The following is a 112687-nucleotide window of genomic DNA, read 5'->3' as shown; positions in this document are numbered from 1 at the left end:
CTATATCGGCAACTCCACCGCCCTGCTCGCGGATGCCGGGCATAACCTTTCCGACGTGCTCGGCCTGGTCGTGGCCTGGGGTGCGTCGATTGCAGCGCGACGCGCGCCGAGCGGCCGCTTCACCTACGGCCTGCGCGCCTCCACCATCCTGGCCGCGCTAGCGAATGCGGCGTTCCTGCTGGTCGCAACCGATGCGATCGGCTGGGAGGCGATTTTGCGTTTGCGCGAGCCGGAGCCGGTCGCCGGCGTGACCGTAATGGTGGTGGCAGGTATCGGCATCCTCATCAACGGTTTTACCGCCATGCTGTTCGCACGCGGACGCAAAGACGATATCAACATCGAAGGCGCCTATCTGCACATGGCGGCGGATGCCGCCGTCTCGCTCGGCGTCGTCGTCTCGGCGGCGCTGATCATGTGGACCGGCTGGCTCTGGCTCGATCCTTTAACCAGCCTCGTCATCTGCGCCATCATCCTCTGGAGCACGACCAGCCTGTTGCGCGGCTCCATCGACATGTCCATGGCGGCAGCGCCCAAGAGCACCGACCTCGCCGCGATCAGGGCGTTCCTGCTGGCGCGGCCGGGCGTCTCCGCGATCCACGATCTCCACGTCTGGCCGATCTCGACCACCGAGACGGCGCTGACCTGCCACCTCGTCATGCCCGCCGGCAGCACAGGCGATGCATTCCTGATGGAGACCGCGCAATTGCTCAAGACCTCATTCCGCATCGGCCACACCACGCTTCAGGTCGAGACGCATCTTGACAACGGCTGCGCCCTGGCGCCGGACGATGTGGTGTAGGATCTCACGCCTCATCCACCCGTCGTTGCGAGGAGCACGCGACAAAATCGCGTAGCAATTTTGCGCTGATGCGACGAAGCAATCCAGACTGTCTCTGCTGAGGCCGCCTGAATTGCTTCGCTGCGTGCAATGACGATCGGGAAGTAGCGCGCTTACGCCGCCTTCGCCGTCACGATCCAGATCGCGCCCTGCAACGTCACCGACTGCCCTTCCTGAAACGGCGCGAGCATGTCGCGGATCGAAGCCTTGGCGGCCTCGTACGTCTCCGGCGGATGGCCTTGGAGCGCGCGGCTGGCGGGGCCGATCTGGAGCGCGCCGTCGACAGCGGCATCGAGGCCACCGCCGATCGCGATATCCATCGCCAGATTGTGCGGCTGCAATGCAACGTCCACGAAGCCGGCACCTTTCAGGATGCGCATCACGCGCTCTTCGGAGGCGAAGGCGAACGGGCCCGGCTCTTCCGGTCCGACCGGCGGCATTTTCGGCACGTGCTTGTAGACCGCCATCAGCGGCGCCATCATCCAGGGGTTTTCCTTCGGCTCGCGCCAGCAAACGAAAGCGAGCCGCCCTGTCGGCTTCAGCGCTGCCCGCAAATTGGTGAAGGACACAATGGGATCGGCGAAGAACATCACGCCGAAACGCGAGGCGAGCAGATCGAAGCTCGCCCGTTCGAACGAATGCACCGTGGCATCCGCCAGCACGAAATCGAGCGGCAGGCCCTTCGGCGCCAACGCGCGCGCCTGCGACAGCATCGGCTCGGAGACGTCGAGACCGAGCGCAAAGCCATCAGGCGCCACCGCCTTGGCGAGCGCGACCGTCGTTGCACCGGAGCCGCAGCCGACGTCGATCACGCGCTCGCCCGGCTTTGGCTCGGCACGGTCGATCAGCACGTCCGCGATCGGCCCGAGCAGTTTTTCCTGCAACGCATGACGATCGGCCCAACGCTGCCCGCTCGGGCCGTTCCAATAGGCGATCTGGTCGGCGTTGAGCTCGTGTCCGCTTGACTGTTCCATCAACCCTCTCCGCGACGGTGCCGAACGTCCGCGCTCGGCCCGAGACGCTTATCCACATGCCGATCCCAGCCGCAAGGCCGATTTCCGCGCGGGACAAGCCTCGATGCCGCTTTGCCAAGCAAAGTCGACGCGGCCAAGCGGCCCTGTGTGAACTCAGCGAACAGGAGAAAACCCCTGCAGTCGGAACGATCAGTCGACATCGATTGCCTGCGGGCAATCTCGATCATATGGGTGCCTGACCCACCCGCTCGCCTGGCTTCGCCAATGGCAGCCGGAGGCGGTCAAATCCTCCGTCGCTGCCCGCCGCGGCGATGTCACGCCCCAGGACTTGCCAATCCGATCGCGCCGGCGTTCGCGCAGGCGGGCGCGGCAGCACATCGATAGATGACATACAGTCCGGCAGACGGTCTGATCCCGGACGGATGACGGCGCAAGGCGATCAGCACCGGCTACATCAGGAGGATTTACGACGAGTCGAGGAGGAGCTCAGTCATGAGGCGCATCTCCGCCGCGGGTGCCCCTCGTTTCTAGCCACAGCAAATCGTGGGCCGGCGCCTTCATCGACGCAGCGCCTCAGTCGCCGTTCCTCCAAGCTAGCGCCAGAACAGCGCCAGCAGCAGGATGACCGGGAGCGGAATTCCTAGCAGCCACAACAGGGCGCCTCGACCAAGTGTCATGGTGTTCGGCCTTTTCCAGCTTTGACGTAGACCAAGCCGCGAAGCCCTCGGGAGTTCCTGCTTCAGGAACGGAAGATTTGAGGGCGCGTTGGAACAGAAAGTGGAAGTTCATGGAGGATCTCACCATGGTGACACGTGCAATCCCTAATCCCTTTTTTGGCTGGACATGGTCGGCCGTGCTGGCTGGCATGTTCGCATCGTTGGTCGTCCAGATCTTGCTGACGATGCTCGGTCTGGGCATTGGTCTGCTCGCGATCGACATTCCCACAGCCTCAACGGCGCCCGCTGGCGCTGGCTGGGCGGCGTTCGTGTGGTGGGCGGTGTCGGGAATCATCGCCGCTTTTGTTGGCGGTGCCGTTGCGGCAGCCAACTCGCCGGATCAGTCCGGGCTCGGCCGCGTCGGTCACGCACTTGCCGCCTGGGCGGTCACAACCGTCGTCGTGGTGGCTGCGGCAGCGATGATGCCGGCGTCCGCGACCAGCATCGCCAGCAACCTGGTCGGCCCCTCATATACAGCGAGCGCCCGGGTCGCCTATTGGTCGAACAATACCGGACGGGACACGGTCGGTGCGACGACTCGGCCGGCCACGCCGGCCCAGCTCGATGAGGCCCGCAAACACTTCTCGTACGTGATGTTTGCAAGCTTCTGTTCGCTTCTCCTCGGCGCAGGAGCGGCCTATGCCGCCGGTATGGCGACGACGGCCCAGGCGGTCAAGGAAACGGCAAGGCCGATGACGTAACGGCACAACGCAGGGCTCGAGAACGGAACGCTGGCGCGGGATCTGTGCGCATTGCGGCCGCATTGGTTTCAACGAACGGCCACACTGGAATCAGATGTCAACCAGATTTCCTCGATAGGTTGGCCGTTCCTCAAACTGAAAAGGCACGACCATGCGCAGCTTCACGGCATCCGTCATCGTTGCAGCTCTCTCCCTCGGAACACCTGCTCTGGTGCAGGCACAGAGCACATCGTCGCAACCCGGCAAGGAACAGCCGTCGACTCAATCCAGCACGGTGATCCGGAGCATACAGGTTGTGGACATCAAGGAATTGCAGCCGGCGGTGCGCGCGAAAGTCGATGAACTCGTGGCGCACACCAGCGATCAGGACATCCAGTCGCTTCGGAAGTCCATCGACGACACACCGGAGGCAGCCTCCGTGCTCAAGGCCAAAGGCTTGAGTTCGTCCCAAGTCGTCGCGATCAACATCGCCGACGGTGTTCTGACCATGTTCACCAAGACAGCCTGACATCAGACGGGAGTTGAGGCGCTGCACGGCGGCCACGAGCATGATGCCGCCTCCTCGGCCGGACGACGAGATCCGCGCGACGAAAGAGGGCAGCCCTGCAGCGGGCCTGCTGCAGGGCTGCTCGTGTCCAGCATCGAACCCTGCCGCAGGCGGCAAATTGGAGCCAGTTGGCGGCGCGCCCTTGCTTCGGCACCCGCGGGGGCGCTAAAGAGGCGCACTTGGGCGGTTAGCTCAGCTGGTTAGAGCATCTCGTTTACACCGAGAGGGTCCGCGGTTCGAATCCGTGACCGCCCACCAGCCTTCGCTCGCTTCGCGACCTACGGCTGGGCAAGCCACCTTCGGAACATCATTGACGCGAAGCGGGCGAGGGCTGTCACGCCGGAGCCCGACAGGCGAAGGCGGACTTCCCGATACACGCCAAGCTCAATCCTTCGGTCTCCCCGGCAGCCCTGGCACCGCATCGATCCAGACCGCGGCCGACTGGCACCAGATCTGCCGGACCGGCCTAAGAGTGTTGCGCTGGCGGATGCTGCCCCAGCGGATGCCCCAGTCGTCGGCCTGGTCGCCCTCACCGCTCGTGAACAGCGGGGAACCGCAATCGGCGCAGAAATGCTGGAAGCGCATTCGGCCGTTGTCGCCCCGCTTGCCATAGATTTTGGGCGTGCCGCCGGTCAGGCGGACGTCCGCTCCGGAACAGACGGCCGTCACCCGGAACGGCGAGCCGGTCAGGGCCTGGCAGTCAGTGCAGTGGCAAACCGAGACCGCCTCGGGATCGATGTCGGCCTCGAAGCTGATCTTGCCGCAATGGCATTGCCCATCGATCTGCATCGCCTCTCCCTCTGGCCCCAAAACAAAAACGGCGCCCGAAGGCGCCGTTTTATCATCTTTCGCTGAACCTTAGTGGGCGGTCAGGCCGCCGGCGGCCTCATCCCCGTCCGGCTTCACCGTCACCTTGGTGTCCTCTTCCCAGACAATCGGCACCGGCTTCTTGACCAGCGCCTTGGCGACAACGTCGTCGAGGCGAGAAACCGGGATGATCTCCATGCCGCCCTTGATCGCATCGGAAATCTCCGTGAGATCCTTGGCATTGTCCTCGGGGATCAGCACCGTCTTGATGCCGCCGCGGGCAGCAGCCAGCAGCTTCTCCTTCAGGCCGCCGATCGGCAGCACGCGACCGCGCAGCGTGATCTCGCCTGTCATCGCGACATCGTGGCGGACCGGAATGCCGGTCATGACCGAGATGATCGCGGTCGCCATGGCGACACCCGCGGACGGACCATCCTTCGGCGTCGCGCCCTCCGGCACGTGCACGTGGATGTCGCGCTTGTCGAACAGCGGCGGCTCGACGCCGTAGTTGATCGCACGCGAGCGGACGTAGGATGCCGCCGCCGATATCGACTCCTTCATGACATCACGGAGATTGCCCGTGACCGTCATCTTGCCCTTGCCGGGCATCATGACGCCTTCGATCGTCAGCAGCTCGCCGCCGACGTCGGTCCAGGCAAGGCCGGTGACGATGCCGACCTGCGGCTCGCTCTCGATTTCGCCGAAGCGGTATTTCGGCACACCGAGCAGCTCTTCCAGAGTCTTCTCGGTGACCTTGACCGACTTCTTCTTGGAGATCATCAGCTCCTTCACCGCCTTGCGGGCGAGTGTCGAGAGCTCACGCTCCAGATTGCGCACGCCCGCTTCGCGGGTATAGCGGCGGATCAAGAGCAGCAGCGCGTCGTCGTCGATCGAGAACTCCTTGGAGTCCAGGCCGTGCTTGGACACCGCGTTCGGGATCAAGTGCTTGCGCGCGATCTCGACCTTCTCGTTCTCGGTGTAGCCCGCGATCCGGATGATCTCCATGCGATCCATCAGCGGGCCCGGAATATTGAGCGTATTCGCGGTCGTGATGAACATCACGTTGGACAGATCGTAGTCGACCTCGAGATAGTGGTCGTTGAAGGTCGCGTTCTGCTCGGGGTCGAGCACCTCGAGCAGCGCCGAGGACGGATCGCCGCGGAAATCGGCGCCCATCTTGTCGATCTCGTCCAGCAGGAACAGCGGATTGGACGACTTCGCCTTGCGCATCGACTGGATGATCTTGCCGGGCATCGAGCCGATATAGGTGCGGCGGTGGCCACGGATCTCGGCCTCGTCGCGCACGCCGCCAAGCGAGACGCGCACGAATTCGCGCCCCGTCGCCTTCGCGATCGACTTGCCGAGCGAGGTCTTGCCGACGCCGGGAGGCCCGACGAGGCACAGGATCGGACCCGTCAGCTTGTTGGCGCGCGACTGCACTGCGAGATACTCGACGATGCGTTCCTTGACCTTCTCGAGCCCGTAATGATCGGAGTCCAGGATGGCTTGCGCCGCTTCCAGATCCTTCTTCACCTTGGACTTCTTGTTCCACGGGATCGACAGCAGCCAATCCAAATAGTTGCGCACGACGGTCGCTTCCGCGGACATCGGCGACATCTGGCGCAGCTTCTTCAATTCGTGCTGCGCCTTCTCGCGCGCTTCCTTGGAGAGCTTGGTCTTGGAGATCTTCTCTTCGAGATCGGCGAGCTCGTCGCGACCGTCGTCGTCGCCGAGTTCCTTCTGGATCGCCTTCATCTGCTCGTTGAGATAATACTCGCGCTGGGTCTTCTCCATCTGGCGCTTGACGCGCGAGCGGATGCGCTTCTCGACCTGGAGCACGGAGATCTCGCTCTCCATCAGGCCCAGCACCTTCTCGAGGCGCGTGGTGACGGACAGCGTCTCCAGGATGCCCTGGCGGTCCGCGATCTTGACCGCAAGATGCGAGGCGACGGTGTCGGCGAGCTTGGCGAAATCGGTGATCGCCTGCACGACGCCGACGACCTCGGCCGAGATCTTCTTGTTGAGCTTCACGTAGCTCTCGAAGTCGGACACGACCGAGCGCGCCAGCGCCTCCGCCTCGACCGACTTCGCGTCGGTGTCGGCGAGCGCGACGGCGGTCGCTTCGTAATAGTCGGCGCGATCGGTGTATTTCTGCACGCGCGCACGCTCGAGCCCTTCAACCAGCACCTTCACGGTGCCGTCGGGAAGCTTCAAGAGCTGGAGCACGCTGGCAAGCGTACCGGTCTCGTAGATGGCATCGGGCGCCGGATCATCATCGGACGCGTTCTTCTGCGTCGCCAGCATGATCAGCGCATCGTTCTTCATCACCTCTTCGAGCGCGCGGATCGACTTCTCGCGGCCGACGAAGAGCGGCACGATCATGTGCGGGAAGACGACGATATCGCGCAGCGGCAGCACGGGATAAGCGTGCGTTTCGCCATGAACGATGGTTGGCCGAGGTTTGGGATTAGTCATGGCCTTTTCCTTTTGCTTTGCCCCCTTGCACGCAGCCCGCTGATCATGCGCAACCGCCACAAGGTGCCGACGTGATCCGCAGAGCCGGTCGGTCCTTTTGCGAGTCGGACCGGCTTGCCGGATCGGAACTGAGGCGAATCCAGAAGAGAATTTTCGCTCGCCGCCGACATTAGGTGGCTATCGACCCGGGGGGTGTCAAGTCATTGAAAAACGCGCGCCTTCAGGCGCTTACGCACGCAGGTAAGCGACGCAACACCGGCTGCGGAGATACAGCTCCGCAGCCCTCCTTGATGAGACGATTGGAGCGTTCCAGCGCCGGGAAATCAGGCGCTGGCATTCTCGACGGCGCGATCGGACCGATCTGCGTAGATGTAGAGCGGACGCGCCGTGCCTTCCACGACTTCTCGCGAAATCACGACCTCTTCCACACCTTCCAGACCCGGCAGGTCGAACATGGTCTCGAGCAGGATCGCCTCGAGGATCGAACGCAAACCGCGCGCGCCGGTCTTGCGCTCGATCGCCTTGCGCGCGACCGCGCCAAGCGCCTCGTCGGCGAAGGTCAGCTCGATGTTCTCCATCTCGAACAGGCGTTGGTACTGTTTCACCAGCGCGTTCTTCGGCTCGGTGAGGATCTTCTTCAGCGAGGTCTCGTCCAGGTCCTCGAGCGTCGCCACGACCGGCAGACGACCGACGAACTCGGGGATGAGGCCATACTTCAGGAGATCCTCAGGCTCGACGTGACGGAAGATCTCGCCGGTCCGGCGATCCTCTGGCGCGAGCACCTGGGCACCGAAGCCGATCGAGGTCGACCGTCCGCGCGCCGAGATGATCTTTTCGAGACCGGCGAAGGCGCCGCCGCAGATGAACAGGATGTTGGTGGTATCCACCTGCAGGAATTCCTGCTGCGGATGCTTGCGGCCGCCCTGCGGCGGGACCGAAGCCACCGTGCCTTCCATGATCTTGAGCAGCGCCTGCTGCACGCCCTCACCCGACACGTCGCGCGTGATCGAGGGATTGTCGGACTTGCGGCTGATCTTGTCGATTTCGTCGATGTAGACGATGCCGCGCTGGGCGCGCTCGACATTGTAGTCGGCAGCCTGGAGCAGTTTCAGGATGATGTTCTCGACGTCCTCGCCGACATAGCCGGCTTCGGTCAGCGTCGTCGCGTCCGCCATCGTGAACGGCACGTCGAGGATGCGGGCGAGCGTCTGCGCGAGCAGCGTCTTGCCCGAGCCGGTCGGACCGATCAGCAGGATGTTCGACTTCGCGAGCTCGACGTCGTTGTGCTTGGTCTGGTGGTTGAGGCGCTTGTAGTGGTTGTGCACCGCGACCGACAGGACCTTCTTCGCATGGCTCTGGCCGATCACGTAATCGTCCAGGACCTTGCAGATTTCCTTCGGCGTCGGAATGCCGTCGCGCGACTTGACCAGCGAGGATTTGTTCTCCTCGCGGATGATGTCCATGCAGAGCTCAACGCACTCGTCGCAGATGAAGACCGTGGGACCCGCGATCAGTTTGCGGACTTCGTGCTGGCTCTTGCCGCAGAACGAGCAATATAGCGTGTTCTTGGAGTCGCTCGTGCCGACCTTACTCATTCATGTCTCCGTCCGCGGTTCGATCCCGTTCCGCTCGATCGCTCCATTCCGACACGATGGCCGGCATGAAGCTTAAGTAGAGCAAATTCCGTACCAAAAAAGACCCTACGCGTTACATCCCGTGCGAATCACGGTCGCTCGATTCTCCGCGATCTTAGCCGATCAATCGTAGCCAACCATGCTGTCACCCGACTATCAAGAATTCGCTAATCGGGGCTCGCCGGCTACCCGTGACAATACCGTGATTTCCGGCCTTGGCACGGGCGAAGTGATCGAAATCATTCCGGCGTTGCTGGATTACCACGAAAAACAAGCACGAAAGCGGAACTTTCTGCCTGTCGCAGGACGCAAGACGGCGTTTTGCAACGCGCCCTTAACGTGAACACCGTCCTGACGGTCCCCGGCGATCCCGAGGGATCGCCGTAACCACCGGGTAGTGCTATTGGGTTTTCGCCGGCGCCGGTTCCTCGGCGCGCTTGTCGATCACCCTGTCGACCAGACCGAACTCCTTGGCGTCGTTCGCAGTCAGGAACTTGTCGCGTTCCAGCGCGTCCTCGATCGACTTGTAGGTCTGGCCGGTGTGCTTGACGTAGATCTCGTTGAGCCGCTTCTTCAGATTCAGGATTTCCTGGGCGTGCAGCATGATGTCGGTGGCTTGGCCCTGGAAGCCCCCGGAGGGCTGGTGAACCATGATACGCGCGTTCGGCAGCGAGAAGCGCATCTCCTTCTCGCCGGCGGCAAGCAGCAGCGAGCCCATCGAAGCCGCCTGGCCCGTGCACAGCGTCGAGACCGGCGGGCGGATGAACTGCATGGTGTCGTAGATGGCAAGCCCCGACGTCACCACGCCGCCCGGCGAGTTGATGTACATCGAGATTTCCTTCTTCGGATTTTCAGCCTCGAGGAACAACAACTGCGCGACGATCAACGTCGACATCCCGTCCTCGACCGGGCCGGTCACGAAGATGATGCGCTCCTTCAGCAGGCGCGAGAAAATGTCGTAGGCGCGCTCGCCACGGTTGGTCTGCTCGACCACCATAGGCACGAGGTTCATGTAGGTTTCAACCGGATCGCGCATGAGTCACCTAGGGTTTCGGAGACGGACATCGCCAGGCTTGGCTGCCAGTTTGGCTGGATTTGCCGGAAGGCGGATGGACGTCCTGTGATGCAGGAACTTGGCAGAGGTAGAACATTGGTACAGGGCGTACCGACAGATATAGCCCAATTCGCGCCTGACAAGTGCGGAGCGCATTAAGGCTTAATCCCTCGGGTAGTTGAAGCTGATTCGCACAAAGAGGCCCAGCCGGCCATCTGGCTAGCTTGGCCTCTTCGCTGATCATTCTTAATAGAAGACTGCCTCAATCCCTTCAGGCAGCGGTCTTTTCCGCCTCGTCGTCCTTGTAGAGGTCCTCGCGCGAGACCTTCTTCTCGGTCACGTTTGCGAGTTCGAGGATGAAATCGACGACCTTGTCCTCATAGATCGGTGCACGAAGCTGGGCCAGCGCCTGGGCGTTGTTGCGGTAATAGTCCCAGACCTCCTTCTCACGGCCGGGCATCTGGCGCGCCCGCTCGATCACCGCGCGGCCGACCTCGTCGTCGGTCACGGTGATCTTGTTCTTCTCGCCGATCTCGGAGAGCACGAGGCCGAGGCGCACGCGGCGGTCGGCGATCTTGCGGTACTCTTCCTTGGCGGCATCTTCCGTGGTGTTCTCGTCGGCGAAGGTCTTGCCGGCGGAGTCCATCTCGGCCTTGACCGAGTTCCACATCAGATTGAACTCCTCGTCGACCAGCGAGGGCGGCGCTTCGAAGCGATGCGCCTCGTCGAGGCGGTCGAGCAGCGCGCGCTTGACACGCTGACGCGTCGCGGTCGCGAACTCGGCGGCGAGACGCTCGCGCGCGGCTTCCTTCAGCTTGTCGAGCGATTCAAGGCCGAGCGTCTTGGCGAACTCGTCGTCGATCGCGATGTCCTGCGGCGCCTCGATCAACGTCGCGGTGGTCTCGAACTCGGCGGGCTGGCCGGCGAGCTTGTCGTTCATGTAGTTCTTCGGGAACGACACTTTTAGCGTGCGCGTCTCGCCCGCGCCGATGCCGGTCAGCTGCTCCTCGAAGCCGGGGATGAAGGTGTTGGAGCCGATGACGACCTGGATGCCCTCACCGGTGCCGCCCTCGAAGGCTTCGCCGTTGATGGTGCCCTTGAAGGCGACGGTGACGCGGTCGCCCGAGGCGGCCTTGGCGCCCTCGCCCTTGTCAGCATAGGTACGGTTGGAATCAGCGATGCGCTTGATCGCCTCGTCGACGTCGGAATCGGTGACCTCGGCGACGGGCTTCTCGACCTGGAAGGTCTTGAAGTCGGCGAGCGCGATCGAAGGCACCACCTCGATTGCGACCGTGTAGGTCAGATCAGTCTTACCCGACAGCAGCTCCTCGACCTCGGCCTGCTCGGTCGGCATGGTGATCTTCGGCTCGGTCGCAAGGCGGAAGCCGCGCTCGGAGAACAGCTGGGTGTTGGTGTCGCGGATGGTCTGGTCGATGGTCTCGGCCATCACCGAGCGGCCATAGACCTTCTTCAGGTGACCGACCGGCACCTTGCCGGGACGGAAGCCGTTGAGGCGGACCTTGTCCTTGAGATCGACGAGCTTGGCATCGGCCTTGGCGTCGAGATCAGACGCAGGGACGCTGATCTTGAACTCGTGCTTCAAACCTTCCGAGAGGGTCTCTGTGACCTGCATGGCGTCCAATCTTCTTCTCGTTCGGTCCCGGCGCGCATGCGTCGGGACGCTGTCATTAATCGATCCGGCGCGAGGCAGACGCCTCAACGCCGGTGGTTCAACAGGCCGGCTCCAAGCGGACAAACATCCGCGAGGAAGCTGGCCTCGTAATCCGTGCAAACGCTGAAAGCGCTTGGTGCGGGCGGAGGGACTCGAACCCCCACATCTTGCGACACTGGAACCTAAATCCAGCGCGTCTACCAGTTCCGCCACGCCCGCGTGAATTCGCATCAAGACCGGCCGCGATGCCGCGGGCGGCCGGGCTTATAGCATGTGCCCGACTGTTCGCAGCAAAAAAATGGCTGGTCGGAGGCAGGCATCAAATAGGCATGACGGCTGGACTTATCCAGCGCGGCGTGGTCCGGATCGGCCATGACAACGCGGATTTTTGACCTGAGCCGACGCGAGGTCTTGGCGGGCCTCGGCGCCACGGCGGCCGGGCTGATCGCCGGTGGCGCCACCCCGCCGGTCACTGCCCAGCTCGCCCTCCAGGCAAGGCCGGCGACGTTGGCGCTGAGGCAGGGTCAGCCGCCTACGCCGATCTGGGAGCTCGCCGCCGTAAGCCATCTGGGAAACGTTCGTCTCAAGCGCGGCAACCGCTGCGAGGTGGTGTTCCGGAACGAGCTGCCTGTGCCGCTTGCACCAGTCTGGTCCGGCCTGAACGGCCCGGCCGCTTCCGATCCGCTCCGGGGGCGCGCGCCAACCGCCCCGGACGCGACTGAAACATCAATCATCTCAATATCTAGTGCCGGAACCCTGCTGGCCGACTTCCGGCTCTTCGAGGACGGCCTGAAGCAACCCGCGCGGCCGCTTCCGATCATCGCCGAGGAGGCAAATCGGGTCCCCGTCGATCGCGACGAGGTGTTGCTGATTGAGGAATGGCGCCTGCGGCCGGACGGGACCGCGCTTGTCCCCGGTCGCGATCCCCAGGACAGGACGCCGCTCTATACGATCAACGGACAGACTTCATTCGAGCTCTCAGCCGCGGCCAATGAGCGGCTGCGGCTGCGCTTTATCAATGGCTCCCAACGCACTGTTCTGGCGATCAAATTGGAAAGCCACGAGGTCCGGGTCATGGCCCTGGACGGGCAGCCGGCCGAGCCCTTCCCGGCTCGCAATGGCGTCCTCGTGCTGGCTCCCGGTGCGCGGGCCGACGCGTTTGTGGACGCGGCCACATCGGCCGCTTTCGTGCTGCATGACGGCAAGGAGGCGCGAAGCGTAGGCAGCCTCAAGGTATCGGGCAGGCTGGAGCGCGCGCCGCTATTGCCGCCGCAACCTCTCCCTCCCAATGACCTGCCCGATCAACTCGATCTGAGAGGCGCCCTGCGGTTCGATGTCGCGCTGGGCGCAGCCGATTCCGGCTGGGCGCGGCCGGCAAACTTTTCCACCGCTTCCGCCCCCGCCTTCCGCGCCAAGACCGGCCGCACCGTCGTGCTGGTCCTGCAGAACGCCGCCCCGATCACCACCGTTTTCCACCTGCACGGCCACCCCTTCCGCCTGCTCGACAAACTTGACGACGGCTGGAAGCCCTACTGGCTCGACACGCTCGCGATCGAGCCCCGCCAGACCCAGCGCATCGCGTTCGCGGCGACCTCACCCGGACGATGGCTGCTCGAATCCGTTCTGACCGACTGGGCCGCCCCGCGCCTGGTGCGCTGGTACGCGGTGGAGTGAGCGCCCCGCCAATTAGGCGTGCGGCTTGGCCGTAAGCTCGATCCCAAGGGCCTTCATCACCGCGATAGTCGTCTTCAGCGTCGGATTGCCGTTGGCGCTGAACGAGCGATAGAGTTGCTCACGAGAAAGGCCCGTCTCCTTGGCGATCTGCGTCATGCCTTTGGCACGGGCGACGACGCCAAGCGCGTGGGCAATATAGGCTACGTCCTCCGTCTTGAACGCCTCTTCCATGAAGACGGCAATCGCCTCGTCGGACTGAAGGTCCTCCGCCGGATCATAAGTCGTCAGCTTCTCGCCCATCTCATTCGCTCCACATCTCGGCGAGGCGCTTGGCCGCCTTGATGTCCTTCGCCTGCGTGCTCTTGTCGCCGCCGCACAGCAGAACGATGATTGTGTTGCCCCGCTTTTGAAAATAGATGCGATAGCCGGGGCCGTAATGGATACGCAGTTCGCTCACGCCATCGCCCACCGGCTCGACATCGCCGGCATGCCCTTGAGCCAGCCGATCCAATCGCGACGCAATCACCGCTCTGGCACGCTCGTCCCTGAGACGCGATCGCCACTTCCGAAAGGTCTCAGTCTGCTTGAGGTCAACCGCTTGTAGTTTATAGACTACATTCTTTTGCACATCAAGTGGGTTCGCGTATCCAGCGGTAACGGACGTCCGGCTCATTCTCCACGTTTCGCATACCGTCGGTCTGCTCGACCAAGCTAAAACCCCTTCTCTCGTAGAAGCCTCGCGCCGAGGCGTTGCGCTGGAAGGTCCAGAGCTCCAGCCGTTCACAGGCGCGCTTGGCGACCTCGAGCAGTCCGGTGCCGACGCCGCGGCCTTGGGCAACGGGAAGCACATAGAGCTGCTCGATCCATCCGTCACGGAAAGCGATGAGCCCGCTCAGCACATCGCCGTCGAAACTTCCCCACACGCGGCATATCGGAAAAACGCGCTCGCGGTAGAACCAGCGGTCCTCGTCCAGCGTGTGCAGCCCAACCAGCCACGACATGGCGTGGTCGAACGCGATGCGATGGACCTGTGCGGCGGCATCCATGTCGGGCAGCGCGAGTGGCCTGAGCACTAGTACTCTACCCCGAGCGCGTCATAGATCCGCCGATGCACGGCTGGCAGCGTCTCGGTGAGATCCTCTGCGATCAGCCCGGGCCCGGCTTCCCGCCCCGCCTCGCCGTGCATCCACACGCCGATGCTGGCGGCCTCGAACGCCGGCACGCCTTGCGCCAGGAGGCCAGCGATGATGCCCGAGAGCACGTCGCCGGCGCCGGCGGTGGCGAGCCAGGGCGGCGCGTTGGCGGCGATGATGGCGCGGCCGTCGGGGGCGGCGATCGTCGTGTCCGGTCCCTTCAACAGCACGACGGCGCCGGAGCGCTCGGCGGCGGCGCGAACGCGCTCGAGTTTCGAGCGGCCCGGATGCTTGTTGCTGAGGTCGGAAAACAGCCGCGGAAACTCGCCCTCGTGCGGGGTCAGCACCACCGTATTGTCCTGCGACGACTTGATCGATTCGAACAGCCGCTCGGGCTTTGCGGCAAAGCTCGTCAGCGCGTCGGCGTCCAGCACCAGGCGCCGCTGGGCCGTCAGCGCGGTGTGAACGAGATCGCAGGTGCGCTCGCCGACGCCCGCGCCGGGGCCGATCATGCAGGTGTTATAGCGCTTGTCGCCGAGAAGCTCGCCGAACTCGATCGCGGTGTCGATCGGGCGAACCATCACCGCGGTCAGCGCGCTCGCGTTGATCGCGAGCGCATCGCGCGGGCTCGCCAGCGTCACGAGGCCGGCGCCGGCCCGCAGCGCCGCGCGTGCGGCAAGCCGCGCAGCGCCCGTTGCGGCTGCATCACCGGAGACGGCCAGCACATGGCCTCGCGCAAATTTGTGACCGTCGACGCGCGGCACCGGAAAGGCGGCGCCCCAGAAATCCGGATCGTTCTCGAAGAGCTGCGGGGCGATCTCGTCCAGCACGCTTGCGTCGATGCCGATGTCGGCGACGCGCACACGGCCGCAATGCATGCGACCGGGCAGCAACAGATGCGCCGGCTTCTTGCGGAAGAAAGTCACGGTCTCCGCGGCATTCACGGCCGCGCCCATCACCGCGGCGCTGGTGCCGTTGATGCCGCTCGGCAGGTCGACGGCCAGCACCGGCGCGCCGTTGCCGTTGATCGCCTCGATCATCGCGCGCGCCTCGCCATCGACCGGACGGCTGAGACCCGCGCCGAACAGCGCATCAATGATCAGTGCCGGCTTTCCGATCGCCTGCGGATTGAACGGGAGCACCGGGTGCTTCCAGCCGCGCGCGGCCGAGGCGGCGTCACCCTGAAGCTGGTCGCGCTCGCACATCAGGATCACCGAGACCTCGCGCCCTTGGGCGGCGAGCTCGGCGGCTGCGACAAAACCGTCGCCGCCATTGTTGCCGGGACCGGCGACGATCAGGATCGGCCCCTCCTCCACCAGCGCATTGGCCGCCTCGGCGACCGCCTGGCCGGCGCCGAGCATCAGCTTGAAGCCGGGCGTGCCTGCCGCAATGCTGAGCTGATCGGCGCGCTGCATTTCAGCGTTGGTCAGAACTTCCATGCCACTTCCCTGTCCAAACGCCCGTTCAACAGGCACGTTCCGTGCCGACCCATCCCACGAAACAAACGATCTGCACACATATTGAACCGTTTGCCTATTTCGTAGTCTTCGGTATTTTGTGCCGGTCGGCGCCACCTATCAGATTGTGCTCGTTAAAAGGCTGATAACGCTCCAATAATCAGGGCATTTGCAACTTGGCATAGACCCTGCTTTCGAGGAAGCCGCTTCGGTTTGTCGTGCTCACTGGCATCTATCAGGGCGTGGCCGGCCGTCGTTGCCGGGCTGGTCAGGCATCCCGGCATAGCGAAGAACGATTGTGCGTGACAAAAGCGCATCCTGACGAAGACGTTGCTATTTGATCGAAAGGCCGGGAGGCGCGCAGTGAAGAAAATCGAAGCCATCATCAAGCCATTCAAGCTCGACGAGGTGAAGGAAGCGCTTCAGGAAGTCGGCCTACAGGGCATCACCGTCACCGAAGCCAAGGGCTTTGGCCGGCAGAAGGGTCACGCCGAACTCTACCGCGGCGCAGAATACATCGTCGACTTCCTGCCCAAGGTGAAGATCGAGATCGTGATCGGCGACGATCTGGTCGAGCGCGCCATCGACGCGATCCGGCGCGCGGCGCAGACCGGGCGCATCGGCGACGGCAAGATCTTCGTCTCCAATATCGAAGAGGCGATCCGCATCCGAACCGGCGAATCCGGGCTGGACGCTATCTGAGCCGGGTGCTATCCCGCATTTTGCGACACTCTGACAGGAAATAAGGCTGCTTCGGCGGCCTGATTTCGTTTGTACGCGCGCAAAACTCGCCCAAAGCGAGAATAATCTTGCTCATCTGGAAACCGACCCGCAGAGCCAAAAGGGGTATGCATGAAGACCGCCAAAGACGTCCTGAAATCGATCAAGGACAACGACGTCAAATACGTCGACCTGCGCTTCACCGATCCGCGCGGCAAGTGGCAGCATGTGACGTTCGACGTCAGCATGATCGATGAGGATATTTTCGCCGAAGGGACGATGTTCGACGGTTCCTCGATCGCCGGTTGGAAGGCGATCAACGAGTCCGACATGTGCCTGATGCCCGATCCGGTGACCGCGACGATCGACCCGTTCTTCGCCGAGACCACGATGGTCATCACCTGCGACGTGCTCGAGCCGACCACCGGCGAGCCCTACAACCGCGACCCCCGCGGCATCGCCAAGAAGGCCGAGGCGATGGTGAAGTCGATGGGCGTGGGCGACACTGTCTTCGTCGGCCCCGAGGCCGAGTTCTTCGTGTTCGACGACGTGCGCTTCTCCTCGACCCCCTACAACACCGGTTTCCGTCTCGACTCCTCGGAACTGCCGACCAACTCCGATACCGAATATGAAGGCGGCAATCTCGGCCACCGCGTCCGCACCAAGGGCGGCTACTTCCCGGTTCCGCCGCAGGACTCCGTGCAGGACATGCGCTCGGAGATGCTCGGGGCCATGGCCAAGATGGGCGTCAAGGTCGAGAAGCATCACCACGAAGTCGCCTCCGCCCAGCACGAGCTCGGCATGAAGTTCGACACGCTGACGCTGATGGCCGACCACATCCAGATCTACAAATATTGCATCCACCAGGTCGCGCACATCTACGGCAAGACCGCCACCTTCATGCCGAAGCCGGTCTATGGCGACAACGGTTCGGGCATGCACGTTCACCAGTCGATCTGGAAGGACGGCAAGCCGGTGTTCGCCGGCAACAAGTACGCCGACCTGTCCGAGACCTGCCTCCATTACATCGGCGGCATCATCAAGCACGCCAAGGCGATCAACGCCTTCACCAATCCCTCGACCAATTCCTACAAGCGTTTGGTCCCGGGCTATGAAGCGCCCGTGCTGCTCGCCTACTCCGCGCGCAACCGCTCGGCCTCCTGCCGCATCCCTTACACCGCTTCGCCGAAGGCCAAGCGCGTCGAGGTGCGCTTCCCCGATCCGCTCGCCAATCCCTATCTCGGCTTCGCCGCGATGCTGATGGCCGGCCTCGACGGCATCAAGAACAAGATCGATCCGGGTCCGGCGATGGACAAGGATCTCTACGATTTGCCGAAGGAAGAGCTGAAGCAGATCCCGACGGTGTGCGGCAGCTTGCGTGAAGCCCTCGAGAATCTCGACCAGGACCGCGCCTTCCTCAAGGCCGGCGGCGTGTTCGACGACGACTTCATCGATGCCTATATCGAGCTGAAGATGACCGAAGTCGAGCGCTTCGAGATGACCCCGCATCCGATCGAATTCGACATGTACTATTCGGGCTGATCGGCTCGAATGCCATGCGACAAGCAAAAGGCGCTCCGAAAGGGGGCGCCTTTTCGTTTCGGAAGTTGTGGTAAGGCTATCGCATATGACTGCTGCAATCTTGTCGAACGTGCTCGGCCTGCCTGCATAGTTCGAGGCGCACGCTGAGGCGAGTTCCTCACCATGAGGACGTGATATTCGCCGGGGGGTCCGCCATAGGCGGGGTCCTTCGGATGTTTCTCCCGTTTAAGTAGGCATCAACATTCGAGATGCCCATTTTGGGCCGAGATGGGGTCATCCTCGCCGCTTACGGCTAAGGGTTGTTAGGCCGCGGCATGAAATGATCGAGCAAGCCCGTCGGCAGCGGAAACACGACGGTCGACGACCGTTCGCCGGCGATGTCGTGCAGAGCCGCGAAATAACGCAGCTGCATTGCCTGAGGCTCCTGCGCGAGGATCCGGCCGGCTTCGACGAGCTTTTCGGCGGCCTGCTGCTCGCCCATCGCATTGATCACCTTGGCTCGCCGCAAGCGCTCCGCCTCGGCCTGTTTGGCGATCGCGCGAACCATGGTTTCGTTGATATCGACGTCCTTGATCTCTATGCCGGTGACCTTGATGCCCCAGATGTCAGTCTGCTTGTCGAGGATCTCCTGGATATCGGCGTTCAACCTGTCGCGCTCGGCAAGCATCTCGTCGAGCTCGTGCTTGCCGAGCACCGAACGCAACGTGGTCTGGGCGAGCTGGCTGGTGGCCGCCATGTAATCGCCGACCTTGATGATGGCGCGCTCGGGATCGACGATGCGGAAGTACAGAACGGCATTGACCTTGACGGACACGTTGTCCCGCGAAATCACGTCCTGCGGCGGCACGACCTGCACCATCACGCGTAGATCGACCTTGACGAGTTGCTGCACGATCGGAACGAGGATGATGAGGCCCGGGCCCTTCACACCGGTAAAGCGGCCGAGCGTAAAGATGACGCCGCGCTCGTACTCGCGCAGAATTCGAATGGCTTGGGACAGAAACATGATGACCAGCAACGCGAGTGCCGCATAGGTCAGATATTCCAGCATCATGATGTACCTCCCTTACCACTCCGCAGCGGCGCGCGCCGTATCAGCAGCGTCAGGTCGACGACGCTGGTAACTTCGACCGTCTCTCCGGGCTTGAACGAGTCGGCGCCGCGCGCCTGCCAGCGCTCGCCATGGGCGAAGACATGACCTTCGCTCCCATTCCAATCGAGGACCTCAGCAGGCAAGCCTCGCATGGCCTGCGCGCCGACCCGTTCAGGAGCCTTGGCGGCACGCCGAAGCGAACCAAGCAAGACCAGAGCAAAGCCGACGAACACAGCTGCAGTGATGCCGATCACCGACCACGACAGGCGGTAGCCGGGCGCCTCGACCCTGAACAGCATCAGCGCACCCAGCACGAAGGCAATGATCCCTCCGAGACCGATCACCACCGTCGGATTGAAGGCTTCGACGGTGAGAAGCACGAGTCCGACCAGCATCAGGGCGAGGCCGGCATAGTTGATCGGCAGCAAATTGAGCGCATAGAGGCCGATCAGCAGACAGATCGCGCCGACCACTCCGGGAGCGACGGCTCCGGGAGACATGAACTCGAAGATCAGACCGTAAATGCCCACCATCAGGAGAATGAACGCCACGTTCGGATCGGTGATGACCGCCAGGAAGCGGGATATCCGTCCCGGCTCGATGGCTTCGACGACAGCATCCTTCGTCGCGAGGCGCTGCGACTTGCCGCCTGCAATCTCCACCACACGGCCATCGATCTGCCGCAGCAATTCGGCCTGATCGCGCGCGACGAGATCGATCGCATGTGCCTCTAACGCGCCATTGGCAGAGAGAGTGGCGGCCTCACGCACCGCCTTCTCTGCCCAATCCGCATTGCGGTTGCGCAGCTCGGCAAGGCTGCGGATAAAGGCAACGGCATCGTTCGTGGCCTTCGCCGTCATCGCGTCCTTCGGCTCACCCTTCTTGTCTTTGCCATCCTTCTCGGGTGTGCCGCTCGGCAAGCCCGGTAGCGGCCCGCCAATCTGGACCGGCGTCGCCGCACCGATATTGGTGCCTGGTGCCATCGCCGCGATGTGGGTCGCATAAAGAATGTAGGTCCCGGCACTCGCCGCGTGGGCGCCGGATGGGGCGACGTAGCCGACGATAGGGATGGACGAGGCGAGCACATCCGCGATGATCTCGCGCATGCTGGAATTGAGACCGCCGGGCGTGTTCATTCTCAGAAGCACGACCTCGGCGCGCCGTTCGCTCGCTTTGGCCAAAGCCTCCCGCACGTAGCTGGCTGACGCAGGGCCAATGGCCCCGTCGATCGAAGCAACCAGTGCAACACGGCCGCTCTCCTCCGCTGAGCTGGGAAGGAGGCAGCAGGTCAAAGCCACGACGGTAATCGCCGCAACGAGGGCCGCCTTCATGGTCTGCACGGCAAGGGCTCCCTTGCAGAGCATATGGTGGTCCTCTCGTGAACCTCAATGCTGCGCAGACCAACGATTGTGCAACGCAATGCGATGGTCCTGCAGGATGGCGATGTGATTGGTCCAAGAGAGGCGGTGGCCGACCATGCCTAGCTGATCCGCCCTGCGCCCGGCGCTGCTATCGTACCACCTCACCCCGTCCGTGCCGATCGGTCCGAACGTGCTCGCGATCATCTCGCTCGTTGGCTGCATGCCGCCGAGCGATCAGTGCGAGGGCTCCTGCTCCCCGATTCTGGCACAGACGTTGCGGCAGAAACCGGATTGCGAAAAAACCGAGGCATTCTCGCCGTGTGCTTAGCCTACGCCGCAGCCTTCTGCCGCGCCGCGAGCGCCTCGCCAAAGGCCTCGAACAGTTTGCGATTGATCGGATTGCGTTGGGGGTCGTATTCGGCGTGCCATTGCACGCCGAGCGCGAAGGTCGGGGCTTCGGCGATGCGGATCGCCTCGATGGTGCCGTCCTCGGCGACGCCCTCGATCAGCACGCGCTTGCCGGGCTCCAGGATACCCTGACCATGCAGCGAATTGACCCGGATCTTCTCGCAGCCGAGGATCTTCGCGAACGCGCCGCCCGGCGTCAGGTCGACGTCGTGGCGGTCGGCGAACACCACGGTGGGATCGGGATGGATCTCGCCATTTTCGAGCCTGGGCATACGGTGGTTTATGCGGCCCGGGATTTCGCGGATCTCGGGATGCAGCGAGCCGCCGAAGGCGACGTTCATCTCCTGCAGGCCCCGGCAGATGCCGAACAGCGGGATGCCGCGGGCGACGCAGGCCACCGAGAGCGCCAGCGCGACTTCGTCGCGGTGGATGTCGTAAGGCTCGTGCTTCTCGCAAGGATCGACGTTGAAACGCGTCGGGTGCACGTTGGCCCGGGCGCCGGTGAGGATGACGCCGTCGACAGTATCGAGCAGCGCCCCGATATCGGTGATGTCGGGCGAGCCTGCGAACATCAGCGGCAAGCCACCGGAGACCTCGGCTACGGCGCGCAGATTTCGCTCGCCGACCATCTGGACCTGAAATCGATTTTCGACGCGATGGGAATTCCCGATCACGCCGACGACCGGCTTTCTCATCTCCCGTTCCGACCTCCCGCAAGAAGATTCTCCAAACATGCCCTTGGGGGAGAACAAATTCAACAGAGGGGATCGCGGGACGGCAATGCCATTTTCGCGCAAATGCCCGGCCAGAGGGCGGCCGCGACACTGTTCGCGCTGGCACGACAAGGTGGACAACGTCAAACCGGCGGTTTTCGACCGGCTTGATCCGAGGCGGGATTTCGCGAAAGAGTGCCTCCCCGCAGCCGCCGAAAGGACCCGATGTGACCATTCCCGCAGATGAACGGCCCCGCGCCCGCGCCGATCTCGCCTGGGCGATCTCGGTCGGGGGCGTCAGTGTCGTGCTGTTCACGGCGATGCTGGTCTTCACTTGGTATTTTGCCGCCACCCTGCTGCTGATCTTCACCGGCATGCTGCTCGGCCTGGGCCTTAACGCGCTGACGGGGGCGCTCGGCCGCCGCGTGCACCTGCCCCATCCCGTCCGGCTCGCGATCGTCTGCATCGCCCTCGCTTTGATGCTCGCGGGCGTCGCCTATCTCGGCGGCGCCACCATCGCGGAGCAGGCCTCGCTGCTGAGCAAAACCATCAAGTCGCAGATCACCAACGTCAGGTCTTTCCTCGAAAACCACGGCATCGACACCAGCTTCTTCGACCTCGGCAATGCTGCATCTGACTTCTCGGCCGACGCACCGGCGAGCTCGACGCCCTCACCAGCAGCGCCCCCGCGCGGTCCTTTGCCCGGCGCCGGCGCGCTCGCTTCCAGCGGCGGAGCGATCGTGAGCCAGACCTTCAAGCTGCTGCTCGGCACCATCCATGGTGTCGGGAACATTTTTATCGTGCTGTTCCTAGGGCTGTCCTTCGCCGCCCAGCCCGGCGTCTATCACGACGGCCTGCTGTTCCTCGCGCCGGCCAAGCATCGTACGCGCGTCACCCTCATCATCGACCGTACCGCTGAGACGCTGGAGCGCTGGCTGATCGCGCAGATTACGGTCATGCTCGCGGTCGGCGCGGTGACCTGGATCGGCCTGGCCATCATCGGCATCCCCGGCGCGTTCATCCTGGGAATCCAGGCTGGCCTGCTTGCCTTTATCCCAACCGTCGGCGCCATTATCGCCGGCGTCATCGTGGTGCTGGCGAGCCTGGCTTCGGGCTGGCTCGCGGCACTGTCGGCGCTGCTGCTTTTCCTCGCCGTCCATGCGATGGAGAGCTACGTGCTGACGCCGCTCCTTCAGCGCCAGGCGCTGGACATTCCACCGGCCACGCTGTTCGCGTTCCAGATCCTGCTCGGCGTCGTGTTCGGAATCTGGGGCCTCGCGCTGGCGCTGCCACTGGTCGCCATTGCCAAGGTCATGATCGATCATTTCAAGACGTATGAGGCGCCGTCTCTGACCGAGGCGGCCTGAGCCTGCTCGTCAGGTCGTCAGCACGATCTCGGTGTGCTCGACTTCGGGGGGTGAAGCAAAATACTGCCCGACGAGGCCGCGCCATTCGGTGAAGTTTTCGGAACCGCGAAAATCGACGGTGTGGTTTTCCAGGCTCGCCCACTTCACCATCAGCCGATAGCGCTGCGGCTTCTCGATCGACTTGTGCAGTTCGAAGCCGTGAAAGCCCTTGGAGCGGCCGAAGGCGGCCTTTGCCTTCGCGACAGCCGCCTCAAAATCCTTTTCGCTGCCCGGCTTGACATCGATCTGCGCGATCTCGGTGATCATCGGTTTCCACTCATTTTTGTTCGATGGGCGTGTCTACCGCAGCCGTCGCAAAAGAAAAAGGCTCCGAAACGGCGCTTGGCCGGCTGGAAAACGCAAACCTCTCAGGCGAGCAGCAGCACGGTGCCCACCACGATGAACGCGCAACCGACGAACAGCACGAAGGGCCAGTAGCTGCGGCCTTGGCCGTATCGTCCTTGAGAACGACGCTCCGTGATCAGCGCGCGCTCGTATTCGTCCGCGGTCGAGAACAGACAGGCGAAGCCACCGCGCGCCGAGGCAGCTTGGGCTTCGAGTGACATCAGGGCGGCCTGCGGGGTCTGTCGACGGATCGATTCCATGACCATGATGGTAGGGATCGAATGGTAAACAGAGGATTACCGCAAGGTCGCCTGCCGTCTCAGGCGGTGGCCGGACGTACCTGCGCGGCGCCGGTCCGCGCCGCGCTCTGGCGGCGCCAATTCTCCAGCGACAGCGGCAGCTCCTCCGCCGCCTCGACGCGGTTTCGGCCGCCGCGCTTGGCCTGGTACAGCGCGGTGTCGGCCGAGGCCAGCAGCACCTCGAGCTCGGTGCCGGCCGGACCGCCGGCGACGCCGATGCTGACGGTGGTATCGACCGGACCTTCATCGACCACGACGCCGGAGGTCTCGAACGCTTCGCGCACGCGCTCGGCGACCAGCACCCCCTCTTCCAGCGAACACGGCAGCAGGGCTGCGAACTCCTCGCCGCCGATGCGGCCCGAGAGGTCGGAGATGCGCAGGTTGTTGACGACGACGGTCGAGAAAAGTTTCAGCATCTCGTCGCCGGCGGGATGGCCGAACCGGTCGTTGATCGACTTGAAGTGGTCGATATCAAAGATCATCACGGTCACCGGCCGCCCGGCCTTGGCCTCGCGCTCGATCACGCGCGAGCAGGCTTCGGAGAAGCCGCGCCGGTTGAGCATGCCGGTCAAGGGATCGGTGGACGCCGCGGTCCGGTGCGCGGTCACCGTGCGCTCGGACACCAGCATGAAGATCACGAACACGGTGCCGACGGCATAGAGCACGAGTTCGACCGCGAACACGGTGACCCAGATGCTCGACGAGAAGGTCGCATCGTGGGGGCGCAGGAAGCTGCCGATGAGGATCGGCAGCATCAAGACGCAGCCATGCATCATCGGCACCGCGAAGGCCGGCCGGCGCCGTTGCAGGCTCTTGCGCCGCTCGGTCCAGAGTTCGCTCGCGGTCAGGGCCGCATAGACCGAGACGATGCCGGCGCCGATGATCATGCGCAGCATGGACGGCTCGGCGCCGAGCAGCGTCACCGCGGCGATCCAGGCGAGCGCGCCAAGCACGAGGCCGGGCCAGTTGGGCTTGCGGCCATGAAAGACTCGCGCGGCGTTCCACACCATGCCGCAGGCCGCGAATCCGATCGCGTTCAGCGCGAGGTAAAGATGCGGGCCCAGCTTTTCGCCGGCCGCAGTCCACAGCGCGACGGAGGCGGCACCGAGCAGATAGGCGGTGCCCCACCATTTCAGCGCGGGGCTGTTCTCTTGCCTGCCGAAAAACACCATCATGGCGCCGAGCAGAGCGGCAACCATGGTGGCGACCAAATAGAGCGTGATGCTATCGAGCGACATCATGTCGGCCCCCTCTAGAATATAGCAGTTACGCGATCGGCACCGCCGATTTGCGCGCCCTTCCGAATGCGACGCTATGTCCCGCGGGTTCCATTCAGGTTTTCACGCGGACCCAAGTTTTCGGGAAACACGCCATCAATTTGCGTACAAACGAACAACAAAAAGGGCGCTGAAATCAGCGCCCTTTTGCATCTCATTGAAGCCGCTTTCGCGGCGAATGCGGCCGAAGTGATTAACGCTTCGAGAACTGGAAGGACCGGCGGGCCTTGGCCTTGCCGTACTTCTTGCGCTCGACCACGCGGGAGTCCCGGGTGAGGAAGCCGCCCTTCTTGAGCACGCCGCGCAGCTCCGGCTCGAAGTAGGTGAGCGCCTTGGAGATGCCGTGACGGACGGCGCCGGCCTGGCCGGACAGGCCGCCGCCGGCGACGGTGCAGATCACGTCATACTGGCCGGCGCGCGCTGCCGCGACGAACGGCTGCTGGATCATCATACGCAGCACGGGACGGGCGAAATAGACCTCGACCTCACGCGCGTTGACCATGACCTTGCCGGCGCCCGGCTTGATCCAGACGCGGGCGACTGCGTCCTTGCGCTTGCCGGTAGCATAGGCGCGGTTGAACTTGTCGACCTTCTTCTCGTGCTTGGGCGCCTCGGGCGCGGCCGCCGTCTTGAGCTGCGAGAGCTGGTCGAGCGACTGGATGGATTCGGCCATGTTATGCGGCCCTCGTGTTCTTGCGGTTCAACTTGGCGATGTCGATCTTCTCGGGCTGCTGCGCCTCGTGCGGATGATCGGCACCGCCGTAGACGCGGAGATTGCCCATCTGCACGCGGCCGAGCGGACCACGCGGGATCATGCGCTCGACGGCCTTCTCGAGCACACGCTCGGGATGCTTGCCCTCGAGGATCTGGCGCGCGGTGCGCTCCTTGACGTGGCCGACGTAGCCGGTGTGCTTGTAGTAGGTCTTCTGCTCGCGCTTGCGGCCGGTGAGGACCGCATGCTGCGCGTTGATGATGATGACGTTGTCGCCGCAATCGACGTGCGGGGTGTAGGTCGGGAGGTGCTTGCCGCGGAGCCGCATGGCGACAATGGTGGCGAGACGGCCGACGACCAGACCCTTGGCGTCGATCAGCACCCACTTCTTCGTCACCTCGGCCGGCTTTGCCGAAAAGGTTTTCATGTCAGAATTTCCGTGAGGGAGACATCGGCGCGAACACCGCACCAGACTGGGCGGTTTCTAGAGAAGAGCGGCGCAGCGGTCAATGCCCAAAGCGCGAAATTACACTAACAATATCAATGGCTTAAAATTATGGTAGTAAGATACCTGCAAAAACCTCAAACATTTGGAATGGAATAGGTGGAGGTGACATGCGCGATTGGGTCGGGCGAGGTTCCGGACAGCAGATTTACCTCGCCGACCGCAAGGCGCTTGCCGAGCTTGAGCAGCCGCGCCTCCGCCAGCACGTCCTGCCCCGGCTGGCCCTTGCGCAGGAAGTTGATGTTGAGATTGGTGGTGACCGCGAGCCCGATCGGCCCGATCGCCGATAGCAGCACCACGTACATGGCGAAATCAGCCAGCGCCATCAGCGTCGGGCCGGACACGGTTCCGCCCGGCCGCAGCATCCTTTCGCTGTAGCGCTGGCGCAAAAGGCAGGTTTGGCCATCGGCGCTTTCGATCGTAACGTCATCGCCGCTGAAGGCCTGGGGAAACTCGTCGCGCAGAAACTGCTCGAGCTCTGCCACGCTCATTTTCGCTAACGCCATGCTGTTCCCCACCCTCGCTTCATGTCCCCTGGTACATTAAGTTATCTGCGTCATCCAAATGCAATAATCTAACCGGAAACGCTTCGATGTCCGCCCAGGTCGCCCGCGCCCCTTCCCCGCAACCGCCGATCCTGCTGCGCGAAATCGTCGGCAGCATTGCCATCCTCACGCTGAACCGGCCCGAGGCCCGCAACAGCCTCTCTGAGGCGATGATCGGGCACCTGCACGCGAGCGTGAATGCGATCGCCGAGGACAAGCGTATCCGCGGAGCCGTCATCGCGGCCAACGGACCGGCATTCTGCGCGGGCCACGATTTGAAGGAACTGAGCGGTCGCCGCGCCGATCCTGATCGCGGCCGCGCCTATTTTGCGCAGATCATGACCGCCTGCAGCGCCATGATGCAGGCGATCGTGCGCCTGCCCAAACCGGTCGTCGCCGCGGTCCAGGGCGTTGCCACCGCGGCCGGCTGCCAGCTGGTTGCAAGCTGCGATCTCGCGATCGCCTCGGACGCTGCGAGTTTCGCCACGCCCGGCGTCGATATCGGCCTGTTCTGCTCGACCCCGATGGTGGCGCTGTCGCGCAACGTTCCACGCAAGCAGGCGATGGAGATGCTGCTGACGGGCGAGCCGATCTCGGCCACGCGCGCCCGCGAGATCGGCCTTATCAATCGCGTCGTCCCCCCCGGCACTGAGCGCGATGCCGCGATTGCGCTCGCAAATCAGGTCGCGCTGAAATCTGCCTACACCGTCAAGCTCGGCAAGGAGGCGTTCTATCGCCAAGCCGAGATGAGCCTTGCCGACGCCTATCGCTATGCGGCAGAGGTGATGACCGAGAACATGATGGCGCGCGACGCCGAGGAAGGCATTGGCGCCTTCATCGAGAAGCGTACGCCGACGTGGCGGGATGAATGATAACAAGAAAAGATAAGAGATGAACCACGACGCCTACCCCGACAATTACATCCGCGGCATCCTCAACAGCGTGAAGTCGATCGCGATGGTCGGCGCCTCGCCCGTCAACGTGCGGCCGAGTTATTTTGCGTTCAAATATCTGGCGCAGCGCGGCTATGACATGATCCCGGTCAATCCCGGCCATGTCGGCAAGGAGCTGCTCGGAAACCCCTTCGTGGCCTCGCTCGTAGACATCGGCCGTCCCGTCGACATGATCGACATTTTTCGCAACTCGAGCCACATCATGCCTGTCGTCGAAGAGGCGCTCACGCTCGATCCGCTGCCGAAGGTGATCTGGATGCAGCTTGGCGCGCGCGACGACGCGGCGGCGGCGAAGGCAGAGTCCGTCGGCATCAAGGTGGTGATGAACCGCTGTCCCAAGATCGAATACGGGCGCCTGTCGTCCGAGATCTCCTGGATGGGCGTCAATTCACGCACGCTCAGTTCCAAGCGCGCTCCGGCACCGACGCAAGGCATGCGGCTATCCCTCAATCGGATGAGTGTCGGCGGTGGCGACACCGCGGCATCCGATCGCGCCGCCAAAAACAAGACCGAGCAGAGCTGACGCGATCGCGAAGGATTCATTTCGCGATCGCGACAATGCGTAGCACGATCGTTCCGATGTGAAGCAGCAGCTTGACGGCGGACGCCGCGCCGATCAGCATGCCGCGCGATTTCAGATCAAGAGAACAGGACGCCTCAATGAGCGATCGCCTTCCGGGATTTTCCACGCTCGCCGTGCATGCCGGTGCACAGCCCGACCCCACCACCGGTGCGCGCGCAACTCCGATTTATCAAACGACGTCTTTCGTGTTCAACGACGCCGACCACGCCGCCTCGCTGTTCGGTCTGCAGGCGTTCGGCAACATCTATACCCGCATCGGCAATCCCACCAACGCGGTGCTGGAAGAACGTGTCGCGGCGCTCGAAGGCGGCACGGCCGCGCTTGCGGTGGCTTCGGGCCATGCCGCGCAAGTCGTGGTGCTGCAGCAATTGCTCCAGCCCGGCGACGAATTCATCGCGGCGCGAAAGCTCTATGGCGGCTCGATCAATCAGTTCACGCATGCGTTCAAGAGCTTTGGCTGGAACGTGGTGTGGGCCGACCCCGACGACATCGCAAGCTTCGAGCGCGCGGTGACGCCCCGCACGAAGGCGATCTTCATCGAGTCGATCGCTAATCCCGCCGGCGGCATCACCGATATCGAAGCGATCTCGACGGTGGCGCGCAAAGCCGGCGTGCCGCTGATCGTCGACAACACGCTGGCCTCGCCCTATCTGATCCGCCCTATCGACCATGGCGCCGACATCGTCGTGCACTCGCTGACGAAATTCCTGGGCGGCCATGGCAATTCGCTGGGCGGTATCATCGTCGATGCCGGCACCTTCGACTGGTCCACCGGCGGCAAATATCCGATGCTGTCGGAGCCACGGCCCGAATATCATGGCATCCGCCTCCAGGAGACCTTTGGCAATTTTGCCTTCGCGATCGCCTGCCGCGTGCTGGGCTTGCGCGACCTTGGGCCGGCGCTCTCGCCGTTCAACGCCTTCATGATCCTGACCGGCATCGAGACGCTGCCGCTGCGCATGCAGAAGCACTGCGACAATGCCAAGGCGGTCGCCGAATTCCTCGTCGGCCACCCGGCAGTGGCTTCAGTCAGTTATGCCGGCCTTCCGAGCGACAAGTACAATCAGCTCGCGCGCAAATATGCACCGAAGGGCGCGGGCGCCGTGTTCACCTTCAGCCTCAAGGGCGGCTATGACGCCGGCGTCAGCCTGGTGTCGAAATTGCAGCTGTTTTCGCATCTGGCCAATGTCGGCGACACCCGCTCGCTGGTGATCCACCCGGCTTCGACCACGCACAGCCAGCTCGACGATGCCGCCAAGATCAAGTCCGGCGCCGGCCCCGACGTGGTGCGGCTTTCGATCGGCATCGAGGATAAGGAAGATCTGATTGCGGATTTGGAACAGGCGCTGGGCGCGTAAGGCTTTGGCGTCATTCCGGGGGCACAGCGCTGAACCCGAGATTCCGGGTTCGGTGCTTCGCCCCGCCCCGGAATGGCTGATGTCAGTTAACACTCCTTAACCATAGCTGCCGCATACATCGTCACTGGATCGCCCCTTTGATTCGGAGCCGACGATGCTGCGCTGGATGGTGCCTGCCCTTGCGGCGATGCTGACGGTTTCAACCGCGCTGGCTGCCGATCTGCCGGCCACACCGAAGCGGCGCGCAGCTGTTCCGCCGCAGGAAGCACCAACAGTCTATGTCGAGACCGATCCCGACGCGCTGATCTCGCCGGCCTATGGCATCGGCAGTTACATCCGCAACCTGCCCGGCACGCCGCTGCTGCCCGGCCCGCACACGCTGCCGGGCTATTACGGTCGCCCCTGGGATTACGATTATCAGGGCCCGTATTACGGCGGAAAGCAGGTCGACTATTTCTGGCGACTGCCCTACGCGTGCGGCATCTATGGCTATTGCTGATCAGCTCGCCTGACCGAGCGGAACACCGCGCGGCCGCGCCTCGATCGACTGCCGCGAAGCCAGTCGCTCCGTCTGCACCACCGCGAGTATCAACACCACGATCGCGACCGCCTGGTGCGCAAGCGCCAGTCCAATCGGAACCTGGTTGAGCAGCGTCAGGATGCCGAGCACCGCCTGCACGCTTACCGCAGCCAACAACCACAGCGCGCCGCTTGCCGCCGCACCTGTGCGCGAACGCACGGCGTCAAGTGCGTGCAGCGTCGCTAGCATGAACAACGCGTACGCCGTCATGCGGTGCTCGAACTGCACCGTCAGAACGTTGTCGAACAGGTTGCGCCACCACGGCGTTTCGAACCACAGCCGTTCCGCCGAGGGAATGAACGCGCCGTCGATCTGCGGCCAGGTGTTGTAGGCGCGGCCGGCGCGCAGGCCCGCGACCAGCGCGCCGAAATAGATCTGCACCAAGGTCACGACGAGGAGCAGCGCGCTCGTGAACCGCAGGCGCGCAGGTGCTGCGATCTGCGGCCGCTCCTTGAGCCGCCGCACCGTCCAGACGATACCGGCGAAGATCAGAAGCGCGAGCACCAGATGCGTCGCCAGCCGATATTGCGACACCTCGATGCGTTCCGTCAGGCCCGAGGCCACCATCCACCAGCCGACCGCGCCCTGAAGCCCGCCAAGCGCAAACAGCAGCCATAACCGCCGCTTCAGCTCCCCCGACAGACCGCCGCGCCATAGGAAGAACAGGAACGGCAGCAGATAGGCGATGCCAATGAAACGGCCGAGCAACCGGTGGCTCCACTCCCACCAGAAGATCTCCTTGAACTCGGACAGGCTCATGCCTGCATTGAGCTCGCGATATTGCGGGATCTTCTTGTAGGCCTCGAACGCCTCGGTCCACTGCGCTTCGGTGAGCGGCGGCACGCTGCCGGTGACCGGCTTCCATTCGACGATCGAGAGGCCGGATTCCGTCAACCGCGTCGCGCCACCGACCAGCACCATCAGCGCGATCAGCGCGGCCACGGCGATCAGCCACACGCGCACGGCGCGATGCGGCTCGGACGGGGCGGAAATCGTCGTCATTGGGAGCAAAAACCAGGACTTGAACCAAGGAGGCTTGAACCGGACTGCGCGCCCCTTATAGTCCCCCGCTCCCGCAGCGCAAGTTACGCGAAAGCAGCAAGCTCCCGCCATGACGATCCGCACCCGCAAGTTCCTCGGCGCCATCCTGCTCCTGATGCTGGCCACGGTCTGGGCCTTGCTCGGCATGGCGCTGGCGCAGATGCCGTGGATCGCCGAGTCCGGCTGGCGCCAGGCGATCTACTACGTGGTCGTTGGCATGGGCTGGGTGCTGCCGGCGATGCCGATCGTGAGCTGGATGCAGCGTCCCGATCGCGCCAAGTCCAGTTCGTAGCGCTTCTAGTTCGCGGCACTGCCGGTCGGTTTCACCGGCGCAAAGGCAACGCCCGACACCAGCACGCGCATCATGCGTAGCGATCGCACCCGGCCGTCCCACGAGATCCGCGGCAGCGCGCGCAGATTGGTGCGTCCCTCTGCATCCACGATGCCCGGGATCGTCGACACGGCACTGGCAAAGCCGGCCTCCTCTGCCATCACAACGTGGCTGCGCCCAAACGACGAGCGATCGCCGAACGGAAAGGCGAAATGCCTGATCTCGCGGCGGAAGGCCGCTTCTGCGACCGCCTTGCCCATGGTCATCTCGCGGAGCGCGGCCGCATCCTTCATGTTGGCGAGAACGGGATAGTTGACGGTCGCGCTGCCGATCGTGACGAGCGGATCGGCGGCGAGCTTCGTCAGATCTTCCCAATCCATCGACGCCTCGCGCGAGATCGCGGCGAGGTCAATCCGGTAGCGCGCGCAGAGATCGGCGATCGCCGCCGACAGATCCGCCGGCGGCAGCGAACGCAACCAGCTCTCGAGATACGAAAACAGCGCCTGCTTCTCGGCATTGTCCGTGACGGTGAAGCGCTGCTCCGTCTCGCCCATCATCAGGCTGATGCGGCTCTCGCGCGCGATCATCCGTTCGAGCCCGAGCCACCAGGCTTCGCCGACGCCGTCGGGAAAGGCGGTAGGGACATAGATCGTGCAAGGCACAGCGTGCCGCGCCAGCACCGGATAGGCGAAGTTGATGAAATCCTTGTTGGCGCCATCGAAGGTCAGCGCCACGAAGCGCCGCTTCTCCGGCAGCGTCACCGCCCGGCGGCAGACCTCGTCCATGCCAAGGAAATCGTACTTCCACTGCTTCAGCGCGCGAATGGCGCGGTCGAGGAATTGCGGCGTGATCTCGTGCGCGCCCAGCGGCTGAAAGCCGCCGCGCCGCCGCGGCCGCACATGCGCAAAGCGCAGGATGGTGCCGGCACCACGACTGCGCAGCGCAGCCTGGCCGCTGAACCAGGCCAGCTCAAGCCGAAGACGCTCCAGCCATCTGTCGTCGGATGCCAAGGTCCCACCTTCGCGCGCGCCGGCGCCTGCTCCCTCTCCTATTGTCATTACCCTTTGTTGACGTTTCTTTGCAAAGGTCGGCCACCGGCCGAAATACGTATATTTTCGATTTCTCGACAGGTTTCGCGAATGACCATGGCTGCGGCGATGCAAGGCCGGACGGCAGAAGCGCCAGCGCGGTCGAAAGCGAGCCGCATCGGCCAGGTCGATATCGTCACTGATCTCGGCGGGGCCGAGGCGGCCTGGCGCGCCTTCGAGGAGAGCGGCCACCTCTTCACGCCGTATCAGCGGTTTGACCTGCTCGGTCCCTGGCAGCAGCTGGTCGGCGAACGCGAGGGCGCGCGCCCGTTCGTCGTGATCGCCCGCGACATCGAGCACCGGCCGCTCGTGCTGCTGCCGCTGTCGCTGCACCAAGCCCACGGCGTACGCACGGCCTGCTTCATGGGCGGGAAGCATACCACCTTCAACATGGGCTTGTGGAACGCTGAATTCGCGGCACAGGTCGTTCTCGCCGATCTCGATGCGCTGCTTGCGCCGCTGCGCGAGCATGTCGACGTCCTCTCGCTGACGCAGCAGCCTAAGCGCTGGCACGATCAGCAGAACCCGTTTGCGCTGCTGCCGCGGCAGAGCTCGGTCAACGGCTGCCCGTTGCTGGCGATGGAACCGGGCGGTCCGCCCGCATCGCGGATCAGCAATTCCTTCCGTCGTCGTCTCAAGAGCAAGGAGAAGAAGCTCCAGGCCCTCGCTGGCTACCGCTACCACCTTGCGACCACGGATGCGGACATCGTGCGCCTGCTCGACTGGTTCTTTCGCGTCAAGCCGGCGCGGATGGCGGAGCAGAAGCTGCCGAACGTCTTCGCCGAACCGGGCGTCGAACAGTTCATCCGCAGCGCCTGCCTCGCCCGGCAAGGAGAAGGACGCGTGATCGACGTCCACGCGCTCGAATGCGACGAGGAAGTGATCGCGATCTTTGCCGGCGTCGCCGACGGCCAGCGCCTCTCGATGATGTTCAACACCTACACGATGTCCGAGAATGCCCGCTACAGTCCCGGTCTGATCCTGATGCGCTACATCATCGATCGCTGCGCCGAGCGCGGCTACCGCTCGCTCGACCTCGGCATCGGCTCGGACGACTACAAGCGGATGTTCTGCAAGGACGACGAAGACATTTTCGACAGCTTTGTGCCGTTGACCTCACGCGGCATGCTCGCGGCGGTGGCGATGTCCTCGTTGAACCGCGGCAAGCGGCTGGTGAAGCAGAACCAGATGCTGCTCGACCTGGCGCGCAGTCTGCGTCAGGCGTTCGGGTAACGCCGGCGCCCTCGTCTCTCCATTTGCGGGGGGAGGTAAGAGCAGCACTGATCGATAGACTACGGGGAAGCGCCCTCGCCTACGCCGCCACCACGCGCGGCGCGTCCATCGCATCGGACGGCTGCACCGGTCTGCTCAGCATCGTCACGTCGCTGAAGCCGACGGCGCTCAGCTGCTCGCACATCAGCGTGCGCGCATCCTGTGCCATCGATGCATCCGGCACCACGACGGCGCGGGCATCGACCGTCAGCAACTCGGCCGGCAGGTCGGAGGCACTGCCGGCATCCAGCAGCACGTGGTCGTATGCTCGGAGCAGCGCATCGATCGCGAGCGCCACCCGCGGTGATTGCAGCAGGCTGCGATCGAAGCCAGGACGGCCGGCCATGACCAGATGCAGCCGCGACAGCTTGTCCCGGGTGATGACCTGCGCGAAAGACGCTTCGCCCTGCATCAGCTCGGCAAGGCCGGGCGTGGAGGCATCGACGGCCACCGCGGCAATGGTCGGCGAGGATGCGGCGAGATCGACCACGACAACGCGTGCGTCACGCGCGAGATGTCGGGCGAGGGTCAGGGCCGAAAGCGTAATCGAGTCGCCGGCCGCGGTGCCGAGCACCGTGATCTTCTTCGCCGCTGCGCCCGCGGCGCGCAGGCTCTTGGCCAGCTGCTCGATCTCGGCGAATTCGGTGATGTCGGCCTCAGGCGCCATCGCCGGCTGAAGCGGCCCGGGCTCGTCGACGACGGGATCGACCCTCGGCTCGACCACCGGCTCCGCTGCCGCTTCTTGGCGCAGCGTCACCCGCGACGGTAGGACCGCAGCCACAGCCCGCGGCGCAGTCTGGCGCAGCAGCTCACCGGTGACGACGACGCCGGACGACAGCAGCAGCGTCGCAATCGTCGCGATCAGCACGATCGGCAGCTTCTTCGGGTAGGCCGGGGTATTCGAGACGATGGCGCGCGAAATGATGCGGCCGTCCGTCGGGGCGGTATCGATGGTCTCGCGGGTGTTGGCCTCGCGATATTTGGCGAGATAGGTTTCCAGCAGGTCGCGCTGCGCCTTGGCCTCGCGCTCGAGCGCGCGGAGCTGCACGTCCTGGCCGTTGGTGGATGCCGCCTGCTTCTTGAGCTGCTCGAGGCTCGCCGTCAGACCGTCGACCCGGCCGCTGGCGATTCGAGCGTCGCTTTCGAGCGAACGCGAAATCTTGGCCGCTTCGTCGCGGATCTGATTGTCGAGGTCGCCAAGCTGCGCCTTCAACTCCTTGATCCGGGGATGATTGCCGAGCAGCGTGGACGACTGCTCGGCGAGCTGCGCACGCAGCGTCACCCGCTGCTCCGACAGCCGCCGCATCAGTTCGGAGTTCACCACCTCCGATGCCTCGATCGGCTTGCCGCTCTGGAGCATTTCGCGGATCAGCCGCGCCTTGGATTCTGCGTCGGCCTTGATTGAGCGCGCGTTGTTGAGCTGGGTATTGATCTCGCCCATCTGCTGGTTCGATAGCGTGGTGTTGTTGGTGCCGACGAACAGGCTCGACTTGGAGCGGAAGTCCTCGACCCGCCCCTCCGCCTCGGAGACCTTCTTGCGCAAATTCTCGATCTCGCCGGCCAGCCACTGGCTGGCGTTCTTGGCCTGCTCCTGGCGCACACCCTGCTGGAGCACGAGATAGACGTCGGCGATAGAATTGGCGACGCGCGCGGCGAGCTCGGGATCGGCGGACTGGAATTCGACCACGATCACGCGCGACTTGTCGACGGCGTAAGCCTGGAGGCGCTCGTAATAGGCATCCAGCACGCGCTCTTCCGGCGTCATCGAGAACGGATCGCGGCCAACGCCGACCAGCGCCGCCAGCGACTTCAGCGGCGAGATGCCTTGCAGCACCGGATCGAATTCGGGCCGCTCCGCGAGCTTGTTCTTCTTGATGATCTCGCGCGCGAGATCGCGCGAGAGCACGAGCTGCACCTGGCTGGTGACGGCCTCGGCGTCGAGCGCCTGCCGCTCTTCGGTGCGATCGCTGTTCGGGCGCAGGAACACGTTCTCGCGGCCATCGATCAGGATCCGCGATTCGGACTTGTAGCGCGGTGTGACGAGATTGACGGCAACAACCGATGCAACGAGCACCAGCACGGTCGGCACGATGATCCAGCCGCGCTTGCGCGCCAATGTCGCGCCGAGCGCGTGCAGGTCGATGTCGCCGGATTCGACTTGCGCCTGCTTCGCGGCGACCGGCGCAGGCTTCGCTTCGACCTTGGGCGCGGCTTCGGATTTGGACTTTGAGACAGCCCGCTCGATTACCGCCTTGTCCTTGCCGGCACGCCAGAACGCTAAACGCATCGAACACTCCCGCAGGGGCAACGCCACAAGCTGCCTCAACGGGGCGACTACACTCCATTAAGGTTGCCGCTGGGTTAATCGCTGCGTCCGGCGACCGACGCATGCGCGCCCGTCACCGTTTGTTAACCACGACGGCCCTTAATCCGTCTCGATTATTTCACGAGAATTGTTCGGCAGTTGCCGTCGAGCGCTGGTTTTGATCATGCCCCCTGCTTCCGACCGGCCGCTTCGCATCCTGCACGCCGTGCGCGCACCCGTTGGCGGCATCTTCCGCCACATCCTCGACGTCGCCAATGGCCAGGTCGACCGCGGCCATCATGTCGGCATCCTCGCCGACAGTCTCACCGGTGGCGAGCGCGCCGACAAGGCGCTTGCCGAGCTCGCGCCGCGGCTGAAGCTCGGCGTGCATCGGCTGGCGATCCGCCGCGAACCGTCACCTGACGACGTCCTGGTGTGGCTTCGCATGCGACGCCTGATCGCGACGCTCAAGCCCGACGTCATGCACGGCCATGGCGCCAAGGCCGGCGCCTTCATCCGCATGCGGCGGCGCTCCGACGACACCATCCGCATCTACACCCCGCATGGCGGCTCGCTGCATTACCCCCTCAACACATTCAAGGGCGAGTTCTACGCGCGGCTCGAGCGCACGCTGATGGACGCGACCGACCTGTTCCTGTTCGAGAGCGCATTTGCCCGCGACACCTATCAACGCATCGTCGGCACGCCTAAGGGCGTGGTGCATTGCGTCTTCAACGGCGTCACGCCGGAGGAGTTCGAGCCCGTCGCGACCGCCGAGGATGCCACCGACCTCGCCTATGTCGGCGAGTTCAGGCACATCAAGGGCGCGGATCTGCTGGTCGATGCCGTCGCGCGCCTGCACGAGAACGGTAAGAAGGTCACGCTGACGCTCGGCGGCGACGGCGAGGAAAGCGCGGCGCTGAAGGCTCAGGTCGAGAGGCTCGGCCTCTCCAGCGCGATCCGTTTCATCGGGCACGTCAAGGCGCGGTACGGCTTCTCCAAGGGCCGGCTGCTGGTCGTCCCCTCGCGTGGCGATTCCATGCCCTATGTCGTGATCGAGGCGGGTGCTGCCGGCATTCCCATGATCGCGGCCCGCATCGGCGGCATTCCCGAGATCTTCGGGCCGGAGAGCCCCGCCCTGTTCGCGCCGAGCAATTCCGAGGCCATGGCCGAAGCGATCGCGGCCGCACTCGACGATCCGCACGGGACGGCCCAGCGCGCAACCGCCTTGCGCGCGCGCATCTCAGCGCATTTTTCGCAGCAAGCGATGGTCGACGGCGTGCTCGCCGCTTATCGGGACGCATTTGCCAATCATTAACCATTCTTAAGCCCGCTTCAGAAAATCTTCCGATTTGTTCGATAATCGGAGTGCCGGGGGATGCTTGCCCGGGTGCGCAAAGCCGTGCCGCGGGGCTTTGGAATGGACGTGGACGCCCGTGGAACCGCTCAACGCACGCTCGATGCTCGATGCCGCGACCAGCGCCGTGGCAAAGCCGGCTGACCAACCCTTTGTGGAGCGCCGCCGCCGGCTCTCGCCCGCAGCGCTCGACGTCGTCAATCAGAAGGTCGCCCGCGCCTATTCGCCCATCGTGATCGCCGGCTTCGTCCGCCTGGCTGATTTCGCGCTGCTCAGCCTCGTCGGCATTGCGCTCTACGCCGGCTATGTCATGCCGCTCGCCGGTGGGTTCAACTGGGTCTATCCTGCGCAGATTATCGCGGTGGCGGTCGCCGCCGTGGTCTGTTTCCAGGCCGCCGACATCTACCAGGTGCAGTTGTTCCGCGGGCAGCTTCGGCAGATGACGCGGATGATCTCGTCCTGGTCGTTCGTCTTCCTGCTCTTCATCGGCATCTCGTTCTTCGCCAAGTTCGGCAGCGAAGTGTCGCGGCTGTGGCTTGCCGCCTTCTACTTCCTCGGGCTCGCCGCGCTGATCGCCGAGCGTCTCATCCTGCGCTCGCTGGTACGCGGCTGGGCGCGCGAGGGCCGGCTCGACCGCCGCACCATTATCGTCGGCTCCGACAGCAACGGTGAGCAACTGGTCCAGGCGCTGAAGGCGCAGGAGGATTCCGACATCCACGTTCTCGGCGTGTTCGACGATCGCAACGACAGCCGCGCGCTCGACACCTGCGCCGGCGCGCGCAAGCTCGGCAAGGTCGACGACATCGTCGAATTCGCCCGCCGCACTCGTGTCGACCTCGTGCTGTTCGCGCTGCCGATCTCGGCGGAGACCCGCATCCTGGAGATGCTGAAGAAGCTCTGGGTGCTGCCGGTCGACATTCGCCTCTCCGCGCACACCAACAAGCTGCGCTTCCGGCCCCGCTCCTATTCCTATCTCGGCGAAGTGCCGACGCTGGACGTGTTCGAGGCGCCGATCACCGACTGGGATCTGGTGATGAAATGGCTGTTCGACCGCATCGTCGGCAGTCTCGCGCTGCTCGCCGCGCTGCCGGTAATGGGACTGGTGGCGTTGGCGGTGAAGCTCGACAGCCCCGGCCCGGTGCTGTTCCGCCAGAAACGCTTCGGCTTCAACAACGAGCGGATCGACGTCTACAAATTCCGCTCGATGTACCACCATCAGGCCGATCCGACCGCCTCGAAGGTCGTGACCAAGAACGATCCACGCGTCACCCGCGTCGGCCGCTTCATCCGCAAGAGCAGCCTCGACGAGCTGCCGCAGCTCTTCAACGTGGTCTTCTCGGGCAACCTCTCGCTGGTCGGCCCGCGTCCGCATGCGGTGCAGGGCAAGCTCCAGAGCCGCCTGTTCGACGAAGCCGTCGACGGCTATTTCGCGCGCCACCGCGTCAAGCCCGGCATCACCGGCTGGGCGCAGATCAACGGCTGGCGCGGCGAAATCGACAATGAAGAGAAGATCCAGAAGCGCGTCGAGTTCGACCTCTACTACATCGAGAATTGGTCGGTGCTGTTCGACCTCTACATTCTCCTGAAGACGCCGATCTCGCTGCTGACCAAGAACGAGAACGCGTATTGAGTTTATCTGTCATGCCCCGCGAAGGCGGGGCATCCAGTACTCCGCAGCGCCAGCCGTTGTCCGCAATAGGCGCCGCGGAGTACTGGATCGCCCGGTCAAGCCGGGCGATGACAGCGGTATTGTGGCGTACCAGTAGCGTAAGCGTATGAGCGTGCGATGGCGTATGCGGCGACAGCCGGTGAAGTAAACGTAGCCGTACGGGCTGCACCCGGCGTGCTGGCCTTCCAGCGCGCGCTGGTATGGCTGGTCGGCGCGTCGGGCGCGATCGTGTTCATCGAGCCGAGCCCCTACGAGATCGCGACGCTGCTCGCGACCGTCACCTTCTTCGCCACCGGTCTGCGGCTGAAGCTCGCGCTGATGCCGCTGGTGCTGATGCTGGTCCTGCTCAATGTCGGCTACACCATCAGCGCGATCCCGCTGCTCGATCAGCCCGAGGTGGCGAGCTGGATCGCGACCTCCTGGTATATGGCGGTGACCGTGGTGTTCTTCGCGATGGTCACCTCGGAGGATACGGCGGCCCGGCTCGACATGCTCCGCCGCGGGCTCGTGGTCGGCGCCATGGTCGCCTCGCTATTGGCGGTCGCCGGTTACTTCCACCTGATCCCTGGCGGAGACGATCTCCTCACGCTCTACGGACGTGCGCGCGGCACGTTCAAGGATCCGAACGTGCTCGGCGCCTTCCTCATCCTGCCGGCGCTGTTCTCGCTCCAGAGCGTGGTTTCGGACAAGCTCGGCAAGGCGTTCCGCAATGTCATCGGCTTCGGCCTCATGTCGCTGGCGATCCTGCTCGCCTTCTCCCGCGCCGCCTGGGGCGGCTTGGTGTTGACCTCCGCCTTCATGCTGGCGCTGATGGTGTTGACCAGCCGCACCAACGCGCAGCGGTCCCGCATCATCGCCATGGCGATCGTCGCCGCGGTGCTGGGACTGGCCTTGATCGCGGTGCTGCTGTCATTCGACTCGATTGCCGAGATGTTCAAGCAGCGCGCGAGCTTCGACCAGAGCTATGACGAGGGCCGCTTCGGCCGGTTCGGCCGCCACATCCTCGGCGCTGACATGGCGCTCGACCTGCCGTTCGGCATCGGCCCCCTGCAGTTCCACCGCTTCTTCCCCGAGGACACCCACAATTCCTATCTCAACGCCTTCATGTCCGGCGGCTGGCTCTCTGGCGTGTGCTATCCCGCGCTGGTCTTCACCACCGTCATCATGGGCTTCCGCCACATCTTCGTCCGCGTGCCCTGGCAGCGCGCCTATCTCGCGGTGTTCTCTGCCTTCATCGGCACTGTCGGCGAAAGTTTTGTGATCGACACCGATCACTGGCGGCACTTCTGGATGATGCTGGGCGCGATGTGGGGCATGATCGCGGCCGCGCAGGTCTACAAGATCAAGGCTGACGACGAAGCTTCTTCAGCTTGAGAGCGGGACGCTTCTCCGGTGGGGTCTCGAGTAGGCCCTTGAGCGTCTCCGTGGCTGCGAGCACGGCCTTGTAACCTTCATTGGCGAAGCGCAGCAGCAGACGTAATTGCTCGTCGGAATAGCCGCCGAACACCTTCTCCATCGCCTGCTGCATCGGTACGTAGAACTGACCGATCTTCATCGCCGCGTCCGGCACGACCGCGATGAAAACTTTCCGGCGATCGGTCTCGTCGCGTTCACGGCGCACCAGCCCGGCCTTTTCGAGCCGGTCGACCACGCCGGTGATGGCGCCGGTCGTGAGCCCCGTGACCTCGGCCAGCCGGCCCGCAGTGACACGGCCTTCGAGATACAGGATGTCCATGCATTCAAGGTCGGAATTGGCAATTCCGGCAACGTTCGCAACGGTCTGGCCATAGAGCACGCCCTGCGCGGACGACCTGCGCATCGCCTCCTCGAGTTCCTGCAACAGCGCATCGCGCGCCTTCGTCCTTGACAAGATCCGCCTCATCACTTAGTCAGTATATATCTTAGCTACTAAGAGATTTAGCAGCCGTGATTTCTGCTAGCACCACGGACACGTCGGGAGCAAGCCATGTCCTACCGTCCCCGCAAAGCCCTGATCATCGGCGCCGGCATCGCCGGGCCCGTCGTCGCGATCCTGCTTCGCCGGGCCGGCATCGAGTCCGCGATCTATGAGGCCTGGCCCTATTCGAAGGGCATTGGCGGCGGCCTTCAGATCGCACCGAACGGCATGCATGTCATGGACGAGATCGGCCTTGCGAAAGAGTTGATCAGCCGCGGCTCGGTCGCGGAGGCCTTCGATTTCTATTCGCAGGACGGTGAGAGGCTCGGCTCGATCAACCGCGACATGGAGCGGCGCTTCGGCCAGCCGGCCGTCAACATCTCCCGCGCCACGCTGAACGAAATCCTGATCGACAAGGCCTGGTGTGCCTGCGTCTCACTCTACTTCGAGAAGCGCCTGATCAAAATCGAGGACCGCGGCGACCAACCGATCATCGCCTACTTCGCCGACGGCACCACCGCCGAGGGCGACTTCCTGATCGGCGCCGACGGCGTCCACTCGGTGGCGCGCCGCCAGGTGGTGCCGGACGGGCCGCAGCCGTTCAACACCGGACTGATCGGCTTCGGCGGCTTCGTGCCGCACGCGGTGCTCGACGGCAGGCCGATCGGCCGCCACGTCGAGACCACGTTCGGACAGAGTGGCTTCTTCGGCTACGGCTATTGCAGCCCCGATCCGGACGACGGCGTGATGTGGTGGAGCACGCAGCCGGCGCACGGCAGGGACGCGATGATGTTTCGCGCGCTCGACCACGCGACGCTGAAGCAGCATCTGCGCGGCTCCATCGCGGCTGGCACGATCCGATTCCCGACATCATCGAAGCGGCCGAGAACATCGTCGTCACCGACACGCTCGACGTCGCGACCTTGCCGACCTGGTCGCGCAAGCGCTCGCTGCTAATCGGCGATGCGGCGCATGCGACCAGCCCCCATGCCGGCCAAGGCGCTTCGCTGGCGCTGGAGGATGCGATGCGGCTCGCGCGGCTGATGCAGGAGGGGCAGGAGCTCAGCGCCACCTTCCAGACCTTCGAGGCCTCGCGCCGCCCGCGCACCGAAAAGATCGTCGCCATGGCGCGCCGCAATGGCAACAGCAAGCGCGAATTTAGCGCCACCGGTGCGTGGGTTCGCAATCAGATGCTGAAGTGGCTCCTGCCACTTGGCGCCAAGGGCATGGATTTCGTGTACGCCTATGACGCGCGTGCGGTGTAGCGGCAAGCTCGGTGTCATCGCCCGCGAAGCCGGGCGATCCAGTATTTCAGAGACGGTCGTGATAGAGCCGAGAGGCCGCTGCGTACTGGATGCCCCGCCTTCGCGGGGCATGACAGCGTCCTTGATGGCACCGCCTACGTCTCCACCTCGAACGTCAGCCCCGCATTGTCACGCAGCCGCTTGATCAGCTTGTGCTGCATCGCTGCACCCGGTGTCCAGAAGCCGGCCGGAACGTCAGCCGCCTCGCGCAGCAGGCAGATCGCGCATTCGGAGATCATCTTCGAGGTCGAGCCGTAGCCGGGATCGCGGTCACCGGTGACGCCGGCGCGCACCTGGCGGCCGTCCGGTGTGATCGCCACATACAGCAGATTGAAGAGACCCTTCTCGCGCTCCTCCTTCGAGGGCCCCTCGCCCGGCTTCGGTGCGTTCGGCCCGGTCTTCTCGGCATTGGCGGCCATCACGCGCTTCGCGTTGGCCTCACCCTTCTCGCCGGGACCGGTCAGAACCATCTCGTCGTAGACGAACTCCTTCCCGTAGGGAAAGCCCATCAGCATGTTAGAACGATGAACGTTACGCGTGTTGATCAGTGCCATCATGAACGGTGCAGCCCAGGATTGCAGATCCTCCTCATAGACCGCCCTGTTGCCCTTCGGCTGCTTCGGGCCGGTGAAGCCCGGCGTCAGTGCAAAATGGTCGTTGAGAATGGCGACAAGGCTGAGGTCCTTGGCAACCGCATCGAAGGTCGCTTTTGCACTCGCCGCGGTGCCGCCTGACAGCGTACCACGCATGTCGCGCACGCGGCCCTTGACGCGCGGCGCCGGCGCGCCGAACACGCGCTTGGCCTCTTCCTGCACGAAGAAAGTGCCAAGCTCGAACGGCACGGAATCATAGCCGCAGGAAAACACGATGCGCGCGCCGCTTGCCTTGGCTGCGGCCTCGTATTTGTCGATCATCTTCCGCATCCAGACCGGCTCGCCGCAGAGATCGAAATAATCCGCGCCCGCAGCGACGCAGGCCGCGAGCAGTTCCTCGCCATAGAACTGATACGGCCCGACCGTCGTGATCACTGATCTGGTCTGCGCCACCATCGCCTTCAGCGAAGCCGCATCCGATGCGTCGGCCACGATCAGTGGCGTCTCGGCGTGTGCGCCGATCGCTTCGCGCACCGATTTCAGCTTGTCGAGGCTGCGGCCGGCCAGCGCCCATGTCAGCGCCTTGTCGTCCTTGTAACGCGCCGACAGATATTCGGCGACGAGTTGGCCGGTGAAACCGGTCGCGCCGTAGACGACGATGTCGAATTTCGCAGAGCTCATAATCGGCCTTTACTTTTTCGCGTAGCTCACGCCCATGCCGGCACGGACGTCGCTTTGAATGCCATAGGGCGGAATCGGATAGCGCAGGCCATTCTTGGCCAGCGCCTTCATGCCCTCGATTGCCTTGGCGAGGTGCGCGGGCTTCAAAGCCATCAGCATCTCCTCGTCCGGCACGCCGCCATAGCGCCGTTCGGCATAGCATGGCAAGGACAGGCTGGGCTCGCCGGTCTTGAGCGCCCGCCCCCAGGAATCCGCGCAGGCGGTCTCCCCGACCACGCCCCATTCGAACTTCCTGTACTCGGTATATTGCAGCCCGTTGATCAGGATGATCATCTGCCCGGGCGTCGCGTAAACGAGGCAAATGTCGGGCGGATCGAGCCTGCCGCTCGCCAGCGGGCTGACGGCGAGCGCCTGATATTGCCCGAACGGCACCACGTCGAGCGCTTCCTGGCGCTTGCGTGCATCTTCCGCCGTGCCGTGCCACACCCCGACGTAATTTTCGCCCGCGAGCCATTTATCATCCTGCGGCGCAAGACCGATCACGGCGCAGCATTGCGCACCCACGAGATCGTCGGCCGTGATGCCGACGGTCCATCCCAGACGCGCGGCCATGCTGACGATCTGGTCGGTGGTGTGGATCGCGTTCGGCCGCCGGATTTTTGGGATCGCCTCCATGTCCGCGGCGCGCGCGAACAGTTTCATGCCGATCACCGTCGTCTTCAGCCGGAGCAGGCTATTGAGATCGGCGACGAGTGCAGCAAGGTCGATCCTATCCGCGCTCTGCTGTTGCATGGCGTCCTCCGGGCCGGCGATCGCGCCGTCTGTTGTTGTTTTGCGGCTCTCGTTCTAGTCCTTGGCGGGCCCCGGAAGCAACTCGCCGGTCCTGCCCATCACGCGGTAGGCCACGAGGCCGATCCACTCGCGCACGGCGACGTCGGTTCGGCCAAGTCCGTCCGCACCCCTATTGGTGAAGGAAAACAGATCGTCACGCCCACCCATTCGCCAGTCCACCGGATAGGCTTCGACGTCAAATCCGGCCTTGCGAAAGATCCCCATCGAGCGCGGCATGTGAAAGGCCGACGTCACCAGAAGCCAGCGCTGGCCCGGCTTCGGTGACACCAATTGCTTCGTGAAGATGGCATTCTCCCAGGTGTTGCGCGAGTCCCGCTCGATGATCAGGCGTTGCTTCGCTATGCCGACATTCTCCAGGACTGGCGCGGAGTAATCAGCTTCCCTCGCGACGGTCGAGACCAGGTTCGACGTGCCCCCGGTGAAGACGATGCGCGCATTGGGATAGCGGCGGGCGAGCTCGGCCGGCGCAAACAGACGATCGGCCGCGTGCGCGACCACCGGCGTGCGATGCGCCGCCGACAGCTCGGTGTCGACGGAGCCGCCGAGCACGATGATGCCATCTGGCGCACCGCGCGACGGATCCCAGGGCGCAAAGCGCGACTCCAGCGGATAGAGCAAGAGATTGCCGAGCGGCGAGAACGCCGCGAGCGCCAGCAGAACCAGCGTGACTGCGGCAAGCTTACGGCCGAACGCGGCAAAGCGCGTCGCCATCAGCACGACAGACAGCATCCCAAGCTCGACCAGGAGATTGATCGGCAGCAGCGCGACGCCGAGGGTCTTGGAGAGAGCGAAAAACAGGGGAGCCTCGCTGGAATGATCGTGCCCGTCATGCGCGGGCTTGACCGGCCCGGCCTTCTTCAGAATTCTTCTTGAAAGAGGATCGATCGCCGGGTCAAGCCCGCGGCCGATGAAACCAACCGGACCCGGCAAATGACCCATCATCACCTGCATTCCAGCCCCGAAACCTGCCATTGGGGCTTCTTCGAAGCCGCGCTCAGGCCCGTCCTCACCATCGCCAGCGGCGACGAGGTGACGATCGACACCATCAGCGGCGGTCCGGACATGCTGCCCGACCGCAATCAGTTTCACATTCCGCCGGAGATGTTGGAGGTTCACGCCAGGAACGAGCGCATGCTGCCCGGCCACATCCTCACCGGTCCGATCGCGGTCGAAGGCGCCGAGCCCGGCGATGTCCTCGCGATCGAGATCCTCGACGTCGAGCTCCGGCAGGATTGGGGCTGGAACATGATCAAGCCGCTGTCCGGCACCCTGCCCGACGATTTCCACGCGACGCGTATCCTGAACATCCCGCTCGACCGAACGCGGATGACCGGCCGCATGCCCAGGGGTCTGGACCTGCCGCTCAAGCCGTTCTTCGGCGTCATGGGCGTGTCACCGCCGCCGGCCTGGGGCCGCATCTCCTCGCTGGTCCCCCGCGCGATGGGCGGCAATCTCGACAACAAGGAGCTCGGCGCGGGCGCAACACTTTATTTGCCGGTGTTCGTGCCGGGCGCGCTGTTCTCCTGCGGCGACGGGCACGGCGTGCAAGGCGACGGCGAGGTCTGCGTCACCGCGATCGAGACTGCACTCCGGGGCCGCTTCCGCCTGACATTGCGCAAGGATCTCAAGTTCGACTATCCCCGCGCCGAGACGGCGACGCACTACATGACCATGGCGATGGACCCGGACCTCGACCAATGCGTGGTGCGCGCGCTGCGCGACATGATCGCGCTGCTCGGCGAGACGCGAAACCTGTCGCGTGAAGACGCCTACACGCTGTGCAGCCTGGCCGCCGATCTGCGGGTGACCCAGACCGTCAACGGTGCCAAGGGCATCCATTGCATGATCGAAAAGGCGATCGTGCACGGCTGAGCCGGCCCGCCTCTCCTGATGTGGGTGAAGCCACGCCGCCGCCCGGCTTTCGGGCGGCGCGCCGCGCCGTGCCCAACTTCTCCAGCGATTCCAATGGGCTGATACACCGGTCTGGCCCGGATTTGACTCGCACCCCCGAACCTAAATAGAGTCTTAATCGTTACTTTTATGTACCCGAGTAAGAGGCTAGCGTTCGGGCCATGGCCACCGAAAAAGCCGAGACTGACCGCATTCCCGTAACCTTGGCGCTCTCGACCATCACCTATCTGGAGAAATTGGTGAGACAGGGCACCCACGGCACGAGCGTTCCCGGCGTCGCGCGGACATTGATCGAGGAAGGCATCCGTCTCGCCATCAAGGACGGGCTTTTGTCGATCCGCGACAATGGCAGGACGTGAGCGCGCGCCGGACGTGAGGCGGACCGATCTCGAGAGGCGGATGGCCGACATCTGCAACCTGGGACCGTTACACATGCCTGCTCTTTCCCCGACTCCTTCTCAAACCGCTTCACCGACTTGGACCGACGAACGCATTGAACTCTTGAAGCGGCACTTCGACGCTGGCCTCTCCTGTCGAGAGATCGCCGCCGACATCGGCGTCAGCCGCAACGCGGTGATCGGCAAGCTGTCCCGATTGAATCTGACGCGGGGGCGGACGGTCGATGAGCGCAAGGTTCACGACAGGGGCTTTGCGTCGGCGCGCGCGCCGAAGGCCGTCCCGCGCCTGCAATACGAGATGCTCGCCACGATCTACGGCGAGACCGGCATGCCCGTGGTTGCAGAGCCGATCGACGACGGCAACCGCTGTTCGCTGCTGGAGCTGTCCGAGAATCGCTGCCGCTGGCCCATCTCGACGCCGGGCGAAGACGATTTCTGCTTCTGCGGCAATGCTGCGCCGGAGGGGCAATCCTACTGCGCCGGTCACAGCCGCCTCGCCTACCGGCCGAACTCGCGCACCCGCGCCATCCGCGGCTGAAACAGGCACCACGAAAAACCTCCGGTGGGGCATCACCGGAGGTTTCTGGAGGCTTAGCGTGAAGCCAAGAGCCGCAACTTTCGTAATCGGCTGAGAGCTATATAGCTTAGTAACTCAGGTAAGTAAATAAATCTGAGGCGATTGAATCGCATAGCACGTCTTCATCGACTGCGTGGGAGGCTGCCGATTTCCGAACCGCCTCATTGTAAAAAAGCCCCGGCGGTTTCCCGCCGGGGCTGCTTCATCTTCGAGGGCCGAGCTTACCAGTTGCGCTGTGCGCGCAGCAGCAGGCTGTAGGTGTCCTGGTCCTTCAGCTCGTAGGTGGCCGCCGGCTTGGCGACGGTCGTCAGTGCTCCGGTCGTGATCGCGCCCGAGTACTTCTGGTCGAGATGGCTGTAGGTGAAGTCAGCCGAGAACGTCAGGTTCTTCACCGGTGTCCAGCGGGTGATGACGCCGACCTGGCCAATGTTGAAGTCCGGGTTGCAGGTGCCGGTCAGGGTGGCGAACGCCGCGCTGCCGCAGATCAGGCCCTTGGCGGTGCCGTTGTAGTTGACCGCAGCCCACGCACCATAGAGTGCCGTGTTCCAGTACGGGCTCCAGTTGTGGGTGTAGGCACCCCGGAAGCCGTAGGTCTTGGTCAGCTCGAGGTTGCCGCCCGGGCCGAACACCGCGTCAGACACGCCGGCGAAGCCGATGCTCTGATAAGCGGCGTTCGAGCTGCCGAACATCGAGTAGCTGGTCGCGGCCAGCGACTGGAAGTTGTAGCGGCTCGCGCCCTCGGTGTAGACGCCCGACACGTTGATCACGTCGCCGGCGCCGGTCGGAATGTTCTTGATCGACAGAGCGAGCTGGACGGCCCAACCCCACTTGTCCTCCGGATGACCGGTGACTTCAGTGGCGCCGTAATAGCCGACGTGGTTGTCGTGTGCGGCGACCGACGCCTGGAACATACCCCAGGCCTGGTCGACGCGGACCGTGCCGACGAGGTCGGGCGACCGGGTGCCGCCGATGTCGTTCGACCCGTAGGCGCCGCCGAGGACGCCGGTGGTGCTCATGCCCGCCGTGTTCCAGAGGTTGGTCGTGAAGAACTGAGTCTGGTCCTGCGCCGAGATCGTCGCCGTCACGCCCTGGCCGAAATCGGCCGTGTAGGTGAACTGGGCGACGCCGTTGGTCGAGCCGCTGCCGCCGACCAGCTGATCGAAGTTGTTGCCGGGATAGTTGACCCAGGGCGCGTCGAACTGCGATACAGCCTTACCCATCGTGAAGCCGGCGAACTGGATGAAGGCATAGTAGACGCCGAGCGCGCCGCCCGAGATGCCGCCATCGGTCGGGTTGATGCTGCTGGCCGAACCGGTGAGGGCGGTGCCGGCTGCGTTGAGGCCGATCGTGCTGCTATACTGAGTCCCGCCCGTGGCCGAACCGGTTCCGCTATAATTGCCAGTCGTCCAGGTGAAGACCGCGTCGAAATAGGTGCGGACCACGCCGTACTCGGTCGCGGTGCGCGTGTCGATGTTGAGATCTTCACGAGCGCGCATCGAGTAGTAGTTCGTCAGCCGGTTGTTCGCCGCGAAGACGCCGTTGTACTGGGCGTTGTAGTTGCCGCCCGCGTTGAGGGCGACTTCAGCACGCAGATAGCCGCCCAGCTTGATGCAGGTGTCGGTGCCCGGGATGTAGTAGAAACCCGCACCATAGAGCGTGCAGATCTTGACGTATTCGACCGCCTTGGCCTTGACCGGAAGATCGGCCGCCTGGGCTCCACCGACGGCGATCAGACCCGCCGCAGTGCCGAGCAAAAGGCTCTTCACCAGTTTCATTTAAAACCTCCAAGTTGCTCATTTTACGGAGACCGGACCGTATGGCCCCCCAGATCTCCGTCTCTCAAATCCGCTCGGCCGCTTTGCGCTTTCGGACACACCCGCTTCGAGCGAGGGACGTGAGCGAACCACCTGCAACGGGACGATCGAGGACCCCCCACCGTCATCGATCAATATGCCTGCGTCTTTCGGTAATCAAAATAGTTTATTAGATCAGCTTTCTGGTTATGCTGGACCTGTGCCCGGCGCGCAACACCCGCCTAAGGAGCAATCAACTGAGCTAATCATCTTTGTAGTTTTAGTGACGAAATTACCCTGCTCTGCACTTGCGTCAGGACAGGCTTGCGTGGACTATGGCCTGCTACGAACACTGGCCTGAAGAATCAGTTCACGGGAGTGACGCTGTGTCCGCAACGAGGAAAGAGGGTTCACGCCTGCGCTCCGTCGGCAATCTGGATATCATCAGGCGCTTCACCTGGGAGATCTCTTCGATCAACATGTATCTGGAGGAGCTGCGTCAGTTCTGGGCGAGGACGCTCGGCATCAGCGGCCCGCAATGGCTGATCCTGATGGCCATCTCCGACCTCGACAAGGACGACGGCATTCCGGTCAACGTCGTCTCCAAGCTTCTCCACGTCGATCCGTCGTTCGTCACCACCCAGTCCAAGCTGCTCGAGAAGAAGGGCCTGTTGCGCCGTCGGCCCTCGCCGACCGACGCCAGGGTGGTCCGGCTGTCCCTGACCGAGAAGACGCAGAAGCACCTGGCGAGCCTCAACGAGCAGTACAAGACCATCAAGGAATTCGTCTTCCAGGAGTTCGACGAGCAAGAGCTCACCGAATTCACCGCCAAGCTCGCAATGCTGAAGTCGCGCCTCGAGAAGGCCTGCGTCCGCCTCACGCTCGATTTCTGACGCGCGCTTTACATCATATCTAGCCGGCTGCGCCGAGCCGCGATTCGAGCCAGTCGAAGATGTATTCGTTGGCAAGGCTCGGATTATCCGCATGGGCCTGCGCCGCGCCGGTCTCGGCCGCAGTGAACACCTTCAACATGACGTCCGAGCTGCCAATGCGGGAGCTCTGGACGATCTGACGCGCCCGGTCGGCCTTCAGCCAGCCATCCTCGCCGAGCGTGATCAACACCGGGCAGTCGATGCTGGAAGCCATCAGCGGCGCATGGGGCACCGGCACGATGCTGACGTCGCTCAGTGCGAATCGGCTGGCGAAGAAGGCCCGCTCGTGCAGGTCCCACAGGCCGCCGTCGCAGACGGCAGCGGCAAGCCGCGGCTCCTGCAACACCGCACGCGCCACGAAGGAAGAGCCCCAGCCATCCGCGACGATTGCAACGCGCGCGAAATCGACGTCACTGCGCGTCTCCAGATAGTCCATGACGCACGCTATCGCGCTCTCAAGATCCCGGCGCCGCAACAGCACATCGATATAATCGTCGCGCTGATCGCCGAACAGGTCCAGCGCCAACACCGAGAATCCACGCTCGCACGCATGTGGCACGAGCTTGAACAGGAATTCCTCCTTGCGGTGGCCGGGCTCGCCGATGCAGATCACGGTCGGAGCCCGCCCGCTTCCCGACGGCGCAGGTAGGAAGTAGCCCTGCAGCGCATGTCCGTCGAGCCAGGGGACGGTCACGACTTCACCGGCCGGGCTGCGCGCGGAAAGGTAGCGGCGTGCGCATTCCTGCATTGCGAGCACAACGACCCAGCGGCGCTCGTCGTCCTGCTGGAGCGGCATCGCCGCGGCGCCATAGTAGTTCATGGCGCGCAGCCAGTTGCGCCGTGCGCTCGCCATGTGACCTTCTGCGGAGGCCGCCTCGGCGCGCTGCCGATTGGCTTGCGCCAACTTCTTCCACTCGCGGTGCCAGGAGCGGCCGTCGCCCCGCTTCAGCTGCCGCGCGATCATCAGGCATTCGGCGATGGTGGCGCCGCCCTCCTGAGCCGCGGTGAGCAGCCGCGTGAATTCAGCGGAGATGTCCTCTCGCTCCGGGCAAAGGGTCCAGTCGTCGGAGAGGCATGCGGGCATCATCGGGAGCTACGCTCTATCGTCGCGCGTTACGCCTGCTTGACTAAACCATTTCAGGTCCCCAACCAAGCAGCCGCGACCAAAATGAAAGCCGTTCGAGATCACCATCGCTTGAACATTGTCGTGTCGCATGCGTGACATACCGATCGGTCATGATGCGGACGTCACATTGGCAAGAGGTGGCACGTAAAATTGCCTGAGCACCTCTTGCCATGACGATCATCATACCCACATGGGCGCCCCGCTCGCAGGCGGCCTCAACCCAGCCGCCAGCCGACCTCCTGCGTAAAACTTTCGTAGAAGGCGCGGTCGTAGGCCTGCTCCGGCGCGGCGCGCACGCGCTCGTCGAGGCGCTTGGCGTCCTCGCCGACGAGAATGCGCCATCGCTCCGCCTTGACCCCGTCGAGAATGATCTTCGCGGCCTCGGCCGCCGTCGTCGGCGCATCCTCCAGGAAGCTGCGGGCGCGCTCGGCAAACGCCGCCTGGATGTCCTCCTCCGTCATTTTGTCGGCATCTGGCACGCCGGCCGCGATCATGCGCTTGCGGGTCAGCGCGACCTCGTCGGCATTGAGCCGGTCCGAGCCATCACTGCTCTGCACCTTGCGCGAATTGGAGACGATCGAGGTGCCGATGTGACCGGGCATCACCACCGAGCATTTGACGTGCGGCGCGTGCAAGCGGAGGTCGTTGATCAGCGCTTCGGTAAATCCCTTCACCGCGAACTTCGCCGAGCTGTAGGCGGTGTGCGCCTGGTTCATGCCGATCGAGGCCCAGAAGCCGTTGACGCTCGCGGTGTTGACGATGTGCGCCTCGTCCGCGGCGACCAGCATCGGCAGGAAGGTGCGCACGCCGAGATAGACGCCGCCCCAGCAGATGTTGAAGGTGCGCTCCCACTGCTCGCGCGTGTTGGTGAACAGGCTGCCGCCACCGCCGATGCCGGCATTGTTGAACAACAAATGGATCCGGTCCGTTTTCTGCTGGTCGGCGAGCTCGTCGCGAAAACGCTTCAGATGGTCCTCGATCGCGACGTCGGCGACATGCGTCGTGACGCGCAGGCCTTGCGGCAGCTTCTCGGCCTCGCAGAGCCGCTTGGTCTCGGCCATCGCGGCTTCCGAGACGTCGCACATCGCGACGTTGCAGCCCTCAGCCACGAGCTGCCGTGCGAGCTCGCGCCCCATTCCCGTGCCGCCGCCGGTGATGACTGCGATCTTTCCTGCAAAATCCTTCATGGGACTTCGGTCCCTCCCCTTGTCGGTATGTTTCTTCAGAGCTGCCCGCGCTGCGGGGCGCCGCGTAAAATGTAGCAGCGTCGCATCGGCAGGTAAAAGCGCATCAGCGCGATCATTCGACGCCGGTGATTTCGGGCCGCGGACTATTCACATGAGGGCATCGGCAGCCTCGTCGAGGTCACCGTGGTCCGGCGACCTCTCACCGCGGCGCATCCTTCGAGACGCGCGCTTTCAGCAGGTCCTCAGGATGAGGACACAATGCGCGGCATCAGTTTGAGCGAGCCTCATCCTGAGGAGACCGCGTGAAGCAATCGTCTCAAGGACGAGGTGTGCGCGCAAGGCCGCTCAAAAAGCCGTATGCGATAGCCCACAATCCGCCCATTGCTGAGGCCGGCCCCGTATTTGTCCGGCTTCGTGTTAGCGGGAATTTTTTTATAATCCGAATCGTCAAATCGATTCCGTACGCTGGGGCAAGTCGGCCCAGGCCAGCGTATTTGTTGCGTGTCACAGGCTCTGGCACTCCGCTTGCATCCTCTTCGTGGTCAGAAATAACCGATGAGGTGACAGGAATGTTCGTGACCGTCGTTGCCGTGCTCTGCCGGCTAAGCGCAGCCAGCTCAGGCAGTTGCGTCGAGGAAATCGTGACCGACAGCAACATGACGCCCGAGATGTCGATGATGCAATGCGCGATCGGCGCACAGGCCCCGCTTGCGAAATGGATGGGCGAGCATCCGATCTATCGCGCCAACTGGCGCCTCGATCGCTACAAATGCGTGCCTGGTCACTACGAGATCAAGGGCCACGCTTAAGCCCGTAGAACTACGACGCCGAGGAAACGCCCGGGAAGGCGCGCCCCTCTCCCTCCGCATGGGCTCGATAGCGCCAGCATCATTGAGCCGCCGCGCTCCGTGACAATGATCACGCGCATCGACCCGAAACTGTACCGCGTCCCCGCCGAGCAGATTCCCTGTACCGGCCAGCTAAAGGACGTTGAAGCCTTCAACCCGATGCCCCGTTGTGGCAGCTAACACAAATTGCGAAGCTCGAGCAGTTTCGAGATCGAAGGACTGCACTCTCCGAGTAGAAGCCAAGCAGCGGCTGCTGGGTGCGGCAATTTCGTGCCTCGCCGCAGATCTACGGCGTGATGCGCCGCAGCGAGACAAGTGCTTGCTGCGCTGCGCCTTTAGTACTCTCGGAACTAGGCATCGAACCAGCGGTATGCATTCACCTTTGTCTGCACGAGAAATGCTGGTGCAGGAACACAGGCCGATGAGTTTGCATTGTCCGTCAGTTTCATGCGTGAGGCCGATCATGCAAGTTCTTTGTAGAATGATCGCGATTGCAACAATCCCAGCTTGGATGGCGATCTGCTCGACTCCTGCTGTCGCGCAAACCTTCGACGACAGGTGGTCCATCATTCCCAAAGCACACGCGGAGCCAGTTCCTGAAGGGCTCGACCAGACAAAGAAGGACGAAACGCAATCGCAACCTTCGACCCCACAGCAAGCGCAACCTCTGACTCCGGAAGAGCCCTCGAAAGATCGTTTAGGAGCCCAATCTTCTCATCGTGTCATTTCCGGCAAAGCCTCCTACTATTCTTATCCCAAAGGCAAGACAGCAAGCGGTTCATCGTTTGATCGTAATCGGCTAACAGCGGCGCACCGCCACCTGCCCTTCGGCACCAAGTTGCGCGTTACTCACGGCAGCCGAAGCGTCATCGTCACAGTCAATGACCGCGGTCCGTTCGTCCGCAGTCGTGTCCTCGACCTTTCGCTGGCCGCTGCGCGCAGCTTGGGGATTACCGATCGTGGCGTGGCTCAGATTCGTGCAGAGGTGTTGTGAACACACAACCGGCGTCGAAGCGAAATGGCCTGCAATTCAAAGAACTCCGACGCTACTGCGCCATTATTCTCGTCAGTATACCATTTACTCTGCGGGCTGACGGCAGCGCCGAATGGCGCAAATCCGATAACCCCCGGCCCTCTACTTAAGTGACCCTGGCAGTCTCTTCTCCACCGCTGTCAAATCGCTTCGGAAAACCGTCATTCTCCAATGACATCGCTACTGTGCATGGGGTTGTTTTCGGCGTTTTTGTTTCCCGACTACCGAAGCAGCCATCCACGACTGAAGCGCGCATCCGTCACGGGCGGGAGCAGACTCCACGCCGACGGTCAATCCACCCGACAGATGAGTTGAGAAAATGGTCGGAGCGAGAGGATTTGAACCTCCGACCCCTAGTCTCCCAGACTAGTGCGCTAACCGGGCTGCGCCACGCTCCGAATGCCGTTCCATTAGCTAGGATCGCCGCCTTGTGCAAGGCGCCCGCACCAAATTGGTGTCGGCTCAAATTCCGGAACTGCCCGCAAAGCCGGCGGAACGGCCCTACCCGTCCTTCAGCGCCTGATCCAGCATCTCACGGCAGGCAACGAGGTCGGCGAGCGCCCGCCCTAGCCGCTCCCGGTCCAGCGCGCTGGGGCCAGCCGGCGCGGCGGCAGTGCCGCCCTTGCGGAAGGTGGTGAGGATGTCCTCGTCGTCGATCTCGGCGAAGCGGAAGTCGATGCCTTCCTCTTCGTCGCCCTGGTAATCGTCATCGTCGCTGTCGGTGACGCCCCTGATCGGTGCCTCGTCGTCGGGCTCCATCAAGCTCGCGCCGATGGCGTCCTCGATGGCCCCGAACGAGACCGCGGCGGCGCTGTCGGCGAGGCCCTGCACCGATTTGACGCCGTGCTCTTTCAGGATCCGCTGCACCCCGCGGATGGTGTAGCCCTCCCCGTAGAGCAGGCGGCGGATGCCCTTGAGCAGGTCGACGTCGTCGGGGCGGTAGTAGCGGCGGCCGCCGCTGCGCTTCATTGGCTTGATCTGGGAGAACCGCGTCTCCCAGAACCGCAGCACGTGCTGCGGAATGTCGAGTTCCTGCGCTACTTCGCTGATGGTTCGGAACGCATCCGGCGCCTTGTCCAAATGCCAATCCTTTCCGAAAGGCGATTACGCCTCGGGTTGAGCCTTGCTGGCGTCGCCATTGGTGCGGTGCTGGGCGTTGATCCGCTGCTTCAGGATCGCCGACGGCTTGAACACCATCACCCGGCGCGGCGAGATCGGCACCTCGGTGCCGGTCTTCGGATTACGGCCGATACGCTGACCCTTCTTGCGCACCATGAAGGAGCCGAACGAGGACAATTTCACCGTCTCGCCCTTCTCAAGGCAGTCGGTGATCTCCTTGAGCACGAGTTCCACGAAGGCGGACGATTCCGTGCGCGACAGGCCCACCTTCTGGTAGACGGCTTCGCACAGATCGACACGCGTTACGGTTTTGCTTTGATCGGTCATCGCCCTGCCCCACATCACGGCGAACAATTGTTGTCTGAAATTAGGAGCTTACGATACAACGGTCAACAGCGCTCATCAATGCAGACGCATCGATAATCGCGCTGATTCCGGCAAAATTTTATCGACTGTTGCTACCAGCGCACGAGCGCGGAGCCCCAGGTGAAGCCGCCGCCCATGGCCTCCAGGAGAACCAGGTCGCCCTTCTTGATGCGGCCGTCCCTGCGTGCCACCGACAGCGCCAAGGGAATCGAAGCCGCCGAGGTGTTGCCGTGACGGTCCACGGTCAGCACCACCTTCTCCGGCGCGATATGCAACTTGTGCGCGGAGGCGTCGATGATTCGCTTGTTGGCCTGGTGCGGCACGAACCAGTCGATGCTGTCGGCATTGAGCCCGGTCGCCTGGAAGGCATCGACGATCACGTCCGTGATCATGCCCACCGCATGCTTGAAGACCTCGCGGCCCTCCATACGCAGATGGCCGACGGTCTGTGTCGAGGACGGCCCGCCGTCGACGAACAGCTTTGCCTTGTGGCGGCCATCGGAGCGCAGATGAGTGGTCACGATGCCGCGGTCGGTCGCGGCGGTGCCCGGCTGCTCCTGCGCCTCCAGCACGACAGCGCCGGCGCCGTCGCCGAACAGTACGCAGGTGCCGCGGTCGTTCCAGTCGAGGATGCGCGAGAAGGTCTCGGCGCCGATCACCAGCGCGCGCTTATAGGCGCCGGTGCGCAGGAAATTGTCGGCGGTGGCCAGCGCGAACACGAAACCGGAGCAGACCGCCTGGAGGTCGAACGCCGCGCCATGGTTGATGCCGAGCCCGTGCTGCACGGCGACCGCGGTTGCGGGAAACGTATTATCCGGCGTCGAGGTCGCCAGCACGATCAGCTCGATCGATTGCGCGTCCACCCCCGCATCGCTCAGCGCAGCCTGCGCCGCCCGCAGCGCCAAGTGCGAGGTGAACTCGCCCTCAGCCGCCATGTGCCGTTCACGGATGCCGGTGCGCTGTACGATCCACTCGTCGGAGGTGTCGATGCGGGCCGCCAATTGGGCGTTGGTCACCACCTGCTCCGGCAGATAAGAGCCGCAGCCGAGCACGACCGAACGAATTTTCGTCACGAAACAGCCTCCTGCGCGGCCTGCACGGAACTGAGTGCACCACCCTCGCGGTTGAGCATCTGATTGATCTTGTTCAGGAGATCGTAGTGAGCCATCTCATAGCCAACATCGATCGCATAGGCAAAGCCTTCGGCGCTGATTCCGCCATGGCTCTTGACCACTAGTCCCTTCAGTCCCAGGAACACGCCGCCATTCGACTTGTTTGGGTCCATCTTGTCGCGCAGGGCCTGAAAAGCGCTGCGCGCAAACAGATAGCCGAGCTTGGACAGCCAGCTCCGCTGCATCTCGTTACGGAGTAATTCCGCCATCTGCCGTGCGGTTCCCTCGGCGGCCTTGAGCGCGATGTTGCCGCTAAAACCTTCGGTCACGATGACGTCGGCCAGCCCCTTGCCGATGCCGTCGCCCTCGACGAAGCCGATATAGTCGAGCTCCGGCAGGTTCCTCGCACGCAGGATCTCGCTAGCCTCGCGGATCTCCTCGTGGCCCTTGATCTCCTCGGCGCCGATGTTGAGCAGCCCGACCGTGGGCCGCGTCTTGTCGAACAGCACGCTCGCCATGGCCGCGCCCATGAGCGCGAGCGACACCAAATGGTGGGCGTCGCCGCCGATGGTCGCACCGAGGTCGAGCACGACGGACTGGCCACGCTTAGTTGGCCATATCCCGGTGATCGCCGGGCGGTCGATGCCCGGCAGCGTGCGTAGGTGGAAACGCGCCATCGCCATCAGCGCGCCGGTGTTGCCGGCGGAGATCGCAACATCCGCCTCGCCCTTCTTCACGGCATCGATCGCGAGCCACATCGAGGAGGTTTTGCGGCCGCGCCGCAACGCCTGGCTCGGCTTGTCCTCCATGCTGACCGCGACGTCGGTATGGATGATCTTCGAGGCGGCCTTGAGCGCGGAGTGCTTTTCGAGCTCGGGCTCGATCTTGGCGCGGTCCCCGACCAGCAGGAATTCGCTGTCGCGGTGCCTGCCAAGCGAGATGGCAGCGCCGGGAATGACCACGGCGGGGCCGACATCGCCTCCCATGGCGTCCAGCGCGATGCGAATCTTGCTTGGCATGAAAGTCCTGGAACTGGTCTCGTGCGGTCTTAAGCTAGCGGGCCGCAAAATGGGTTCGCCACGGACATGGCGGTTGGCCGAGCGCCACGCCGCACCCGGACCGGGCCGCGACAATAGCGTTTTGTACCCCCGAAACAACCTCTTGCCCCCAGCCTTTTGCATTCAGGACGATCCGCGAGCGCACCGACAAATCAGGGCGGAAACGCATTGAAATCAAACGGATGAAACCGTTCTTCAAACCAGCGCGGCAAACGGTTCGTGTCCGGTCCGAAGCGGTCCCGCCGCAAATCCAAGCTATTTGCCCTTTTTCCTGTCCTGCAGGGCCTTCAGGGCTGCGAAGGGATGGTCCTCGGGATCGAGGGCGGTGACGTCCGCCTCGAACACGGCCCCCTCCTTGCGCGGATAGGGATCGATTGCCAGAAACAGCGCGTCAGTGGCGAGACGCCCAAGGTCGATGATGCCATTGACGATCGCCTCCGGCGGGTCGGCGACCGCAGGCAGCGCCTCGTCGTCCTGTCCCTCCTCGATCAGGTCGGCCAGCCGGCGCGCCTCGGCTTCGGGAGCGAACATCAGGTCCACCTCCTCCTCGATCTCGGTCTCGATCGGATCGAGCGTGACGACGCAGGTCTGGCCGATCCGGCCGCGGACCAGCCCCGTGACCTGGATCCGCCCGCCGCTTCTCGGCACCACATCGAAGCTGGCATGAGCGGACAGGATCTCCCGCAGGCCCGCGAGCTCGGCCATGGCCTGCCGTTCGGCCGCCGAGGCCTCGAGTACGCGATGCAGGCCGGTGTCAGGGACCTGCGCCACGATGACGGGCGCCCGCCAGGGATCGGGCTCGGATCCGGTCGTCGGTCGGCTCATGGCGTGACATCCTCTGGGAGGGCTGGGGGAAACTTGAAGGACGCGCGCAAGAGCGCGGCCTCGTCGGTCCGGCCGAGATCGGCTTCTGTGGCCCGGGCATAAGCCGCGAGCCTCTGCGCCTGATCGATGCCGGTCCCGTTCAAGATATTCTTGCAGATCGCCGATGCCAGCGCCTCGCCGCCGCCCTCCATGGCCTGGTCATAGGCCTGGACGCGGCCATAGAAGGCCTCGCCAAAAGCCCGCATCCGCTTCGGCACGGTCTGGTCGCCCACCCCCATCTCGCGGAGATTGTCGTCCATGTCCTCGCAGAAGCGGTCGAACAGCGCCTGCGACAGCTCGGGGGCGCCCTGGACCGTGCGCAGGCGGCGCAGCAGCAGCCAAAGATGCAGCAGCAACAGGTCGAAACGCCCGTTAACCGTGTCCGGCACGCCCAAGTCACGGTAAAATATGGGTTCTCGCGCCTGCGTCACGATCATGCCATAGATGGCCTCGATGGTGCCCCGCGGGGCTAGCCGGGGTTTCCTGAAGTGATTGAACGGCCAAAGCATTGTGGTGTCCGCAAGCAGGCGCGCGCGTGTTGCATTCAGAGCCTCCGCCCGGTACTTCAGCGCCTCGCGCGACGCAAGGGGACGGAATCAGTTCCGCAATGACGATAACGAACCAGACCAGCCAGCGCGCAAGTCAGCGGCGCGGCCTTCACGCATGTTGGCGCGGCCTGCGCATAGTCGCGGCCGCGACCCTGGTCAGCGCGGCGCTTGCGGGTTGCACCGGCGAGCAGTTCCAGAAGGGCTACATCCTGCCGCCTGGGGCACTGGAGCAGATTCCGATTGGCGCGAGCCAGGACCAGGTGCTGATCGTGATGGGCACGCCCTCCACCGTCGCGACCCTGGACGGCGAGGTGTTCTACTACATCTCCCAGCGCTCCGAGCGTCCCGTCGCCTTCATGAACCAGAAGGTGGTCGACCAACGCGTGATCGCGATCTATTTCGACAAGAACCGGCGCGTGCGCCGGCTGGCGAATTACGGCCTTCAGGACGGCAAGATCTTCGACTTCATCAGCCGCACCACGGCGACCTCGGGTCAGGAGATGAGCTACCTCACCCCGCTGTTCAAGCTGCTCAGCTTTAACTGAGCCCTTAGGGCGTTTTCGAGCCAAGTGGATACCGGTTCGCGTAAAGAAAGCGCATGAAGAATCTGGAGCCCGTTCCGATTGCACCGGAATGGGCTCGAGCCTGCGGCGTCGTGCCGTTTCGTGCGACTTGCCGTCGCACGTCGGGTTCCCTACGCTCGCTGCAAAACGAGAAGCAGGGAGTGGACTCGTGCCCAAGACTTTTTTGTCCCGTCGTCGTGTGCTCGCTGGCGCTGCCGGCCTCTCGGCCGCAGCAATCCTGCCGCGATCGAGCCTGGCCGACTGGAAGCCCACCGAGAACGTTCGCCTCATCGTGCCGGCGGCGGCTGGCGGCTCGACCGACGTCATGGGCAGGCTCCTCGCCGCGCATCTGCAGACTGCCTGGGGCCAGTCGGCGGTCGTGGAGAACCGCTCGGGCGGTGGCGGCACCATTGGCACAGCCGAGGTGGTCCGCGCCAAGCCCGATGGTCACACCATCCTGATCGGCAATCCGGGGCCGAACGCGATCGCCTACAGCATTTTCAAGAACCTCACCTACAAGCCGGAGCAGCTCCAGCCGGTCTCCAACATGATCCGGATTCCGAACATCGTCTCGGCGCATCCGAAGACCGGCATCACATCGATTCCCGAGCTGATCGCGTACCTGAAGGCCAATCCGGACAAGCTCAGCTACGCCTCCTCAGGCGTCGGCCAGAGCCCTCACCTCACCGGCGCCTGGTTCCTTCAGCTCACCGGGTTGAAGATGACCCACATCCCGTTCCGCGGCGCCGGCCCCGCACTCCAGGCCGCGCTCGCGGGCGACATCCAGATCCTGTTCGACAATCTCTATCCGAGCCTGCCGCAGGTGCAGAACGGCACGCTCAACGGCCTCTGCGTCACCACGACCGAGCGTAGCGAGCTCGCGCCGAATCTGCCGACCATGCGCGAGAGCGCGCCGGAGCTGGCGAACTTCGACGTGTCCTCCTGGTTCGCCGTCTTCCTGCCGAAGGGCGTCCCCGCGCCCGTGCTCGAAGCGCTCAATCTCCAAGTGAAGGCGATGCTGGAGCGCGACGACATCAAGAAGCAGATCGCCGCCATGGGCGCCCGCGCCGACTACGGCACGCCGCAGCACTTCGCCGCCTTCGTGGATGCCGAGACAAAGAAGTTCGCCGCGATCATCCAGAAGGAAGGCCTGCAGATGGACGTGCAGTAACGCACAGCGTCATTCCGGGGCGGCTCCAACGAGCCGAACCCGGAATCTCGAGATTCCGGGTTCGGTCTGCGGACCGCCCCGGAATGACAATGAGAAAGAAAACCCCGCGGCTCGCGCCGCGGGGTTTTGTCTCGTTCCACTTCCGCCGCTCAATGCGCCAAGATCGCCAGCAGCAGCAAGGCCACGATGTTCGTGATCTTGATCATCGGGTTCACCGCGGGGCCGGCGGTGTCCTTGTAGGGATCGCCGACGGTGTCGCCGGTCACCGCCGACTTGTGGGCATCACTACCTTTGCCGCCGAAATGGCCGTCCTCGATGTACTTCTTGGCGTTGTCCCAGGCGCCGCCGCCCGAGGTCATGGAGATCGCGACGAACAGGCCCGTCACGATTACGCCGAGCAGCATCGCGCCCACCGCCGAGAACGCCGCTGACTTGCCGGCCGCACCTCCACCCGCGATCGCGTAGATCAGGAAGTAGACGACAATGGGCGACAGCACCGGCAGCAGCGAGGGGATGATCATCTCCTTGATCGCCGCTTTCGTGAGCAGATCCACCGCCTTGCCGTAGTCCGGTTTGTCAGTGCCCTGCATGATGCCGGGCTTCTCGCGGAACTGACGGCGCACCTCTTCCACGATCGCGCCGGCAGCACGGCCGACGGCCGTCATGCCCATCGCGCCGAACAGATACGGCAAGAGGCCGCCGAACAACAGGCCCACCACCACGTAGGGATTGTTGAGCGAGAAGTCCGGATTGACGCCTGCGAAGTAGGGATGGCGCGCGGAGTCGGCAACGAAGAACTTGAGGTCCTGGTTGTAGGCCGCGAACAGCACCAGCGCACCGAGTCCGGCCGAGCCGATCGCGTAGCCCTTCGTCACCGCCTTGGTGGTGTTGCCGACCGCGTCGAGCGCGTCGGTCGACTTGCGCACCTCCTTCGGCAGGCCCGCCATCTCGGCAATGCCACCGGCATTGTCGGTGACCGGACCGAATGCGTCGAGCGCGACGATCATGCCGGCCAGCGCCAGCATGGTGGCAGTCGCGATCGCGATGCCGAACAGCCCAGCGAGGCTGTAGGTGACCAGGATGCCGGCGATGATGACGATCGCGGGCAGCGCGGTCGCTTCCATCGAGACGGCGAGGCCCTGGATCACGTTGGTGCCGTGACCGGTCACCGAAGCCTGGGCAATCGACTTCACCGGTCGATAGTCGGTGCCGGTGTAGTATTCGGTGATCCAGATGATCAGCGCCGTGACGACGAGGCCGACCACGCCGCATTCGAACAGAGCTGTGCCGGTGTAGTCGACGCCGTCGAGCTTGCCGAAGCCGATCAAGTAGTAGATCACCAGCGCGATGCCTATCAGGGACAGGATGCCGGTCGCGATCAGGCCCTTGTAGAGCGCGCCCATGATCGACTGGCTCGGCCCGAGCTTCACGAAGAAGGTGCCGATGATCGAGGTGATGATGCAGATGCCGCCGATCGCGAGCGGCAGCGTCATCATGTTGGCGAGGATCGGCGTCTTGGCGAAGAAGATCGCCGCCAGGACCATGGTGGCGACGGCGGTCACCGCATAGGTCTCGAACAGGTCAGCGGCCATGCCGGCACAGTCGCCGACATTGTCGCCGACATTGTCGGCGATCGTGGCGGGGTTGCGCGGGTCATCCTCGGGGATGCCGGCCTCGACCTTGCCGACGAGGTCGCCGCCGACGTCCGCCCCCTTGGTGAAGATACCGCCGCCAAGACGGGCGAAGATCGAGATCAGCGAGGCGCCGAAGCCGAGCGCCACCAGGGCGTCGACGACGAGACGGCTGTCGGGCGCGAGCTTAAGCGAGTGGACCAGGAAGGCGAAATAGAGTGTGACGCCCAGCAGGGCGAGACCGGCGACCAGAAGGCCAGTGATGGCGCCTGCTTTGAAGGCGAGCTCCAGGCCGCCCGCGAGCGAGGTCGTCGCGGCCTGAGCAGTGCGCACATTGGCGCGGACCGAGACGTTCATGCCGATGAAGCCGGCCGCCCCCGACAGGATGGCGCCGATGGCAAAACCGATCGCGACATAAACCCCAAGGAAATAGGCAAGCAGCACGAAGATGACGATGCCGACGAGACCGATCGTGGTGTACTGGCGCCGCAGATACGCCTGTGCACCTTCGCGCACCGCTCCTGCGATCTCCTGCATGCGCGGCGACCCCGCATCCGCGCTCAACACCGAAGACGTCGCCCAAATCGCGTAGACGACGGAAAGCACTCCGCAGAGTACTATCAACCATAATGCTGTCATGTGATTTTTTGCCTCAGATCCTTGATGTACCCCCGGCGCCTTTTGTTGTCCGTCGTGCGGTGCGGCGCCTTGATTTTGAACAAAGCCGCCCCTTGCCCGAAGGGGCGGCCCCAGTCGGTTGCGAGCTTGCCAAAATCAAATTGAGGGTGCAACGCCGGATAAGGCCGAAACAGCCGATCTCGGCAGGTATTTAGGCCGGGCCCTGAGCGTCTGGCGCTGGCTTGGAGCGATTCCTAGAAATGGCTGTACGAAAGGCGCTTCAAAGTCAATTCCTGCCCCTGCCCATCAAGGAAGCGCGGCGGCTCTTGGCCCGCAACAATCGTGCCGATCGCCGTGACGGCAAGGCCAGCCGCCCGCCCCGAGGCGATCAGCGCATCGCTTTGCGCCGGCGGGACGGTGCACAGCACCTCGTAATCGTCGCCACCGGCCAGTAGCGTCTCGACGCCAACAGCCTTGCGCGCGACCAGGCCTGCTGCCGCAGCCGATAGCGGTATGTTCGCGACGTCGACCGTGGCCGAGACACCGGATGCTGCGCAAAGCTTGGCGAGATCGCCCGCGAGCCCGTCGGAGACATCCATCGCGGCGCTTGCGTGATCGCGCACGGCCTGCGCCAGCGCATTGCGCGGCCGCGGCACGCGATAGCGCGAGACCAGAAAATCCCGCGCGGCGGGATCGGATGTCAGCGCGCCGGCCGCAGCGCCGCCGGTGAGCACGTGGAGGCCGAGCGCGGCATCGCCGATCGTCCCCGTCACCAGAATGCGGTCGCCCGGCCGGGCGCCGATGCGACCGACCATTCGTCCTTGCGGGACGCGGCCGAAGGCAGTGATCGAGATCATCTGCGGTCCCGGCGTCGACACCGTATCGCCGCCGAGCAGCGGGCACGCGAAGCTCTTGGCGTCCTCGCCGAGCGCATCCGCAAACGGCCGCAGCCAGGCATCCTCCCCGTTGCGCAATGCCAGCGTCAGCACGAATCCGGCTGGGACCGCGCCCTTGGCCGCGAGATCGGACAGGTTCACCCGCAGCGCCTTGCGCGCGATGGTGTCAGGCGGATCAGCGGCAAGATAATGCACGCCCTCCACTACCGCATCGGTGGTGACGACGATGTCCTCGCCAGCCGATCTCAGGATCGCGGCATCGTCGACTAGGCCGAACGCGCCGGGATCGATCGCCAGCGGCTTGAAATAGCGCGCGATGAGGGAGTCTTCGCCAGAGAGATTTTGCGTGTCTGCCATCGGCGCCAGCCTCACTCCTCTCTGTCATCGCCCCGGCAAAGGCGCGAAGCGCGTCTCCAAAAAAGCGACTGGGCGATCCGGTATTCCAGAGAGCTCGGGCGACATCGATAGGCCCCGCCGTATTGGATCACCCGCCTTCGCGGGTGATGATGGCGATGTATGGGGCAATCATACCGCATCACTTCATCACCCCAGGGTATCGCTACCCACGCCCGAACTCGTCACCGCGAAACTGGCGGCCGATCTGGTCGAGGACTGCGTTGACCATGCCGGTCTCCTCGCGGTCGACGAAAGCGTTGGCGACGTCGACATATTCAGAGACCACGACGCGGCCCGGGACGTCCTTGCGGTGCTGGAGCTCATAGGCCCCGGCCCGCAGCACTGCACGCAGGATCGCCTCGATCCGCTTCAGGGGCCAGCCCTTCGACAGCGCCTCGTCGATCAGCGGATCGAGCTTCTTCTGGTCGCGCACGACGCCGGAAACGACGTCGCGGAAGAAGGCGGCCTCCGCCGGAAGGTACGTATCGCCCTCGACCTCGTTGCCGAGCCAGTGGCTCTCGAACTCCGCAAAAATGTCGTTGATGCCCGCACCGGCGATGTCCATCTGGTAGAGCGCCTGGACGGCGGCGAGCCGCGCCGCGCCGCGGCGGTTCGCCTTCTTCTCCGGAGCACCCGCCGGCTTTTTGTTGTTGTCGGCCATGGCTCAGGCCTGCGCCAGACGGCGTTTGATGCGCAGCATCACAAGCGCGGCACGTGCGGCATCGCCGCCTTTGTTGAGCTCGCTGGCGCGTGCCCGCGCCCAGGCCTGCGCTTCGGTGTTGACGGTGAGAATGCCGTTGCCGAGCGGCAGCTTTCGCGCCACGGCAAGATCCATCAGCGCGCGCGAGGATTCCTGCGAGACGATCTCGAAATGAATGGTGTCGCCGCGGATGACGCAGCCGAGCGCGATCACTGCGTCATAGGGCTTGCCGTTCGCCGCAGCCGCGTCGACCGCGATGGCGACCGCCGCCGGAATTTCCAGCGCGCCGGGAACCGTGATGACCTCATGCGTCAGGCCGGCCGCCTTCAGCTCGGCGATTGCGCCGTCGAGAAGCGCGTCCTGGAGATCGTCATAGAACCGCGCTTCGACAATCAGCGCGCGGGCGCCGGAAATGTCGGTCTGGTCTTTCAGGGGTGCGCGCCGCGCGTCTGCCATCGTTCAATCCGTTTCGAAAGGGTCGGCGCTATGTAGTCGCCGGAAGCAGGTAAGCCAAGTTCTAAAGACATGGTCATTCCGGGCGGCTCGAAGAGCCGAACCCGGAATCTCGAGATTCCGGGTTCGATGCTAACGCATCGCCCCGGAATGACGGCTACGCCGTCATTTCCGTCAGCCGCGCCGCGTAGCGAGCCATCAGATCGACCTCGATATTGACCTCGTCCCCCGCTTTCCAGCCGCCGATCGTCGTCACCGTCAGCGTGTGCGGGATGATAAGCACCGAAAAGGTCACGTCCTTCACTGTATTGACGGTCAGCGAGACGCCGTCGAGCGTGATCGAGCCCTTGGTGGCGATGAAGCGCGCCAGCTCGCGCGTCGTCGAGAGCTCGAACCGCGCCATCTCGGGCAGGTCCTCGCGGCTGAGAAGCGTCGCGACACCGTCGGCATGGCCGGCGACAATATGACCGCCGAGCTCGTCGCCGATCTTCAGCGCCCGCTCGAGGTTCAGCCGTGTGCCGACCTTCCAGTGTTTTGCGGTCGTCAGCGCCAGCGTCTCGGCGGCGGCATCGACCTCGAACCACGTCTTGTCCGCTTGAACGCCGGAGGCGACCACGGTGAGGCAGACGCCGTTGCAGGCGATCGAGGCGCCATCGGCGATGGTGGCGCGATCATAATTGCAGGCGATGCGCAGACGGTGCAGCTGCCCCTGCGCCGTCGGCGTGAAACTGACGATCTCGCCAATATCGGTGACAATGCCAGTGAACATTACGAGCGCTCGTAAACGGTGAGAGTATCCTTGTCGAATGTCTCGCTAGCATGAACCTTGTAGGCCCGCGACTGCGTGATTTTCGACAGGGGCAATGCATCGAGCGCATCGACGCCGCCAGAGCCCACCTCTTCCGTGCCGCGGAACAGCCAGATTTCGTCGACGAGGTCGGCCGCGACGAAGGACGCGGCGACACGGCTGCCGCCTTCGACCATCAGCCGCGTGATGCCTTTCTCGGCCAGCGCATGCAGCACGGCCGTGAGATCGAGTCCTGATGCACCGACCGACGGCACACGCAACATTTGCGCACCGGCCGCGCCAAGCCGTGTGGCGGCTGCGGCTTCGGCGAGTTCAGAACTCACCACCCAGAGCGGTGTTTCTCGCGCAGTGCGGACAAGCTTGCTCGCGCCGGGAATGCGCAGGTTCTGATCGAGCACGACCCGCACCGGCGAGCGCGCCCCCATGCCCGGCAGGCGGCAGGTGAGCATCGGATCGTCCGCCAGCACCGTGCCGATGCCGACCAGGATGGCATCGCTCTGAGCGCGCAAGAGATGCACGCGATTGCGCACCGCCTCGCCGGTGATCGCGACCGGCTTGCCGCCGGCCGCGCCGATCTTGTCGTCAGGCGAGACCGCAAGCTTCAGGATCACGTGAGGACGCTTGTCCCGGATGCGACGGAAATGCCCGGCGTGATCGAACGCAGCCTCTGCCGCGCACAGACCGACGTCCACCATTATGCCGGCTGCCCGCAAGCGCGCATGACCCTGGCCGGCGACTTCAGGATTGGGATCCTCGATCGCCGCTACGACCCGCTCGATCCCGGCGGCGATCACCGCATCGGCGCAAGGCGGCGACTTGCCGAAATGCGAGCACGGCTCCAGCGTGACATAGAGCGTGGCGCCGCGCGCCGCTTCGCCTGCCCGCCGCAAGGCTTCGGGCTCGCCATGCGGCCGCCCGCCAGGCTGTGTCCAGCCGCGACCGACGATCACGCCGTCCTTGACGATGACCGCGCCGACGGCCGGATTAGGCCAGGTGCGGCCCTGCCCGCGGCGCCCAAGCGCCAGCGCGAGCTGCATGAAGCGGAGATCGGCATCCTTGCCCTCACGGGCCTTCTGCGCCAACTGATCTTCCAGGATGCGGAAGATCATTTGCGGATCGCGGCGAGCCGCGCTTCCTCCTCACCGGAGAGCTCGCCGAGCACGTCGGCGAAATCCTTGGCCTCGCGGAAATTGCGGTAGACGGAAGCAAAGCGCACATAGGCGACGTCGTCGAGCGTGCGCAGATGCTCCATCACGGTCTCGCCGATCACCTCGGAGGAGATCTCCGCCTCACCGCCGGTCTCGAGCTCGCGCACGATGGTGGAGACCATCTTCTCCACCCGCTCCGGCTCGACCTGCCGCTTGCGCAGCGAGATCTGCACCGAGCGCATCAGCTTGTCGCGGTCGAACGGCACGCGGCGGCCGTTGCGCTTGATCACCGTGAGCTCGCGCAGCTGCACGCGCTCGAAGGTGGTGAAGCGGAAATTGCAGGCGACGCACACGCGCCGCCTGCGGATGACGGACGAATCCTCGGTCGGACGCGAGTCCTTTACCTGCGTATCGAGACTGTTGCAGTTCGGGCAGCGCATCCGTGTACCTTGACCTTACTGGTAGATCGGGAACCGGTCGGTGAGCGCCTTGACCCGTTCCTTGATCGCCGCTTCCACGAGCGGCGCCTTGCCGTCGTCGGATTGTGCGATCGCGTTGAGCACTTCGGCGATCATGCCGCCGACCTGCTGGAATTCGGCGACACCGAAACCGCGGGTGGTCGCGGCCGGAGTGCCGAGGCGGAGGCCGGAGGTGACGAACGGCTTTTCGGGATCGAACGGAATGCCGTTCTTGTTGCAGGTGATGGCGGCGCGGACCAGCGCCTTCTCCGAGACGTTGCCCTTCAGGCCCTTCGGCCTGAGGTCAACGAGCATCAGATGGTTGTCGGTGCCGCCCGAGACAATATCGAACCCATGGCTCTTCATCGCCTCGGCCAGCGCCTTGGCATTCTCGACGACGTTCTTGGCGTAGACCTTGAAGTCCGGACGCAGCGCTTCGCCGAAGGCGACCGCCTTCGCCGCGATCACATGCATCAGGGGACCTCCCTGCAGGCCCGGGAAAATCGCCCCGTTTAGCTTCTTGGTCAGCGTCTCGTCGTTCCAGAGCATCAGGCCGCCACGCGGACCGCGCAGCGATTTGTGCGTCGTGGTGGTGGTGACGTGGGCATAGGGCACCGGCGAGGCGTGCACGCCGCCGGCGACGAGCCCGGCGAAGTGAGCCATGTCGACCAGCAGATACGCGCCGACGCTATCGGCGATCTCGCGGAAACGCTTGAAGTCCCAGGCGCGAGAATAGGCCGAGCCGCCCGCGACGATCAGCTTCGGCTTGACCTCTTCGGCCTGCTTGGCGACCGCGTCCATGTCGATGATCTGGTCCTCGCGGCGCACGGTGTAGTGCGCGGCCTTGAACCACTTGCCGCTCATGTTGACGGGCGAGCCGTGGGTGAGATGGCCGCCGGCCGCAAGATCAAGACCCATGAAGGTGTCGCCCGGCTGGAGCAGCGCCAGGAACACCGCCTGATTCATCTGGCTGCCGGAGTTCGGTTGCACGTTGGCAAAGTTGGCGCCGAACAGCTTCTTGGCGCGATCGATCGCAAGGTTCTCGGCGACGTCGACCCACTCACAACCGCCGTAGTAGCGCGCGCCCGGATAGCCTTCCGCATATTTGTTGGTCATCACCGAACCCTGCGCTTCCAGCACGGCCCGGCTGACGATGTTCTCGGAGGCGATCAGCTCGACCTCATGGCGCTGCCGGCCGAGCTCGCCCTTGATGGCGGCGGCGATGTCCGGGTCGGCCTCCTCGAGCGAGGCGGTGAAAAACGAATCGGGCGCGGAAGCGGTTTTGGCTGAGGTCATCTTGCGAATATCTCCACCGCCGCAGCCTTTTGGCGGGCTACGGGCGGGTCTGGTGTGGCGGTCGGAAGCATGCGCGATCTACCACATTGCCCGCTCCCGGCCAAGCATTTGCGGGTCCGGCCTGAGATTTGTGCAAGATATGGTGGGGATTGGAGGTTCTCGGCATTGGAGCGGTTTCATAGAACCGCGCCTTCCGCGAATGTCCGGACAGAACCACTTTGGACCGCACCTCGCCCAACGGCCGGCGGCCCCAGCCGGCGCGGTTTTAAAGCCCGGTATACCCCGCTTTCACGGGGTCCACGCTGCCGTCGAGCTGCCGCAGATAAGTCAGGCCGCAGACCGTCAAGCGGTGGGGGTCCTTCTCGCCGGCCTCCATCAAGGTAGTGAGATAGTTCGTGACCTTGGCCCGTGCCTCCTCGCTTGCCGCCGCGGTGCGGTTGGCGAGCAGGTCATAGGTCTGCATGATGCGGTCGATGGCGGCTTCCATGGCACCCTCTGGTTCTCTCGAATTTTGGGAGTTTTGATCAGGCAACCGCTCGAGCCTCGGACTGCATCTCAAACCCGGTGATCGCCTTGTTGGCGAGCCTGATCTTGTTGAATTCGCCCTGCTGGAGCAGCTTGACGATGATCCCGAGTAGGCGCTCGTCGGTGACGAGGGAATGTGGGATCGCGCCGGAGCGGCGAAGGTAGTTGGCCGCAATCGCGTAGGCTTCGCTCACAAGTTCCACGTTCAGCGCCTGAAGCCCACGCTCGACCAGCATCGACGTTTCTCCGATCCGAAGGAGATAAGCGCCGAGCCCGGAACTGGTTCCTCACAACCAGACATTTTTTTTCGCACCGCAAAAAGTAAAACGCACCGGTCCCGGACGAAATCCGGGCCGGCGCTCTTTGGGGAAGTTGAGGCACGTTCGGGCGGCTTGCCGGTCTTGTTTGGGGCCGGCTTGGCCTCCCTTGGAACTCAGAGCCGATACAGGATCTGGTCGGTCCAGAACCGCTCGAGACGGTGCAGCGACTTGTTGAGGGTCGAGAATTCCTCGCCCGAGATGCCGCCGACCTGCTCCACTGTCTTGACGTGCTTCTGGTAGAGCGCATCGACGATGCGGCGGATTTCCTGGCCCTGCGGGGTCAGGCGGATGCGCACCGAGCGGCGATCAACGCGCGAGCGCTGATGATCGAGGAAACCGAGCTCGACGAGCTTCTTCAGATTGTAGGAGACGTTGGAGCCGAGATAGTAACCGCGCGTGCGCAACTCGCCCGCGGTCAGCTCCTTGTCACCGATGTTGTAGAGCAAGAGCGCCTGGACCGAATTGATGTCCGCACGGCCGCGGCGATCGAACTCGTCCTTGATCACGTCGAGGAGCCGGCGATGCAGCCGCTCCACCAGAGTCAAAGCTTCCAGATAGAGCGACTGCACCGAACCCTGCTGGCCGGAGACGCGCTCTGCGGTATCTGCCGCAGTTGCGACGGCTTTCATCATGACACTTCCCCTGTTGTCGTTTTTATCGACACTTATTCGACGAAACTTGTGTCCCGCCTGATAGGTGCAACTTAAGGGGCTCGTTTGAAGAACGGCTTAAATAAGAGAATAAAGAGATCATGAATTAAAGACAGTGAATTGCGGATTAAGCCTGTGCTACAAGCACTTTTCGCAACACTCTGTTGACCCTCGCAAGGTCCTGTTCACCCTCCGTCCGCCCCCCTTGTCGCATTCCAGCACAGCCCCGCCCCGTTTCGAAACGCGGGCGTAACAGCTGTGGCGGAACAACGCTGGTCAACGAAAACTTACCGCAAATTTTAGGCAACCAACGGTCAACCAAACGCGCACAACTGCGCGAGCTCCGCTTTGTGTCCCGGACAAGCGAAGCGCAGATCCGGGACCCAGCAGGCGCGAAATTGCGGTGAGATGGGCCCCGGCTCTGCAACGCATCACGCCGCACTGGACGATGCTTCGCATCGCCAGGGGCGCGCCGCATTGCGTCCGGGGCACGCGAGCATCTTTGATCGCGTCGAGAAACGCTGCTACGGCGGTCGTTCCCGCGCAGCCATCCAGGCCAGCGCGAGATAGGCGGCGAGCATGAACGCTTCGACACCGACCACGACCAGGCTGCCGCCGTAGATGCCGGGAAACATCAGCTCGATCACCGCCATCGACACTACGGTCGTCAGCCACACCACGGCGCCCCAGGGCGTCGCCAGCCAGAGACCAACTGCTGCGACGAGCTCGATCACGGCGAAGTAGACGGTTGCGGCCTGCCAAGCCATCGCCTGGTTCTCGAAAGCCTCGTCCTCGCCGCCGACGAAACCCGTCACTTGCGCCCAGTGATAGAGACCCTTCAGGATCGAGAGCAGCGCCATCACACGCAGGAACAGCACGAGCCGGCGCGTCCAGACATTGTCATCGGACGCAGAGCGCTCCGACGAGATCGCCGCCACCGACAACGCGCTATCCCTGGCGCTGTCTCTGGCATTGTCCCGGGCGCTGTCGCGGGCCGCATCGCGTGTGGAGATCTCGGACATGGCCCCCTTCTGGCTGCTTCGCCCCGCAAAATCAATCGGCTGCCATCCCTTGCGGCAGGTCAAGCCGCGGTGACGGGAACCATGCGAGCTGGTATAAGAATAATTCCAGCCGGAGGAAGAGTGATGGCGATCAAATACGGACGTCCGATCGAATTGCGCGAGGTTTCGCGCCGGGATGGCGCCAGCGCCTCCCCTGCCCTCGATCTGACCGTCCGTCCGCGCCGCAACCGCAAGGCCGAGTGGGCCCGGCGCCTGGTGCGCGAGAATGTCGTCACCACGGATGATCTGATCTGGCCGCTGTTCCTGATCGACGGCAACGACAAGCGCGAGCCCGTTGCCTCGATGCCCGGCGTCGACCGCCTCAGCGTCGACCAGGCGGTGCGCGAGGCCGAGCGCGCCATGAAGCTCACCATCCCCTGTATCGCGCTGTTTCCCTATACCGACCCGTCCTTACGCGACGAGGAAGGATCGGAAGCGACCAACCCGAACAATCTGGTCTGCCAAGCTGTGCGCGCGATCAAGAAGGAGTTTCCGGAGCTCGGCATTCTCTGCGACGTCGCGCTCGATCCCTTCACCAGTCATGGCCATGACGGCCTGATCTCCGACGGCAAGATCTTGAATGACGAGACGGTCGCGGTGCTGGTGCGCCAGGCCCTGGTGCAGGCCGAAGCCGGGTGCGACATCATCGCGCCTTCGGACATGATGGACGGCCGCGTCGCCGCGATCCGCGAGGGGCTCGACCGCTCAGGCCTGCTCGACGTGCAGATCATGGCCTATGCGGCCAAATACGCTTCCGCCTTCTATGGCCCGTTCCGCGACGCCATCGGCTCGGCCAAGACGCTCATCGGCGACAAGCGCACCTACCAGATGGACAGCGCCAATACCGACGAAGCACTGCGCGAGGTCGAGCTCGACATCACCGAGGGCGCCGACATGGTGATGGTGAAGCCCGGCATGCCTTATCTGGACGTGGTCCGCCGTGTGAAGGATACTTTTGCGATGCCGACCTTCGCCTACCAGGTCTCCGGCGAATACGCGATGATCGCGGCCGCGGCCAATAACGGCTGGCTCGACGGCGAGCGCGCGATGATGGAAAGCCTGCTCGCCTTCAAGCGCGCCGGCGCCGACGGTGTGCTGAGCTACTTTGCGCCGAAAGTCGCGGAGAAGCTGCGGGCGCAGGGGTCATAAACGCCCACCGCCTCTTCGATGTCGTCGCGGCGAAGGCCGGCCACCTGTCCTGGTCTTCGCGAGGACGACGATGGAGGCGTCGCGCCGGCGCATCCCCGCCGCGCCGCTCCGCCGCCGAATTGCCAGAATATTTTCGCTTGTTGATCCCAGCGCGCCCTTGGCATGCGAACGCCCTGTTCCCATGTCCTGCCACGGGGGTTCGCTGGGAGAACGGACATGTCGGACTCGGGCAATTCAGGCGCCTGGCGCAACGGCGGCCTGCAGCCGCACGCCTACGATCCCTATCTGCATCCGGAGCTGTTCCGCGGTGTTGCGACGCGGCGGGTGTTCGCCTTCCTGGTCGACATGGTCGTGATCTCGGTGCCGGTGATCCTCGGCTATATCTTCATCGCCTTGTTCGGTGTGGTCACGCTCGGCATCGGTTGGGCGCTGTTCTGGATCGCCTGGCCGGCCTCGGTGGTCTGGGCCATCATCTATTACGGCGCGAGCATCGGCGGCCCTTCCTCCGCGACGGTGGGCATGCGCCTGATGGATCTGGAACTGCGCACCTGGTACGGCGCGCCCGGCTACTTCGTGCTCGGCGCCACCCATGCGGTGCTGTTCTGGGTGATGGTCTCGTTCCTGTCGCCCTTCGTGGTGCTGGTCGGCCTGTTCAACGGCCGCCGTCGCCTGCTGCATGATTTCGTCTTGGGAACGGTCGTGATCAACAATTCGGTCCGCGTACCCGCGCCCCAGGCCGCAAGGACGTTCTGATCAAGGACCTATCAACCCGGATCTTCTAAGCTGACTGATCTGATCTGCCGAGCAGGCCAATTGACCCGGAGCTTCCGTAGCGCGATGCTGACACACAGTTTGGAGGCCCACGACGTCCCTTGACCCAGCACTCGCGCGATACCCCGCAATTTTACCTCACGGCGCCCTCCCCGTGCCCCTATCTGCCGGGCCGGCATGAGCGCAAGGTGTTTACGCACCTCGTGGGTGAGCGCGCCGGTGACCTCAACGATCTCCTGACCCATGGCGGGTTCCGCCGCAGCCAGTCGATTGCGTACCGTCCCGCCTGCGACCAGTGCCGCGCCTGCGTCTCCGTCCGGGTTGTCGCCAATGAGTTCCGGCCGTCCCGCAACTTCAGGAAAGTGCTGGCGCGCAACGCCGACATCATCGGCGAGCAGCGCAGCGCCGTTCCCACCTCCGAGCAATATTCGATATTCCGCGCCTATCTCGACGCCCGCCATCGCCATGGCGGCATGGCCGACATGACCGTGCTCGACTACGCCATGATGGTCGAGGACAGCCATGTCGAGACCCGCATCATCGAGTACCGCAAACGCGGCCCCGACAGCGGCCTCACCGGCCGCGGCGAGGAACTGATCGCGGTGGCGCTGACCGACGTGCTCAGCGACGGACTGTCGATGGTCTATTCGTTCTTCGAGCCGAGCCAGGTCAGCCGCTCGATGGGCACCTTCATGATCCTCGACCACATCGCCCGCGCGCGCCGGCAAGGGCTGCCCTACGTCTATCTCGGCTACTGGATCGAGGGCTCGAAGAAGATGGACTACAAGGCCCGCTTCCTGCCGCAGCAGCGCCTCGCGCCCTCAGGCTGGCTTCGCGTCGACGCGCAGGGGGATGTGGCATCCGAGCCGCAAGACTGAAGAAGCGAATGGTGAGTGGCGATAGCGAGTAGGTGAAACGCTCCCCATTCACTACTCGCCACTCACCCGAACAGCGTGTCCGCCAGCAGCTTCAGGTTCAAAACAACGATCACGCCTGCGACGATCCACGCGATCGCGGCGACTGACATCGGAATCGCGAACTTCCCCATCTTGCGGCGGTCGGAGACGAAGCGGACCAGCGGGATGACGGCGAAGGGCAGTTGCATCGACAGCACGACCTGGCTGAACACCAGCAAATCGGCGGTGCCGCGCTCGCCATAGATCGCGGTGACGACGATCACGGGAATGATGGCTATGCCGCGCGTGAGCAGGCGGCGCGCCCAGCTCGGCAGACGCAGATCGAGAAAGCCTTCCATCACGATCTGGCCGGCGAGCGTCGCCGTGACCGTTGAATTGAGGCCGGAGGCGAGCAGCGCCACCGCGAACAGCGTCGAGGCGATGCCGAGACCGAGCAGCGGCGACAGCAGTTCAAAAGCCTGGCCGATCTCGGCGACGTCGGAATGGCCGCTTCTGTGGAAGGTCGCAGCAGCGACGATAAGGATGGCGGCATTGATGAACAGCGCCAGCATCAGGGCGATGGTCGAGTCCGTCGTCGCCCATTTGATCGCCTCGCGCCGGCCAGCGTCATTGCGCTCATAGGCGCGCGTCTGAACGATCGAGGAGTGCAGGTAGAGATTATGCGGCATCACGGTCGCGCCGATGATGCCGATCGCGATGTACAGCATCTCGGAATTGGTGAAGATCTCGGTCTTTGGCACGAAGCCACGCAGCACCTCCGCAACCGGCGGCGCCGCAGCCACGATCTGGACGGCGAAGCAGACCGCGATGACGCCAAGCAGCGCGATCACGAAGGCTTCGAGGAAACGGAAGCCGCGATTCATCAGGAGCAGCAGCAGGAAAGCGTCAAGCGCGGCGAGCAGCGCGCCGCCGATCAGGGGAATGCCGAACAGCAGCTTCAGCGCGATCGCGGTGCCGATGACTTCGGCGAGATCGCACGCGATGATCGCCGCCTCGCAGGCAAGCCAGAGCAGGAAGTTCACCACCGGCGAATAGGTCGCGCGGCAGGCCTGCGCGAGGTCGCGGTCGGTGACGATGCCGAGCCGCGCTGCCAGCGACTGCAGCAGGATCGCCATCAAATTCGAGAGCAGGATGACCGAGAGCAGCGTGTAGCCGAACTTCGATCCGCCGGCGAGGTCGGTCGCCCAGTTGCCGGGATCCATGTAGCCGACCGAGACGAGATAGCCCGGACCGACGAAGGCCAGCAGCCGCCGCCACCAGCGGCCGGCGGCCGGAATGGCAATTGTGGAATTGACCTCGGCGAGGCTCTTGGTGGTGGGCGCATCGGTGCGCCAGCCGGCGGCGTCTTGGCTCAGGGCTCGGGTCAGATGGGGTGATTGGGCATCCATGGCGGCAGAATACCTGACTTGTTTCTTATTGCAACTCATTTGCAACTGCATCTAGCCGTACCGGTTCTCAGCGCAGACCCGTGGCCCTTGTCGGGAAGCGGGTGGGTTCGGCGGTCCTCGCGGGCGAACATGGGCGCAAATTCGCCTTTTGCAGGATAGAGCCATGTCAACGCCCCCGCGCCTCCCTGACACCTTCAACCGCCTCGCCTGGTCGAACCTCGCGGCGCAATCGGCCGAGCAGATCGCACTGGCCGCAGCGCCCATCGTTGCCGTGCTGACGCTGGGGGTCGCCGAAGGCCGGACCGGCCTGCTGCAGACCGCCCTCACTTTGCCCTTTGTCCTGTTCGCCATTCCCGCTGGCGTGCTCGCCGACCGCATCTCCCGCCGCTGGCTGATGGCGGGAGCCGAGGCGGTGCGGACCGCTGCACTCGCGGCCATCGTCCTCCTGCTGGCGCTGGGCGCGCTCAATTTGCCGCTGCTGGCGCTGCTCGGCTTTGCCGCTGTGTGCGGCACCGTCGTCTACAGCGTGGCGGCACCGGCACTGGTGCCCTCGCTGGTCAGTTCGGACCTTTTGCCGGCGGCGAATGCGCGGATCGAGCTCGCGCGCACCATCGCGTTTGCGAGCGGACCTGCGCTCGGCGGCGCGCTGGTGGGCTGGTGGGGCGCAAGCCCGGCCTTCGGCTTTGCGGCTGCGCTGTCGGCGATCGCCGTGGTGCTGCTCGCCGGCATCTACGAGCCCGCGCGGGCAACATCTCCGCGGCGCCATCCGTTCCAGGATATCCGCGAAGGCGCGGCCTTCGTGTTTCACCATCCGCTGCTGCGGCCGGTGTTCATCACCCAATTCATCTTCAACACCGGCTGGTTCTTGCAGATCGCGGTGTTCGTGCCCTATGCCGTGCGTCATCTCGGCCTCACCGCCGCCGGCGTCGGCACCGTGCTGACGATGTACGGCGTCGGCATGGTGATCGGCGCGCTGGTCGCCACCCGCGTGATGCAGCGCGTCGCGTTCGGCGCGGTCGTCGGCCTCGGCCCCGTCACCGGCTTCGTCGCAGCATTGGTGATGGCGCTGACGGTGCTGGTCCCCTCGCCCTGGCTTGCGGCTTTGAGCTTCTTCTTGCTCGGCGTCGGACCGATCCTGTGGGTGATCTCGACCACGACGCTGCGCCAGTCGGTGACGCCGCCGCGCCTTCTGGGGCGCGTCTCCGCCATCAACATCATGAGCTACGGCGCCCGCCCGCTCGGCTCGGCGCTGGGCGCAATCGTCGGCGGGTTCTGGAGCGCGGAGGCCTGCCTCTATCTCGCAGCGGCAGTGTTCGGCGTACAGGCCCTGGTGATCCTGCTGTCACCGGCGGTGGCGCTCGACCGGCAGCCGGACATGGTGGGGGACGAAGTGGTGGCGGGGTGCTGAAGCCCGGTCATTCCGGGGCGATGCTGGTGAAATCACCTACCCCGCCAGATAGCGCTCGTAGCTCCCCGTCACCGGCTCGCTGACATCGACGTCGGGATCGAGCGTGTAGAGGTCCTGCGCGCGGCCGATGCCGCGCAGTGCGTAGCGGCCGGTGGAGACGAGATAGCGCCGGCCGGCGGCGTCGAGACCCTTGTAGAATTCCGAGGACGCGAGCAGTTCGCGATCGACCGAGCGGCTCATCGAGGCGATGCGACTGACTTCGTTGACGGTCGGTCCAACCACGGTGAAGTCGAGCCGGTCCTCGCTGCCGATATTGCCGTAGAAGACCTCCCCGACATGCAGACCGATATAGGCCGACGTGGTGGGACGACCGTCGGCCGCGCGGCGTGCGTTCAGCGCCGCGACGTTCTTGCGAAACAGATGCTCCGCCCGTAGCGCGGCGCGGCGCGCCGCCGCCATGTCCTCGCCGGTGAACATCGCAAGCACGCCGTCGCCGATCAGCTTCAGCACGTCGCCGCCCGCATCGTGGATCGGGTCGATCACCGCTTGCGCATAGTCGTTGAGGAACGGAATGATCTCGTCGGGACCGATGCTCTCGCTGATCCCGGTCGAGCCACGCAAGTCCGAATACCAGAGCACGGCGCTGATGCGCTCGGTGACGCCGCGCGAGATACGTCCGCGCAGCACCTGCTCGGAGGCGTCCCGCCCGAGATAGACGCGGCCGAGCGTGCGGGCGATGTCGACCTGCTGTGCCGATTTGATCGCGAGCCCCAGCACCGGCACCAGATCGCGCAGGGCTTCGAGCTCGGGTTCGGAGAACCCGCTGTCACGACGCGTCGTCCAGCAGGAATAGAGGCAATCCATCAGGCCGAGCGCGCCGTTCTCGCCGAAGCGGTGTACGAAGGCGAGATAATGCTTGTGCCCCTTCTCGGCGAGCTCGCCGATCTGCGAGAAATCCAGCGACGGCGCGTCGGCGAGATCGATCACCATCTCGTCGTGGCCATGCTCGAGCATGTGGAAGAACACCGAGCGGCGCCAGCTCTTGGCCGCATCGCCTTCGGCGGTCGAGCCGTATTCGAACGCGTCGCTCTCGTTGCTCGACCGGTCGCTCCAGCGAAAGCCGCGACCCTCATAGATCGGATGCAGCGTGTCGATGACGACGAGCCCGCGCGATAGTTCCAGCCCCTCGGCGCGGCATCGCTCGCAGAAACCACGCAGCAGTTCCGGTTCGGGCAGGCTGGTAAGGCCCTGGCCGGCGATCCAGTTCATCAATTCGAGGCGCGAGGTCAATTGCATGCGCCATTATGGCGTGCATTCGTGACGAGCGAAAGGCGCGAGCCACGCGCGGGCCGTGCGCAAGGCTCCCATCCCTTGCAGATCGAATATGTCGCAGGGGCGGTTGACGTGTTCGCCGCGCGCGCGGCAGATGCCCATAATGACGAGCTTGTCGGCCAGAATCGGAGCCACGCGCAGATGAGCCGGCGCCAGCTTCCGATTATCCTGGCGCTTGGCGCCACGCAGACCCTGGCCTGGGCTTCCAGCTATTATCTGCCGGCGCTGCTCGCCGATCCCATGGCGCACGACCTCGGCATTTCCTCCAACTGGATCTTTGCCGCGTTCTCGGCTTCGCTCGTGATCTCGGCGATGCTCGGCCCGCGCATCGGGCGGCAGATCGATCTCGTCGGCGGGCGGCAGGTGCTTTCGGCCTCGAACCTGACCATCGCCGCCGGCCTCGTCCTCCTCGGCCTCTCGCACTCGGTGGCAGTGATGGCGATCGCCTGGCTCATTCTCGGCATCGGCATGGCGATGGGCCTTTACGACGCCGCCTTCGCCGCTCTGGGGCGCATCTACGGCACCGAGGCGCGCAGGCCCATCACCGGCATCACGCTGATGGCGGGCTTCGCCTCGACGGTCGGCTGGCCGCTCACCGCGTGGGGTCTGTCCCATATCGGCTGGCGCGAGACCTGCTTTGCCTGGGCGGCTGCCAATATCCTGATCGGCCTGCCCCTCAACTTCTTCATGCTGCCGGTGATCAGGGGCGCGAGGCAGACGGCAGCGACCGCCGAGAAGCCGCATTTGCCGCTCGACCGCACCATGATCCTGCTTGCCTTCATCTTCGCCGCGGTCTGGACCGTCACCGGCGCGATGGCCGCGCATTTCCCCCGCATCCTGGAGACGACGGGCGCAACACCCGTCGAAGCCATCGCGGCGGGCGCGCTGATCGGCCCGGCCCAGGTCGGCGCGCGCATGCTCGAGGCGGGCTTCCTCAGCCGCTTCCATCCGCTGTGGTCGACGCGGCTCGCCTGCCTCACCCATCCGATCGGCGCGGTGGTCGTCGCGATCTTCGGCGGCGCTGCGGCGAGCGCGTTTGCGCTGTTCCACGGCTCCGGCAACGGTATCCTGACGATCGCGCGCGGCACGCTGCCGCTCGCGATTTTCGGACCGAAGGACTTTGGCTACCGTCTCGGCATCATCGGCGCACCGGCGCGGATGGCCCAGGCCGTGGCGCCGCTCGCGTTCGGTCTGCTGATCGACGTCATGGGCGCCAAGGTGCTGATCGTCTCCTCCGCGCTCAGCCTGTCGGCGTTGGCGGCGTTGTTCCTGATCCGCGCCGGGCCGCGCCCGGATTGACCGCCCGGCCCCTTTCGCGCACAAGCGGGCCATGAGCGAAGACCCCGGCCCGCCGCGCACGTTCAAAGGCCTCCTGCGCTGGGCGACCACGCCGCCGCAGGCCTGGGGCGTCTATCTCCTCGCCGTCCTGCTGGTCTGGCTGCTCTCGTTCTATGCCGGCACGCTGAAGCCGAAGAAGCCGCCGGAAGCGAGTCCGCCCACGGTGACCTTCCCGCGGAGCTAGGCGGGCTTCGTCTCGCTGGTCGCGATCCAGATTCCGGCGAACACCGCAACCAATCCGACAAGCAGATGAGGCGTAATCGGCTCGCGGATGAGGAGCGCAGCAAGCAGAGCGGCGGCGATCGGATTGATCGTCATCGTGTTGGCGACGCGAGTCGGCGTTGCCCGCTCCAGCGCCATGACCCAGAGGATGAAGGCGAGTGCGCCGCCGCCAATGCCGAGATAGACGCCGGCAATCCACTGCGCCGTGGTGAAGTGCTCGAGCGCCGCAAAGCTGCCTCTCACCAGACCCGCCAGCACCAGCACGACGGCACCCGCACCCATGCCGACGGTGAGAAAGCCGAGCGCGCTCGAGCGCTGCATCAACGGACGCGACAATACGTTGTAGAATGCCATGCAGAACACGGCTGCGGTCATGATCAATTCGCCGCGCCAGGCCCCTGGCGGACTGTGCGCCAGGCCGGTAGCCAGCGCTGCCGCCACGCCGAGCACGGCGATGCCGACACCCGTGATCTTGCGCGCCGTCAGCCGCTCGACGCCAAGGAGCGCCCCCACCACCATCGTGTGAAGCGGCAGCGCCGCGAGCGCAAGACTGGCGCGGGCAGCGGTCGTGTAGGACACCGCGATGTTGTAGAGGATGAAGAACAGACCGAAGAAGCTGATGCCGAGCAGCGCCACGGTCGGCCAATCGGACCGCTGCGGCCAACGCACGCCAAGCAGCAGCGCGCATGGCACGAGGCAGAGAAAGCCGATCCCCCAGCGCAGGATCGCGAGCATGATCGGATCGGCGCCGCCGACGAGATAGCGGGTAATGGCCGCCGCCGTGCCACCGAGGCTGCTCGACGCCAGCGCGATCACAACCCCGGCCCATTCGCCCACCGCTGTCTCCTGTCGCGGAGCTTTTGGCGGGCCTAGCACGAAGCTGCTGCCATCGTCGTGGCAGCAGCTTCGTCACACGCCCAGCGCGTCCGGTCCGATGCGATCGGAACGGAAGCTCTGGATGCTTGTTTTGACGCGTTTTCTTGGCGCGAACCGGTGCCCACTTCGCTCGAAAACGCTCTACTCGTAAAACTCCGGCGCCAGCTTCTGGCTGTCGCGCTGGGCCTTGTCGTGGTTGATCCAGAGCTGCGCTTTTTCCCTGGCGAGCGTGTCGGCGATCTTCTGCATCGAGGCCGCGCTCTGGTCCTTGTTGACGTTCATGCTCGGCACGCGGCGGTTGTCCCAATTGTCCTTGAAGTGGACGGCATCGCCCGACAGGATCACCGCGCCGGTTTTTGGCAGTTTCACCAGCAGCGACTGGTGTCCCGGCGTATGGCCGGGCGTGGATAGAATGGTCACGCTGCCGTCGCCGAACACGTCCTTGTCGCCTGCGAGCTGCTCGACCGGATGCGACGGCTTGAAGCGCGGCGCGTTATTGGGCCCGGGCCAGTCGTATTCGGCCTTCTGCACGTAGAGCATGGACTGCGGAAACAGCTCGACATTGCCGGTATGATCGGGATGCGTGTGCGAGACAGCCATCGCCTTGACGTCGTCGGGCTTGAGCCCGAGCTGTTCGAGCTGGGCGGCAAGCGTCTTCGGACGGCGCCAAGTGACGGCTTTGGGATCGGCGGGCGCGAGTCCATTCGGCATCGCGGCGACGGAATCCGCAATGCCGGTGTCCCACAGGAACCAGCCCTTGGCGTGCTTGATGAGATAGCAGCTGTCGACGAAGTCCATCGCCTTGCCCTCGTTGAGGCCAGGCGTCCAGCGCGAGAGGTCGCCGGCGGTGCCCTCGCCGCAATTGAGCACGTAGAGCTTTTCGACCCCGGTTTTCTCCGATTGCGCCAGCGCTGAAGCGCCGGGCAGAGCGAGTGCAGCGATGGCGAGCGCGAGCTTGATCCTCGGCATCATTGTTGTTCCTCCCGTACAGGGCGACGACCGAGGATCAACCCCGGCCCGTTCGCGAAATTCCCGTCAAGCCAATCAATGCGGGCAGGTCTCGACTTCGACCGTGACGTGGCTGAGGCCCTTCAGCCCCGCGAGCCGCCGCTTGTAGACGGCCGGCTGCTTCGGCTGGTCCGACACCACCGAGAGCAGCACGGCACAATGGCCGGGCCCCACCTGCCACAGATGCAAATCGGTGACGCGGTCCTCGCCGACTTCCATCCGCGCTCGGATCACCCGCTCCAGCTTCTCGTCGGCGCGCACGTCGAGCAGCACCGCCCCCGATGACTTGATCAGGCCGAACGCCCAGCTCGCGATCACGGCGCTGCCGATCAGCCCGACGGCTGGATCGGCCCAGACCCAGCCCGAATACATCGCGACGGCGAGTGCTGCGATCGCCAGCACCGAGGTCGCTGCGTCCGCCATGACGTGCACATAGGCGGCGCGAAGATTGTTGTCGTGATGATGATGGTGATGGCCATGATCATCCTGGTCGTGGTCATGATCGTCGTGATGATCATGCGCGTGGCTGTGGCCGTGATGATGATCGTGGCTGCCGCGCAAGAGCCACGCGCTCGCGAGATTGACGCACAGGCCGAGCGCGGCGACCGCGATTGCCTCGGCATAGACGATCGGCACCGGCGTGATCAGCCGCAGCACGCTCTCATATGCGATCTCGATCGCGATCAGGCCGAGGATGATCGCGCTAGAGAAGGCGGCGAGATCGCCGAACTTGCCGGTGCCGAAGGTGAAATGCGCATTCCCCAGGTGCCGGCGCGCGAAACGATAGGCAAAGGCGGCGATGCCGAGCGCCGCCGCATGGGTGCCCATGTGCCAGCCGTCGGCCAGCAGCGCCATCGATCCGAACAGCGAGCCGGCGACGATCTCGCCGACCATCATGACCAGCGTCAGGACGACCACGAGCCAGGTACGCCGCTCGTTCTCGTCGTGCTTGTCGCCAAGAAAGGCGTGGTCATGGGTCCATTGTTCGATGGAGTGGGAATGCATCGAATTCTCCAGAAGATTCAGGTCTGTCGGCCTGCAGTATAGACCGCCGAGGCGCGATTTTCTAAGGTCCAATCGTGCCGCGGATTGACAGTCCTGCTTAGTTTCGCTGTAATCGGCGCCATGGGGATTTGAGCGATCTCCCCACGAGGCGACACGCCCAAGCATCGCGTCCCGTTCGTTTCTTGCGAGGACGCATCATGTCTACTTTCACGACCATCTCATCTGACAAATTGGCACGGCTGATCGGCACCGCGAACAGCCCTGCCCTCATCGATGTACGCACCGAGGAGGATTTTGCCGCCGACCGGCGGCTGATCCCAGGCTCTATCAAGCTCAGTCACGACAAGGTGACGGACTGGGGCGGCAACTTCGCGGGCCGAAGGGCCATCGTCTCCTGCCTGCGCGGTGAAAAGCTCGCGCAGGGCACGGCGGCGTGGCTGCGCCAGCTCGGCGTCGAGGCTGAGACCCTGGAGGGCGGCTTCGAGGGCTGGAAAGCGGCAAACCTGCCGCTGCTCGACACGCGCAAGCTGCCGCCGCGCGATGCCAGAGGGCGCACTGTCTGGGTCACGCGGGCCCGGCCGAAGGTCGATCGCATCGCTTGCCCCTGGCTGATCCGCCGCTTTGTCGATCCCAATGCGGTGTTCCTGTATGTAGCACCGTCCGAGGTGATCGGCGTCGGCGAGCGGTTCAATGCAGCTCCCTTCGACATTGAGAACGTGTTCTGGAGCCACCGCGGCGAGCTCTGCACCTTCGACGTCATGATCGAGGAATTCGGGATCGCCTCGCCGCCTCTGCTCCGGCTGGCGACGCTGGTGCGCGGCGCCGACACCGCGCGGCCTGATCTTGCGCCAGAAGCGCCGGGCCTGCTCGCGGCCTCGCTCGGACTGTCGCGCATGTATGACGACGACCTCGCGCAGCTCGAGGCTGGCATGCTGCTCTACGACGCCTTCTACCGCTGGTGCCGCGACGCCACCACCGAGACCCACAACTGGCCGACCAACAAGGTGAAGGCGTAATGGATATCCGCAACGTTCAAGCAGGAGCTGATGCCGGTCACGGCGTCAGCTTCGGTGAAGCCTTTCGCGTCTGGCTCCGCGTCGCCTCTTTGAGCTTCGGCGGGCCCGCGGGCCAGATCGCGGTGATGCATCGTATTCTGGTCGAAGAGAAGAAGTGGATCTCTGAAGGCCGCTTCCTGCACGCGCTGAATTACTGCATGCTGCTGCCGGGACCGGAAGCACAACAGCTTGCCACCTATGTGGGCTGGCTGATGCATCGCACCGCCGGCGGGCTGATGGCGGGCGGGCTGTTCATCCTGCCCGGCATCATCGCCATCATGGGCCTGAGTTACGTCTACGCCGCCTATGGCAATGTCAGCTTCGTCGAGGCGCTGTTTTTCGGACTGAAAGCCGCCGTGCTCGCCATCGTCGTCGAGGCCGTGGTCCGCGTCGGCAAGCGCGCGCTGAAGAACCGCATCATGATGGCGCTCGCGGCCGCGGCCTTCATCGCCATCTTCTTCTTTGCGGTCCCCTTCCCGATCATCATCATCGCCGCCGGCATCATCGGCTATGCCGGCGCGCGCGCTGGCCGGCCGGAATTCGCACCGGCTGGTCACGGCCACGGCGGCAGCGGCGCCGCGATCGACAGCATGCTCGGCGAAGCCGTGCCCGAGCACGTGCGGCCCAATACGGCGCGCGCGATCCGCGTCGGCGCGCTGTGGCTGGCGCTCTGGCTCGTGCCGGTGATCGCCCTGCTCGCCGTCTTCGGTCAGGCCAACGTCTTCAGCCAGATCGCACTGTTCTTCTCGAAGATGTCACTGGTCACCTTCGGCGGCGCCTACGCCGTGCTGGCCTATGTCGCGCAACAGGCGGTCGAGCATTATCACTGGCTGAAGCCGCATGAAATGCTGGACGGCCTCGGCATGGCCGAGACCACGCCGGGCCCGCTGATCATGGTGCTGCAGTTCGTCGGCTTCATGGCCGCCTACCGCGACCCGAGCGGTTTGTCGCCGATGCTGGCGGCAACGCTTGGCGGCCTGCTCGCGACCTGGGTCACCTTCACGCCCTGCTTCCTCTGGATCTTTCTCGGCGCGCCCTATATCGAGCGCCTGCGCGGCAACACGGGATTGGCCGGCGCGCTCAGTGCGATCACCGCCGCGGTTGTCGGCGTGATCCTCAACCTCTCGATCTGGTTCGCGCTGCACACGCTGTTCCGCGCGACGGTGCCGGTGAACGCCTTCCCGTTCGACTTCGACATGCCGGTGCTGACGAGCGTCGACGTGCCGGCGCTGGTGCTGTCGATTGCAGCGGCCACCGCGATCTTCCGGTTCAAGCTCGGCATGCTCACAGTTCTCGCCGGCAGTTGTGCCGCGGGCGTGGCGATGCGGGTAGCGGGGGTAATTTAAGGGCCCCCCTTACCAACCACCGCGCGTTTCTTAGCCGCCGGGACGATCAGACCGGCGAAGATCACGAGCGCTATCGCCTGGAATACGCCGAGCATATGAAGGAGAACTTTGCGTACTTCATGGCTCAGCGCCAACACGCATTGCCGCATTGCAATCTTTTCTTAGCAAGCTCGGCGTGAACGCCGGCTTCGACGATGGTAAGAGGAAAGGCGGTCATGTCGAGAATAGCAATCGAGCTTGTGTTGACACTGGTCGCGACCACGAAGGGCCAGCGAGCCGCGAGCCAGATTTGCCCATTTTGCGGACGCACAAAATCCGCCCATCAACCGGTTGAAGCCTCATTTCCGCTAGGATTGACATTGGCGGGCCGCTCCGGTCGGGCGTATGCTGCCGAAAAAGGAGAGAGGTCTTGGAACGGGTGATGACGCGCCGTTCACTGGCGTTTGGTTTGTTGGCAACTGCGACCTTCGCACGGGCAGCTTCCGGCAAAGTGTGGCGCGTCGCTGTAGTTCACCCATCCGAGCTGCCTGAAAATCTGACCGAGAATGGTCGCCGTTCGATCAGCTCCTTCTTCCGTCAACTGAAGCGGCTTGGTTACGTCGAGAACCAAAACATTATCGTTGAGCGATATTCTGCCTTCGGAAGGATCGAGGCTTACAACGACCTTGCGAGGAAGGTGGTGGAAACGAGACCCGATGTAATCGTTTCAATGCACGACGCATTGTCGAATGCTTTCAAGTTGCTGACGAGGTCGATTCCGGTAGCAAGTATCAGTGCCGATCCGATCAAACTGGGCATCGTGTCTAGCCTGTCTCGGCCGGAAGGGAATATAACTGGCGTGAGCGCCGATGCCGGATACGAAGTCTTTGGAAAGCGACTTCAATTTTTGACGGAAACGGTGGGTAAACTCTCGAATACCAGGTTCGTGGCGGCTCCTGCACAACGCACCGCCCCGCACTGGAAATTTGCAGAACAGGCGGCCAAAGAAGCGAACGTACCAATTTCGATCGCCCCGATCGAGAACTATACTCCAGCTGAATACGAGCGAATGTTCGCTCAAGTGGAAGCTGAGAAGGTCGATGGCCTGTTCTTTCCAACAAATCCCGAACACATAACCAATCGCAAGCTTATCGTGGAATTGGCAGCCAATCATCGAATTCCGGCCATCTACAACTATCGCGACTTCGTTGAAGCTGGTGGCCTCATGGCTTACGGCGTCGACCTGACGGAATCGACCCGCCGGCTTGCCGAAATCGTGGACGAGTTGTTGAAGGGTAAGAAGCCGGGCGACATCCCAATCAGCCAGCCGACGAAATTTGAGCTTCTGCTGAATAGACAAGCTGCCGACAAACTCAATCTGAACTTTCCGGCCACGCTGCTGTCGATCGCGGATGAGACGATCTGACAATCGCTCAAGTTGCCTCGCGATGTTGGTCCATGGAAGTGAAACGCCAGCGGCTTCCAAGATGTCTGCAGTGGGTCAAAGGCGGCCTTGGCCAGCTTGCATGACCCTGTTCGGGTCACCTTCAGGAAGCAGACCTCGCGGCGCTCTGAGCTAAGGTCAGCCACGGGCCCTAAAGGCGAATTACACCGTGACCAGCGCAGGGATTTCCGGCCGACGCACGGTGCGCCGGCGCTCTCTCCCATTTGTCAACGTGGTTGACGGTAGTTGCCCGGAATTGCTGTTCCGCAAGCTATTGGATGGAGTCTTCGGGCAACCAGCCATGATGAATATGCCTTCGCAAAACTGGTCGTGGTGGTTGAAGTTCGGCGCATGTGTGATCGGCTGCATCAGCGGTGTCATGGCGCGCGATATGGACTCCCGAGGTGAACGGCGCCATTGAAGTTACCACCGCCTGCACCTCTTCCTTAATGAACCAAGGGCCGGCCACAACGCAACCGGCGACGGTGTCGTCATGCCCGCGGGAGCGCAGCCGCGGCGGACGACCGGACTGATAATCTGATCAATCGGGAAAGGCATTATCATCCAACAGAGGAGTATCCTTATGAAGTTGGCTCAAACATCAGCACTAGTCATTTGTCTGCTCGGCGCGCCAGGGATTTCGCTGGCTGCGGATGCCAAGGGGGATGTGGAGAAGGCATACGCCTCTTGGGATGCCGCATTCAACAAGCACGACGCAAAAGCCATCGGCGCTTCCTATGTCGCCACGGCAAAATTGATGCCGCCCACACATCAGGTGGCGTCAGGTCCGTCTGAGATCGAGAGTTTCTTTGCCGGACTGTTCGCGAACGGCGTGACGGGTCACAAGTTGGAGATGATTGACGCCGGCGGAGACGACAAGGTTGTGTTCGGGACAGCCAAGTGGAGTGCCACGGGTAAGGACAAGGAGGGCAAGCCGTCTCCATTGGGTGGTTTGGCGATGCACGTATTCGAACGCCAAGCCGATGGATCGCTCAAATTGAGGCTGCAAACATTCAACTAAAGCGGTCGAAGCTGATCAGTCCGGTGAGGCGGCGGCCTTACCGGACACCCAGAAGGGCTACTTGTCCTGGTGCAAGATATGTCCGGGGTGGGTAGCAAGCCGTCGACGATGATGACCAAGCGGGACGACTTCCGATTCGCCCTTAGAAGCTGCTGCCGGAACGGGACCTTGAACCGACAGGGCTGCATGGCGGCTAAGGGCCTAGACGCAGGCGCGGCGGACGCGCCGGCAACGCTCAAAGCAGCAGTACCGTCCCTAGTGAGGCCTCGAAGGCTACACAAACAAATCATGCGTCAGATGGTGCTCAACTCTTGCGTGATCAGGGGCGCTTTGCGCGGCGTGCGAAGGGCCAATCAGGTCCGCGTCCTGAATTAGCGCCAGTCCATTTCTTCCGGCGTCGTGCAGAGTATCTCCCACTGCATCCGGTCCGTGGCCGTTCTCAAAATTCTCTGAATGTCTGACCTCTGCCTTATCATTCTTGAAATGAAAGGAATCTTCGAACTGGGGCGCAGCTGCCGTTGCATTCTGGCCCGGCCCCGCTTGCAGAGTTTTAGAACCGCTTATGGGCGCCTTGTGCGAGTCAGCCTCCGAAGCGTCTAAGTCCCGATGCGATTGCCCCCAGTCAGAATCGTGTCCGGTTGAATCGTGCTTGGCAGACTGCTTACCCGCTGCTGCCCGCTGTTCCGAGATATGCAAATCGCGCTGCGATTGTCCATGACCTGGATCGTGTCCCGGTGGCCCGTCTCCGGCGTGTGGCTTACCGGCTGCTGCTCCCTGTTCCGAAACATGCAAATCACGCTGCGATTGTTCATCATTGGATCCGTCTAGTGGAGTCGCGTGTATTGTGCCGTGTTCGGCCTTCCTCGATGCGTCCGTCGCGGCCGCCTGCTCGAGGCCGCTATGATCGATCGGAGCGTCGATGGCGCCGGACCCGACGTGAGGGTTGCCGCCGGCGCCTACGCCATGTTCGCTTGCGAATGCATCGACGATCTGAAGCTCGTCGCTTCTGCCGATGGCATCGCTTCGGCCAGCCTCGAAAACGAATGATTCGTGGCGGCCTTCGGGATTAAGCCAGGCTAGGTTCTCGAACTCGTTTAGGTTCGCATCGGCGCTGCCAGGCATATTAAGGACGCCCAATTCGCTGGTGGCGTTTGCGGCAGCCGACGCAAAGGTATCGCAAAAAGTGAACGCCTGCGCAGGACTGTTAAGGAGTTCGTAAATCGAAACTCCGACCGCCATGAGCATAAACCCGCCAAAGTCACTGATGCTTGACCTCGGAGGGTTGAGTGTCGGCGATGTGATCGTGCTGGCGGCAATATCGGCGCGGGACTCGACGAGCTTGCTGCCCCGCGTCGGGATGTCAGCTGCAGAGTTCTCGGCACGATCGGCTTTACCCACGGCTCTGGCCGTTTTACCCGAAGCCGCGGTCGTTTTTTGGGGGCTGATTTTGATGGTCACGACAGCGCCGGTGTCGTCTGCGGCCATTACCGTGACACTATCGGTAAGCGCATGATCAACTGCGCTCGCGCTCGCGGGTTGAACGTCGTCCAGCGCTGCCCAAATCAGAGCTGCAAGCGCGCCGACCCTGCCGTAAAGGCGCGACAGGGCGAACGTTGCGAGCTCGGTTCGGCTTTTGATCTCAAGCTGCGCAGATATGTGATCAACTCGCGCCTTGATGGTGCCTGTGGCGACGTTGAGCTGGCGCGCAATCTCCTTGTTCGACATACCGCAGGCGACCAGACGTAGGATCTTGTGCTCCAGGTCCGTCAACGCTGCAAGTCCAGTTTCGCCGCACGCGCCCTTGCCGGGCTTGCGGGTAGCCGTCCGATCCGCGGTCGGTGCCACCAGCCTCAGTGACCGGAACAAGGTTTCGGGCTCCTCGCGCATCGGAATCGCAGTGCAGGCACCCGCCGCGACGGCGTCAGCGATATCGCCTCGCGCAACCGATGCTGTGTAGAATACCAAGCGCGTGGGAAGGTTTTCCGCAGTAACGGCGGCGAGCATTTCAGAAGCCGTCACGTCAGAAAATCCGTCCTCTAAAAGGGCGACATCTGGCGTCAACCTCCGGAGTGCTTCGAGGCAACCCGCTCCATTAGTGCATGACGCAACAATCTCGAAGTCACGCTCCGCCGCAAGTAGCGTCCCAAAACCCTGCAGAACGATCGGACGACGATCTGCTATCAGTAGTCGGATACGAAGCACCTGCTCTACCTCGCCCGGCCTTCCGTCCTAAGTTCACCCAGCAGAGGCGAGCTAGCTTGAACGGAGTGACACTCAAGAGCAGCCCGGCAACGCACAACAATCCTCTTGGTTCCTGTAGATTAGTAAGGCGATCGGATGATGTTCATGCTTGCAGCCGATCGATGGCCCTCGGAGAAAAGCCCATCGGATGGGAAATCACAGTGTGGGCAGAACGAGATGAGTAAACCGTCCGCTCAAGGAGCACGCCATGTCTCAGAACCTCAGTGCGACGATCGCGGTGATCGGCATCGATAATGGCAAGAATTCGTGGGTCATGATCACCGCGGTGCCATCGTGCTGCGGCAGAAGTGGTCAAGCCTCCGATCCGCGAGGGTATAGGGTGTCAGTCCACAGCGACCTCTCGAAACGCTGTCGGTGCCATGGACACGCCTCCAAAGCCAAAAGGCCGGGCGTAGACCATGAGCAGGACGAGGCACACAGCGACTGCCGTTGAAAAGATCAACGGGGTCGCCGCCATCGCCGTTCGATTATCGATATGTATCATTGCGATCGTCACGAGGATCAGCATCGTCAAGGCAACGATGACTGCCCACTGGATCGGCGCGATCTGAAGCTGGCTGAGCCGAATTCTATCTCGCCGGACTTCAAACGCATGTTCGATCGCCACCAAAGCGCGCTCCTGGGCCAGTTGCTGAGCGGGTTGTGCGGGCGTAAAGGAAAGGACCGCCGCCATCGCGTCAGTCAATCCAGTCGGGATTGCTTGCAAGGTGGCTTCGCCCCTGCCCATCGCTGGCCAATCCTGCGTTTCGATGAAATGAAGGTGGCGCTTGAGGCTATCGCGCAGATTGTTCCGAACATCCGGTGGCAAAGCATCCGCGAGGAGCAGGGCCTGTCGGAGAGCACTGGCTTCCTGACCGACATATTCCCCGGCGCGATCGACATTTGTCCATACACGCGAGGACAGGAAGGCGAGGAGCAGGGCCAGGATAACCGCTAGAGGCGTCAACGTCACAGGCGAGGCCGCCTTCAGCTCCCTCACCACTGCGCGCCGGGACAGGATTGCCGCTGCGCCGAAAATCGCAATCGTCAACACGTAACAAAAGCCGAATACAAGAAGCATGATGCCGAGAATCGAATGGGACTCAATCCAATGCAACATTGGTCCTCCGGAGCTGGCTACTCCTGCCTTCTAGAATACGCCCCGAGTCCCCTGACCGGAAGGCCACACCGCACGGGTGCTGCAGGCCAGCGGGCATTCGCGTGGTGCCGAGGACGACACCGACTAGGATCGGGAATATGCTTTGCCGACAATCGGCAGATGCCGAAGCCGTTAACCGCTGCGCCGCGGCAGCTCGAACCCCGATGTCCGGAGGGGTCAGGAGCCCTCGATAATGCTCGAGCGGGCGACTTCCGCTTTGCCCATTAGAGGATGCCGTTCAGGAGCACCAGCCCAGGACGCGACATGGCCCTCAGCGTGCGGTCGCTGTGGTGATGGGACCGCGATCTTGCGCCCATCTTATTGAGTTATTGAGTATCTGACTGGATCATCAGGTCGGCGAGCCCGATGTTGAAAAGCTGCGAAACGGCCGTAACTAGCTGCGCGGGAGCAAGTGGCTTCAGAAGGATGCTTATTGGGTACTCCTTCAGATGACCATACGGCGCCACCTTCACAATGAGGCGGCTTACCCAATTGCCGACGAGCTGATCCGGCAGAGGATAACTTTTTGTCTTCTGTAGCGGGTACGACGCCAATGTTATTCCGGAGCGATTTACAGGTGTGAGCCCGGTGGCACAAACCTGTTGACCTGCCAAAGCTCGTCGGATCACATCCCGCAACTCTGTCGGTGACAACCTGCTGAGGTGCGCATCTGAGTCCAACTCCGTTCTGGGTCCAGCAGGCGACATTCACGACATGAAAGAGGCCGCCAACTGAAGCGGCCCTCTAAGTGAATAGTGCCCCCGGATCCTCTTAGTAAGCACCCGAGGTCAATCTTCTGGTCCGATACCGCTAGTCACAACGGCGGATCCTGCGGACCGAACCGTCGTCGCGCTCGATCGTGACGGTGCGGCAGTCACCGCGATATCCGCGATCATATCCGTAGGCGCGATAAGCGGGCCGATCATACTCTCGGTAGTAACGCCGCTCCGGCCCCACTCTTACGCCGCCAAACGGAGTATCAACGGCAACTTGAGCTGATGCCGGTGCAATAGAGATCGGCGCGGCGACAGCGAAACCCGCAATCGCCAGTATACTAGCCAGTAACAGGGTTCTCATGTGAGCCTCCTCCTGAGGAGTTGCGTTGCTTTCGAAACATCTCAGGTAGGGCAAGGTTCCTGCACGAACAGTAGCCCGCCCGTCATGTTCCTGAACCAAAGGAGCACGACCGGAATCTCTCTTGAGGGCACCCCAGCTTCATCCCCGTTGCCCCCCGAGCTGGGGCCCGGCGGGTTTCGAAGCGAAAAGGGCCAATGGGGCAGGCTTCAGTTCCGCGTTAGTGGCTTCTTTGGCTCCGTGGCGGCCTCAATATCAACCGGGGGCAGCTCACCCGTGCGGTCCTTCAGGTCGGCCGCTCGCTGGACCAATCCCGACGCGACCTGCGGGTCCTTTGTCGTTTTTGCCATTCGCAGCAACGTTGCTGCCGCCTCTCGGGCGAAGGAGGTGTAACGCGGCACGTCTTTTCTATCCGATCGAGGTCCCCGTGAGATGAGTCAGAAACTCGGCCTGCGTTCCGGTGCTTGTACAAAAATGTACACAGGCGACAAAAAAGCCTCAGCTCCGAGGCTGGCGCCAAGCTGAGACCCACGTTATCGAGGCGTGATCTGGAAGGACCAACTCAGTCAGGTCAGTCGCGGTAGCCCTTGCACTTCGTCTCTTCTTTGTATTCGCCGTGCTTGCCCCACTTTCGTTCGATCTTGCAGGGGCCATGACGGTATTCTTGCTTGTATTCGCGATCGTAATTGTAGGCGCGGTAGGGACCACGATCGTAGCTCCAGCGATGCTTACCGCTTTCGTCCTTCCAGGGGTCGGCTAGCGCGGCCGATGTGAGTAGTCCAAGAAGGCTGAGGATCGCCAAAGAGAATTTCATCGAATTTCTCCGATAGTGCTTCCACATTTGCTCTTCGGCTGAGAGGCAATCCGCGAACTTGTCGAAAACAAGTCGGTGTTCACCGGCGCGATACCGCCAACCAAGACCACGAGCATCCATTTCATTGTTGCTGACCAAACACGAGGTTCGCTCCATTTGCGATCGAGAAAGGCACCAGTTCGCGGGCAATGGAATGCGAGCTGGTGCCTCTCCATGGAACGGGGGCATTCCATGCCCGGGAAAACGTAGCAACGAACCTATGGTTCCGACGTCGAGCTTCGTCACTCCATGAGGGACAGTTTTGTAGCCTTCCGCCGTCGCATCATTGCAAGCTGCGGGTCAAAGGCTCGTCACAGCGCACCCGTCGGCCAGCACCCGTCGGGCAAAACAGCTGACCACTTCCGCACCCTCGCCTGTCAAGCCCGTTTCGCGAAATATTCCACTTTATCGAAATTCGGATTTGTCGTATACGCAAAGCACCCTGGCCCGAGACAAGGGGCGGATCGCGATCGTCACGAACCGCGGGCTGGGCAGCGATGGACGCGACGGCGTCGAGCGTAACAGGCATTGCAGGGCGGCTTCAGCCGTGAGCAATGCCTTCGCGCGAACGACACGGCGCTGACAGCGTCTTCGCATGGGTTCGGGGGCGAGCACACGCCACCCCTCGGATTCCCAGCGAAGACGTGCGCGGACGGAGAAGTCGTGTGGTCCTGACGCCCGCGGTCTGTGCGTCAAGTCCTGTGGTGATGTAGCGGCCCGACCGGGCCCGCGCATCAGTCATCCGCATGGCGACGGGGGCAACAGTGCATCGCTCCCCGAGGAGAGCACGAAGGACACCGTTAAAACCATTCGCGCAGGGAAGGCCGGGCGACCGGCATCACCTGTTGTCCACCCCGTGTGCATTTCCATCGCACACGGACTCGGGTGCCGCCGGCGCCCGGCCTTCCCTGCGCCCTTGTATTTCCGAGGGGCGCGCCGTGAAGCAAAGCTCGGGCGAGATGAGCCGCGAGAATGAGAACGCTCCTCTGCTGTTTGAAAATTGTATCGGAGGTGGTCTAGCCCCCTCGCTGTCATCGCCCGGCTTGACCGGGCGATCCAGTATTTCAGAGAAGGTCGTGATCGGACCGAGAAGCTGCGGCGTACTGGATGCCCCGGTTTCGCGGAGCATGACACCGGCGTTGTGGCGAGAGCCGCCCTACCCGATCACCCGGCCGAACTTGTTCGACTTCGGAAACCCCTTCGGTGCCAGACGGCCGGCATCGGCGCGGTTGCCTTGCCATTCGGCGAGCTCTTTCATCGTTGCCGAGAATTCGCGCCCCGCGGAGTCCTTCCAGGTCAGCCCCGCCTTGGCATCGAATACCGCGACGTCGGAGAGGCCGCCGTCCTTGTATTTCTGCAAGCGCGTGCCGCGGCCGCGGGCCATCTCGGGGACCTGGTCGAGCGGGAAGATCAGCATCTTGCGGTTCTCGCCGATGACAGCAACGGTGTCGCCTGTTACCTCGGTGATCGCGCGTGCCTCGTTCGGCATCTCGACGTTGAGGACCTGCTTGCCCTTCTTGGTGGTGCCGACGCAATCGTCCTCGTTGACCACAAAACCCTGGCCTTCGTGGCTCGCGACCAGGAATTTGCGCCCGCCCTTGTTGACGAACAGCGCAACCGGCGCAGCCTCCTGCTCGAGGTCGATGAACAGGCGGATCGGTTCGCCGTGGCCGCGGCCCCCGGGCAGCTTCGCCACATCGAGCGAGTAGAACTTGCCGTTGGTGGCGAACAGCAGCAGCTTCGAGGTCGTCTCCGCAAAGAAGGCGAAACCGAGCTTGTCGTCCTGCTTGAAGGCAAGGCCCGAGAGATCCTCAACATGACCCTTCATGGTGCGGATCCAGCCCTTGTCAGAGACCACGACCGTCACCGGCTCGCGCTCGACAAAGGCTTCCTCGATCGCGGCGAGATCGTGCTCGGGTGCGTCGGCAAAGGTGGTGCGGCGCTTGCCGAGCGGCGTCTTCGGCCCGAACATGTCGCGGACCTTGCCGACCTGCTCGCCGACCTTTTTCCATTGCTCGGCTTCCGAGGCGAGCACCGCATTGATGCCCTTGAGCTCGGCGCGCAGGTTCTTGTCCTCGGTGCGGATCTCCATCTCCTCGAGCTTGCGCAAACTGCGCAGCCGCATATTGAGAATGGCTTCAGTCTGCACCTCGGTGAGCTTGAACGCCTTCATCAGCTCGGGCTTCGGCTCATCCTCGGTGCGGATGATCTTGATCACCTTGTCGATGTTCAGATAGGCGATCAGGAGGCCGCCGAGCACTTCCAGCCGGTGCTCGATCTGCGCCTTGCGGTGATTGTTGCGGCGGATCAGCACGTCGCGCAGATGGTCGAGCCACTCGCGCAAGCACTCGGCCAGGCCGACCACCTTGGGCACCTTGCCCTTGATCAGCACGTTCAGGTTCAGCGGGATCTTGCTTTCAAGCTCCGTCAGCCGGAACAGCGACTCCATCATCAGCGCGGGATCGACGTTCTTCGACTTCGGCTCGATGACGAGACGGACGTCCTCGGCCGATTCGTCCCTGACATCACCGACCAGCGGGAGCTTCTTCTGGTCCAACAGCTCGGCGATCCTCTCCACCATCCGCGACTTCTGCACCAGCCAGGGGATCTCGGTGACCACGACCACCCAGGTGCCGCGAGCGCCCTCCTCCTGCTCCCACCGCGCACGCACGCGGAACGAACCGCGGCCCGTCGTGTACGCCTCGGCGATTGCCTGCTTGGAATCGACGATGATGCCGCCGGTCGGGAAATCCGGACCCTTAACCCACTTCAGCAGCGCCTTGGATTTCGCGTCGGGCTTCTCGATCAGATGCAGCGCGGCGTCGCACAGCTCGGCGGCGTTGTGCGGCGGGATCGAGGTCGCCATGCCGACCGCGATTCCTTGCGCGCCGTTGGCAAGCAGGTTGGGGAAGCCGCCGGGCAGGACGATCGGCTCCTTCGACTGGCCGTCGTAATTGGCGCGGAACTCGACCCCGTCCTCGTCGATACCATCGAGCAGAAGACGCGCGACGTCGGTCATGCGCGCTTCGGTGTAACGGTAGGCAGCCGGGTTATCGCCGTCGATATTGCCGAAATTGCCCTGGCCGTCGACCAGCGGGTAACGCGAGGAGAAGTCCTGCGCGAGGCGGACCATGGCGTCGTAGATGGCCTGGTCGCCATGCGGATGGAACGAGCCCATCACGTCGCCGACGATCTTTGCGGATTTCTTGAACGCCGTACCGGGGTCGAGCCGGAGCAGGCGCATGCCATAGAGGATGCGCCGGTGCACCGGCTTCAGGCCGTCGCGCGCGTCCGGCAACGCACGGTGCATGATGGTGGAGAGCGCATAGGCGAGATAGCGCTCTTCCAGCGCTTCACGCAGCGGCACCTCGTGAATTTCGGCCGGTTCTTCCGGCGGAACGATTCGTTTTCCCATGCCGCCCGGTTAAACCGTGGAAGCGAATCGGGCAAGGATGGATTGGTTCCTTGGGGGTGGCTAGTGCCCCGCCCAGCCGGCGGTCACAGGCTGGGTGGTTTGCGGATTCTGAGCCTGCGTGCTGGCCGGTGCATTGGCCAGGCAACGCCGGGCGGTCTCGATCTCAGCCTCGCTCGCGCCCTTGGACCGCGCCCATGCCTCTGCGGCTGCAACCGAATATTTGGCCACATAATACCGAATGACGGTGCAGGATGCCCGACGAAACACGCCAAGTTGCGGCTCGCCGGCCATTGCATCAGGCGCGCACGCGAGCAGCGCCGCCGACAAGGCGAATCCCCTGATCAACATTTAGGCTAACCCCGCTGTGGAACCGCGGGTCAATTCGGCCGGCCAAGATTTGGTTCCCGGGAACCGGCAGAGGCGCTATTTAATCATGGCACCGGAATCTCCGCCCTTCCCTGCTGCCGCATCAAGGCGTTGATAAATCCGGCGCGCGCGTCGGAATGGCCCTGCCCGCGCGGCTCCAGCACGTGGCGCAGCAGGAACAAACCGGTGAGCCGAAAGCCGTCCTGGAGATCCTGCTCGGTAAGGTCGGTGTGCACCTCGCCCTGGCGCAGGAATGGCGGCAGCCGCAACAGCCGGTCGCGCCAGGGCTCGCCCGCGCCGCGCGAGACCGCGCCGCCGGATTTGGGCGAGACATAGATCAGGTCCGTGGTCTCCCCGGTTACCGCGCAATTCTCCAGCGCCAGCCCAAAGCCGAGTTCGGCCAGCATCGCCAGCTCGAAATGGATGACGTGCACGGCGGCGCCGCCGATATCGTCGAAATCATCGAGCGAATGTTCGAGCAGAGCAAAGATCGCCTCATGCGGATCGCGCTCGGGCAGCAGCCGCGCGATCGAAGCGAGATGGGTAACGCCGTAGACCCCGTGGGACGATGCCAGCAGCGTCGCCGCGCGCAGCTTCAATCCCTCGATCGCATAGGTGCCGAGATGCTCGTCGAGCCGCGCCCGCCACACCGCACTGACGCTGTTCCCCGGCTGCAAAAGCGGCCGCATCCGCGAGCCGGCACCGCCGCGGACGAGACCAAGATGCCGGCCGTGCGCGCGCGTCAACAGCTCGACGATGGCGCTGCTCTCGCCATGCCGGCGCACCCCCAGCACGATGCCTTCGTCGGTCCATTCCATGGCAGGAAGTGTAACCCACCCTGCGGCGTCGCGCGAGACGCTAGGCGTTGAACCAGCCCTGTGCATCGCCCGTGAAGGAGAAATACAGGCCCATCGTCGTCAGCACGCAGGAGACGATCTCGATGGCGCTGTCGAGCTCCATGCCCTTCTCGCCGATGATCTGGCCGAGCGAGATCACCGACAGCACGAGGGCTGCCGCAAGCACCCAGCGCGGCCAGTTCTTGCGTCCATGCGCGGCGAGCCAGACGAAATAGACGAGAAGCAGGATCATGCCGCCGGCGAGCAGGGTGGCGGTCATGATCATTTGCTCGGCCATCTCGGCGTTGGGCGTGCGGTCCTGCACCGCGACCGACAGGGCATCCAGCATCAACGATGCATAGAGCAGCGCTTCGAAGCGCCGGACGTTGCTGGGCACGCTCATCGGATACCGATCTGTTCTTGGTTATTCCTTGGGGAAGTCCAGGCCCATCTCGCGATAGCGATCGGGATCGTCGCCCCAGTTCTCGCGCACCTTGACGAACAGGAACAGATGCACCGGTACATCCAGGATCTGCATCAGTTCTTTGCGCGAGTCGGCGCCGATCGACTTGATGGTGGCGCCGCCCTTGCCGAGCACGATCTTGCGCTGGCTTTCGCGCTCGACGAAGATCGTCTGCTCGATGCGCACCGACTTGTCCTTGCGCTCCTCCCACTTGTCGGTCTCGACCGTGGACTGGTAGGGCAATTCCTGGTGCAGCTTCTGATAGATTTTTTCGCGCGTGATTTCGGCAGCTAGCTGCCGCATCGGCGCGTCCGACATCTGGTCCTCGGGATAGAGGAATGGACCAGGAGGCACCATCTCGGCCAGCGTCGTGCGGATGTCGTCGACGCCGTCGCCCGAGATCGCCGCAATCATGAAGGTCTTCGCGAATTTCATGCGCTCGTTGGCGGCCTGGGCCAGAGCCAACAGCTTCTCGCGCTGGACCAGGTCGACCTTGTTGATCACCAGGATCTTCTCGTGGTTGACGCTGGCCGCCTTGGCGAGGATCGCCTCGGCCTCCTCGTCGATCCCGGTCTTGGCATCGAGGAGCACGCAGACGAGATCGGCGTCGTGAGCCCCGCTCCAGGCGGTCGAGACCATGGCACGGTCGAGCCGGCGCTTCGGCGAGAAGATGCCGGGCGTGTCGACCAGGATGATCTGCGCGTTGTTCTCGATCACGATGCCGCGGATCAGCGCGCGCGTAGTCTGCACCTTGCGCGAGACGATCGTGACCTTGGCGCCGACCAGCGCGTTCGTCAGCGTGGACTTGCCGACATTCGGCGCGCCGATCAGCGCAACGAAGCCGCAGCGCGTAGCGGTAGGCGCCTCGCCGCTTGCTTCAGCCGTCATTGCCGCCGCCAACGCCTTCGCGTTCGATCATCACTGAAGCTGCCACCTTCTCTGCCGCACGCTTGCTGCCGCCGATGCCTTCGGCCGGGGCCAATCCCGGCAGGTCGACGGCAACCCGGAATTGCGGATCGTGATGCGGGCCGGTACGCTCGACCTCGCGGTAGACCGGGGTCGGCAAGCCTTTCCCCTGCGCCCATTCCTGGAGCACGGTCTTGGGGTCGCGCAAGGGACGGCGCGGCTTGTGCATGCGCTCGGTCCAGTTGCGCCTGACGAATTCGGCGGCCGCCGCGTACCCGCCGTCGAGGAAGACGGCGCCGATCACGGCCTCGCAGATGTCCCCGAGCACGCTCTTGCGCAGGCGGGCGTCGGCGCTGGGGCCGACCGAGCCGAGCTTGATGTCGTCGAGCAGACCGAGCGATTTTGCGACGTCGGCGCAGCTCTCCTTGCGCACGAGCTCGGCAAGCCGCTTGGACAGCTCGCCTTCGTCGGCGTTTGGGAAGGTGTGATAGAGCATGTCGGAGACGACCAGCCCGAGCACGTGGTCGCCGAGAAATTCCAGGCGCTGATAGCTGTCGCCGCGCTTGCGCCCGGACTTCAGTGCCGAGACATGCGTGATCGCCTGCATCAAGAGGTTCGGGTCACTGAAGCTGTGGCCGATGCGCGCCTCGAGCGCCGCGTTCGCGTCCGCGCCCTTGGCCTTGCTGCTTCGCGTCCGCTTCTTCTTCACGGGCGCCTTGCTCGCAAGCGGTTTGGTCGCAGCTTCGCCCTCGGGGCCGGCTTGCGCCTCCGTCAGTGGGGTCGCGATGTCCTTGGCTTCGTCTTTCATCGGACGATATTGAAGAAACGATTCCAGCGCACCGCCCAAGGCCAGCGCCAGAACATCCAGGCATGCTCGCCTTCGGCGATGGAGAAGAAGATCATCTGCGCGCGGCCGATCAAATTCTCCTGCGGTACATAACCGACCTGGCCGAGGAAGCGGCTGTCGGTCGAGTTGTCGCGGTTGTCGCCCATCATGAAGAAGTGACCGGGCGGCACCGTGTAGACGTTGGTGTTGTCCATGTAGCCGTTGTCGGCGCAGTCCAGCGTCTCGTAGGACACGCCGTTCGGTAGCGTCTCCTTCCAGCGCTTCACCCGGGAGATGCCCCCGCCTTCGGAGCCGCACGGATCCTCGCCGACGAACTCGCTCATGCGCTGCCGCTCGACCGGAGTGTCGTTGATGTAGAGCAGACCGTCCCGCATCTGGATGCGGTCGCCGGGAAGACCGATCACGCGCTTGATGTAGTCGGTGGAATCGTCCTTGGGCAGCCGAAACACGACGATGTCGCCGCGGTCGGGGTCAGAGCCCCAGATCCGCCCCGAGAACAGCGGCGGCGAAAACGGGATCGAATAGTGACTATAGCCGTAGGAATATTTCGAGACGAACAGATAGTCGCCGACCAGTAGCGTGGCCTTCATCGAACCGGACGGGATGTTGAACGGCTGGAACAGGAACGTGCGGATCACCAGCGCGATCAGCAGGGCATGGATCACGACCCGAATCGTTTCGCCGACACCGCTCTCAGTTTTCGTTCCCGAAGTCACGCTCATTGCTCTCTCAATTCCGGCCGGCGGTCACAGAGCGCCCTCCTCCCGCGAACAGCCGATCGGCTCGCGGCCCAAGGAGATTGTCCTGATTCTGATAGTGAGGGCCAATTCCGGCGTAAAGCCGAATTCACCCAGCCTGATTTGCGTCGACGGACTTTTAGACGGTTGTCGGAGACCACGCAATCAAGGATCGCATCAAAACTGCATAAGATATTGGTATTTCAAACGAATTATGAGATTACAGGATCCGGTCAGGGCTTGGCCAGCGGGACGGCGGAAATGACGACGAAGGCCTGCGCGAGCGGCCAGTCGTCTGTGATCGAAACATCGATCCGCGCCTCGAACCCTTCCGGTGTCAGCGCCTGAAGCCGAGCCAAGGCGCCGCCGGTCAGGTGCATGGTCGGCCGTCCGCCCGGCAAGTTGACCACCCCCATGTCGCGCCACCAGACGCCGCGCCGGATCCCGGTACCGAGCGCCTTGGAGCAGGCCTCCTTGGCGGCAAAGCGCTTGGCGTAGGTCGCCACCACCATCTTCTCGTTCTTGGCGCGCCGCTCCGCCTTGGCCCGCTCGGCCGCGGTGAAGATGCGGTCGAGGAAGCGCTCGCCATGGCGCTCGATCACCCTGGCGACGCGGGTGATGTCGATCAGGTCCGAGCCGATTCCGATGATCATGCCCGGCTCCGGCCGCGGTCGATCGCCGCGCGCATGCTGCGCACGGTCTCGGCGAGCCCTACGAACAGCGCCTCGCCGATCATGTAGTAGCCGATGTTGAGCTCCATGATCTCAGGCAGGGCCGCGATCGTCTCCGCCGTCGTATAGTCGAGCCCGTGGCCGGCATGGACCTCGAGCCCCGCTTCCTTCGCCAGCTTCGCCCCCGCCACGATCCGCTGCCATTCGGCATCGGCCTTGTTGGTCTGGCCGTCGACGACGGCGTCGCACCATGCGCCGGTGTGGATCTCGATCACGGGGGCGCGCAGCCGCGCCGCCATTTCGATCTGCGCGGGGTCGGCGGCGATGAACAGCGAGACCCGGATGCCGGCATCGCTCAGCCGCGCGATGTAGGGCGCGAGCGCATCGTTCTGGCCGACGACATCTAACCCACCCTCGGTCGTCACCTCCTGCCGCCGCTCCGGCACGAGGCACACCGCGTGGGGTCTTGTGGCGAGCGAGATCCGCATCATGTCGTCGGTCGCCGCCATCTCGAAATTGAGCGGCTTGGAGATCTCCGCCTTCAGCCGCGCCATGTCCTCGTCGCGGATGTGCCGGCGATCCTCACGCAAATGCGCCGTGATGCCATCGGCCCCGGCTTCGATCGCCACCAGGGCGGCGCGCACCGGATCGGGATTGCGGCCGCCGCGCGCGTTGCGCAGGGTCGCGACATGATCGACGTTGACGCCGAGGCGGAGCGGAAGTGCGGGCATTGCAGGACTCACGAGCTCAGGGGGACAGACCATGCGAGAAGCGTCTATCCATTAACACGTTCGACGCGGGCGACGACCGCCTTGGCGCGCAATTGGGCCAGGATCGCGCTCAAATGCTTCAGATCGTAGACTTCGAGGTCGATCGTCGTCTCCGTGAAATCAGGTGAGCGGCGCTGCATGCTGATATTGTCGATGTTGCCGTCGTGCTCGGCGATCACCGTCGCGATCTGTGCCAGCGCGCCGGGCTCGTTGACGTTCTCGACCTTGATGCGGGCCGGGAAGCGCTGCGGCAAGGAATCCTCGATGTCCCAGCGCACGTCGAGCCAGCGCTCCGGCTCCTCCTCGAAATCCTTCAGGGCCGGCGCCTGGATCGGGTAGATCGTGATGCCCTCGCCCGGCGTCACGATGCCGACGATGCGGTCGCCGGGCACGGCGCCACCGTTCGGCGCGAACTTCACCGGCAGGTCGGAATTGATGCCGCGGATCGGAATGGCGACCGGGCTGCGTGGCGACTCCGACGACTTCTCCTTGAGCTTGGCGGCGAGCCCCTTCTTGAGGCCGTAGCGCGCGATGCGCTCCTCCTTGTAGTCCGGATACATCGCGCGCGCGACGTGGGAAGCCTTGATCTCGCCGCGCCCGACCGCCGCCATGACGTCCTCGATCGAGGTCCGCGCCAGCCGTGGCAGCGCGCCCTTGAGCTTGTCGTCGGCATATTCGATCTTGGCGCGCTCGAACAGGCGCTCGACGATGCGCCGGCCGAGGCCGACATATTGATCGCGCATGGCGGTGCGCGTGGCGCGCCGGATCGCGGCGCGCGCCTTGCCGGTGACCGCGAGCGTCTCCCAGGCCGACGGCGGTGCCGACTGCGCTTCCGAGGTCAGCACCTCGACCTCGTCGCCGTTCTGGAGCTCCGAGGACAGCGGCGCGAACTTGCCGTTGATCTTGCAGCCGACCGCGCTATTGCCGACGTCGGTATGCACCGCATAGGCGAAGTCGATCACGTTGGCATGGCGCGGCAGCGCGATCAGCTTGCCCTTGGGCGTGAAGCAGAACACCTGATCATGGAACAGCTCGAGCTTGGTGTGCTCGAGGAATTCCTCGGGATTGGCACTCTCGGAGAGGATGCCGATGGTGTGGCGTAGCCAGGCGAAGGCGTTGGATTCGCGCTTGAGGTACTCGGTCGGCGAGCCTACGCCCTCCTTATAGAAGACGTGCGCGGCGATGCCGCGCTCGGCGATCTGGTCCATCGCCTCGGTGCGGATCTGGAGCTCGACGCGCTGGTTGCCGGGGCCGATCACGGTGGTGTGGATCGAGCGGTAGTCGTTCTGCTTCGGCGTCGAGATGTAGTCCTTGAAACGCCCCGGCACGACCGGCCAGGTGGTGTGGACGATGCCGAGCGCGCGATAGCAGGCTTCGATGTCGCTGACGACGAGGCGAAAGCCGAAGATGTCGGACAATTGCTCGAAGCCGACCGACTTGCGCTCCATCTTGGTCCAGATCGAGAACGGCTTCTTGCGGCGGCCATAGACCCGTGCGCCCAGCCCCCGGTGGCGCAGATTGTTGGAGAGCTGGTCCTCGATCTCGCCGATCAGATTGCGGTTGCGCTCGGCGAGCGCATCGAGCCGCTGCATCACGACCGAATAGGCCTCGGGATCGAGCGTGCGGAAGGACAGATCCTCCAGCTCTTCACGCATTTCCTGCATGCCCATGCGGCCGGCCAGCGGCGCATAGATGTCGAGCGTCTCCTCGGCAATGCGCCTGCGCGATTCCGTCGGCACGAAGTCCAGCGTGCGCATGTTGTGCAGGCGGTCGGCGAGCTTGACCAGAAGCACTCGGACATCGTCGGCAATGGCCAGCAACAATTTGCGCAGATTCTCGGCCTGTTTGGCCTCCCGCGACACCAGCTCCAGCCGTTTCAGCTTGGTCAGGCCCTCGACCAGAGCGCCGATCTCGGGCCCGAAGATCTGGTCGATCTCGGCCCGTGTCGCTTCGGTGTCCTCGATTGTGTCGTGCAGCAGCGCGGCCACGATGGTGGCGTCGTCGAGCTTGAGGTCGGTGAGAATTGCCGCCACTTCCAGCGGGTGCGAGAAATACGGATCGCCCGAGGCGCGGGTCTGCGAGCCGTGCGCCTTCATCGCATAGACATAGGCACGGTTGAGCAGGTCTTCGTTGGTGTTGGGATTGTAAGACCTGACGCGCTCGACGAGGTCATATTGACGCATCATGCGTGCGCGTGGCTTCGCCGGGCGCGCCACCGGCGCAGTCGGGGCCACGGCAACCGATTCGGTTGCGGCCTGCATCTGCATTGGTTTCCAGCGCCGATACACCATACGTCCCGCCTTCAAACGGGCCTCGACGCGACCCGTTGCATACATCTTACCGCCGATCCCCGGCGCGTCCGATCAATTCGGTGACAGGGCGCAGCGCGAACCGACAACACTATGGTAACCACGAAAACACCAACAAAAGCAAAGGCCCGAACAACGGTTCGGGCCTTGATAAGATCACAAGAGGTCGATGATTGCGACGGGAGGACCTACTCGTCCTCCTCCGGCTGCTCCTCGGGCGGTGCGAGGCCTTCGAGACCCTTTAGGAGCTCCTCTTCGGTCATGCGTTCGACGGCGACCTCGGTATCGTCCGCATCGACGCTCGCGCCCGCGGAACCGATCAGCGGGACCGTATCAGGCTCGGGCTCGTCGACCTCGACGAACTTCTGGAGCGAGTGCACCAGCTCCTCGCGGAGGTCCTCCGGCGAAATGGTCGTCTCGGCAATTTCGCGCAAGGACACAACAGGGTTCTTGTCGTTATCGCGATCAACCGTTAGTTGTGAACCGGACGAAATCATGCGGGCGCGGTGGGCGGCCAGCAGGACCAGGTCAAACCGGTTGTCGACCTTGTCGATACAATCTTCTACGGTGACGCGAGCCATGGACTGTCGCTCCGTTGTGGGTGGGACGAAATATGTGGGTGATCGGGGCTAGTTATAGGGACCGGGCCGTTTTCGCAAGGCCAATTTGTGATTTGGCCTCGCCAAACGGCTCTGCTACCCCCACATTGGGGCTGGGATGGGTGATTTCCCGGGCTGCCATCGAAGGTAACGCCGGGCGTGTGGAAGTCCGCCATAACTATACCTTGATTGCCCCGACTTCTCCGGATTTGCGGTTTCGACGGGTTTTCGACGGCGCCTTAGAACTGCGCGGCTTGCTGCCGCCGCGCCAACAATAAAACGATCAATCACGACCACTACGCGAGCAAACTGAATGTCACTTTCTCCTACCAACAAGATCGCGCTCTTCATCGATGGCGCCAATCTCTACGCGACGGCGAAAACTCTGGGCTTCGACATCGATTACAAGCGCCTGCTGAAGGAGTTTCAGAGCCGCGGGACTCTGCTTCGGGCGTTCTACTACACCGCCATCATCGAGGATCAGGAATACTCCTCGATTCGCCCGCTGATCGATTGGCTGGACTACAACGGCTACACCGTCGTCACCAAGGCGACCAAGGAATTCATCGACGCCTCCGGCCGCCGCAAGGTCAAGGGCAACATGGACATCGAGCTCGCCGTGGACGCCATGGAGCTCGCCGAGCATATCGACCAGATGGTGCTGTTCTCGGGTGACGGCGACTTCCGCTCCCTGGTCGAGGCCGTGCAGCGCCGCGGCGTGCGGGTCACCGTGGTCTCCACCATTGCCAGCCAGCCGCCGATGATCGCCGACGAGCTGCGCCGCCAGGCCGACGTGTTCACAGACCTCGTCGAGCTGCAATCCAAGCTCGGCCGCGACCCGTCCGAACGCCCCGCCCCGCGTGATCGCGGCGAGCGCGAGGGACGCCACCACGCCCCGCAATTCCTCCAGCGCGCAACCACGATGGCGCCGAGGGGCGATGACGACTTCGAGGAGTGAGGCGGCCCGGCCAAGCCGCCAGCCTTCCACCGTCGTTCCCGACCGTGACTGTCCGCTCTGTCCGCGCCTGGTCGCCTTTCGCGAGGCCAACCGCGCGCGTGAGCCGTCGTGGCACAATGCGCCGGTTGCGCCCTTCGGTGACATCAAGGCGCGCCTGCTGATCGTCGGCCTTGCGCCGGGGATGCAGGGAGCCAACCGCACCGGTCGTCCCTTCACCGGCGACTATGCCGGTGATCTCCTTTACGCGACGCTGCTCGAATATGGGTTTGCCAAGGGCATCTATCAGGCGCGCCCCGATGACGGCCTGAAGCTGGTCGATTGCCGGATCGCCAATGCCGTGCATTGCGTGCCGCCGCAGAACAAGCCGCTTCCGATCGAGATCACCACCTGCCGCCGGTTTCTCGTCGCCAATTTGGCGACCATGCCGAACCTGCGCGCCATCGTCGCGCTCGGGCGGATTGCGCACGACAGCGTGCTCAAGCCGCTGAATCTGAAGGGCTCGCAAGCTCCCTTCGGCCACGGCGCCGTGCACCAGGCCGGCGCGGTCAAGCTTTACGACAGCTATCACTGCTCCCGCTACAACACCAACACAGGGGTGCTGACGCCCGACATGTTCCGGTCCGTGTTCGCGAAGGTGAAGGCCGACCTCGATTAGGCCTCGACCTAGCCCCTGGCTGGATTGGCCTTCAGCCAATCGAGCACATCGCCGGCGTTCCGGTCCGGCGGAAACACCGGATAGAACACGTGCGTGATCCTGGCGTCGTCGATGATCAGTGCAAGCCGCTTGATCAGCGTCAGGCCTGCGACCTGCATGGTCGGTAAATTCAGCGCGCGCGTCAGCTTCAGCTTCTCGTCCGACAGCACCGGGAACGGCAGATGCAGCCGCGAGGCCATCTCGATCTGGTAGTCGTTGCTCTGGGTCGAGAGACCGAACACGTGCGAGGCGCCAGCCGCCTTCAAATCGGCAAACAGGTCGCGAAACGCGCAAGTCTGCGGGGTGCAGCCCCGCGCGCCCGGGATCATGTCCCAATCGTCGACCAGTGCGATCTTGCCGGGCTCGCCTGTGCGGGGATAGGCGAACACCACGGTCCGGCCGCGCAGCGCCGACAGCGTGACTGACGTGTCGTCCGTCGCGCGCAGGCCGATCGGCGGCAACGTCATGCCCGTCAGATGCGCGGCGCCGCCGTCGTCGGCGGGCGCGGGAATCTGGCTCCAATCGACCTCGAGCAGGTTCCTCTGGATCATCCCCTATCCCCTTGCCCGCATCAGGCGGCCCTTCTCCCGGCTCCAATCGCGCTTCTTCTCGGACTCGCGCTTGTCGTGCAGCTTCTTGCCCTTTGCAATCGCCAGCTGCAATTTGGCCCGACCGCGCTCGTTGAAGTATAGCTTGAGCGGGATCAGCGTCATGCCTTCGCGATCGACCGCGCCCATCAGCTTGTTGATCTCGCGGCGGTGAAGCAGCAGTTTTCGCGGCCGTTTGGGCTCGTGATTGAAGCGGTTGCCCTGGAGATATTCGGGAATGGTGGCGTTGATCAGCCAGATCTCGCCATTCTTCGAGTCGGCATAGGATTCCGCGATCGTGCTCTTGCCGTTGCGGATCGACTTGACCTCGGTGCCGGTCAGGGCAATGCCCGCCTCGATCGTATCCTCGATGGCGTAGTTGAAGCGGGCCTTGCGATTTTCCGCCATGACCTTGATCGGACGTTCGTTCTTATCGGCCATCGCAGACAAACCTGATCAAGATGCGCACGGATTCTAACAGGTCGGATGAAGCGCGCGCGTCAAGACTTCTTGAGGAGATCACGGATCTCAGTCAGCAGCTCGACCTCGGCCGACGGCTTCGGCGGAGCGGCAGGTGCCGCCTCCTCCTTGCGCTTCAAGGTATTTATGGCGCGGATCACCAGGAAGAGCACGAAGGCGATGATGATGAAGTTGATCGTCAGCGTGAGAAAGCTGCCCCAAGCGAGTACGGCGCCCTGCTTTTTCGCATCGGCTAAGTTGGTGGCTGTGACCTTCGCCGACAAGGGGGTGAAGTAGTTCGAGAAGTCGAGTCCGCCGGTGACGGCGCCAATGATCGGCATGATGACATCGCCGACCAGCGAGTTGACGATGGCGCCGAAGGCCGCGCCGATGATGACACCGACCGCGAGATCGACGACGTTCCCCTTCATGGCGAACTCGCGGAACTCCTTGAGCATCCGCGTGCCCCTTTCCTCGACGCTCATGTAAGGCTCCCCGAAGGCGAACGCGTCAGTTGATCAGGCCCGCGTGCACCATCGCGCTGCGCACGGCAATGCGAGTCGGCTCGGAGACCGGCACCATCGGCAGCCGCAGCGTCTCGTCCAGCTTGCCGAGCAGCGACATCGCGTATTTGATCGGCGCCGGATTGCTTTCGATGAAAAGGTTGTTGTGCAGCGGCATCAGCTTGTCATGCAGCTTCAAGGCGGTGGCATGGTCGCCCTTCTGCCAGGCAACGTGGAACTCCGAACACAAGCGCGGCGCGACGTTCGAGGTCACCGAGATGCAGCCATGGCCGCCATGGGCCATGTAGCCGAGGATGGTCGCGTCCTCGCCGGAGAGCTGATTGAAATCCTCGCCCATCGCCGCGCGCTGCTGCGACACGCGGACCATGCTGGCGGTGGCGTCCTTCACGCCGGCGATGTTCTTCAGCTCCCACAGCCGCTTCATGGTGTCGACCGACATGTCGATCACCGAGCGCGGCGGAATGTTATAGATGATGATGGGAATGCCGATCGCGTCGTTGATCGCCTTGAAGTGCTGATACATGCCTTCCTGGGTTGGCTTGTTGTAGTAGGGCGTGACGACCAGCACGGCATCGGCGCCCGCCTTCTCGGCGTGCTGGGAGAGCTCGATGGCCTCCTTGGTCGAGTTGGAGCCGGCGCCCGCGATCACCGGCACGCGGCCCTTGGCCTCAGCGATGCACCATTCGACGACCTTCTTGTGCTCGTCATGGCTGAGCGTCGGGCTTTCGCCGGTGGTGCCGACCGGGACCAGGCCGTTGGTGCCCTCTGAAATCTGCCAATTCACCAGAGAGCGGAACGCCGCCTCGTCCAGCGAGCCGTTCTTGAACGGCGTGACCAAGGCGGTGAACGACCCCCGGAATTTCGTCTTGGCTGCCATGGACTTCCTCCGTACGCGGCGATCTCTTGAGCAAGGCCCATTCATATCGGGTCTGTCCGGCCGGTAAAAGGCCCGCCGCGTGTGACTCACTGTTTAGGCCGCGATTTTGCCGCGGTGATGGTGCAAATCGGCCCGAGGTAAGCGGCTGTTGGTATTTTGTCCGCATATTCAATCAAATTCAGCTAGATCTTGGGCCACTTGACTGATTCGGGGCGACGAAACGCCGTGACCTCCCTTCCTCGTGCCGCATGGCGATCCACCGGTCTGGTCGTGTGCCTGATGGCAGGGCTGTCGGTCGGCTGTGCTGCCTTGGCCAAGTCCAACGAAAAGCCCAACGAGACGACTGCGGACGAGGCTAAGAATTCCGCGAGGCCAGCCGCCAAGGACTCGTCCAAGGGAACCGGCAAGGAAACTTCGAAGGATACGGCCAAGGGCACCAGCAAGGGGGCCAGCGCCCCGGCCAAAGATGCCGCGAAGAAATCTGCCAAGGACGCTGGGACGAACGCCGGCAAGGAACCCGCAAAGGACAGGCCCAAGCCCGCGGCAGCAGCGTCCAAGCCCGCGGCAGCATCCAAGCCCGCGACAGCTCCCCCCGCGCCAGCATCAAAACCGACCGCCAACGGGGCGCCGCCCAAAACCGCACCCGCCCCGGCTTCGACGGTCACCGTCAGACCGGCCGCCCCGACCGCGGCCAAACCCATCGCAGCTCCCGTGCTGGCTCCTGCGACCCGCCAGCATGCAGCGCCGCGCAAGCCGGTCATACCGGCTGCGGTCGCCGCAACGTCGTCGACCTCGCAGGCCGACAAGGACACGCTGGAGACCGTCATCGAGCTCGTGCGCAAGCGCAAGGCGGGCGATGCCACCAATTATGCAGCTTCGATCTCGGATCCCGTCGCGCGAAAGCTCGCGGAATGGATCATCCTGCGCAGCGAGGACAATGGCGCGACCGTGGAGCGCTACCGCGCCTTCCTGTCCGCCAATCCGAGCTGGCCGTCGCAGACTTTCCTCCGCCGACGCCTGGAGGCCGCGATGTGGGACGACAGGCGCGACGATTCAGTTGCGTGGTCGTGGTTTGAGAATGAGTCGCCGATCTCCGCCAAGGGCCGCTTCACGCTCGCCAAGGCGATGCTGGCGCGCGGCGACCGCGCCAACGCCGAGCGGCTGGTGCGCGAGGCCTGGCGCAGCGATCCGATGTCGGAGGAGACCGAGAACAATGCGCTCGACCAGTTCGGCGCCCTGCTGACGCCAGGCGATCAGAAGGCGCGGATGGACACTTTGCTCTACGGCAGCGAGAACGAGGCCGCGCTGCGCGCCGCCAAGCGCCTTGGCGCCGGCTATGTCGCGCTCGCCAAGGCTCGCATCGCCGCCGTCAAGAAGGCGCCCAACGCGCGCGCGCTGCTCGACGCCGTGCCGCGTGAGCTGCACAACGATCCCGGCTTCATCTTCAGCAAGATCCAGCTCCTGCGCCGCGAGGAGAAGTTTGCCGAAGCGGCGCAGCTCATGCTGTCGGCGCCAAAGGATCCGAACCGGCTCTACAATCTCGACGAATGGTGGATCGAGCGGCGCCTCCTGGCGCGCAAGATGATCGACACCGAGGAATTCCGCAGCGCCTATCTGATCGCGCGCGATGCCGCCCTGCCCTCGCGCGACATCTACAAGACCGAGCAGGAATTTACCGCGGGCTGGATCGCACTCCGCTTCCTCAACGATCCCGCGACCGCCGCCCAGCATTTCGCCCGGATCGGGGTCGGCAGCGTCAATCCGACGACGCTGGCGCGCGCCGGCTATTGGCAGGGCCGCGCCGCGGAAGCGATGGGCCGCCAGCAGGAGGCGCGCAACGCCTATGCCCGCGCAGCCGAGCAGTCGACCAGCTATTACGGCCAGCTCGCGCGCGCAAAACTCGGACTGCCCCAGATCGAGCTCAACAGTCAGCCGCGGGGCCGCGGCGCCGAGCGGCTCGAGATCGTGCGCGCCGCGCAACTGCTCTACGAGCTTGACGAGCGTGAGATGGCAGTGCCGTTGCTCGCCGACATGGGCGAGAACGGCGATCCCGAAGCGCTTGCCGGCCTTGGCGAGCTCACCCAGCGCTACCGCGACGCGCGCGGCATGCTGCTGCTCGGCAAGGCCGCGCTCAATCGCGGCCTGCCGTTCGACTTCTACGCCTATCCCGTCAACGGCATTCCGCAGTTCACGCCGATCGGGCCCGAGGTCGAGCGCAGCATCGTCTATGCGATCGCGCGGCAGGAGAGCGCGTTCAATCCGTCGGTGGTCTCGCCGGCGCAGGCCTACGGGCTGATGCAGGTGACGCCGGACGCCGCACGCTACGTCTGCAAACGCCACGGCGCGACTTACGATCTGTCCCGGTTGAAGAACGATTCGGTCTACAACGCCACGCTCGGCTCGGCCGAACTCGGTGGGCTGCTCGAAGATTATCGCGGCTCCTACATCATGACCTTTGCCGCCTACAATGCCGGTCGCGGCAGCGTGAAGAAATGGGTCGAACGCTATGGCGATCCGCGCGATCCGAAAGTTGACGCGGTCGATTGGGTGGAGCTGATTCCGTTCTCCGAGACGCGCAATTACGTGCAGCGGATCATGGAAAACCTTCAGGTCTACCGCGCCCGGTTCGGCGGCGGCACGCGGTTGCAGATCGAGGCCGACCTGCGCCGCGGCACCGGCAGCGTGGAATAGCCGCGCCACCTTTAGGGGGTGGCATGCCCCGCCGTATCCGGTCGCGGTGCGCGGGTCGATGTTCGAATCTTGTTCCAGATCAGCTGGGGCGGCGTCCTGAGCTTGGTTCCCTTGGCCTTAATTCCGGCCAGCCGCCTTCCCTCTCGCACCATACTGTCCTGGTTACAGTTTTTGCGAGAGCGCCATGCGGTCACGGCAACACCCACCGTGGAGGCGGCAGCATTCCACGGGCGGGCGCGGGATATTGAAGGACAATGAGCGGCCCGAGACATAGGTGACATTTCGTACCGGACAGACGGGTTACACTTTCCGCTTTTGTTCTGCGGGAGGTGTAGATGCCGTGGAAAGCGAGTT

The 112687-nt window shown here is 63.8% G+C and carries 109 protein-coding genes, 3 tRNA genes and 1 pseudogene (1 of these 113 cut by a window edge); 41 read left to right on the top strand and 72 right to left on the bottom strand.

Features of this window, described 5'->3' with window-relative positions; genetic code table 11:
• A protein-coding gene (locus IVA87_RS33880; protein ID WP_247294647.1) for a cation diffusion facilitator family transporter crosses the window boundary here: on the top strand, positions 1-799 show its 3' portion. Its footprint begins 185 nt before the window's first position; only the last 799 of its 984 coding nucleotides appear in the window; the start codon falls outside the window, past its left edge; its stop codon occupies positions 797-799.
• Between the two features lie 152 nt (positions 800-951).
• Here the strand turns inward: IVA87_RS33880 and IVA87_RS33875 are convergent, their stop codons facing one another.
• A complete protein-coding gene (locus tag IVA87_RS33875) occupies positions 952-1812 on the bottom strand; it encodes a methyltransferase domain-containing protein (RefSeq protein WP_247337382.1) in 861 nt (286 codons plus the stop codon).
• A 787-nt stretch (positions 1813-2599) separates the two neighbouring features.
• On the opposite strand from IVA87_RS33875, the gene IVA87_RS33870 reads away from it, so the two are divergent.
• From IVA87_RS33870 to IVA87_RS33860, 3 genes are all read left to right on the top strand, one after another.
• Positions 2600-3229 (top strand): hypothetical protein, encoded by a 630-nt coding sequence (locus tag IVA87_RS33870; protein ID WP_247300236.1) that lies wholly within the window; start codon positions 2600-2602, stop codon positions 3227-3229.
• Positions 3230-3380: 151 nt separating this feature from the next.
• On the top strand, positions 3381-3737 hold the full coding sequence (locus IVA87_RS33865; protein WP_247337380.1) for a hypothetical protein: 357 nt from the start codon (positions 3381-3383) through the stop codon (positions 3735-3737).
• A 220-nt stretch (positions 3738-3957) separates the two neighbouring features.
• Positions 3958-4034, top strand: a tRNA-Val gene (locus tag IVA87_RS33860).
• Between the two features lie 126 nt (positions 4035-4160).
• Here the strand turns inward: IVA87_RS33860 and IVA87_RS33855 are convergent.
• From IVA87_RS33855 to clpX, 3 genes are all read right to left on the bottom strand, one after another.
• Complete coding sequence (locus IVA87_RS33855) at positions 4161-4565, bottom strand: GFA family protein (RefSeq protein WP_247299521.1); 405 nt, start codon at positions 4563-4565, stop codon at positions 4161-4163.
• 69 nt (positions 4566-4634) lie between these two features.
• The gene (gene lon / locus IVA87_RS33850; RefSeq protein WP_247277118.1) at positions 4635-7058 is read right to left on the bottom strand and encodes an endopeptidase La; all 2424 of its coding nucleotides are present in this window, start codon (positions 7056-7058) and stop codon (positions 4635-4637) included.
• 323 nt (positions 7059-7381) lie between these two features.
• Positions 7382-8653, bottom strand: coding sequence for an ATP-dependent Clp protease ATP-binding subunit ClpX (clpX, locus tag IVA87_RS33845; protein WP_008547851.1), 1272 nt, complete (start codon positions 8651-8653; stop codon positions 7382-7384).
• 178 nt (positions 8654-8831) lie between these two features.
• On the opposite strand from clpX, the gene IVA87_RS33840 reads away from it, so the two are divergent.
• A complete protein-coding gene (locus IVA87_RS33840; protein ID WP_247299522.1) occupies positions 8832-9035 on the top strand; it encodes a hypothetical protein in 204 nt (67 codons plus the stop codon).
• A 57-nt stretch (positions 9036-9092) separates the two neighbouring features.
• Here the strand turns inward: IVA87_RS33840 and IVA87_RS33835 are convergent, their stop codons facing one another.
• From IVA87_RS33835 to IVA87_RS33825, 3 genes are all read right to left on the bottom strand, one after another.
• Complete coding sequence (locus IVA87_RS33835; RefSeq protein ID WP_247299524.1) at positions 9093-9728, bottom strand: ATP-dependent Clp protease proteolytic subunit; 636 nt, start codon at positions 9726-9728, stop codon at positions 9093-9095.
• Between the two features lie 289 nt (positions 9729-10017).
• The gene (gene tig / locus IVA87_RS33830) at positions 10018-11379 is read right to left on the bottom strand and encodes a trigger factor (RefSeq protein WP_247337378.1); all 1362 of its coding nucleotides are present in this window, start codon (positions 11377-11379) and stop codon (positions 10018-10020) included.
• 173 nt (positions 11380-11552) lie between these two features.
• A tRNA-Leu gene (locus IVA87_RS33825) sits at positions 11553-11637 on the bottom strand.
• Positions 11638-11790: 153 nt separating this feature from the next.
• Between IVA87_RS33825 and IVA87_RS33820 the strand changes: the two genes are divergently transcribed.
• The gene (locus tag IVA87_RS33820; protein WP_247337376.1) at positions 11791-13092 is read left to right on the top strand and encodes a multicopper oxidase domain-containing protein; all 1302 of its coding nucleotides are present in this window, start codon (positions 11791-11793) and stop codon (positions 13090-13092) included.
• Positions 13093-13104: 12 nt separating this feature from the next.
• On the opposite strand, the gene IVA87_RS33815 is transcribed toward IVA87_RS33820, so the two are convergent.
• Genes IVA87_RS33815 through IVA87_RS33800 form a run of 4 tightly spaced genes read right to left on the bottom strand, consistent with a single transcriptional unit; the run spans position 13105 to position 15664 of the window.
• A complete protein-coding gene (locus IVA87_RS33815; protein ID WP_247299530.1) occupies positions 13105-13392 on the bottom strand; it encodes an addiction module antidote protein in 288 nt (95 codons plus the stop codon).
• Position 13393: 1 nt separating this feature from the next.
• Positions 13394-13720, bottom strand: coding sequence for a type II toxin-antitoxin system RelE/ParE family toxin (locus IVA87_RS33810; RefSeq protein ID WP_247337430.1), 327 nt, complete (start codon positions 13718-13720; stop codon positions 13394-13396).
• Position 13721: 1 nt separating this feature from the next.
• On the bottom strand, positions 13722-14138 hold the full coding sequence (locus IVA87_RS33805; protein ID WP_247299534.1) for a GNAT family N-acetyltransferase: 417 nt from the start codon (positions 14136-14138) through the stop codon (positions 13722-13724).
• A gap of 26 nt (positions 14139-14164) precedes the next feature.
• Complete coding sequence (locus IVA87_RS33800; protein WP_247299536.1) at positions 14165-15664, bottom strand: NAD(P)H-hydrate dehydratase; 1500 nt, start codon at positions 15662-15664, stop codon at positions 14165-14167.
• A gap of 381 nt (positions 15665-16045) precedes the next feature.
• Between IVA87_RS33800 and IVA87_RS33795 the strand changes: the two genes are divergently transcribed.
• Together IVA87_RS33795 and glnA are read left to right on the top strand one after the other, a co-directional pair.
• Entirely contained in the window at positions 16046-16384 is a 339-nt protein-coding gene (locus tag IVA87_RS33795; protein ID WP_007603495.1) for a P-II family nitrogen regulator, read from the top strand.
• Between the two features lie 150 nt (positions 16385-16534).
• Positions 16535-17944 carry a type I glutamate--ammonia ligase gene (gene glnA / locus IVA87_RS33790; RefSeq protein WP_247277112.1) on the top strand — a complete coding sequence of 470 codons (1410 nt, stop codon included), beginning with the start codon at positions 16535-16537 and terminating at the stop codon, positions 17942-17944.
• A gap of 292 nt (positions 17945-18236) precedes the next feature.
• Here glnA and IVA87_RS33785 read toward each other — a convergent pair whose 3' ends face one another.
• The 3 genes from IVA87_RS33785 to IVA87_RS33775 all read right to left on the bottom strand — a co-directional run bounded on the left by IVA87_RS33785 (position 18237) and on the right by IVA87_RS33775 (position 21501).
• On the bottom strand, positions 18237-18998 hold the full coding sequence (locus IVA87_RS33785; protein WP_247277111.1) for a slipin family protein: 762 nt from the start codon (positions 18996-18998) through the stop codon (positions 18237-18239).
• Positions 18995-20377 carry a nodulation protein NfeD gene (locus tag IVA87_RS33780; RefSeq protein ID WP_247337374.1) on the bottom strand — a complete coding sequence of 461 codons (1383 nt, stop codon included), beginning with the start codon at positions 20375-20377 and terminating at the stop codon, positions 18995-18997. The genes IVA87_RS33785 and IVA87_RS33780 overlap by 4 nt, the downstream gene beginning before the upstream one ends.
• A gap of 350 nt (positions 20378-20727) precedes the next feature.
• A complete protein-coding gene (locus IVA87_RS33775) occupies positions 20728-21501 on the bottom strand; it encodes a gamma-glutamyl-gamma-aminobutyrate hydrolase family protein (RefSeq protein WP_247277109.1) in 774 nt (257 codons plus the stop codon).
• A 245-nt stretch (positions 21502-21746) separates the two neighbouring features.
• Here IVA87_RS33775 and IVA87_RS33770 point away from each other — a divergent pair, with 245 nt between their 5' ends.
• Positions 21747-22886: an AI-2E family transporter gene (locus IVA87_RS33770; RefSeq protein ID WP_247299539.1), complete on the top strand. Its 1140-nt coding sequence runs from the start codon at positions 21747-21749 to the stop codon at positions 22884-22886.
• Between the two features lie 9 nt (positions 22887-22895).
• Here the strand turns inward: IVA87_RS33770 and IVA87_RS33765 are convergent, their stop codons facing one another.
• The 6 genes from IVA87_RS33765 to IVA87_RS33740 form a co-directional block, all read right to left on the bottom strand.
• A complete protein-coding gene (locus IVA87_RS33765) occupies positions 22896-23192 on the bottom strand; it encodes an antibiotic biosynthesis monooxygenase family protein (RefSeq protein WP_247277107.1) in 297 nt (98 codons plus the stop codon).
• A 101-nt stretch (positions 23193-23293) separates the two neighbouring features.
• Positions 23294-23530 carry a hypothetical protein gene (locus tag IVA87_RS33760; protein ID WP_247299541.1) on the bottom strand — a complete coding sequence of 79 codons (237 nt, stop codon included), beginning with the start codon at positions 23528-23530 and terminating at the stop codon, positions 23294-23296.
• 59 nt (positions 23531-23589) lie between these two features.
• The gene (locus IVA87_RS33755) at positions 23590-24810 is read right to left on the bottom strand and encodes a GGDEF domain-containing protein (RefSeq protein WP_247299543.1); all 1221 of its coding nucleotides are present in this window, start codon (positions 24808-24810) and stop codon (positions 23590-23592) included.
• Positions 24811-25039: 229 nt separating this feature from the next.
• A complete protein-coding gene (gene rpsI, locus IVA87_RS33750) occupies positions 25040-25519 on the bottom strand; it encodes a 30S ribosomal protein S9 (RefSeq protein ID WP_247299545.1) in 480 nt (159 codons plus the stop codon).
• Position 25520: 1 nt separating this feature from the next.
• Positions 25521-25985: a 50S ribosomal protein L13 gene (gene rplM, locus IVA87_RS33745; RefSeq protein WP_011087726.1), complete on the bottom strand. Its 465-nt coding sequence runs from the start codon at positions 25983-25985 to the stop codon at positions 25521-25523.
• A gap of 155 nt (positions 25986-26140) precedes the next feature.
• Positions 26141-26569 (bottom strand): PaaI family thioesterase, encoded by a 429-nt coding sequence (locus IVA87_RS33740; protein WP_247277103.1) that lies wholly within the window; start codon positions 26567-26569, stop codon positions 26141-26143.
• Positions 26570-26655: 86 nt separating this feature from the next.
• Between IVA87_RS33740 and IVA87_RS33735 the strand changes: the two genes are divergently transcribed.
• From IVA87_RS33735 to IVA87_RS33720, 4 genes are all read left to right on the top strand, one after another.
• The gene (locus IVA87_RS33735; protein WP_247337372.1) at positions 26656-27480 is read left to right on the top strand and encodes an enoyl-CoA hydratase; all 825 of its coding nucleotides are present in this window, start codon (positions 26656-26658) and stop codon (positions 27478-27480) included.
• A gap of 19 nt (positions 27481-27499) precedes the next feature.
• Entirely contained in the window at positions 27500-28084 is a 585-nt protein-coding gene (locus IVA87_RS33730) for a CoA-binding protein (RefSeq protein ID WP_247299555.1), read from the top strand.
• A 137-nt stretch (positions 28085-28221) separates the two neighbouring features.
• Positions 28222-29502: an O-acetylhomoserine aminocarboxypropyltransferase gene (locus tag IVA87_RS33725; RefSeq protein ID WP_247277100.1), complete on the top strand. Its 1281-nt coding sequence runs from the start codon at positions 28222-28224 to the stop codon at positions 29500-29502.
• 154 nt (positions 29503-29656) lie between these two features.
• Positions 29657-30001: a hypothetical protein gene (locus IVA87_RS33720; protein ID WP_247337370.1), complete on the top strand. Its 345-nt coding sequence runs from the start codon at positions 29657-29659 to the stop codon at positions 29999-30001.
• On the opposite strand, the gene IVA87_RS33715 is transcribed toward IVA87_RS33720, so the two are convergent.
• On the bottom strand, positions 30002-31084 hold the full coding sequence (locus IVA87_RS33715; RefSeq protein ID WP_247299559.1) for a COX15/CtaA family protein: 1083 nt from the start codon (positions 31082-31084) through the stop codon (positions 30002-30004). It lies immediately after the preceding gene.
• Positions 31085-31193: 109 nt separating this feature from the next.
• On the opposite strand from IVA87_RS33715, the gene IVA87_RS33710 reads away from it, so the two are divergent.
• Positions 31194-31415, top strand: coding sequence for a DUF2842 domain-containing protein (locus tag IVA87_RS33710; RefSeq protein ID WP_247299561.1), 222 nt, complete (start codon positions 31194-31196; stop codon positions 31413-31415).
• 5 nt (positions 31416-31420) lie between these two features.
• Here IVA87_RS33710 and IVA87_RS33705 read toward each other — a convergent pair whose 3' ends face one another.
• Positions 31421-32464, bottom strand: a complete 1044-nt coding sequence (locus IVA87_RS33705; RefSeq protein WP_247337368.1) for a polysaccharide deacetylase family protein — start codon at positions 32462-32464, stop codon at positions 31421-31423.
• A gap of 129 nt (positions 32465-32593) precedes the next feature.
• On the opposite strand from IVA87_RS33705, the gene IVA87_RS33700 reads away from it, so the two are divergent.
• A complete protein-coding gene (locus IVA87_RS33700; protein WP_247337366.1) occupies positions 32594-33775 on the top strand; it encodes a GNAT family N-acetyltransferase in 1182 nt (393 codons plus the stop codon).
• A 79-nt stretch (positions 33776-33854) separates the two neighbouring features.
• On the opposite strand, the gene IVA87_RS33695 is transcribed toward IVA87_RS33700, so the two are convergent.
• Positions 33855-36101 (bottom strand): exopolysaccharide transport family protein, encoded by a 2247-nt coding sequence (locus IVA87_RS33695; RefSeq protein WP_247299567.1) that lies wholly within the window; start codon positions 36099-36101, stop codon positions 33855-33857.
• A 202-nt stretch (positions 36102-36303) separates the two neighbouring features.
• On the opposite strand from IVA87_RS33695, the gene IVA87_RS33690 reads away from it, so the two are divergent.
• From IVA87_RS33690 to IVA87_RS33680, 3 genes are all read left to right on the top strand, one after another.
• On the top strand, positions 36304-37437 hold the full coding sequence (locus IVA87_RS33690; protein WP_247299569.1) for a glycosyltransferase family 4 protein: 1134 nt from the start codon (positions 36304-36306) through the stop codon (positions 37435-37437).
• 118 nt (positions 37438-37555) lie between these two features.
• Complete coding sequence (locus tag IVA87_RS33685; RefSeq protein ID WP_247299571.1) at positions 37556-39106, top strand: undecaprenyl-phosphate glucose phosphotransferase; 1551 nt, start codon at positions 37556-37558, stop codon at positions 39104-39106.
• Between the two features lie 156 nt (positions 39107-39262).
• Complete coding sequence (locus tag IVA87_RS33680; RefSeq protein ID WP_247337364.1) at positions 39263-40519, top strand: O-antigen ligase family protein; 1257 nt, start codon at positions 39263-39265, stop codon at positions 40517-40519.
• On the opposite strand, the gene IVA87_RS33675 is transcribed toward IVA87_RS33680, so the two are convergent.
• Complete coding sequence (locus IVA87_RS33675) at positions 40488-40964, bottom strand: MarR family transcriptional regulator (RefSeq protein ID WP_247299692.1); 477 nt, start codon at positions 40962-40964, stop codon at positions 40488-40490. The two genes, IVA87_RS33680 and IVA87_RS33675, sit on opposite strands and share 32 nt — an antisense overlap.
• Before the next feature lie 147 nt (positions 40965-41111).
• Here IVA87_RS33675 and IVA87_RS35460 point away from each other — a divergent pair.
• Positions 41112-42307, top strand: a pseudogene (locus IVA87_RS35460) (FAD-dependent monooxygenase).
• Positions 42308-42441: 134 nt separating this feature from the next.
• On the opposite strand, the gene IVA87_RS33660 reads toward IVA87_RS35460, so the two are convergent.
• The 3 genes from IVA87_RS33660 to IVA87_RS33650 are packed head-to-tail and all read right to left on the bottom strand — an operon-like array spanning position 42442 to position 45234.
• Positions 42442-43620 (bottom strand): saccharopine dehydrogenase NADP-binding domain-containing protein, encoded by a 1179-nt coding sequence (locus tag IVA87_RS33660; protein ID WP_247299577.1) that lies wholly within the window; start codon positions 43618-43620, stop codon positions 42442-42444.
• Positions 43621-43629: 9 nt separating this feature from the next.
• On the bottom strand, positions 43630-44412 hold the full coding sequence (locus IVA87_RS33655; RefSeq protein ID WP_247337360.1) for a DUF169 domain-containing protein: 783 nt from the start codon (positions 44410-44412) through the stop codon (positions 43630-43632).
• A gap of 54 nt (positions 44413-44466) precedes the next feature.
• Positions 44467-45234 (bottom strand): YdcF family protein, encoded by a 768-nt coding sequence (locus IVA87_RS33650; protein ID WP_247299694.1) that lies wholly within the window; start codon positions 45232-45234, stop codon positions 44467-44469.
• Between the two features lie 168 nt (positions 45235-45402).
• On the opposite strand from IVA87_RS33650, the gene IVA87_RS33645 reads away from it, so the two are divergent.
• From IVA87_RS33645 to IVA87_RS33635, 3 genes are all read left to right on the top strand, one after another.
• Positions 45403-46344 (top strand): acetamidase/formamidase family protein, encoded by a 942-nt coding sequence (locus IVA87_RS33645; RefSeq protein WP_247337358.1) that lies wholly within the window; start codon positions 45403-45405, stop codon positions 46342-46344.
• 200 nt (positions 46345-46544) lie between these two features.
• Positions 46545-46742 (top strand): hypothetical protein, encoded by a 198-nt coding sequence (locus IVA87_RS33640; protein ID WP_007603456.1) that lies wholly within the window; start codon positions 46545-46547, stop codon positions 46740-46742.
• A gap of 73 nt (positions 46743-46815) precedes the next feature.
• Positions 46816-47319 (top strand): GcrA family cell cycle regulator, encoded by a 504-nt coding sequence (locus tag IVA87_RS33635; protein ID WP_247299583.1) that lies wholly within the window; start codon positions 46816-46818, stop codon positions 47317-47319.
• Positions 47320-47579: 260 nt separating this feature from the next.
• Here IVA87_RS33635 and IVA87_RS33630 read toward each other — a convergent pair whose 3' ends face one another.
• Complete coding sequence (locus tag IVA87_RS33630) at positions 47580-49133, bottom strand: porin (RefSeq protein WP_247299585.1); 1554 nt, start codon at positions 49131-49133, stop codon at positions 47580-47582.
• A gap of 404 nt (positions 49134-49537) precedes the next feature.
• Between IVA87_RS33630 and IVA87_RS33625 the strand changes: the two genes are divergently transcribed.
• On the top strand, positions 49538-50044 hold the full coding sequence (locus IVA87_RS33625) for a MarR family transcriptional regulator (protein ID WP_247277084.1): 507 nt from the start codon (positions 49538-49540) through the stop codon (positions 50042-50044).
• A 19-nt stretch (positions 50045-50063) separates the two neighbouring features.
• On the opposite strand, the gene IVA87_RS33620 is transcribed toward IVA87_RS33625, so the two are convergent.
• Positions 50064-51170 carry an alpha/beta hydrolase gene (locus IVA87_RS33620; protein ID WP_247337356.1) on the bottom strand — a complete coding sequence of 369 codons (1107 nt, stop codon included), beginning with the start codon at positions 51168-51170 and terminating at the stop codon, positions 50064-50066.
• Positions 51171-51424: 254 nt separating this feature from the next.
• Positions 51425-52396: an SDR family NAD(P)-dependent oxidoreductase gene (locus IVA87_RS33615; protein WP_247337353.1), complete on the bottom strand. Its 972-nt coding sequence runs from the start codon at positions 52394-52396 to the stop codon at positions 51425-51427.
• Between the two features lie 569 nt (positions 52397-52965).
• On the opposite strand from IVA87_RS33615, the gene IVA87_RS33610 reads away from it, so the two are divergent.
• A complete protein-coding gene (locus IVA87_RS33610; RefSeq protein WP_247299591.1) occupies positions 52966-53205 on the top strand; it encodes a hypothetical protein in 240 nt (79 codons plus the stop codon).
• A 520-nt stretch (positions 53206-53725) separates the two neighbouring features.
• Positions 53726-54238, top strand: a complete 513-nt coding sequence (locus IVA87_RS33605) for a septal ring lytic transglycosylase RlpA family protein (protein WP_247299593.1) — start codon at positions 53726-53728, stop codon at positions 54236-54238.
• A 359-nt stretch (positions 54239-54597) separates the two neighbouring features.
• Here the strand turns inward: IVA87_RS33605 and IVA87_RS33600 are convergent.
• The 7 genes from IVA87_RS33600 to IVA87_RS33570 form a co-directional block, all read right to left on the bottom strand.
• Positions 54598-54675: transfer RNA gene (locus tag IVA87_RS33600), tRNA-Pro, on the bottom strand.
• A 103-nt stretch (positions 54676-54778) separates the two neighbouring features.
• On the bottom strand, positions 54779-55357 hold the full coding sequence (locus IVA87_RS33595) for a MerR family transcriptional regulator (protein WP_247299595.1): 579 nt from the start codon (positions 55355-55357) through the stop codon (positions 54779-54781).
• A gap of 24 nt (positions 55358-55381) precedes the next feature.
• Positions 55382-55723: an integration host factor subunit alpha gene (locus IVA87_RS33590; RefSeq protein WP_018456841.1), complete on the bottom strand. Its 342-nt coding sequence runs from the start codon at positions 55721-55723 to the stop codon at positions 55382-55384.
• Positions 55724-55854: 131 nt separating this feature from the next.
• On the bottom strand, positions 55855-56835 hold the full coding sequence (locus IVA87_RS33585) for a beta-ketoacyl-ACP synthase III (protein WP_247337351.1): 981 nt from the start codon (positions 56833-56835) through the stop codon (positions 55855-55857).
• A complete protein-coding gene (plsX, locus tag IVA87_RS33580) occupies positions 56832-57893 on the bottom strand; it encodes a phosphate acyltransferase PlsX (protein WP_247299598.1) in 1062 nt (353 codons plus the stop codon). The genes IVA87_RS33585 and plsX overlap by 4 nt, the downstream gene beginning before the upstream one ends.
• Positions 57894-58187: 294 nt before the next feature.
• Complete coding sequence (locus IVA87_RS33575; RefSeq protein ID WP_247299607.1) at positions 58188-58757, bottom strand: DUF177 domain-containing protein; 570 nt, start codon at positions 58755-58757, stop codon at positions 58188-58190.
• On the bottom strand, positions 58754-59305 hold the full coding sequence (locus tag IVA87_RS33570; RefSeq protein WP_247337349.1) for a ubiquinol-cytochrome C chaperone family protein: 552 nt from the start codon (positions 59303-59305) through the stop codon (positions 58754-58756). Before IVA87_RS33570 ends, IVA87_RS33575 begins: the two co-directional genes overlap by 4 nt.
• A 98-nt stretch (positions 59306-59403) precedes the next feature.
• Here IVA87_RS33570 and IVA87_RS33565 point away from each other — a divergent pair, with 98 nt between their 5' ends.
• A complete protein-coding gene (locus IVA87_RS33565) occupies positions 59404-59889 on the top strand; it encodes an outer membrane protein assembly factor BamE (protein ID WP_247299612.1) in 486 nt (161 codons plus the stop codon).
• 187 nt (positions 59890-60076) lie between these two features.
• On the top strand, positions 60077-61078 hold the full coding sequence (locus tag IVA87_RS33560) for a tripartite tricarboxylate transporter substrate binding protein (protein ID WP_247299614.1): 1002 nt from the start codon (positions 60077-60079) through the stop codon (positions 61076-61078).
• Positions 61079-61227: 149 nt separating this feature from the next.
• Here the strand turns inward: IVA87_RS33560 and IVA87_RS33555 are convergent, their stop codons facing one another.
• The 12 genes from IVA87_RS33555 to IVA87_RS33500 form a co-directional block, all read right to left on the bottom strand.
• Positions 61228-63348 (bottom strand): sodium-translocating pyrophosphatase, encoded by a 2121-nt coding sequence (locus tag IVA87_RS33555; RefSeq protein ID WP_247299616.1) that lies wholly within the window; start codon positions 63346-63348, stop codon positions 61228-61230.
• A 233-nt stretch (positions 63349-63581) separates the two neighbouring features.
• On the bottom strand, positions 63582-64580 hold the full coding sequence (thiL, locus tag IVA87_RS33550) for a thiamine-phosphate kinase (RefSeq protein WP_247337348.1): 999 nt from the start codon (positions 64578-64580) through the stop codon (positions 63582-63584).
• Positions 64581-64782: 202 nt separating this feature from the next.
• On the bottom strand, positions 64783-65280 hold the full coding sequence (gene nusB / locus IVA87_RS33545) for a transcription antitermination factor NusB (RefSeq protein WP_027548253.1): 498 nt from the start codon (positions 65278-65280) through the stop codon (positions 64783-64785).
• Between the two features lie 3 nt (positions 65281-65283).
• The gene (gene ribH / locus IVA87_RS33540) at positions 65284-65775 is read right to left on the bottom strand and encodes a 6,7-dimethyl-8-ribityllumazine synthase (protein ID WP_247299620.1); all 492 of its coding nucleotides are present in this window, start codon (positions 65773-65775) and stop codon (positions 65284-65286) included.
• 154 nt (positions 65776-65929) lie between these two features.
• Complete coding sequence (locus tag IVA87_RS33535; RefSeq protein ID WP_247299622.1) at positions 65930-66541, bottom strand: riboflavin synthase; 612 nt, start codon at positions 66539-66541, stop codon at positions 65930-65932.
• The gene (ribD, locus tag IVA87_RS33530) at positions 66541-67689 is read right to left on the bottom strand and encodes a bifunctional diaminohydroxyphosphoribosylaminopyrimidine deaminase/5-amino-6-(5-phosphoribosylamino)uracil reductase RibD (RefSeq protein ID WP_247337345.1); all 1149 of its coding nucleotides are present in this window, start codon (positions 67687-67689) and stop codon (positions 66541-66543) included. Before ribD ends, IVA87_RS33535 begins: the two co-directional genes overlap by 1 nt.
• Complete coding sequence (gene nrdR, locus IVA87_RS33525) at positions 67686-68168, bottom strand: transcriptional regulator NrdR (RefSeq protein ID WP_011087793.1); 483 nt, start codon at positions 68166-68168, stop codon at positions 67686-67688. The genes ribD and nrdR overlap by 4 nt, the downstream gene beginning before the upstream one ends.
• Positions 68169-68183: 15 nt before the next feature.
• Positions 68184-69482: a serine hydroxymethyltransferase gene (glyA, locus tag IVA87_RS33520; protein ID WP_247337344.1), complete on the bottom strand. Its 1299-nt coding sequence runs from the start codon at positions 69480-69482 to the stop codon at positions 68184-68186.
• Positions 69483-69747: 265 nt separating this feature from the next.
• Positions 69748-69969: a hypothetical protein gene (locus IVA87_RS33515; RefSeq protein ID WP_028144414.1), complete on the bottom strand. Its 222-nt coding sequence runs from the start codon at positions 69967-69969 to the stop codon at positions 69748-69750.
• A 37-nt stretch (positions 69970-70006) separates the two neighbouring features.
• Entirely contained in the window at positions 70007-70243 is a 237-nt protein-coding gene (locus tag IVA87_RS33510; protein ID WP_247337342.1) for a hypothetical protein, read from the bottom strand.
• A 197-nt stretch (positions 70244-70440) separates the two neighbouring features.
• Complete coding sequence (locus tag IVA87_RS33505; RefSeq protein WP_247337340.1) at positions 70441-70959, bottom strand: MarR family winged helix-turn-helix transcriptional regulator; 519 nt, start codon at positions 70957-70959, stop codon at positions 70441-70443.
• A 542-nt stretch (positions 70960-71501) separates the two neighbouring features.
• A complete protein-coding gene (locus IVA87_RS33500; protein ID WP_247299628.1) occupies positions 71502-71999 on the bottom strand; it encodes a DUF6163 family protein in 498 nt (165 codons plus the stop codon).
• A gap of 123 nt (positions 72000-72122) precedes the next feature.
• Between IVA87_RS33500 and hemB the strand changes: the two genes are divergently transcribed.
• From hemB to IVA87_RS33485, 3 genes are all read left to right on the top strand, one after another.
• On the top strand, positions 72123-73187 hold the full coding sequence (gene hemB, locus IVA87_RS33495) for a porphobilinogen synthase (protein ID WP_247299629.1): 1065 nt from the start codon (positions 72123-72125) through the stop codon (positions 73185-73187).
• Between the two features lie 216 nt (positions 73188-73403).
• Positions 73404-73940 carry an RDD family protein gene (locus IVA87_RS33490; protein WP_247299631.1) on the top strand — a complete coding sequence of 179 codons (537 nt, stop codon included), beginning with the start codon at positions 73404-73406 and terminating at the stop codon, positions 73938-73940.
• Positions 73941-74059: 119 nt separating this feature from the next.
• Positions 74060-74836 (top strand): arginyltransferase, encoded by a 777-nt coding sequence (locus IVA87_RS33485; RefSeq protein WP_247277061.1) that lies wholly within the window; start codon positions 74060-74062, stop codon positions 74834-74836.
• Positions 74837-74898: 62 nt separating this feature from the next.
• Here the strand turns inward: IVA87_RS33485 and IVA87_RS33480 are convergent, their stop codons facing one another.
• Positions 74899-76263 (bottom strand): Nramp family divalent metal transporter, encoded by a 1365-nt coding sequence (locus tag IVA87_RS33480; RefSeq protein WP_247337338.1) that lies wholly within the window; start codon positions 76261-76263, stop codon positions 74899-74901.
• A gap of 163 nt (positions 76264-76426) precedes the next feature.
• On the opposite strand from IVA87_RS33480, the gene IVA87_RS33475 reads away from it, so the two are divergent.
• Positions 76427-77671, top strand: coding sequence for an MFS transporter (locus IVA87_RS33475; RefSeq protein ID WP_247337336.1), 1245 nt, complete (start codon positions 76427-76429; stop codon positions 77669-77671).
• Between the two features lie 36 nt (positions 77672-77707).
• On the opposite strand, the gene IVA87_RS33470 is transcribed toward IVA87_RS33475, so the two are convergent.
• Positions 77708-78967 (bottom strand): adenylate/guanylate cyclase domain-containing protein, encoded by a 1260-nt coding sequence (locus tag IVA87_RS33470; protein WP_247337334.1) that lies wholly within the window; start codon positions 78965-78967, stop codon positions 77708-77710.
• A gap of 177 nt (positions 78968-79144) precedes the next feature.
• Here IVA87_RS33470 and IVA87_RS33465 point away from each other — a divergent pair, with 177 nt between their 5' ends.
• Both IVA87_RS33465 and IVA87_RS33460 read left to right on the top strand, forming a co-directional pair.
• Positions 79145-80302, top strand: a complete 1158-nt coding sequence (locus IVA87_RS33465; protein WP_247299696.1) for an MFS transporter — start codon at positions 79145-79147, stop codon at positions 80300-80302.
• Positions 80303-80333: 31 nt separating this feature from the next.
• Positions 80334-80525 (top strand): hypothetical protein, encoded by a 192-nt coding sequence (locus IVA87_RS33460; protein WP_247299639.1) that lies wholly within the window; start codon positions 80334-80336, stop codon positions 80523-80525.
• On the opposite strand, the gene IVA87_RS33455 is transcribed toward IVA87_RS33460, so the two are convergent.
• The 3 genes from IVA87_RS33455 to dmeF all read right to left on the bottom strand — a co-directional run bounded on the left by IVA87_RS33455 (position 80522) and on the right by dmeF (position 83452).
• Entirely contained in the window at positions 80522-81400 is an 879-nt protein-coding gene (locus IVA87_RS33455; protein WP_247299641.1) for a DMT family transporter, read from the bottom strand. The two genes, IVA87_RS33460 and IVA87_RS33455, sit on opposite strands and share 4 nt — an antisense overlap.
• A gap of 180 nt (positions 81401-81580) precedes the next feature.
• Positions 81581-82411, bottom strand: a complete 831-nt coding sequence (locus tag IVA87_RS33450; RefSeq protein ID WP_247337331.1) for an N-acyl homoserine lactonase family protein — start codon at positions 82409-82411, stop codon at positions 81581-81583.
• A gap of 72 nt (positions 82412-82483) precedes the next feature.
• Positions 82484-83452 carry a CDF family Co(II)/Ni(II) efflux transporter DmeF gene (dmeF, locus tag IVA87_RS33445; protein WP_247299644.1) on the bottom strand — a complete coding sequence of 323 codons (969 nt, stop codon included), beginning with the start codon at positions 83450-83452 and terminating at the stop codon, positions 82484-82486.
• Positions 83453-83649: 197 nt separating this feature from the next.
• On the opposite strand from dmeF, the gene IVA87_RS33440 reads away from it, so the two are divergent.
• From IVA87_RS33440 to IVA87_RS33420, 5 genes are all read left to right on the top strand, one after another.
• On the top strand, positions 83650-84468 hold the full coding sequence (locus tag IVA87_RS33440; RefSeq protein ID WP_247299705.1) for a chromate resistance protein ChrB domain-containing protein: 819 nt from the start codon (positions 83650-83652) through the stop codon (positions 84466-84468).
• The gene (chrA, locus tag IVA87_RS33435; protein WP_247299646.1) at positions 84468-85853 is read left to right on the top strand and encodes a chromate efflux transporter; all 1386 of its coding nucleotides are present in this window, start codon (positions 84468-84470) and stop codon (positions 85851-85853) included. Before IVA87_RS33440 ends, chrA begins: the two co-directional genes overlap by 1 nt.
• A gap of 418 nt (positions 85854-86271) precedes the next feature.
• Positions 86272-87258, top strand: coding sequence for an ABC transporter substrate-binding protein (locus tag IVA87_RS33430; protein WP_247299706.1), 987 nt, complete (start codon positions 86272-86274; stop codon positions 87256-87258).
• Positions 87259-87445: 187 nt separating this feature from the next.
• A complete protein-coding gene (locus tag IVA87_RS33425; protein WP_247299649.1) occupies positions 87446-87697 on the top strand; it encodes a hypothetical protein in 252 nt (83 codons plus the stop codon).
• Positions 87698-87859: 162 nt separating this feature from the next.
• Positions 87860-88297 (top strand): nuclear transport factor 2 family protein, encoded by a 438-nt coding sequence (locus IVA87_RS33420; protein WP_247299650.1) that lies wholly within the window; start codon positions 87860-87862, stop codon positions 88295-88297.
• A 273-nt stretch (positions 88298-88570) separates the two neighbouring features.
• On the opposite strand, the gene IVA87_RS33415 is transcribed toward IVA87_RS33420, so the two are convergent.
• The 14 genes from IVA87_RS33415 to rpoZ all read right to left on the bottom strand — a co-directional run bounded on the left by IVA87_RS33415 (position 88571) and on the right by rpoZ (position 105525).
• Complete coding sequence (locus IVA87_RS33415) at positions 88571-90499, bottom strand: response regulator transcription factor (protein ID WP_247299652.1); 1929 nt, start codon at positions 90497-90499, stop codon at positions 88571-88573.
• Between the two features lie 382 nt (positions 90500-90881).
• Positions 90882-91658 carry a DUF4239 domain-containing protein gene (locus IVA87_RS33410; RefSeq protein WP_247299655.1) on the bottom strand — a complete coding sequence of 259 codons (777 nt, stop codon included), beginning with the start codon at positions 91656-91658 and terminating at the stop codon, positions 90882-90884.
• A 1684-nt stretch (positions 91659-93342) separates the two neighbouring features.
• Positions 93343-93585: a hypothetical protein gene (locus tag IVA87_RS33405; protein ID WP_247299657.1), complete on the bottom strand. Its 243-nt coding sequence runs from the start codon at positions 93583-93585 to the stop codon at positions 93343-93345.
• A 1195-nt stretch (positions 93586-94780) separates the two neighbouring features.
• A complete protein-coding gene (parC, locus tag IVA87_RS33400; protein WP_247299659.1) occupies positions 94781-97039 on the bottom strand; it encodes a DNA topoisomerase IV subunit A in 2259 nt (752 codons plus the stop codon).
• A gap of 60 nt (positions 97040-97099) precedes the next feature.
• Positions 97100-97387, bottom strand: coding sequence for a hypothetical protein (locus IVA87_RS33395; protein WP_247299661.1), 288 nt, complete (start codon positions 97385-97387; stop codon positions 97100-97102).
• An 83-nt stretch (positions 97388-97470) separates the two neighbouring features.
• Positions 97471-98223, bottom strand: coding sequence for a DNA repair protein RecO (recO, locus tag IVA87_RS33390; protein WP_247299664.1), 753 nt, complete (start codon positions 98221-98223; stop codon positions 97471-97473).
• A gap of 40 nt (positions 98224-98263) precedes the next feature.
• A complete protein-coding gene (locus IVA87_RS33385; RefSeq protein ID WP_247299667.1) occupies positions 98264-98644 on the bottom strand; it encodes a hypothetical protein in 381 nt (126 codons plus the stop codon).
• A gap of 21 nt (positions 98645-98665) precedes the next feature.
• Positions 98666-99592, bottom strand: coding sequence for a GTPase Era (gene era, locus IVA87_RS33380; RefSeq protein ID WP_247277043.1), 927 nt, complete (start codon positions 99590-99592; stop codon positions 98666-98668).
• Positions 99582-100418, bottom strand: coding sequence for a ribonuclease III (rnc, locus tag IVA87_RS33375; protein WP_247299671.1), 837 nt, complete (start codon positions 100416-100418; stop codon positions 99582-99584). The genes era and rnc overlap by 11 nt, the downstream gene beginning before the upstream one ends.
• Positions 100415-101179 carry a signal peptidase I gene (gene lepB / locus IVA87_RS33370; protein WP_247299673.1) on the bottom strand — a complete coding sequence of 255 codons (765 nt, stop codon included), beginning with the start codon at positions 101177-101179 and terminating at the stop codon, positions 100415-100417. The genes rnc and lepB overlap by 4 nt, the downstream gene beginning before the upstream one ends.
• 248 nt (positions 101180-101427) lie before the next feature.
• Positions 101428-101847 (bottom strand): holo-ACP synthase, encoded by a 420-nt coding sequence (gene acpS, locus IVA87_RS33365; RefSeq protein WP_247299675.1) that lies wholly within the window; start codon positions 101845-101847, stop codon positions 101428-101430.
• Positions 101844-102596 carry a pyridoxine 5'-phosphate synthase gene (locus IVA87_RS33360; RefSeq protein WP_247299678.1) on the bottom strand — a complete coding sequence of 251 codons (753 nt, stop codon included), beginning with the start codon at positions 102594-102596 and terminating at the stop codon, positions 101844-101846. The genes acpS and IVA87_RS33360 overlap by 4 nt, the downstream gene beginning before the upstream one ends.
• Before the next feature lie 44 nt (positions 102597-102640).
• Positions 102641-104926 (bottom strand): bifunctional (p)ppGpp synthetase/guanosine-3',5'-bis(diphosphate) 3'-pyrophosphohydrolase, encoded by a 2286-nt coding sequence (locus tag IVA87_RS33355; protein WP_247337428.1) that lies wholly within the window; start codon positions 104924-104926, stop codon positions 102641-102643.
• A 206-nt stretch (positions 104927-105132) separates the two neighbouring features.
• The gene (gene rpoZ / locus IVA87_RS33350; RefSeq protein ID WP_007603391.1) at positions 105133-105525 is read right to left on the bottom strand and encodes a DNA-directed RNA polymerase subunit omega; all 393 of its coding nucleotides are present in this window, start codon (positions 105523-105525) and stop codon (positions 105133-105135) included.
• A 331-nt stretch (positions 105526-105856) separates the two neighbouring features.
• On the opposite strand from rpoZ, the gene IVA87_RS33345 reads away from it, so the two are divergent.
• A complete protein-coding gene (locus tag IVA87_RS33345; RefSeq protein WP_128933338.1) occupies positions 105857-106501 on the top strand; it encodes an NYN domain-containing protein in 645 nt (214 codons plus the stop codon).
• Positions 106482-107156, top strand: a complete 675-nt coding sequence (locus tag IVA87_RS33340) for a uracil-DNA glycosylase (RefSeq protein ID WP_247299680.1) — start codon at positions 106482-106484, stop codon at positions 107154-107156. Before IVA87_RS33345 ends, IVA87_RS33340 begins: the two co-directional genes overlap by 20 nt.
• Before the next feature lie 8 nt (positions 107157-107164).
• Here the strand turns inward: IVA87_RS33340 and IVA87_RS33335 are convergent, their stop codons facing one another.
• The 4 genes from IVA87_RS33335 to dapA are packed head-to-tail and all read right to left on the bottom strand — an operon-like array spanning position 107165 to position 109642.
• A complete protein-coding gene (locus IVA87_RS33335; protein ID WP_247299681.1) occupies positions 107165-107746 on the bottom strand; it encodes a peroxiredoxin in 582 nt (193 codons plus the stop codon).
• A 3-nt stretch (positions 107747-107749) separates the two neighbouring features.
• The gene (gene smpB / locus IVA87_RS33330) at positions 107750-108223 is read right to left on the bottom strand and encodes an SsrA-binding protein SmpB (protein WP_247299684.1); all 474 of its coding nucleotides are present in this window, start codon (positions 108221-108223) and stop codon (positions 107750-107752) included.
• A 59-nt stretch (positions 108224-108282) separates the two neighbouring features.
• Positions 108283-108699, bottom strand: coding sequence for a large conductance mechanosensitive channel protein MscL (mscL, locus tag IVA87_RS33325; RefSeq protein WP_247299711.1), 417 nt, complete (start codon positions 108697-108699; stop codon positions 108283-108285).
• Between the two features lie 52 nt (positions 108700-108751).
• Complete coding sequence (gene dapA / locus IVA87_RS33320) at positions 108752-109642, bottom strand: 4-hydroxy-tetrahydrodipicolinate synthase (RefSeq protein ID WP_247299686.1); 891 nt, start codon at positions 109640-109642, stop codon at positions 108752-108754.
• Between the two features lie 279 nt (positions 109643-109921).
• Here dapA and IVA87_RS33315 point away from each other — a divergent pair, with 279 nt between their 5' ends.
• The gene (locus IVA87_RS33315; protein ID WP_247337426.1) at positions 109922-112333 is read left to right on the top strand and encodes a lytic transglycosylase domain-containing protein; all 2412 of its coding nucleotides are present in this window, start codon (positions 109922-109924) and stop codon (positions 112331-112333) included.
• Positions 112334-112687: the final 354 nt, after the last annotated feature.

Source organism: Bradyrhizobium sp. 147 (assembly GCF_023073935.1).
Classification (GTDB): domain Bacteria; phylum Pseudomonadota; class Alphaproteobacteria; order Rhizobiales; family Xanthobacteraceae; genus Bradyrhizobium.
The sequence above is the reverse complement of the archived record's forward strand: the minus strand, read 5'-3'. Positions and strand labels throughout refer to the sequence as shown.

Coding starts and splice junctions, on each gene's coding strand:
- IVA87_RS33875 (WP_247337382.1), bottom strand. CDS start 1,812: ATGGAACAGTCAAGCGGACACGAGCTCAACGCCGACCAGATCGCCTAT.
- IVA87_RS33870 (WP_247300236.1), top strand. CDS start 2,600: ATGGAGGATCTCACCATGGTGACACGTGCAATCCCTAATCCCTTTTTT.
- IVA87_RS33865 (WP_247337380.1), top strand. CDS start 3,381: ATGCGCAGCTTCACGGCATCCGTCATCGTTGCAGCTCTCTCCCTCGGA.
- IVA87_RS33855 (WP_247299521.1), bottom strand. CDS start 4,565: ATGCAGATCGATGGGCAATGCCATTGCGGCAAGATCAGCTTCGAGGCC.
- lon (WP_247277118.1), bottom strand. CDS start 7,058: ATGACTAATCCCAAACCTCGGCCAACCATCGTTCATGGCGAAACGCAC.
- clpX (WP_008547851.1), bottom strand. CDS start 8,653: ATGAGTAAGGTCGGCACGAGCGACTCCAAGAACACGCTATATTGCTCG.
- IVA87_RS33840 (WP_247299522.1), top strand. CDS start 8,832: ATGCTGTCACCCGACTATCAAGAATTCGCTAATCGGGGCTCGCCGGCT.
- IVA87_RS33835 (WP_247299524.1), bottom strand. CDS start 9,728: ATGCGCGATCCGGTTGAAACCTACATGAACCTCGTGCCTATGGTGGTC.
- tig (WP_247337378.1), bottom strand. CDS start 11,379: ATGCAGGTCACAGAGACCCTCTCGGAAGGTTTGAAGCACGAGTTCAAG.
- IVA87_RS33820 (WP_247337376.1), top strand. CDS start 11,791: ATGACAACGCGGATTTTTGACCTGAGCCGACGCGAGGTCTTGGCGGGC.
- IVA87_RS33815 (WP_247299530.1), bottom strand. CDS start 13,392: ATGGGCGAGAAGCTGACGACTTATGATCCGGCGGAGGACCTTCAGTCC.
- IVA87_RS33805 (WP_247299534.1), bottom strand. CDS start 14,138: ATGGATGCCGCCGCACAGGTCCATCGCATCGCGTTCGACCACGCCATG.
- IVA87_RS33800 (WP_247299536.1), bottom strand. CDS start 15,664: ATGGAAGTTCTGACCAACGCTGAAATGCAGCGCGCCGATCAGCTCAGC.
- glnA (WP_247277112.1), top strand. CDS start 16,535: ATGAAGACCGCCAAAGACGTCCTGAAATCGATCAAGGACAACGACGTC.
- IVA87_RS33785 (WP_247277111.1), bottom strand. CDS start 18,998: ATGATGCTGGAATATCTGACCTATGCGGCACTCGCGTTGCTGGTCATC.
- IVA87_RS33775 (WP_247277109.1), bottom strand. CDS start 21,501: ATGAGAAAGCCGGTCGTCGGCGTGATCGGGAATTCCCATCGCGTCGAA.
- IVA87_RS33765 (WP_247277107.1), bottom strand. CDS start 23,192: ATGATCACCGAGATCGCGCAGATCGATGTCAAGCCGGGCAGCGAAAAG.
- IVA87_RS33760 (WP_247299541.1), bottom strand. CDS start 23,530: ATGGAATCGATCCGTCGACAGACCCCGCAGGCCGCCCTGATGTCACTC.
- IVA87_RS33755 (WP_247299543.1), bottom strand. CDS start 24,810: ATGATGTCGCTCGATAGCATCACGCTCTATTTGGTCGCCACCATGGTT.
- rpsI (WP_247299545.1), bottom strand. CDS start 25,519: ATGGCCGAATCCATCCAGTCGCTCGACCAGCTCTCGCAGCTCAAGACG.
- rplM (WP_011087726.1), bottom strand. CDS start 25,985: ATGAAAACCTTTTCGGCAAAGCCGGCCGAGGTGACGAAGAAGTGGGTG.
- IVA87_RS33740 (WP_247277103.1), bottom strand. CDS start 26,569: ATGGCGTTAGCGAAAATGAGCGTGGCAGAGCTCGAGCAGTTTCTGCGC.
- IVA87_RS33735 (WP_247337372.1), top strand. CDS start 26,656: ATGTCCGCCCAGGTCGCCCGCGCCCCTTCCCCGCAACCGCCGATCCTG.
- IVA87_RS33730 (WP_247299555.1), top strand. CDS start 27,500: ATGAACCACGACGCCTACCCCGACAATTACATCCGCGGCATCCTCAAC.
- IVA87_RS33725 (WP_247277100.1), top strand. CDS start 28,222: ATGAGCGATCGCCTTCCGGGATTTTCCACGCTCGCCGTGCATGCCGGT.
- IVA87_RS33720 (WP_247337370.1), top strand. CDS start 29,657: ATGCTGCGCTGGATGGTGCCTGCCCTTGCGGCGATGCTGACGGTTTCA.
- IVA87_RS33715 (WP_247299559.1), bottom strand. CDS start 31,084: ATGACGACGATTTCCGCCCCGTCCGAGCCGCATCGCGCCGTGCGCGTG.
- IVA87_RS33710 (WP_247299561.1), top strand. CDS start 31,194: ATGACGATCCGCACCCGCAAGTTCCTCGGCGCCATCCTGCTCCTGATG.
- IVA87_RS33700 (WP_247337366.1), top strand. CDS start 32,594: ATGACCATGGCTGCGGCGATGCAAGGCCGGACGGCAGAAGCGCCAGCG.
- IVA87_RS33695 (WP_247299567.1), bottom strand. CDS start 36,101: ATGCGTTTAGCGTTCTGGCGTGCCGGCAAGGACAAGGCGGTAATCGAG.
- IVA87_RS33690 (WP_247299569.1), top strand. CDS start 36,304: ATGCCCCCTGCTTCCGACCGGCCGCTTCGCATCCTGCACGCCGTGCGC.
- IVA87_RS33680 (WP_247337364.1), top strand. CDS start 39,263: ATGGCGTATGCGGCGACAGCCGGTGAAGTAAACGTAGCCGTACGGGCT.
- IVA87_RS33675 (WP_247299692.1), bottom strand. CDS start 40,964: ATGCGCAGGTCGTCCGCGCAGGGCGTGCTCTATGGCCAGACCGTTGCG.
- IVA87_RS33660 (WP_247299577.1), bottom strand. CDS start 43,620: ATGAGCTCTGCGAAATTCGACATCGTCGTCTACGGCGCGACCGGTTTC.
- IVA87_RS33655 (WP_247337360.1), bottom strand. CDS start 44,412: ATGCAACAGCAGAGCGCGGATAGGATCGACCTTGCTGCACTCGTCGCC.
- IVA87_RS33645 (WP_247337358.1), top strand. CDS start 45,403: ATGACCCATCATCACCTGCATTCCAGCCCCGAAACCTGCCATTGGGGC.
- IVA87_RS33640 (WP_007603456.1), top strand. CDS start 46,545: ATGGCCACCGAAAAAGCCGAGACTGACCGCATTCCCGTAACCTTGGCG.
- IVA87_RS33635 (WP_247299583.1), top strand. CDS start 46,816: ATGCCTGCTCTTTCCCCGACTCCTTCTCAAACCGCTTCACCGACTTGG.
- IVA87_RS33630 (WP_247299585.1), bottom strand. CDS start 49,133: ATGAAACTGGTGAAGAGCCTTTTGCTCGGCACTGCGGCGGGTCTGATC.
- IVA87_RS33620 (WP_247337356.1), bottom strand. CDS start 51,170: ATGATGCCCGCATGCCTCTCCGACGACTGGACCCTTTGCCCGGAGCGA.
- IVA87_RS33615 (WP_247337353.1), bottom strand. CDS start 52,396: ATGAAGGATTTTGCAGGAAAGATCGCAGTCATCACCGGCGGCGGCACG.
- IVA87_RS33610 (WP_247299591.1), top strand. CDS start 52,966: ATGTTCGTGACCGTCGTTGCCGTGCTCTGCCGGCTAAGCGCAGCCAGC.
- IVA87_RS33605 (WP_247299593.1), top strand. CDS start 53,726: ATGATCGCGATTGCAACAATCCCAGCTTGGATGGCGATCTGCTCGACT.
- IVA87_RS33590 (WP_018456841.1), bottom strand. CDS start 55,723: ATGACCGATCAAAGCAAAACCGTAACGCGTGTCGATCTGTGCGAAGCC.
- plsX (WP_247299598.1), bottom strand. CDS start 57,893: ATGCCAAGCAAGATTCGCATCGCGCTGGACGCCATGGGAGGCGATGTC.
- IVA87_RS33575 (WP_247299607.1), bottom strand. CDS start 58,757: ATGAGCCGACCGACGACCGGATCCGAGCCCGATCCCTGGCGGGCGCCC.
- IVA87_RS33570 (WP_247337349.1), bottom strand. CDS start 59,305: ATGCTTTGGCCGTTCAATCACTTCAGGAAACCCCGGCTAGCCCCGCGG.
- IVA87_RS33565 (WP_247299612.1), top strand. CDS start 59,404: ATGACGATAACGAACCAGACCAGCCAGCGCGCAAGTCAGCGGCGCGGC.
- IVA87_RS33555 (WP_247299616.1), bottom strand. CDS start 63,348: ATGACAGCATTATGGTTGATAGTACTCTGCGGAGTGCTTTCCGTCGTC.
- thiL (WP_247337348.1), bottom strand. CDS start 64,580: ATGGCAGACACGCAAAATCTCTCTGGCGAAGACTCCCTCATCGCGCGC.
- nusB (WP_027548253.1), bottom strand. CDS start 65,280: ATGGCCGACAACAACAAAAAGCCGGCGGGTGCTCCGGAGAAGAAGGCG.
- ribH (WP_247299620.1), bottom strand. CDS start 65,775: ATGGCAGACGCGCGGCGCGCACCCCTGAAAGACCAGACCGACATTTCC.
- IVA87_RS33535 (WP_247299622.1), bottom strand. CDS start 66,541: ATGTTCACTGGCATTGTCACCGATATTGGCGAGATCGTCAGTTTCACG.
- ribD (WP_247337345.1), bottom strand. CDS start 67,689: ATGATCTTCCGCATCCTGGAAGATCAGTTGGCGCAGAAGGCCCGTGAG.
- nrdR (WP_011087793.1), bottom strand. CDS start 68,168: ATGCGCTGCCCGAACTGCAACAGTCTCGATACGCAGGTAAAGGACTCG.
- glyA (WP_247337344.1), bottom strand. CDS start 69,482: ATGACCTCAGCCAAAACCGCTTCCGCGCCCGATTCGTTTTTCACCGCC.
- IVA87_RS33515 (WP_028144414.1), bottom strand. CDS start 69,969: ATGGAAGCCGCCATCGACCGCATCATGCAGACCTATGACCTGCTCGCC.
- IVA87_RS33510 (WP_247337342.1), bottom strand. CDS start 70,243: ATGCTGGTCGAGCGTGGGCTTCAGGCGCTGAACGTGGAACTTGTGAGC.
- IVA87_RS33505 (WP_247337340.1), bottom strand. CDS start 70,959: ATGATGAAAGCCGTCGCAACTGCGGCAGATACCGCAGAGCGCGTCTCC.
- IVA87_RS33500 (WP_247299628.1), bottom strand. CDS start 71,999: ATGTCCGAGATCTCCACACGCGATGCGGCCCGCGACAGCGCCCGGGAC.
- hemB (WP_247299629.1), top strand. CDS start 72,123: ATGGCGATCAAATACGGACGTCCGATCGAATTGCGCGAGGTTTCGCGC.
- IVA87_RS33490 (WP_247299631.1), top strand. CDS start 73,404: ATGTCGGACTCGGGCAATTCAGGCGCCTGGCGCAACGGCGGCCTGCAG.
- IVA87_RS33480 (WP_247337338.1), bottom strand. CDS start 76,263: ATGGATGCCCAATCACCCCATCTGACCCGAGCCCTGAGCCAAGACGCC.
- IVA87_RS33475 (WP_247337336.1), top strand. CDS start 76,427: ATGTCAACGCCCCCGCGCCTCCCTGACACCTTCAACCGCCTCGCCTGG.
- IVA87_RS33470 (WP_247337334.1), bottom strand. CDS start 78,967: ATGCAATTGACCTCGCGCCTCGAATTGATGAACTGGATCGCCGGCCAG.
- IVA87_RS33465 (WP_247299696.1), top strand. CDS start 79,145: ATGAGCCGGCGCCAGCTTCCGATTATCCTGGCGCTTGGCGCCACGCAG.
- IVA87_RS33460 (WP_247299639.1), top strand. CDS start 80,334: ATGAGCGAAGACCCCGGCCCGCCGCGCACGTTCAAAGGCCTCCTGCGC.
- IVA87_RS33450 (WP_247337331.1), bottom strand. CDS start 82,411: ATGATGCCGAGGATCAAGCTCGCGCTCGCCATCGCTGCACTCGCTCTG.
- dmeF (WP_247299644.1), bottom strand. CDS start 83,452: ATGCATTCCCACTCCATCGAACAATGGACCCATGACCACGCCTTTCTT.
- IVA87_RS33440 (WP_247299705.1), top strand. CDS start 83,650: ATGTCTACTTTCACGACCATCTCATCTGACAAATTGGCACGGCTGATC.
- chrA (WP_247299646.1), top strand. CDS start 84,468: ATGGATATCCGCAACGTTCAAGCAGGAGCTGATGCCGGTCACGGCGTC.
- IVA87_RS33420 (WP_247299650.1), top strand. CDS start 87,860: ATGAAGTTGGCTCAAACATCAGCACTAGTCATTTGTCTGCTCGGCGCG.
- IVA87_RS33410 (WP_247299655.1), bottom strand. CDS start 91,658: ATGTTGCATTGGATTGAGTCCCATTCGATTCTCGGCATCATGCTTCTT.
- IVA87_RS33405 (WP_247299657.1), bottom strand. CDS start 93,585: ATGAAATTCTCTTTGGCGATCCTCAGCCTTCTTGGACTACTCACATCG.
- parC (WP_247299659.1), bottom strand. CDS start 97,039: ATGGGAAAACGAATCGTTCCGCCGGAAGAACCGGCCGAAATTCACGAG.
- IVA87_RS33395 (WP_247299661.1), bottom strand. CDS start 97,387: ATGTTGATCAGGGGATTCGCCTTGTCGGCGGCGCTGCTCGCGTGCGCG.
- recO (WP_247299664.1), bottom strand. CDS start 98,223: ATGGAATGGACCGACGAAGGCATCGTGCTGGGGGTGCGCCGGCATGGC.
- IVA87_RS33385 (WP_247299667.1), bottom strand. CDS start 98,644: ATGAGCGTGCCCAGCAACGTCCGGCGCTTCGAAGCGCTGCTCTATGCA.
- era (WP_247277043.1), bottom strand. CDS start 99,592: ATGACGGCTGAAGCAAGCGGCGAGGCGCCTACCGCTACGCGCTGCGGC.
- rnc (WP_247299671.1), bottom strand. CDS start 100,418: ATGAAAGACGAAGCCAAGGACATCGCGACCCCACTGACGGAGGCGCAA.
- lepB (WP_247299673.1), bottom strand. CDS start 101,179: ATGAGCGTGACTTCGGGAACGAAAACTGAGAGCGGTGTCGGCGAAACG.
- acpS (WP_247299675.1), bottom strand. CDS start 101,847: ATGATCATCGGAATCGGCTCGGACCTGATCGACATCACCCGCGTCGCC.
- IVA87_RS33360 (WP_247299678.1), bottom strand. CDS start 102,596: ATGCCCGCACTTCCGCTCCGCCTCGGCGTCAACGTCGATCATGTCGCG.
- IVA87_RS33355 (WP_247337428.1), bottom strand. CDS start 104,926: ATGGTGTATCGGCGCTGGAAACCAATGCAGATGCAGGCCGCAACCGAA.
- rpoZ (WP_007603391.1), bottom strand. CDS start 105,525: ATGGCTCGCGTCACCGTAGAAGATTGTATCGACAAGGTCGACAACCGG.
- IVA87_RS33345 (WP_128933338.1), top strand. CDS start 105,857: ATGTCACTTTCTCCTACCAACAAGATCGCGCTCTTCATCGATGGCGCC.
- IVA87_RS33340 (WP_247299680.1), top strand. CDS start 106,482: ATGACGACTTCGAGGAGTGAGGCGGCCCGGCCAAGCCGCCAGCCTTCC.
- IVA87_RS33335 (WP_247299681.1), bottom strand. CDS start 107,746: ATGATCCAGAGGAACCTGCTCGAGGTCGATTGGAGCCAGATTCCCGCG.
- smpB (WP_247299684.1), bottom strand. CDS start 108,223: ATGGCCGATAAGAACGAACGTCCGATCAAGGTCATGGCGGAAAATCGC.
- mscL (WP_247299711.1), bottom strand. CDS start 108,699: ATGCTCAAGGAGTTCCGCGAGTTCGCCATGAAGGGGAACGTCGTCGAT.
- dapA (WP_247299686.1), bottom strand. CDS start 109,642: ATGGCAGCCAAGACGAAATTCCGGGGGTCGTTCACCGCCTTGGTCACG.
- IVA87_RS33315 (WP_247337426.1), top strand. CDS start 109,922: ATGGCAGGGCTGTCGGTCGGCTGTGCTGCCTTGGCCAAGTCCAACGAA.